This window comes from Mycobacterium sp. FW102-FHT13B02, assembly GCF_058790275.1.
On sequence record NZ_JBYTCM010000003.1, the window covers coordinates 113572 to 223255 of the forward strand.

Consider the following 109684-nt stretch of genomic DNA (forward strand, 5'->3'; position numbering starts at 1 on the left):
CTTCCTGCTGCACGAACGTCAGATCACCTTTGAGGTCGTAGCGCCAACCGTGATACTTGCAGGTGAACTGGCGGCAACCGCCTTTGGTCTCTTCGTGGGGAAAGTCGTTCCACACCAGTTTGTTTCCGCGGTGCCGGCAGATGTTGTAGAAGGCGCGGATCTGTTCGTCGCGACCCTTCACCACGATCACCGACGTCCTGGCGGCGTCGATCTCCTTGGTGAAGTAGCTGCCGACCCGCGGCACCTCCTCGATCCGCCCGACGTTGAGCCACGCCCGTTTGAAGACCGCCTCACGTTCGAGTTCGTAGAACTCCGGTGAGATCGAGTCGCGGAAGGAAATCGGCCCCGTGCCGAGTTCGGGGTAATGCTCGGTCCAGCTGCCTTCAGCCGGCTTGGGCCACTTGGCCATGATCTCCTCCTCGAAGTTGTTCCGTCACATCGCTTGCCGTCACGTCGCCGGCCGTCACATCACGGACCCACCGTTGACACCGAGGGTCTGCCCGGTGATGAAGCCGGCTTCCGGCGAGCACAGGAAGCCGACGGCCGCGGCGATGTCGTCCCCGGTGCCGAGGTGGCCAACAGGGATGCTGGCCGCCATTTGCTCGTTGGGCGGCAGGTTTCCCGCCGCCTGCGATTGGTGCTGCATCGGCGTCTCGATACCCGACGGAGGCACGTTGTTCACGGTGATTCCAGCCGGACCATATTCGCGGGCAAGCGATTTCGTCAGCGACAGCAGAGCGCCCTTGGACGCGGCGTAGTGCGCCATGCCCGGCGAGCCTCGCTGTGCGCTGGACGAGGAGATCATCACGATGCGTCCCCAGCCCGCCGCCAGCATGTCCGGTACCGCGATCTGGCAACAGTGGAACGTGCCGGTGAGATTCACGTCGATCAGCCGCTGCCAGGAATCCACGGTGATGTCGGTGAACGCCGCGAAGTCCACCACGCCGGCACTGGTGACCAGGATGTGTACGGGCCCGAACTCGCTGCGCACCTTGGCGAATGCGTCTTCCACCGAGACTCTGTCGCTGACGTCGACCGCAATGCCCACCGCCTCTACGCCATCGGCGCGCAGGTCTTCGGCCACCCGCTGTGCCGCTTCGCTGTTCAGGTCGAGGACGGCCACTTTGTGTCCCCGCCGCCCCAGTTCGTGACAGGTCGCCTCACCCATGCCCGACGCACCACCGGTCACCACAGCCACGCGTGTCATGTGCACTCCTACTCGTAAACCACTCGAACGGTCTTACTGGTCGGCAGGGATTGACAGGTCAGCACCCAGCCGTCGGCGACCTCGTCGTCGTCGAGAGCGTCGTTGTTGAGCATGCGTGCGCTGCCTTCGACGATGCGGGCCATACACGTTCCGCAGGAGCCGGTTTCGCACGACGAGGGCGCGCGCAACCCGGCGATGCGGGCCGTCTGCAGCAGTGTGTTGCCTGCCCGGTACCCCACGGTCGTCTTGCGGCGGTCGAGTTCGATGGTGACTTCTTCGGTGTCCGACGCGGCCGCGTCGTCGGCGGTGACCGCGGCGATCTGGAAGCGCTCCAGGTGAATTCGGCTACGCGGCGTACCGGTCTGCATGACGGCGGATTCCACCGCGTCCATGAACGGCCCCGGCCCGCAGATGTAGAACTCGGCATCGCCGGCATCGCCGGCATCGGCGACGAAGGACGCGATGGCCTCGGGCTGCACGACGCCGTCGACGTCGTCCAGGTGGTGGCGCACGGTCAGGCGGTCAGGATGCGACTGCGCCAGTGCACCAAGGGAATCGGCAAAGATCACCGAGTCGCGGCTACGGTTGGCGTAGAACAATCGGATTCGGCGCGAGGTTCCCGCCAGCGCGGCGCCGATGAGTGAGTGGATCGGCGTGATCCCACTGCCACCGGCGAAGGCGACAATGTCGCGCTCCCCCTCCCCCAGGACGAACCGCCCTTCGGGCGGCGCGGCATCGATGTGATCACCGGCGGCGGCGGTGTCGTTCAGCCAGTTCGAGACGAGCCCACCCCCGTCACGCTTGACGGTGATCTGCAGATCGTCGCCACCCAGCGGCGACGACGACATCGAGTAACACCGCCGGTGCTGATCCCCGGCCACTTGCACCCGCAGGGTCAGGAATTGCCCTGCCTGGTAACGGAATCGGGGTGCACAGTCCTCGGGGATATCGAGGATCAGCGACACCGCGTCGCCGGTTTCGCGCACCACTCGCTTGATGCGCAATGACGCGAAGTCGTCCACAAGATCAGCCATCCCTTTGAGAGTATCAAGTACTTGTCATTAGTATCAAGCACTTGATACTCAGTCTTTCTTACCGGGGCTTCGGCGGGTCTTTGACTGCACGTATCTGCGGGACTTTTAACCCGACCGTGCGATCAAATCGTCTTCGCGCCGGCCCATCTCAGGCGGCGAGGCCCGAGCTGGTTGACGGTGCATCCGCGCAGCGTGGCACTCGATCCTTTCCTGCGCACGCGCACGCTCAACTCCCAGAAGACATTTGCTTGTCAAGTGCCCAGCGCGTGGTCACGTCCACGTCCTCGCGGGCCGCTCACTCCCCGACGTGATCGTCGATCAGTTTGTTCCCGGTGCCCTGCTCGACGACGCGCTTGAGCAACCGCTTCAAGGTCTCCTGCTCGTCGGCGGTGAGCACGCCGAATACCGCTTCGTGCGCCTGCACCGCGTCGCTGACGACGGCGGCAGCGGTCTTGCGTCCCTGCTCGGTCAGGAAGGCCTGCAGGATGCGGGCATGTTGCGGATCGGGCTTGCGCTCCACGAGCCCACGGCCTTCGAGCGCCTTCAGCGCCAACTGCACGCCCTGCGGCGTGATGAGCAAGCGGCGCGCCAGATCGGCGCCGGACAGCCCGGGCTCGTTGGCGAGTTGGCGCAGCACACCGATCTGGGCGGTGCTGACCCCGTGGCTACTGACGGCCTCGTTCACCGAGGTCAGGGAGAAGTAGAACGCCTGCTTGAGGTGCCACAGGAGGTTTTCGTCCAAGTCCACTACGCACCTCCGTCGACCTGCTTGTAGATCTGCCCCTCTTTCATCACGAAGCGCACGTCCAGCGTACTGGCGATATTGCGCGACACGTCGCCGGGGACGGCCACGATATCCGCGCGGTAGCCCGGGGCCAGCCGCCCGAGTTCGTCGTCGGCGTCGATGAGTTCCGCGCTCGTGACGGTGGCGGCGCGGATGGCCTGCATCGGCGTCATGCCGCGGTCGACGAGCGCGCACAGCTCCTTCGCGTTCTGCCCGTGCGGCACGGCCGGCGCATCGGTTCCGCAGGCGATGCGTACACCCGCGGCGATGGCTTTCGGCAGCATCGCCTGCGCCTGCGGAAACACCACCTCGGCCTTCTTGCGCAGTTCGGGCGCGATGCGGTCGACGGCCATGGCCTCGGTCAGGTATGTCGTCGACACCAGGAACGTGCCGGTGTCGGCCATCAATTGAATGGTGTCGTCGGTCGCCAGGAAGCCGTGCTCGATGCAGTCGATCCCGGCGCGGATGCAGGCCCGAATCGCAGTGTCCCCCACCGCATGTGCAGCCACGCGCACTCCCGCGCGGTGCGCTTCGTCGGCGATCGCGGCGAACTCGTCGTCGGAATACTGCTGCGCACCCGGCGCGGTGCTGTGTGACATCACGCCACCCGAGGCGGACACCTTGATCAGCTTGGCGCCGTGCCGAACCTGGTAGCGCACGCAGGCCCGGACCTCGTCGACGCCGTTGGCAATGCCCTCTGCGACCGACAACGGCATGATGCCCGGCGCCAGGCGCTGAAAGACCGTCGGGTCGAGGTGGCCACCGTACGGTGTCACCGCATGCCCGGCCGGGTAGATGCGAGGCCCGACGTGCCAGCCCTGCTCGATGGCCCGCATGAGGGCCACGTCCAGCAGGTAGCCACCGGTCTTGACCATCAACCCGAGGTTGCGCACGGTGGTGAAACCGGCGTCCAGCGTGGCGCGGGCGTTGACGGCGCCGCGCAGCGTCCGATAGGCCGGATCGTCCTGTACGCCGTGCATCGGGCTCGGCAGCCCTTCGGGGCCGCCGGGGCCACCGATGAGCAGGTTGAGCTCCATGTCCATCAATCCCGGCAGCAGCGTCACGTCGCCGAGGTCGATGACGACGGCCGAATCCGGCAATGGTTCAACAGGATTGACGGCTGTGATGCGGTTGCCCTCGACCACGATCACGGCCGATGACCGCACTTCGCCGCTGTCGACGTCGGCCCACCGGGCGGCCCGAAGCACAGTCAGCTCTGTCACGGGCGCCGTCATGGGATCGGTTCGTAGACGCAGTCGAGCTTGGTGGCCCCGGAGTCGGGAACGCGGGGCTGTTTCCAGCACTCGACGGGGAACGACACCTGGATCATGGAGTACAGCAGGTGCATGAGGTTCACGACGTCTTCGGGCATGTCGTCGAGGCTGAACTTGTCGCAGAACGCGATGGCGTCTTCTGCTCGCGGGGTGATCGCGTCGTAGAACGCCTGCATCTGCGCCATGGAGCTGCCCAGCCGCTTGGCGTAGCGCAGCGCCTCGGTCGGTAGGCACCACTCGGAAAATGGCTCCAGGTCGGCAAATTCGGCCGGCAGGTGCACAGTCATGGTCACACCCCCGCGGCCTTGCGCTGGTAGTCCTCGATCCAGGCAGCGGTTTCGTGGTGCAGGTGCCGGATCAGCACTTCCTGATCACACAACAGGAATTCGTTGACGGTGCGAGACTCGATCATGGACTGGGTGGCCTCCAAAGTATTGGCGTCCTGCAGGCCGTACTCCTTGAACGTCACCGCCGCGAGTTCCTGCCCGATGCGTTCGCGGGGACTGCGCGCCTGCGGGAAGTACAGCGTGCATTCGAAGATATGCGTGTTGTACGACGTCGGCCAGTAGTGATAGGTCAGGTACCAGCCCTGCCCCCAGAACAGCACGACGAAGTTCGGGAACAGCTGGAACGAATCCAGGCCCCACGGGTCACATTTCGCCGGATTGAGGCCGACGGGCATCTCCCCCAAGTCGGGCGAATCCCACGGCCCGAACAGCCCGCTCTGGCAGATGTCCTCCATGGGCTTGCGCATCTCGGCGCCCATCTCCCACACCCGGACGCCGGAGGTGCTGACCAGCCGGTGCGGCCCGTCGATGCGGTAGTGCGGCGCCTCGAAACCGGCCTGGGCCGCGGCCTTCGAGTAGTTGGTGGGCGACTGGTTCGCATGCAGTACCGGTGCGTGGTAGAACTCCTGGAACGCGTCCATGTAGAGCTTCCAATTCGCTTTGACCTCAGAGCGATACGTGAACTTCGAGGTGAGTTTCTCGAACGGATAGCCCTCCAGACTCTGAACCATCGGGCCGAGGAAATCGCGCAGGGACTGCTCCGGTTCGGCGGCGAAGTTGACGAAGATGAAGCCTTCCCAGACGTCGCAGTGCACGGGCACCAGGCCGTACCGGTCCTTGTCGAGATCGAAGAACTCGCCCTCCTGCTGCACGAACGTCAGATTGCCGTCGAGGTCGTACCGCCAGGCGTGGTACTTGCAGGTGAACTGCTTGCAAAAGCCCTTGGTCTCCTCCAGCGGCATGTCGTTCCACACCAGCTTGTTGCCCCGGTGCCGACAGATGTTGTGAAAGGCCTTCACCTCACCGGCGTTGTTGCGGACCAGGATGATCGAGGTGTTCACGACCTTGAGCTCTTTGGTGAAGTAGCTACCCTTGCGCGGAAGTTGTTCAACGCGACCGACATTCAGCCACGCCCGCTTGAACACCGCTTTGCGTTCGATCTCGAACTGCTCGGGGCTGATCGAGTCCTCGTACGAGACCGGGTCGGTTCCCAACCGCGGATAGTGTTCGGTCCAACTGCCCTCGGGCGGCTTGGGGAACCGGGCCATGGCGCACTCCTCCTCGACGTGACTTCACAGCCGACGGTATCCGCCCGATGCTCCAATGACAAGTAGTTGATACTCGATGCCGCAGAGGTGTCGTCAGGCGAACTTGATCGCCGAGACATACATGTCGACGACCGGCCGAAACAGGTCGACGCCGTCGAGTTCGTTACTCAACACGATGGCATCGCTGGTGGCGAGCAGAATTTGAGCGAACGTGGCCGCCGGTATCAGCAACGTCCCACCCAGGCGGTCGACACCCTCGACAATGAAGCCGGCCAATGCCTCGACCACCTCAGATCGCCTGGCCGCCACTCGATCTCGCACGTCTGGGTTGCGCAGCAGATAGAGGGTGAACTCGTAGCCCAATGCGGCATGCTCGGCGCCGCGACCACGACTGAGCTCCAGCCAGCGTTCGGCGATCTCGTCGCGCTCGTGCGCTCCGACGCGCTCGGACCTCGACATCACTTCGGCGAATTTGTCGAAGTATTGGCGCCAGTAGCGGTCGTTGACCGCGAGGAACAGATCTTCCTTGGTGGCGAAGTGTTTGTAGATCGCCCCCTTGGTGTAGCCGGCGACCGACGCGATCTCATCGAGAGTCGCTGGTGCGAAGCCCTTTTCAGCGAAGACATCCTCAGCCGCATCCAACAGCAGCGAACGCGTGTGTTCCAGTCGCCGCTCCCGCGTCCAACGCTCCACCATGAAGAAATTCTGCCACAGATTCCGAGATTCCTATTGGAAACTGAGATACCGGTAGGTATCTTCGAGACGACACGAACTCGAGGAGGCCTCGTGAGCGAAATGCTGAGCAAGAAATCCACTGTTACCGAGCCGCTGGGCGGATCCGCGAATCTCGTTGGCAGCCAAGCGCCGTCGGCGCCCGTCAAGATCTGGGCGTTCTTCGGCGGCGCACTGCTGCTCTTCCAGATTTATGTCTGGACCCGCTGGGTCACCGGGCCGTATTTCGTCCGGGTGCCCGGCGGCCCGACCGACCCGCCGACCTACATGAAGGTCATGCTGATGGTGAACTGCGCCTTCATGGTGGTGGGGTTCCCCGCTGCCGTCTGGTGGTTCCTCATCAGGCCATGGCTGCGCGAGCGGCGCATCACGCTCGACGGCATGCTGTTCGTCTCGTGCGCCCTGTTCTTCTTCCAGGATCCCCTGCTCAACTACACCAATACCTGGTGCACGTACAACATGTGGATCTGGAACATGGGCTCCTGGACATCGAACATCCCCAGCTGGGTCTCCCCCGAATCGCCGGGACACCAAGTGGGCGAGCTGCTTCCCATCAACATGCCCGGGTACGGCATGGTCCTGGTGACGTTGATGGTCGGCTGTTTTGCGATGCGCAAGATCAAGTCACGCTGGCCGAACATCAGCAACTTCCGGTTGATCGTTGCCACATACGTCTTCTGTTTCTTCTTCGACTTCGTCATGGAGGGACTGATCCTGCTGCCGATCGGGCTCTTCGTGTACCCCGGCGCGATTCGCTCGGTGTCGTTCAACGCCGGTACGTACTACCAGTGGCCGGTCTACGAAGGACTCATGTGGGGCGCCGTCATGACAGCACTGTGTTGTCTGCGCTTCTTCACCGACGACCGCGGCCGCACCGTCGTCGAGCGCGGGCTGGACCACGTTCGCGGCGGGGTGTTCCGGCAACAGCTGGTTCGGTTTCTGGCGATCTTCGCCGCCTGCAGTGCCGCGTTCTTCTTCCTGTACAACGTGCCCGCCCAGTGGTTCGGCCTGCACTCCGACCCATGGCCCGAGGACGTGCAGAAGCGCTCGTACTTCAGCCAGAGCGTCTGCGACGAGAACACGCCCTGCCCGAACCCGGTGCTGCCCATGCCGACCAAGCGCTCCGGCTACATCAACGTCGACGGCAAGCTCGTCCTCCCACCGGGTAAAGAGATGCCCAAAGACGCTCCGGTACAGATCGGGAAGTGACGCCGCATGAGTGAGTTGTCACAGAAGCGAGCAATCGTCACCGAACCGCTCAGCGGGGCAGCCCTCGGGTCGCCGCCCAAGATCACGCCCGTGCGCATCTGGGCCGCGGTCGGCGGCGCGATCCTGGCGTTCCAGCTCTACGTGTGGACTCGGTGGGTGACGGGGCCGAACTTCGAGCGCGTCCCGGCGGGGCCGAGCGACCCACCGATGTACATGAAGGCGATCCTCTTCACCTGGACAGGCGTGATCATCGTCGGGCTACCGGTTGCGGTGTGGTGGTTCCTCATCCGGCCCTGGCGGCGGGAGCGGCGCATCACGCTCGACGGCATGCTGTTGATCGCGTGTGGCCTGCTGTTCTTCCAGGATCCGTTGCTGAACTACGTGAACACGTGGAGTACCTACAACACCTGGATGTGGAACCGGGGTTCGTGGGTGCAGGACGTCCCCGGCTGGATGTCGTTCGGCCAACCCGGTCGCATGATGGCCGAGCCATTCCTCATGAACGCACCCGGTTACTGCTTCGTCCTGTTGTGCACGATGCTCGGCTGCTGGGTGATGCGCAAGGCAAAGTCCAAGTGGCCCAACATCAATACGCTCGGTTTGATCGGCGTGGTGATCGTGTGGACCTTCTTCTTCGATTTCGTGATCGAGGGCCTGTTCCTCATGCCGATGGGCCTGTTCACCTATCCGGGTGCCGTCCGGGCCCTGTCGGTCAATCCCGGGACCTACTACCAGTGGCCGATCTACGAGGGGCTCATGTGGGGTGGCGTGCAGGCGGGCCTGTGCTGTCTGCGCTACTTCACCGACGACCGTGGCCGCACCTTCGTCGAGCGCGGTCTGGACACCGTGCGCGGTGGCTTTGTGAAACAACAGATCACGCGCTTCCTGGCAATCTTCGCCGCCTGTAGCGCCTTCTTCTTCGTGCTCTACAACCTGCCCGCGCAGTGGTTCGCCATGCACCAGGATCCCTGGCCGGAAGACCTTTTGAAACGCTCGTACTTCCTGATGGGCGTCTGCGGCGATGGCACCGATCGAGCTTGCCCCGACCCGTCGATCCCGATCCCCCTGCAGAATTCGAGCTACGTCGACATCCACGGCCAACTCGTGACGCCCCCTGGCGTCACGATTCCGAAACTCGTTCCCGTCGAGAAGGGCAAATGACTTGTTAAACAACACTTCCGCAGTTGTCAGACCGGTGCCGACCACCCCGTTCTACCGCGCTATCGGCGACGAGGTGGAGGTCTTCCGCGCCGCAGCCCGCCGGGGTCTGCCGGTGCTGCTGAAAGGCCCGACGGGATGCGGGAAGACCCGGTTCGTGGAGGCGATGGCGCACGAACTCGGGCGGGATTTGATCACCGTCGCGGGCCATGAGGACATGACGTCGGCGGACCTGGTCGGCCGGTTCCTGCTGAAGGGCGGTGAAACCGTCTGGGTGGACGGGCCTTTGACGCGGGCGGTGCGCGAAGGCGCCATCTGCTACCTCGATGAGATCGTGGAGGCGCGTCAGGACACCACCGTCGTCATCCATCCGCTGGCCGACCACCGTCGTGAACTGCCGGTCGACCGGCTCGGCGTCACGTTGCCTGCGGCCCCCGGCTTTCAGCTCGTCATCTCCTACAATCCCGGCTATCAGAGCGTCCTGAAGAACATCAAGGAATCGACCCGGCAACGGTTCGTCGCCATCGAGCTCGACTTTCCGCCGGCCGCCGCCGAGACGGAAATCGTGATGCACGAGGCCGGCATCGATGCCGAAACCGCGCGCAGCCTGGTCAAATTCGGCAATGCCATCCGCAATCTGGAGGGCTCACCGCTTCGCGAAGTGGCGTCCACCCGCATGTTGATTCTGGCAGGCGAATTGGTCGCCGAAGGGCTGAGCATGCGCAGTGCCGTGCAGTCGGCGGTCGTCAAGGTGCTCTCCGACGACCACGACATCGTGCGCGCCCTCGGCGAGCTCGCGGACGCCGTCCTCCCCCGGCCGTGACCGATTCCGCCGGCCCCGAGCAGTTTCGGCTCCTCGCCACGCATGTCGCGGGCCGACCGGTCGATATCGCCGAGGCACGGGAGGGCGGCGCGGCATATACCGATGGCCAGGTCGTCTACGTCTCCGCGGCGCCGCCCGCACAGCAGCGCCGCGAGGTGCTGGTGCAGAGCGCGCTACTCGGCGCGGGCAGCCTCGATGCGCCGCTACTGAAGGCGCTCCGCGGCCGCCCCGCCATCGCGCGCCGTTACTTGGCATTGGAAGGTCGTCGCGTCCTGGCCGAACTGTCCCGCGACCTCCCGCTCGCCGCCGGACTCGGAGCCGGGCAGCCCGACACGGCAACCGCCGACGAATCGCTGCGAATCGCGAAGGGCCGCAACGCCGTCGACGACGCACCGGACTGGTTCGGGGTCATCAGGCCGTCTCGGCTGCTGGCCTCCCCTGTGGGTCCAGGCTCGAAGCCCACAGATAAGGACCTCCAGCTGAAGTTCGAGGTGCCGGACGTTCAGGAGGAACTGGACGACGAGGACGACGAGACGGGCGAATCCGAGGACAGCAAGATCCTCAAGCTCTTCGAGGCGCCGATGGCGTCCCGAACGATGTCTGATTTCCTCTCCAAGCTGTTCGGCAGTTCACGATCGAAGGGCGAGGACAACGCCGGCGCCGAGATGCAGATCGGCAGTGTTCGGCGCGTCGGCAAGGTCGGCCCCGATGCGCGGCCCTTACCCACGCAGATCCGCTTCACCAACGAACGCCGGCCCAGTGCCACGCTAGGAGTCGGCGGCGCCCTCCATCCGGAGTGGGACGTCTTCGCGGGCCGGTACAAAGAGAACTGGTGCCGGGTCATCGACTTTCCGCTGACCGCCGCCGCCGATGTGTCGACGGCCGGGGTGCCGCACGACGATGTGCTGCGGCGACGTTTGTCGCGAATCGGCCTTGGCCCGAAGGTCCTTCGCGGCCGAGCCGACGGCGACGAGCTGGACATCGAGGCGCTGATCGACCTGTTCGTCGACCTGCGCTCCGGGTTCTCACCGCCCGAGCACGTGTATCTCGAGCAGCGCAAGCTCTCGCGCAATCTCGGCGTGCTCATCTTGGTCGATGCCTCGGGTTCGGCAACCGAGACCGACTCCGGCGGCCTGGCTGTCCATGAACACCAGCGCCGGGCGGCTGCCACCATGGCCGCTGTGCTCGAAGAGCTCGGCGACCGGGTGGCCGTCTACGGTTTCCGGTCGCAGGGCCGCCACGCGGTCCACCTGCCTGCGATCAAGCCGTTCGGGCAGCGGTTCGGCGCCGTGGGACGTGCGCGGCTGAATCAGCTTGAGCCGTCCGGCTACACGCGGCTGGGTGCCGCCATCCGTGGTGGGGGCGAGATCCTCAAGGAACAGGCGGGCACACCGAACCGGCTGCTCCTCGTGCTGTCCGACGGATTCCCCTACGACGACGGCTACGAGGGCCGCTATGCAGAAGCCGACGCGCACAAGGCACTCGAAGAGTTGCGCATGGACGGCGTTGCCTGTCTGTGTCTTTCGATCGGCGGCGCCAGTGAGACTGAAGCTCTCGAGCGCGTCTTCGGCTCCGCCAGTCATGCCAGTGCCGGCACCCTGGCCGAGCTGAGCCCGCGCATGGATGAGCTGTTCCTGTCGTCACTGCGGGAGTTGGCCGCACCGAAACCAGCGGGCGGTTAGACCGCTGATATCAAGTACTTAACAATTTCCCGGCAGTGCGATATGACTGAGAAGACGACTTTCTCGTCATGAGGTCGAATGAGTGGGGAACTTGTGATCGATGTTGCGCACCTTGCTGATTGGATGGACCGGTCGGGACTACCCGGAGCAGGCGAACCCCTCGAAGCCGCATACCTGTCCGGCGGCACGCAGAACGTCATCTACCGGATCACCCGTGGCGAGCACACCTGCGTTCTGCGCATGCCGCCGCTGGAGGCTCCGGCCGACCGAGACCAGGGCATCTTGCGCGAGTGGCGCATCATCGAAGCCCTCGACGGCACCGATGTGCCGCACACCGCAGCGGTGGGAGTGTGCGAGGACGCGACGGTACTCGGCCGGCCGTTCTATTTGATGGGCCACGTCGACGGTTGGTCTCCCATGGACCAGCACGGCGTATGGCCCGACCCGTTCCGCAGCGACGTCGACGCGCGTGCGGGTCTGTCGTATCAACTCGCAGAGGGCATCGCCCTGCTGTCCAAAGTCGACTGGAAAGCCAAGGGACTGCATGATCTTGGCCGCCCCGATGGCTTTCACGAACGCCAGGTCGATCGCTGGACCGCCTTCTTCGAGCGCATCAAGGGCCGGGAGATCGACGGCCTGGCCGTCACCACCGAGTGGCTGCGCAGTCACCGGCCCCTCGACTTCATCCCCGGGCTCATGCATGGCGACTACCAGTTCGCCAACGTGATGTACCGGCACGGCGCACCGGCAACCATGGCTGCGATCGTCGATTGGGAGATGGGCACGGTGGGCGACCCCAAGCTCGATCTGGGCTGGATGGTGCAGAGCTGGCCGGAGAATACCGATGCACCATCGGCCATGAACTACGTGGACATGCGCGGAATGCCCTCGCGCACAGCGGTCGTCGACCACTATGCCAAGGTGTCCGGACGCCAGGTCGACGATCTGGACTACTACCTCGTGCTGGCCAAATGGAAGCTGGCGATCGTGCTGGAGCAGGGCTTCCAGCGAGCCGGTGACAACGAGAAACTCCTCGCCTACGGACCTGTCGTCACCTCGCTGATGCGTGAGGCGGCAGAACTCGCCGAGTCCAGCGACTACCGGTGAGAGCCGTCGTCTGCTCCGGTTACGGCCCACCGGAGGTGGTCCGGGTCGACGATGTCCCGGCACCCACCCTGTCCGCCGGGCAGGTCCGGGTCCGTGTCCATATCGCCGCGGTGAACTTTCCCGACGTGCTGTTCATCGCGAATCAGTACCAGGTCAGCGTGCCGACGCCGTTCGTGCCGGGTAGCGAATTCGCCGGCATGGTCACCGAAGTCGCCGAAGCCACAGGCGATTTCGCGGTCGGTGACCGGGTGTCCGGTGCCGCTCTGCACGGCGCTTTCGCCGAGGAGGTGGTGGCGCCCACCGCCGGACTGACCCGCATCCCCGACGGCATCGACGACCGGACGGCCGCCGCATACGGCGTCGCCCACGGCACCGCCTATCACGCGCTGCGGTCCGCGGCGCAGGTTGGCTCCGGGCAGGACCTGGTGGTGCTGGGCGCCGGGGGCGGTGTCGGGTTGGCTGCCGTGCAACTGGGCGTCTTGCTCGGCGCGACCGTCACGGCGGTGGCGTCATCGGGCGAGAAGCTCTCCGTGGCAGCGTCATACGGCGCCGCCCACCTGGTGAAGCACGGCACCTCGGACCTGCGCGACGCCTTGCGTCAAGCCGTCCCGGACGGCGTACACGCGGTCATCGATCCGGTAGGAGGCGATGTCTCAGAACCGGCACTGCGATCACTGCGGCCCGGTGGCCGCTTCGTCACCGTCGGCTTCGCGTCGGGTGTCATTCCCCGCATTCCCATGAATCTGATCCTCATCAAGGGCGCACACGTCATCGGCTTCCAGCTCAGGGACATCCCGCCCGACGAATTTCAGCGCAACCGAACCGAACTCGCCGAACTACTGGCCGCTCGACGGGTGGTGCCCCACGTCGGCGCCGTCTTCCAGCTCGACGACGCCGCGCGGGCCCTGCGCCTGGTTGCCGACGGCAAGGCCGTTGGCAAGGTCCTCATCGACGTCGCTGAATCGAGGTAACCGGCTAGCTTGCCGGGACGAGGTCCGCGGCGACCGAGGCCATCATGCCGATGCGGAACGTCTCGGTGCAGTTGACCGCTCGCTGAATACCGCAGGCGGCCAGCGCCTGAGACTTGAACGCCCTTGCCGCCGCGCTCAATTCGTGATGGACGGTGTCGATACCGTGCAGCTCGGCGGGACACGTGTCGCCCCACAACGTCACCTCGGTCTGGCCGGCCGCCAACGCAGCCAGGACTCCGCTGCGCACCCGGGGTTCGGTGTCGAACAGGTGGGCCGCGACGGCCACGGTCTGCGGGTGCGGCCGCGTCATCACGTCGATGAACGCAGACTCGAGGTCCGCGGCGTGGACGCCCAAAATCTGCAGCGGGCGGTCGTCTTCATCGCAGTCAGCGATCAAAACCGTGACGTCCCAGCCCGCCGTCACCCGGTCGAACAACCAGCCGCCGGCGTTTTCCACGGCCTCCGCGACGGTGGCGGCCACGACGTCGAATCGGTACTTCATCTTTGGCCCGTCGGGGCCAGCTCCCGGCGTAACGACTCCACGTAGTCCTTGAACACGTCGGTCACCGGCATCGAAGGATCGAGTAACCATAATGTCTCCATTCCGTTGACAAAGGCCAAAATCTGCACCGCCTTGACGGCGGGGTCCATGTCACTGCGATAGCGGCCAGCCTCTTGGGCTTCGCGGATGCCGTTGCTGAGGATTCCGAGCGCAGCTTCGTAGCGCCGGACCATGCGGTCGTGCAACGGCGCGTCGGGCAGGATGTTCTCGATCAACAGCACAGCGAACGTGCCGACGAGTTCCGGCGACCGTTCGAACCGCTCCGGCACGCGCATCAGTTCTTCGATCAGGTCACCACTGCGGTCCGCGTGGGCGTCATCGTCGGCGTCGCGCGCGTCGAGCACTGCGTGCAGCAGTTGCTCCTTGGATTCGAAATGGTGCAGCAGGCCAGCAGGCGTCACCCCCGCCTCGCGGGCGATCTGAGCCAATGACGTACTGCGCCAACCATTTCGGGCAAGCAGACGTTGCGCAACCTCGAGGATCCGCGCCTTACGGTCGTCACCCTTGGCAAAGAGTGAGGCGTAGGGACGAGGCTCCGTCACGCCTGCTCCCTTCGGCCGAACTAACCTAGTGAACACACAGTAGGTTGGTTTGACCGGTGTGACAAGGGTCTCAGCGAAATTGTTTCCGCTGAGCGGTCACAGGCCCAGCGACTTCGCGATGATCAGCTTCATCACCTCACTCGTCCCCGCGTATATGCGGGCCACGCGGGCGTTCATGTAGAGCCGGGTGATCGGGTATTCGAGCATGTAGCCGTAGCCGCCGAACAACTGAACACAGCGGTCGACCACACGGGCCTGAACCTCGGTGCAGAACAACTTCACCCGGGCCGCGTCGGCTCCGGAGAGCTCCCCCGCATTCAGCTCGGAGACGGCCTTGTCGACCATGGTCTGGGCAGCCTCGATCTCGGCCGACATCGCCGCAAGTTCGAACTTGGTGTTCTGAAACGACGCCACCGGCGTGCCGAATGCCTTGCGTTCCTTGACGTAATCGATGGTCGTGGCTACCGCGGCGCGCGCCTGGCAGACGGAACCGACAGCGACCGTCATCCGCTCCTGCGGCAGGTTGTGGCCGAGGTAGCCGAACGCCTCGCCCTCCTCCCCCAGCAGATTCGCCGCGGGTACGCGCACATCGGTGAAGGCGAGTTCGACGGTGTCCTGCTCCTTGCACCCCATCTTGTCCAGCACCCGGCCCTTTTCGAACCCCGGCATGCCGTCCTCGACGACGATGAGCGACAGCCCTCGCCGCCGGTTTTCCGGATCGGTGGACGTACGGGCCACCACGATCACCAAGTCGGCCAGTAGCCCACCGGTGATGAAGGTCTTGGCGCCATTGAGGACGTAGCTGTCACCGTCACGCACCGCGGTGGTGCGTACCCCGGCGAGGTCAGAGCCCGTGCCGGGTTCGGTCATCGCGACAGCCGTCAGCAGGGTGCCGGCCGCCAGGCCGGGAAACCAGCGAGCGCGCTGTTCCGCATTCGCGTAGTGCAGGAAGTACGGCAGGATCACGTCGAGTTGCGTGCGAACCGTCGAGAGCGTGACGAGGGCGCGTGCCGCCTCTTCCTGGAGCACGACGTTGTAGCGGTAGTCGGGTAATCCCGACCCGCCGTACTGCTCGGGAATGGCCATCCCCAGCATCCCCAGCGAGCCCATCTGCTCGAAGATCGAGCGGGGCATCTGGCCGTACTTCTCCCAGTCGGCGAAGTACGGCTGCACCTCCTTGGCGACGAAGTCGCGGACCAGCTTGCGGAAGGCCTCGTGGTCCTCGGTGAACAGATCGCGGCGCATCAAGACTCCAATCTGGGCACGGCCCATCGGCCGGTGAATATCGGTTCGCGTTTTGCGGCGAAGGCCGCATATGCCTCCGCGGCATCCGCGGTGGCGAAATTGACTGCCTGGGCCCGGGATTCGTTTGCCAGGGCGTCCCGGAGGGTGGCGTCGGCACCCTGGTTCAACAGGGCCTTGGCCTGCCCGAGCGCGACCGTCGGACCTGCCGCCAGCCGCGCGGCGAGATCGTCGACGAAGCCGTCGATCTCGGCCCCCGACACCACCCAGGTCACCAGACTGAGCGCCTGGGCCTCATCGGCGTCGATCATCTCGGCCAGCAGCGCAAGTCTTTTGGCCTGTTGCAGGCCGACGATCTTGGGCAACAGCCACGAGCCGCCGAGGTCCAGAGACAGCCCGCGCCTCGAGAAGATCTGGGAAAACCGCGAATCCGGGGTGGCGACCACGAAATCGCATCCGAGCGCCAGGTTCCAGCCGGCCCCGACGGCGACGCCGGTCACCTTGGCGATGGTGGGCAACGACAGCTCGTGCAGCGCCACCGCGACATCGGTGAGCTTCTGCAGTTTACGCAGCGGGTGGATGTCCTCGGGCTCGGAGATATCCGCCCCCGAGCAGAACGCTCCCCCGGCACCGGTGAGTACCACCGCCCGCAGCCCGGGATCACGGTCCGCCGCGTGCAGTTCCTCGGCCAGCCGCACCCACAGTTCGGGGTTGATGGCGTTCTTGCGTTCCGGACGGTTCAGCGTCAACGTGCGCACGCCGTCACGGTCCTCGCGGAGCAGCACACTCATCCGATGGCACCGCGCCCGCGCAGTCCGGCGATCTCCTCGGGGGTGTAGCCGAGTTCGGCCAGGATGGCGTCGGTGTGCTGGCCGAGACCGGGCACCGCACCCATGGGGAACTCGAAGCCTTCGATGATGGGCGGCGGCAGGATGGCGTCGATCAGACCGGCAGGCGTGTCGACCCGGCGCCACCGGTCGCGCTCGGACAGTTGCGGGTGCACCAGCACCTCGCTGGGCAGGTTGTAGCGGGAGTTGCCGATGCCGGCCTCGTCGGCGGCCTTCTGGATGTCTGCCAGATCATTGGCGGCGCACCATGATCCGATCGCCTCGTTCAGCACATCGCGGTGTTCGCACCGGCCCGGGTTGGTGGCGAACCTCGTATCGTCGGCGAGGTCGGGACGCTCGATGATCTCGCGTGCCAGGCGTTGCCATTCGCGGTCGTTGGTGGTGCCCAGCACCACGGTCTGGCCGTCGGCGGTAGCGAACGCCCCGTACGGCGACACCGCGGGCGAGCTCATGCCGAGGGGCTGCTGGTCGATGCCGGAATGTTGGGTGTAGGTCAGCGGGTAGCCCATCAGTTCGGCCATGGTGTCGAACAGGCTGACGTTAACCGCCGCGCCGCGGCGCGACCGCGCGTCACGCGAAAACAGCAGCGCCAGTATCGAAAGCGCCGAATACAGGCCCGACGAGATATCCGCGACAGGCGGGCCGGGCTTGGCCGGCGCGCCGGGTGCCCCGGTGATCGCGCACGTTCCCGACTCGGCCTGCACCAGCAGGTCGTAGGCCCGCTTGTGGGACAGCGGTCCGCCGGCGCCATAGCCGTCGATCTCCACAGCAATCACATGAGGATGTGAGCCGGCCAGATCGGCGGGCGAGATGCCCAGCCGCGCGGTGGCGCCCGGCGCCAGGTTCGACACCAGGACGGCGGCGCGGTCCAGGAGTCGATGCAGCACGGCCAGGCCGTCGTCCGTCTTCAGGTCGAGCGTCACCGACTCCTTGCCGCGGTTCGCCCAGACGAAGTGGGCGGCTTGACCTTTCACCACGTCGTCGTAGTCTCGTGCGAAGTCCCCGCCGTTCGGGTTCTCCACCTTGATCACCCGGGCACCGAAGTCGGCGAGCGTACGGGTACACATCGGCGCGGACACGGCCTGTTCGAGTGCGATCACCGTCACGCCCGAAAGTGGTGCGGTGTCTTCCCCCCGATCGCTGCGCTCTCCCCCGCGAGCGGGCGGTGCCCCGGGCCCCCGAGGTGTCACATGACCATCCCGCCGTCCACCGGCAACACCTGGCCGGTGATGTACGACGCGGCATCCGAAGCCATGAAGACGAATGCACCGGCGACCTCGTCGGGGTCGGCCCAGCGCTTCATCGGGATGCGGTTCATCATGTTCGCCGCGAACTTCTCGTTGGTGCGGATGGTCTCGGTCATCGGCGTCGCCGCCAGCGGCGCCAGCGCGTTGACCGTGATGCTCTTCGTCGCGAGCTCGCGCGCAAGCGATTTGGTGAAACCGATGATGCCCGCCTTGGCCGCCGAATAGTTCACCTGGCCGAGCGTCCCGGTCAGCCCGGCCGCCGACGTCACGTTGACGATGCGCCCCGTGCCGTCCGTCGGAAGGTAGGACAGCGCGGCCTGCGTGACGTTGAACGCCCCCATCACGTGGATGTCGAACAGCAATCGGAACGCGTCCTGCGTCGTCTTCTCGAACATCGCCGGCTTGGTGACGCCGGCGTTGTTGATCAGGATGTGCAGCGCCCCGTCACCCAATGCCGCCGCCTGCGCGACGGCAGCATCCGCGGAGTCACGATCTGACACATCGAGCGCCGCGGACTCGGCGCGACCGCCCGCCTGCGAAATACGTTCCGCCACAGAGGCGGCAGCGTCCTTGTCGAGATCGGTGACCAGTACAGCGGCCCCCGCGGCCGCCAAGGCGCCGGCCACCGCCGAGCCGATGCCCCCGGCGGCACCGGTGACCAGCGCCGCGCGTCCGGTCAGGTCGAAATACGTCCTCATCAGTAGCACTCCATCTCAATAACTGCGGGGAAGGCCGAGCACATGTTCGCCAAGGAAATTCAGGATCATCTCCTGGCTCACCGGTGCGATCTTCATCAGGCGGGATTCCCGGAAGTACCGCGACACGTGGTACTCCTCGGAATATCCCATGCCGCCGTGCAATTGCAGGGCCCGGTCGGCCGCGGCGAATCCCGCGTCAGCGCATAGGTATTTTGCGGTATTCGCCTCGCGCCCACAGGGTTTCCCGTTGTCATAGAGCCACGTCGCCTTGCGCAGGATCAGCTCGGCGGCATCCAGGCGGGCCAGCGAGTCGGCCAGCGGGAACTGCAGGCCCTGATTCATGCCGATGGGGCGGTTGAACACGTAGCGCTCGTTGCCGTACTTGACCGCCTTCTCCAGCGCGACCCGTCCGATACCGAGGGCTTCTGCGGCGATCAGCATCCGCTCCGGGTTGAGCCCGTCGAGTATGTACTTGAAGCCCTGACCTTCCTCACCGACCCGGTGCGCCTCCGGCACCATGAGGTCGTCGATGAAAACCTCGTTGGAGCTGACGGCGTTGCGGCCCATCTTGCGGATCGGCCGGATGTCCACGTGGTTGGGGTCGAGGTCGGTCAGGAACAGCGTCATGCCGTCGGTCTTCTTGGTGACCTGGTCGTATGGCGTGGTGCGGGTCAGCAGCAGGATCTTCTCCGACTCGATGGCCTTGGAGATCCACACTTTTCGGCCGTTGATCCGGTACTTGTCGCCCTCGCGCTTCGCGAACGTCGTGATGCGCGACGTGTCCAGCCCCGCACCCGGTTCGGTGACACCGAAGCAGACATGCAGGTCGCCGTTGACGATGCGTGGCAGCGTCTCCTTCTTCATCTCCTCCGATCCGTGCTTGACGACCGGCTGCATGCCGAAGATCGACAGGTGAATGGCGCTGGCTCCGTTCATCGCCGCCCCGGACCGCGCCACCTCCTCGAGCAACAGGGTGGCCTCGGTGATGCCCAGGCCGTGGCCGCCGTACTCCTCCGGGATGGTCATGCCGAGCCAACCACCCTTGGCGATGGCGTCGTAAAACTCCCGAGGAAACTCGTGTGCCTGGTCCTTCTCCATCCAATAGTGGTCGTCGAACTTGGCTGCCAACTGCGCTACCGATGACCTGATGAGCTCCTGATCTTCGGACAGCGCGAAGTTCATACCGGACGAGATCAACTGTTGGCCTCCGCAGCGGCGTGCAGCGCCTCGCCCCGAGTGCCCTGGGCATGGTGGCTGAGCGCTTGAATCGACACGTCGTGCCCCTCGGCCGCCTTGCGCAGCGCGCCGACCGTGGCCTGCTCGCGCGCAATGTGCCGGAGCGGATCGAAGTTGTACCAGCGCATCGCGTTCTCGTGCGTGATCTTGTTGATATCGCCATCCGGAACACTGTTGGCGGACAACACATCCCACAGTTCTTCCGGAGCGCCCGGCCACATCGAATCGCTGTGCGGATAGTCGGCTTCCCAGCAGATGTTGTCGATACCGATGTTGTTGCGCAGCGCGACCCCCACCGGGTCGCTGATGAAGCAGGTCAGGAAGTGCTCACGGAACACGTCGCTGGGCATCTTGCCTTTGAAGTCCTGCTTGGTCCACGTCGAGTGCATCTCGTAGGTGCGGTCCGCGCGCTCGAGGAAGTACGGAATCCACCCGGTGCCGCCCTCGGACAGCGCGATCTTGAGGTCCGGGTACTCCTTGATGGGCCGCGACCACAGCAGGTCGGCGGCAGCCTGCACGATGTTCATGGGCTGCAGGGTGATCATGACGTCCATCGGCGCATCCGGCGCGGTGACGACCAGCTTGCCCGACGAACCGATGTGGATATTCATCACCATTCCGGTGTCGCACAGCGCTTCCCACAACGGATTCCAGTACGGGTCGTGAAAGCTGGGGTACCCCATGGCCGCCGGATTCTCGGTGAACGTCAGCGCGTGCACGCCCTTCTCGGCGACGCGCCGCACCTCCTGCGCACATTTCTCGGCATTCCAGATCACCGGGATGGCCATCGGGATGAAACGGGCCGGGTAGGCACCGCACCACTCATCGATGTGCCAATCGTTGTAGGCCTGAACCAGCGCCAGCGAGAAGTCCTCGTCCTCGGTGGCGAACAGCCGGCCGGCAAAACCGGGAAACGACGGGAAGCAGATGGAGCCCAGAATGCCGCCGGCATTCATGTCCTTGACACGCTCGTCGACGTTGTAGCAGCCCGGGCGGATCTCATCGAGCCCCTGAGGTTCCAGCCCATACTCCTCTTTGGGACGGCCGGCGACCGCGTTGAGCGCGACGTTCGGGATGACGACGTCGCGGAACTTCCACATGTCGCTGCCGTCGGCGTTGTGCACGAGGCGGGGTGCGTCATCGAGGTACTTCGCAGGCAGGTGGTTCTTGAACATGTCCGGCGGTTCGACCAGGTGGTCGTCCACGCTGATCAGGATCATGTCTTCCTTGTTCATCCCAAGCCTTCCTCGTTCATCCCAAGCCTTCCTCCCACTCAGTTCTCTACCAATGAAAACTAGCTTCTCTCCCAGAGAGAATCAACGTCCACATAGACACATGCCGGCCGACCAGGCAACGCGCCAGCCGGAATGGCGCCCGGCGTTGACCGCGGCGACGAAACGTGCAAATGTATTAGTCAGAAATGAGAATCACATTCTCATCGACGAGAGGACCTGGCCGGATGCGCCTCCCCCCGCTGCCCGCTGACCGTTGGGACGACGAGGTCGACAAAGCGTTGGCCGGTCTCGTGTCGGACGAGCAGCGCGATCCCGAGAAGGTGAGCAATCTGATCGGCACGCTCGCCCGTCACCCGAAGCTGGCCAGGCCTTACCTTCGGTACAGCTTCTATCTGCTGTACTCCTCGACACTGCCGGAGTGGGTTCGCGAGCTCGCCATTCTGCGCGTCGCGCACCGGACCGGCAGCGAGTACGAGTGGTTCCAGCACGTCAAGATCGGCCGGCAGGCGGGACTGACCGACGATGAAATCGACGCGGTCACCCGAGGAGAGGCCGGCGACGACTTCGAGCGAGCAGTGCTGATCGCGGCCGACGAACTGCTGGACAAGTACACCCTTTCCGACGCCACTTGGTCAGCGCTGAGCGAGCGGCTCGAAGAGCGCCAGCTCATGGACCTGATGTTCACCATCGGTTCGTATGCCGCGCTGGCAATGGCTTTCAACACTTTTGGCACAGAGCTGGAACAGGAGACGTAAACATATGGCCCACTTCCCCAAACCTGCCGCAGGCAGCTGGACCGAGAACTGGCCCGAACTGGGTACAGCGCCGGTCGACTACACCGACTCCATCGACCCGGAGCAGTGGAAGCTGGAGCAGCAGGCCATCTTCCGCAAGACCTGGCTGCATGTGGGCCGCGTCGAGCGGCTGCCCAAGGTCGGAAGTTACTTCACCCGCGAGATGCCGTCGGTCGGCGCCGGCACATCCATCATCATCGTCAAAGACAAAGATGACACGGTGCGCGCGTTCTACAACCTGTGCCGGCACCGCGGAAACAAGCTGGTGTGGAACGACTATCCAGGCGAGGAAGTGTCAGGCTCCTGCCGCCAGTTCACCTGCAAGTACCACGCCTGGCGGTACGCGCTCAACGGCGACCTGACGTTCATCCAGCAGGAGCAGGAGTTCTTCGACGTCGACAAAGCCGACTACCCGCTCAAGCCCGTGCGCTGCGAGGTGTGGGAGGGGTTCATCTTCGTCAACTTCGACGACGACGCAGCACCGCTGCACGAATACCTCGGCGATTTCGCAAAAGGCTTGGAAGGCTATCCCTTCCATGAGATGACCGAGGTCTACAGCTACCGCTCCGACATCAAGGCGAACTGGAAGCTGTTCATCGACGCCTTCGTCGAGTTCTACCACGCACCGATCCTGCACATGAAGCAGGCGACCAAGGAAGAGGCCGACAAGCTCGCCAAGGTCGGCTTCGAGGCCCTGCACTACGACATCAAAGGCGACCACTCGATGATCTCGTCCTGGGGCGGCATGAGCCCGCCCAAGGATTTGAACATGGTCAAGCCGATCGAACGAATTCTGCACAGCGGCCTGTTCGGTCCATGGGACCGCCCCGACATCAAAGGCATTCTGCCGGAAGAACTCCCGCCGGCCGTCAACCCTGCACGGCAGAAGACCTGGGGCCAGGACTCCTTCGAGTTCTTCCCCAACTTCACCCTGCTGCTGTGGGTTCCTGGTTGGTACCTCACCTATAACTACTGGCCGACGGGCGTCGACAGCCACATCTTCGAGGCGAACCTCTACTTCGTCCCGCCGAAGAACACGCGGCAGCGGCTATCACAGGAGCTGGCGGCGGTGACGTTCAAGGAGTACGCGTTGCAGGACGCCAACACCCTGGAGGCCACGCAGACCCAGATCGGTACGCGGGCTGTCACCGAATTCCCATTGTGCGATCAGGAGATTCTGCTGCGCCACCTGCACCACACCGCGCACAAGTACGTCGACGAGTACAAGTCGGAACAGTCCGTGAAGACCAATGGGAGAGTTGCACATGTCTGAGACCGCCTTGCTTCCAGCAGAATTCGCCGATCTCGAGCGGTTCTCCGACTGGATTCTGGCAACAGAGCCGGAGCGCTACGCCAAGCGTCTGGCCTCCAGCATGGACGAGATGCAGGACCTTTACGACGTCGGAATGGCGCGGCTCGAAGAGGTCATGGTCTATCTGGACGCCCGATTCCCGTTGCACGACATGCCAGATGACGCCAAGCGGCTGATGCATCTAATGCAATCGGTCGTGATGGTGTCCTTCCCTGTCGAGGTGTGGAAACAACCGCGCGTGCTCGACAGCGGGGCCGCGTGGGTCGAACTGGTGCGGGAGCCGGTGGTCTAGATCGTGCTCACTCTCAAAGCCGCTGGGCTACTCGACGTCGATGCCGGGGAGGTCGTTCGCCCCGGCATCGTCCGGGTCGATGGCGACCGGATTGTGGGAGTGGGCGGTCCGGTCGAAGGTGAGGTGATCGATCTCGGCGATGCGATCCTGCTGCCCGGACTGATGGACATGGAGGTCAATCTCCTGATGGGCGGGCGAGGCGAAAACCCCGGCCTGTCCCAGGTTCAGGACGACCCGCCGACTCGGGTCCTGCGCGCTGTCGGCAATGCCCGCCGCACCCTGCGCGCGGGGTTCACCACCGTGCGCAACCTCGGCCTGTTTGTCAAAACCGGCGGCTATCTGCTCGACGTCGCACTAGGCAAAGCGATCGATGCCGGCTGGATCGACGGACCGCGCATCGTGCCGGCCGGCCACGCCATCACCCCGACCGGTGGACACCTGGACCCGACGATGTTCGCCGCGTTCGCCCCGAACACACTCGAGCTCACCATCGAGGAGGGCATCGCCAACGGTGTCGATGAAATCCGTAAGGCGGTCCGCTACCAGATCAAGCACGGCGCCCAGCTGATCAAGGTGTGCTGCTCCGGCGGCGTCATGTCGATGACCGGTCCGCCTGGTGCACAACATTATTCGGACGAAGAGCTGCGCGCCATCGTCGACGAGGCGCATCGGCGCGGGCTACGCGTCGCCGCACATACGCACGGCGCCGAAGCGGTCATGCATGCCGTCGATGCCGGCATCGACTGCATCGAGCACGGCTTCCTGATCGATGACGAGGCCATCGCATCGATGGTCGAGCACGGCACGTTCCTGGTCAGCACCCGGCGCCTCGCCGATGCCATGGACGTCTCACACGCCCCGCCCGAGTTACAAGCCAAGGCAGCCGAGATGTTTCCCATCGCCCGCAAGTCGATCCTGGCCGCCTATGAGGCCGGCGTGAAGGTCGCCGTCGGCACCGACGCACCGGCCATCCCGCACGGCAAGAACGCCGACGAACTCGTCACCCTGGTCGAGTTAGGCCTGCCGCCACTGGCGGTGCTGCGGGCCGCCACCTCCACCGCGGCCGACCTCCTCAACGTCACCGACCGTGGCCGGATCGCCGAGGGCCTGCTGGCCGACATCATCGCCGTGCCGTCAGATCCGCTGTCCGACATCAGCGTTACGCAACACGTCAGCTTCGTGATGAAAGGGGGAAAGGTCTATGTCAGCAACTGACGAGATCGTCGCGATCCAGCAGCTCCTCGCCAAGTACGCGGTCACCATCACCCAGGGTGACATCGACGGCCTCGTCTCGGTGTTCACCCCCGACGGCACATACAGCGCGTTCGGCGACACCTACCCGCTGGATCGGTTTCCCGAACTGGTGGATGCGGCACCCAAAGGCCTGTTCATGACCGGGACAGCGCTCGTCGACCTCGACGGCGATACCGCCACCGGAACCCAGCCCCTGTGCTTCGTCGAGCACTCCACCCACGACATGCGGATCGGCTACTACCGCGACACCTACGTCCGCACGGACGACGGCTGGCGATTGCGCACCAGGGCAATGACTTTCATCCGTCGCAGCGGTGAACACGACTCCGGCCGGCCACACGCGGTAGGTCGCCCCCGCCCGTGATCGACGCAGCCACGCTCCCCGATGCCGCCGAATTCCGTGCACGCCTGACGGCATGGCTCGACGAGCACGACCTCACCCCGGGGCCCGACCACTCCTTGTATGGCCACCTTCGCCAGTTCGCCCGGGTGCAGAAGGCCCTCTACGACGCCGGCTGGAGCCGCTACGGCTGGCCTGAGCGCGCCGGCGGCCTCGGTGGCCCCGCGATGCTGCGGGCCATCGTCGGCGAGGAAGTTGTCGGCCGCCGGCTCGCCGAGCCCGGACCGTACTCGATGCTCGAGGTGCTGGCACCGACGATGATCGACTACGCGTCGCCCGAATTGGCTGCCGAGATGGTGCCCAAGCTACTCAGCGGTGAAGAGCAATGGTGCCAAGGATTTTCCGAACCGGGCTCGGGCAGTGACCTGGCGTCGTTGACCACCCGGGCCGTGCGGCGCGGTGACAAATGGGTCATCAACGGCCAGAAGGTCTGGACGAGCTTCGCGCAACATTCCCATCGGTGCATCCTGCTGACCCGCACCGGGGATGCGGAAACTCCGAACCACCAAGCCATCACCGCATTCTTCGTCGACATGGACTCCCCCGGCATCACTGTGCGTCCGCTGCGCACCATGCACGACGTGGACGAGTTCTGCGAGGTCTACTTCGACGACGTCGAGGTCGACGCGAGCCGGATGCTCGGAAAACCCGGCGACGGTTGGCAACTCGCGATGGACCTGCTCCCCTACGAACGCTCGACCTGCTTCTGGCAGCGCATCGCCTACCTATATTCGCGATTCGACGCCTTGATCCAGGAGGTCAAAGATCAGGGCCAGCCCGCGGATTCCGATCTGGGCGAGGTGTTTCTGGCCCTGCACACCCTGCGCTGCCGGTCCCGGGCCACCCAGCTGAGACTGGCGGAAGGGCACAAACTGGGCCCGGACACCTCGATCGACAAGGTGCTCCTGGCCGGTGCCGAACAACGGCTCTACGACGCCGCGCGCGATCTGCTGCCCGGCATCATCGAACTCGACGAAACCCCATGGCGCACCGAGTATCTGTACTCGCGGGCGGCCACCATCTACGGCGGCACCGCCGAAGTGCAACGCAACATCATCGCCCGCCGGCTGCTCGACCTCGGGAAGGAGTGACATGCCCGCGCACCTCGACGCCGAATCACTCGCGCTACTGGAAGACACCCTGCGCAAGACGATGTTGACATGCTCCGGTCCCGAGTTGGACGCGGCACTCACCGAGATCGGCTGGGCCGAGATGCTCACCGATATGGCCGATGTCGCGGTGCCGCTGGTGTTCCGCCTGCTCGGCGAGACCGGTTCACACGCTTCGATTCTCATGGACGTGGTGCTGTATGCCACCGGCAACACCATCGGCGACACTGTGGAACTGCCGCTGCCGTATGCCGGCAACACCTGGGTGGTGTGGGACCGAGGCGCTGCGAGGGTGGACCCCACCCTTGGCGGGTTGCCCCTGCGACGCGAAGACGAGGGCTATCCCATCCGCGTGGCCGAGGCGCGCATCGCCGTGGGCTGGTGGCTGGTCGGCTCAGCCCGGGCCATGCTGTCGCTGGCGCGTCAGCACGCGCTGGACCGGGTGCAGTTCGGCCGGCCCATCGCAGGGTTTCAGGCCATCCGGCACCGGCTCGCCGAGACACTCGTCGCCATCGAAGGCGCCGAAGCGACTCTGGGCCTACCGATCTCGGACAGCCCCGACCTGGTCGCGCTACTCGCCAAGGCCGCGGCCGGCAAGGCGGCCTTGACGGCCGCGAAGAACTGCCAGCAGGTGCTCGCGGGTATCGGGTTCACCGCAGAGCACGATCTGCACCGCCATGTGAAGCGCGTGCTGGTACTCGACGGATTGCTGGGCAGTTCAAGGGAACTCACCAAGAAGGCCGGAGGTGGGCTACGAGCCCGGGGCTCGGCACCGCGGTTAGCGCAGTTGTAGTCGCGGCGTTCCGGGCCGCGTCCTCACATGCGGCCACGCCGACGCTCTTCCCCGAATCTCAGCCCGAAGAACTTTGGCCACTTTGTTTACGCTGGTCACGGTAGGTTACTGGCGCGACTTGCGTGCTCATGTCCCGGAAGTCCAACCTTGTCGTTCGAACGCTTGTTCTATAGAATTAGGCATGGGAATCACGCCAGATCTCACCGCCGGCCTCGACACCCTCCGGGGCGTGCACTTACCCGACGACCTGGCTGGGGATGACGCGTTGGCGGCGATGCGCGTGCTTCTTTTGCTGCGCAACGTGGTTGATCATCTGACGGCGACGGTGGCCGGGGTGCTGGATTGGTTGGGTGTGGCCGCGGGGCAGGGGCGGACGCTGCGGGAGTTGTTGATGGTGTTGGGGTGTGCACCGAGCGTGGCGGAGCGGCTGGTGCGTATCGGTGGGGCGCTGCCGTCGTTGCCGACGCTGGCCGCCCACACCGGTGACGGGGCGATCTCGGGTGAGCACGTGGATGCGATCGTCAAGGGCATCAACCATATTCGGGCCCGCTCACCCGGCCCTGTGGACGAAGAAGCCCGATTCGGGCAGGTGACCGACCTGTTGGGGCAGTGCTTCTCCGGTGCCACCCCCGCCCAGATCGGGGACCGGGCCCGCCGGCTGGGCAACCGGGTCGCCGCCTCTGAGGGTGGCCTGCCCGCCGCGGAGGACCGGTCGATCAACACGGTCGATCACCGGGTGACCAGCGATGGGCGGTTGCAGGTGCGGGCGGATCTGGATGCCGAAGTGGGTGCCAAATGGGTGGCTGCGATGGAGCAGTGGTCGGCGCCGCGGCCCGAACCCGACGGCACCGCTGATGCCCGTTCGGCGGGACGGCGCCGGGCCGACGCGCTTGAAGCGGTGTTGGATATCGCCGCCCGGGGTGGGGACGTCGCCAGCGCGCCGCGCACCCAACTGCTGCTGACAGTGCCCGCTGACACCCCGGACCTGGCCCAGCTGGAGTTCATGGGATCAATCAGCGCGGCGACGCTGGACCGGCTGACCTGCGACACCACCGTCACCACGGTGATCGTGGACGGCGAGCAGGTACCACTGGACATGGGGCGGGACAAACGGCTGTTCCCGGCACCGCTGCGCAAAGCGCTGTATCTGCGCGATCAATGCTGCATCAAATGCGGCGGACCGCCCGGACGTACCCATGCCCACCACATCGTGCACTGGACCCAGCACGGCGAAACATCACTGAGCAACGGATGCCTGTTGTGCCCGGGCTGTCATGCCAATGTCCATCACGACGGCTGGGACGTCGTCATGGGCCTGGACAAACACCCCTGGCTCATCCCACCGGTGACCGTGGACCCACACCGGAAGCCCATCCCGGCCTACAACCGCCGCACCATGCGACTGGACGTGGCCGCATAGCCGCCTCACGCTCTATCCGAAACCTGCTGTGCACCTTGACAACTCAACAGTGATACGGGGATCGCGGGCCTGCTGCTTAGCTGGCGGAGCGGCAGCAGCAGACCCGCGCACCGGCCGAGCACGATGCTCGGCTCAGCTGCAGACGAACGGCGCGGCCGGCGGGCCTGCTTCATCGACCAGTAGGCGCCGCGACGCTGGAGCGACGGGGCGCCGCAAAGACCTCCGCACCAACGGGTTTGGCCATCCGTCACCGAGGCAACCCGAGCACCCGCTGGGCGATGATGTTGCGCTGGATTTCCGAAGTGCCGCCGGCGATGGTGCCGGCAAAGCTGCGGACGTAGCGGTCGAACCAGCTCCCGGCGTGTGGGTCGAGATTCAGCGGCACATGCGGCGAAGTCATGGCCGGGTGGATCAGAGCATCGGGGCCGGCCACATCCATCGCCAGCTCGGATGCGGTCTGTACCGCTTCGGAGCCAAGGAATTTCAGCACCGACATCCGCGCCACGTCCTCCTCGCCCCGGGCCGCTCGGGCCAGCGCCGCCGACCCGAGGCAACGCAGCGCTACGTTATCCATAACCAAGGTGGCGAACCGGGACCGATCCCGGTCAGTGGCCGGGTGTATGTCCTCGACGAAGTCCTGCAGCCGGTCGGCGAATCCCATCCACAACATCGTGCGCTCGTGGCCCAGTGACCCATTGGCGACCCGCCAGCCCTCGTTCAGCGGCCCGAGAAGGTTCTCGACGGGTACGCGTGCATCAGTGAAGAACACTTCGTTGAAGTCGAGATCGTCAACGTCGCACGCGGAAGCGAACGGCCTCCGCACCACGCCCTCGGTGTCGGTGGGCACCAGCAGCACGCTGATGCCCTTGTGCTTGGGCGCGTCCGGGTCGGTACGGACGAAGGCCAGGATGACGTCCGCGTCGTGCGCGCCGGAGGTCCACACCTTCTGCCCGTTGAGCACGAAATGGTCGCCGTCGCGGACGGCACGCGTGGACAGCGATGCGAGGTCCGATCCCGCACCCGGCTCACTCATGCCCAGCGCAGCCGTCATCTCGGCGCGCAGAATCGGTACAGCCCAACGCTGCTTCTGTTCAGGCGTGCCGAACGTCAGCAGCGATGCCGCGATGATGCCGACGCCCTGTGGGTTGAAGCTGTGGTGAATCCGGCGCCTGGACATCTCCTCTTGGTGCACGTACTGCTGCAACAACGTGGCGTTGCGTCCGCCGAACTCCGGAGGATTGCCCGGCAGCAGCCAGCCGTTGTCGAAGAGCAGGCATTGCCAGCGCCGCGCCCAGTCCGGGATGTGCGCGGTCGACCGAGGCCGTTCGACGGACTCGGCCTCCGCCGGCAGATGCGCGTCGAGAAAGTCGATGAACTCGGATCGGAAGGCCTCGACATCCGCATCGAACGTCAACTGCATCTCGACAAACCCCTTCCAGCAGACAGTACATGAGAATACCATTCTCACCATGAGACAGTTACAATCTCTGACACGGAGTATGAGAAGGCCCGTGACGAACAGTCACCAGGCCGTTCTCGGGTACAGTTCATGCATGTTCTCCGCTGATGACATGGGTGTACGGTGACCAGCCCGACTGAAGATCCCGCCTGGAAACAGCGCGCTGTCGAACGCTCCATCAAGACGGCGAAACTCCGGGCGGCACAACGCGTCCAACGATTCCTGGATGCGGCCCAGTCGATCATCATCGAAAAGGGCAGCACAGACTTCACCGTCCAGGAGGTCGTCGACCGTTCGCGCCAGTCCCTGCGGAGCTTCTACCTGCAGTTCGACGGCAAGCATGAACTGCTCCTGGCGCTGTTCGAAGATGCGCTGAGCCGTTCAGCGGACCAGATTCGAGCCGCCACGGAGAGTGAGACCGACCCGCTGCAGCGGCTCAAGGTCGCCGTCGAACTGCTCTACGAACTGTGCCGGCCCGACCCGGCGGCCAAGCGTCCGTTGTTCACCGACTTCGCACCCCGACTGCTGGTCACCCATCCGGCCGAGGTGAAGATCGCCCACGCGCCGCTGCTGACACTGCTCACCGAATTGATGGAAAGTGCCAGCGCCGCAGGCGAACTGCGTTCGACGGTCAACCCACGGCGGATGGCGGCGATGGTGATGCAGACGGTGATGTTCATCGCGCAGTCCAGCGGCGGCACCGACGATGCAACCGCACATCCCATCACCCCCGACGAGGTCTGGGACTTCCTGGCGAACGGTTTCGCCGCATCGAAGTGAGAATCCAGCGAAAGCGAGAATAGGGTTCTCACTTTCAAGAATTTGACTTACACTGCGTAGGTGCCCGACCTGTGGACCGATCTTCTCGATTGCCTCAATCTGGCTCCGCAGTCGTCTGACGACGCCGGCCTTTTCGTGGGGCGTAACCAGACACTGGAGTATCACCGGGTTTTCGGCGGCCAACTGCTCGGACAGTTCGTCCGCGCGGCCTGCCTGTCCACGCCCGACAAGGCGATCAAATCCATCCATACGGTGTTTCCCCGCGAAGGCCGTGCCGACGAGCCGGTCACCTACCAGGTGACGCGCCACCACGAGGGGCGCTCGTTCGCAACGCTGTCAATCATCGCCGCACAGAGCAAGGGCGCGGTCGCGACGGCCTCGATCTCGATGCACGTCCCCGAAGACGGACACGATCAACAGTTCGTCGACCACGTCCCAACCGTTCTCGGCCCTGAGCACGAGGCGAAGATAGATCTGATCCCGTGGGAGACCCGCTCCGCCGACAGCCTCGACACGACCGCGGCGGGGCCGGCCGAGTACTCGCTCTGGATGCGCACCCCCGCCGTCGACGCTGGGCTCGCCCCGGCGCTGGCCGCGTACGCCACGGACCTGACGCTGATCGGCACCGCCATCCGCCCGCTCGACGGCCTGAGCCAACGTGGCAACGGCACCGCCTTCACGTCCGCGGTGACGTCACACACGCTGTGGTTCCATCGCACGTTCCGCACCGATGACTGGCTGCTGCTGCGTCAGCACAGCCCGCTGGCGGCACACGGCCGCTGCTTCGGCCGCGGCGACATCCTGACTACCGAGGGCGCATTGGCCGCCTCCTACGCGCAGGAAGCTCTTCTCCGGCTGTAGCGCCGGCCGCCCGACAGTAAATATCCACTGCTAGTACGGAATTGAGGCACCACATGACAGGAAGAGTTGAGGGCAAGGTCGCGTTCATCACCGGAGCGGCCCGCGGCCAGGGTCGGGCACACGCAGTCCGGCTCGCCGAGGAGGGCGCCGACATCATCGCGGTCGACATCTGCAAGTCGATCGTCGAGAACACCCCCATCCCGCCGTCCACCCGGGAGGACCTTGCGGAGACTGCCGCCCTGGTCAAGGACAAGGGCCGCCGCATCTTCACCGCTGAGGTCGACGTGCGGGACTTTGACGCACTCAAGTCTGCGGTCGACGCCGGTGTCGAAGAGCTGGGCCGTCTGGACATCATCATCGCCAACGCCGGCATCGGCAATGGCGGCGACACCCTCGACAAGACCAGCGAGACCGACTGGACCGACATGATCGACGTCAACCTCAGCGGCGTTTGGAAGACGGTCAAAGCTGCTGTGCCGCACGTGCTCTCCGGCGGCCGTGGCGGCTCGATCATCCTGACCAGTTCTGTCGGCGGCCTGAAGGCCTACCCCCACACCGGACACTACATCGCCGCCAAGCACGGCGTCGTCGGGCTGATGCGAACGTTCGCCGTCGAACTGGGCCAGCACAATATCCGGGTCAACTCGGTGCACCCGACCAACGTGAACACCCCGCTGTTCATGAACGAGGGCACCATGAAGCTGTTCCGCCCCGATCTGGAGAACCCGGGTCCAGACGACATGAAGATCGTCGCGCAGCTGATGCACACGTTGCCCATCGGCTGGGTCGAGCCCGAGGATATTGCCAACGCGGTGCTGTTCCTGGCTTCCGACGAGTCCCGCTTCATCACCGGCGTCACCTTGCCGGTCGACGGCGGTAGCTGCCTGAAGTAGCGGGCGTCTCCCATGGGTGCCATCCGGGCACGATGGGGCGAACCGCTGGTCGACGGTTAGCGTCCCCGGAGCCACCGGCCGGCGGCATCGCGGATGCGGGGTGAGATCCGCACCGAGAAGACACCATTGAAGACGTCTTCCCGCAGCCGTGTCAGCGTGGACGTCTTGATTCGCCACTGGCCGTCGGCCTTCTCATATGTTTCGTGGTAGTGGCCGTAGCCCTGCAGGTTCACCCCTGGTGCCAGCCGCACCACGTCGTTCAGCGCCCAGATACCCGTCGCGGTCGACGGTGAGGTCAGCTCGATCTCCGGTGCGTGGACCTGATGCACGGTCGGTTGCGACGGCTTGCCCAGTGTGCGCTGGAGGAAGGCCACGAATTCGTCTGCACCGCTGATGATCTTGCCGCCCGATTGCCTGGTATCGCTGACGAAGTCGTCGGTGAAGAGGTTTCGCCACTCCGCCCAGTCCTTGGTGTCCAGCAGCCGGCAGTACCGGGCCTTCAGCTGCTTGATGGCCTCGATATCGGCCCATGCCGCCGGGTCAGTCGCGCGATCACCAGACATAGATCACCACGATCGCACCGAACAGCGCCACGAGCCAGCCATCGGTGGCCAGTTTCAGCCACAAAGGTGCGGTCCGCACCTCCATGAACTCCCGAATGATCAGGCGGGTCTTGATGACCGCCAACACCAGGACCCCGATGGTTATCGGCGTGCTCGCGGCAACCGGGTCGGCATGATGGGCGGGCGCGAGGAACCAGGACACCACCGTGATCACCGACAGTCCGGCCCAGACGGCGGTGGTGCGTGCGGCATTGACCTGGGGGCTGATCATCTCACCTCATCACATAGAGCAGCGCGAAGATGACGACCCAGAGCAGGTCGACCATGTGCCAGTAGGTCGCGCCGGTCTCGACCGGTGCGACCCGTTTGCGATTGCGCAGCTCGAAGTACGACACACCGAGGAACACCAGGCCGATGGCAACGTGAAACAGGTGGACGCCGGTGAGCATGTAGTAGTACATGAAGAAGTCGTTGCTCGGAAAGGTATGCCCCTGAGCAATTTTCGCTGACCATTCGCAGGCCTTGACGAGCATGAACGCCACCCCGCACAGCCCACCGCCGACGGTGAGTTTCCGGGCCCGCTCAAAGTCGCCACTGCGCGCCACCTGCACGGCGCGCGCCACGAACCACGAACTGGCCAGCAGCACCAGCGTGTTGAGCACGCCGATGTTCAGGCTCAGGTGCCGCTGCGACTCGATGAACAGGTCCCGCTGCTGGTGGCGGGAAATCATGAAGATGACGAAGTAGCTGCCGAAGATGACGAAGTCGCCCAGGACGAAGACCCAGAGATCCTTGCAGGCGGGCAGGTGCGTCGCGGAGGTCTGCGCCATGGTTCAGTCCTGAACCTGTTCGCTCGGCGACTGATTCTTGATGGCTGCGTAGAGCAGCCGGATCATGCAGAACTCCCACACCACGAAGACCGCCGTGCCGAGGTAAAAGCTGATGGACCCGTTCCAGGCCAACGGTCCGGATCGGAAGACGAACACCGGGCTGGCGAGCAGTTCGGTCACGATCATCCAGATCGACATGTAGGCAAGCCATTTCGGCAGCACGTCGTTGCGGTCGAGGAAGATCGCCAGTGCCAGCACCATGTTCTGAGTGCAGAAGCATCCCAGTGATCCGACGAACGACAAGAGGCACCAGTCATAGAGCATCACCATGAGCTGCGGATCGCGGTCGGGCCGCAGCGCTGCCGCCACGAACGCGAATGCCGGAATCAGGCAACCCGGCAGGCCGCCGACCACCAGTGAGCCGATGTACGCGTACGCGAAGACGGGACTGACCGACATCCGTTTGATCTGTTGGGCGATCAGCCCGTTGGCGACACTGGCGAAACCGATGAAGAACATCAGCAACGCGAAGCCGATCCGAATGGTCAGCGAGTGGTCGACGAAGAACTGCACGATCTGGGCTGAGGTGATGTCGGGCCGCGGCGGCGGCATGACCCGTGTCAGCACCACGAAGATGAGCCCGAAGATGTTGTAGAAGACCGGGATGGTCCACCACGCGATCCACTGGTCGATCTTCGGCTTCTGGGTCCACGCGGGGGCAGCCCACGCCGGTGCTACCGTCATGTCTCCCTCGCCTGAGCACTGATCGCCGACCACACCACGGCGAACATGACAATGAGATACAGGCCGAATGCGCCCAGTCGCAGCCAGAACGACACTGCACCGTTCCAGGCCAGCGGTCCGTCGGTGAAGATCACGGCGCAGACCGCAGGCGTCATGGCAGCGGCGATCAGCGCGTTGAACCCGGCGACCCAGCGGGGGAAGATCGGTACCGGTCGCTGGTCGAGGTAAATCGCCAGCGCCAGAGCGAGATTCATCACGACGACGGCTCCCACCGGCGCGGTGAACACCAGCCAGGCCATGTCGTTGAGCAGCAGGATCAGCTGTGGGTCCCGCCCGGGGCGATAGGCGGCGATCAGCCAGAAGATATCGGCGATGGCGAACAGCGTCGCGCCGGTCGAGGCCGCCCCGATGTAGCTGTACGCCAAGACATGGCTGGGCAACGACATTCGCTTCATCTGTACGGCGATGGTCATGAAGAACGGGATCAGCATGATCGCGCACAGGTTGAACGTGACCATCGAAAACCGGATGGCTGCCGTGTGCTGGACGTAGAAGTCGGCGACCTGTACTGCCGTCATGCTGGGCGGCATCGGCGGCAGGAAACCCGGGAAGGCGACGAATGCCACCGCCATGACGGCGCCGAAAAGCGGTACCAGCCAGAGGCTTATCCATTGGGGCCGTAAGTCCACCGGGGACTCCCTCCATCCACCGATCGGTTGCCGATCGGCTACTTCGGACGGTAGCCGATCGGCAACCTGACGGTCAATACTCCGCTACGCTTTGACGTGTGGGGAGATTCAGCGACATCACGCGCAGCGCGGCCCAGACCCGCGTGCTCGACGCCGCGCTCACCCTGATCGCCGAGCACGGCGTCAGCGGCACCTCGCTGCAGATGATCGCCGACACCATGGGCGTGACGAAAGCCGCTGTCTACAAACAGTTCAAGACCAAGGAAGAAATCGTCGTCGCCATCACCGAGCGCGAACTCGGCAAATTGGAGGACGCGCTTGACGCCGCCGAGGCGACCGGCCACGCCACCGAAGCCCGTGACGTGTTGCTCGACAGGGTGATCGACCTGGCCATCGACCGCCGCGGCGCGGTCAACGTACTGCAGTTCGACCCCGTCATCATCCGCCTACAGGCCGAACACGAACCGTTTCAGCGGTTCGTCGAGCGGTTGTACGGCGCGCTGCTCGGCACCGACGACGGCGTCGCCGCCAGGCTGCACGCGGCGATGTTGTCGAGCGCGATCAGCGTGGCGGTAATGCACCCGTTGGTGGCCGACATCGACGACGACACCCTGCGGGCACAACTCCTGGAGATGACGCGGCGAATGCTGGGCCTCTAGGGCTCGCCGCCGATCAGTTGTTCCGCTGCCGAGTACGGGTCGTCGCCGCCGCTCGCCACCGCTTCGGCGAGCCGATCGAGATCGGGGTGGCCCCGCAGGCGGGTCAGCGCCAGCGACAGAATCTGCGCACGGGCGCGGGCGGACCTCCGGGCCGGGCTGTCGGCGCGGTGATGCGCATCGATCGCGTCGACCAGCTCGGACACTCCCTCACCCTGTGCGGCAACGAGTTTGAGGATCGGTACCGCGGTTTCGGCATGTAGGTCACGCACCGTCTGGTCGGCGCCGTCCCGGTCGGCCTTGTTCACGACGACAATGTCCGCGACCTCGAGCAGACCGGCCTTGGCAGCCTGAACCGCGTCGCCGGCACCGGGGTTAACGATCACTATCGTCGGGTCCGCGATGGCGGCGACCTCGACCTCCGATTGCCCCACGCCGACGGTTTCGAGCACGATCAGGTCATAGGCCAGCGCGGCGAGCACCCGGATCGCGGCGGGCACCGCCGCGGCCAGGCCGCCGAGGTGACCACGCGTGGCGACCGATCGGATCAACACGTCGGGATCGTTGATGTGGGCGGCCATCCGGATGCGGTCGCCCAGCAGCGCACCACCGCTGTACGGCGACGACGGGTCGACGGCCAGCACCGCCACCCGCATGCCCTGCCCGCGATACGCGCCGACGAGCGCCCCGACGGTCGTCGACTTCCCCGCACCGGGCGGCCCGGTGACACCCAGCACCCGGGGCGGGGTTGCGGTGCCGAGGGCATCGAGAACCTCAGTCCGGCGCGGACTCTCGACCATGCTCAGCAGCCGTCCAGCCGCGCGGAGGGAACCGCCGCGAGCCGCCGCGATGAGCTCATCGATCGTCATCGTCCGAACTCTATCCGACCGACCCTCTTGATTGAGAATGTTATTCTCCACTGAAGAGAGTATTCCTTGCACGAAGGGTAGGCGGTATGGAGATCAGCGGAAGTTCGGCCATCGTCGTCGGAGGCACCGGCGGGCTCGGCGAAGCGACAGTGCGGCGCCTCGTCACCGCAGGCGCGAAGGTCGTGGTCGCCGACGTCGCCGACGACATGGGCAAGGCGCTACAGGACGAGCTGGGCATCCGCTACGTCCACACCGACGCCACCTCCGAGGAATCGGTGCAAGCTGCCATTGCGGAAGCTGAATCGCTTGGCCCGCTGCGCATTTCGGTCGACACACACGGCGGTCCCGCAGCCGGCGGACGGCTGGTCGGCAAGGACGGCTCGCCGCTCGGACTGGACGGCTTCGAGACGACCATCAAGTTCTATCTGACCGCGGTGTTCAACGTGATGCGCCTGGCAGCCGCCGCCATCGCCAAGACCGACCCGCTCGAGGAAGGCGCCCGCGGCGTCATCATCAACACCGCGTCCATCGCCGGTATGGAGGGCCAGATCGGCCAGCTGCCCTACTCCGCCGCCAAGGGCGGCGTGCTCGGCATGACGCTCGTCGCCGCGCGTGACCTGTCGCCGCTCGGGATCCGGGTCGTCAGTATCGCGCCGGGCACCATCAACACCCCCGCCTACGGCCAGTCGGCCGACCAACTCGAGAAGTACTGGGCCCCGCAGATCCCGTTCCCCAAGCGGATGGGCCGCTCGACGGAGTACGCACAGCTGGCCCAGAGCATCATCGAAAACGACTACCTCAACGGCGAAGTCATCCGCCTCGACGGCGCACTGCGCTTCCCGCCGCGGTAACCGACTGCTCAACGGAATGTGGGGTTCACGCCGGTCGCGTGAACCCCACATTCGTACCGCGACTAACCCTTGGCGATCAGTCCGTCGACGATCTTGTTGAAGTCGGCGGTGCCGAAGGACACATACTCGGCGAGGTTCGCATAGTCGAGTGACGCCATCACCGAACGCTCCAACTGGATGTTCATCAGGCGCTTGGTGGCCTCGACGGCCTGCTTGGGCAGCTCGGCGAGCTGCTTGGCGCAGGCGATGGCCTCGGCCAACGGGTCGGCCACGACGTGATTGGCCAGGCCGAGCTCGAGGGCGCGGGCCGCCTTGATCCGCACACCTGTCAGCGCAAACTCCTTGGCCTGCAACAAGCTTATCTGCGAGCCCCAGACCAGCGGGCCACCGTCGGCCGCGACAAGGCCGATCTGCACGTGCGGGTCGGCGAAGAACGCGTTCTCGGCCAGGTAAACGATGTCCGACAGCGCCGCCAGGCTGCACCCGAGGCCGACCGCCGGACCGTTCACCGCGGCGACGACCGGGATGCGGCAGCGGACCATGCCGATGACAAGGTCGCGGCCGTGCTTGATGGTCTTCTGCCGCAGGGCTTCATCGTTGCGCAGCTCATTGAGATAGTTGAAGTCGCCACCCGCAGAGAAGGCTCGGCCGGCGCCGGTGATCACTGCGGCACGGACGTCGGCATCCTCGTTGAGGGCCTCCCAGATGCTCGCCAGACCAACATGCAGCGCGTCGTTGACCGCGTTGAGTTCCTCCGGGCGGTTCAGCGTGATGATCCGGAGTGGACCGTCAGCGCGGACGTCGATTTCGGTTGGCATGCCGTACAAGTCAGTTTCTTCCGTTCTTCGCGCAAGCGCTCATCACAATCCCAGGCCCAAAATGCGTTGCGCGATGATGTTCTTCTGAATCTGCGATGTGCCGCCCATGACGCTCTGTGCGCGGCTGTACATATAGGCGCCGAACAACTCGGGGTCACTGGTGCCCACGGTGGCGAGCGCCGCGTGACCGACGGATTGTTCGGTCCACGTCATCAGCAGCTTGTCGAGCGATCCGTTCGGCCCATGGGTAATGCCGTCGAGTTGCTCGGACAACCGCCTGCGCACGTGCAGACGCAGCATCTCGGTCTGCACCCACGCCCAGGACAGCGCTTCCGGCGGTGTGCCCTCGACCCGGGAGGCCAACTGCCGCACCAGCTTTCCGTACCGCGCCGAGAACCCCAGGGTCGAGGGCTCGCGTTCGTGGCTGACCACCGTCATCGCCAGCTTCCAGCCCTCCCCCGGCGCGCCGACCATGTTCTCCGCCGGCACCCGTGCGCCGTCGAACAGCACCTGGCCGAATTCCTTGGTGACACCGCTGATCATCTTCAACGGCCGCTGCTCGATGCCGGGCTGGTGCATCGACACGATGAACGCGGAAATGCCCTTGTGTTTGGGCACGTCCTTGTCGGTGCGCGCCAGCACAAGGCACCAGTCGGCCACGTCGGAATAGCTCGTCCAGACCTTGTGCCCGTGGATGACATACTCGTCACCCTCACGGGTAGCCGTGGTAGTCAGCGACGCGAGATCAGACCCCGCACCGGGCTCGGAGAATCCCTGGCACCAGCGCTCGGTGCCGTTGATCATCCCGGGCAGAAACCGTTGCTGCAGTTCCTTGCTGCCGTGATGCCCCAGCCCCACCACGAGGTAGCCGAGGCTCGGCCGCGCCGGCGCACCCGCCTTCGCGATCTCCTCGTCGACGATCACGTCGTACACCGGAGGCAGCTCCTGACCTCCGAATTCCTTCGGCCACGACGTGCCGAAGAAGCCGGCGCCGTAGAGTGCGCGGTGCCAATCACCTTGCGCTGCCCAGTATTCGTCTCCCGAGGTCGGAAACTTGCCCTTCTGCTCGGTCAGCCACGCGCGCAGCCGGCCCCGAAAGGCGGCTTCCTCCGGCGAATCACGAAAGTCCAATGGTCAGCTCCTCCAACTTGGCGGGCCACAGTTCAGTGGCTGTCAGAACACGGCGCAGATACACGTGCGCAAGACATTCCCAGGTGTTGCCGATGCCGCCGTGCACCTGGATCGACGTCTCGCATACCGTCAATGCCGCACGCGCACAGTAGATCTTGGCGATGCGCGCCGCCTCGACCGCTTCGACCGCGGGCAATGCGTCGACAGCCCAGGCGGCGTGCCGCAGCACGCTGACCGATCCTTCGATGAGCGCAAGGCTCTCGGCGAGGAGATGCGCGACGGCCTGGTAGGAACCGATGGCCGCGCCGTACTGCCCTCGCACCTTGGCGTAGTCGACGGCAAGCGCGTGCGCCCCGCGCGCGGCGCCGACGAGATCGGCGCAGGTGACGGTGAGGGCCAGCGCATGCCACCGGCCGGCATCCGCAGCCGACACCTCGCTCAGCTCTGGTGGCGCCTCGACCACGCCGGCCATTCCGCCCAAGAGGTCGACCGAATCCAGCTCTGCGCCGGCCTCTGCGGGATCGCGGCCGAGCACCCGCCGCAGATCGTCGGCCAGCACCGGACCCAGGAATGGCACGTCGACGAGTCCACGGGCGAACTCCTCAGCGACGATGGCCACCTCGACGCCGGAGGCCCCGTCGGATCGCAGGGTCCGGAAACCGGTGCTGTCGACGGCCTTCTCCAGTTGCGCACGACGATTCGCGTCGTCGAGATCGGCAACCGAGTGCAGGCCGAAATCGGCAGCCAACTCGGCTGCCGATTCGGCGAGTTGCCGTTGTTCGGCGGTCAGACGGACGTCCACAGGCGCTCCTTGAGCACTCGGCGCAACACCTTCCCTGAAGGCAGCCGCGGGATTTCGGGTACGAACACAATGCGGCTCGGCCGCTTGTAGGAGGCCAGCCTGGCGCTGACCAAGTCCATCAATTCGCCATCGGAGACCGCGGCGTTCGTGGCCACCGCGGCCACCACCGTCTCGCCGTCGTGCGCGTCGGGCAGCCCGAACACCGCGCAGTCGGCCACGGCCGGGTGCGAATGCAGGACCGCCTCGATCTCTGCGGGCGCCACCTGGAAGCCCCGCACCTTGATCATTTCCTTACAGCGGTCGGTGATCCGCAGCCGCCCGGACTCATCGAGATGTCCGATGTCGCCGGTGTGGAACCAGCCATCGACCATGACGCTCGCCGTTTCCTCCGCAGGCAGGTAGCCGGCCATCACGGCCTCCGAGCGCACTTCAATCTCGCCCGTCTCCCCGATGCGGACATCGACGCCGGGCACCGGCCGGCCCACGGTGTCCAGCGCTCCACCACTGAGGTCATCGCACGCGATGACCACCAATTCCGTTGCCCCGTATGCGGTCACCCAGCCCACGCCGGTGTGCCGCGTAACGTCCTCGGCCACCGTCGCGGTCACCGGCGTCGCACACCACATGAGATACCGCAGCGACGAGAGATCGTAGGTTTCCAGCCGCGGGTGGGCCGCGAGGGCCAATGCGATTGGCGCCACGGTCATTTCGATGGTGATCCGATCGGACTCGATGTGCCGCAGCATGGTCTCGACATCGAACCGCGGGTGCAACCGGACCCACGCACCCGCGTCCAGCACTGTCATGATGTTCAGCAGACCCAGGATGTGCGACGGCGGTGTCATCACCTGCAGCCGGTCCGCGCCGGACAACCCGAGTGCAGCGCGCCACTGCCGCACCGCCGCGGCCAGTCCGCGGTGCGTGTGGCGGACCGCCTTGGGCATCCCGGTGGTGCCGGAGCTGAAGGCCAGCACGGCATCGGAATCCGGCGAGGGCGCGGCGGCTGCGGGGTCCCCGGCGATGATGGGCTCGTCGAGATGGAGCATCGGCATCAGTCCCGCCAGCACGGGGTTGTCACCAACCGCGTACGACGGCTCCGTCAGCGCCAGCGCGTGCTGCACCTCGGCCTGCCGCCACGACGGACTGAGCAGCACCGCGGCGGCACCCAGGCGCCAGATCGCGTGCAGCGCGACCACGAACTCCGGGCGGGTCGAGGACATCAGCGCCACACGGTCGCCGGTACCGACGCCACGGCCGGCCAACACCGTGGCCAGCCCGCCGGCCAGAGCATCGAGCTCGGTCCGGCTGTACTCCCGCTGGTCGAAGGCGAGCACCGCACCGTCAGCCACGTCGCGCTCGCCCCTTTCTCGGTAGTGAGAACATTTCCGGTTGATACCGAGAATCATATTCTCCTATAGTTAGAACGACAATACGCGACGATAGGACAACGATGGGGCCAGCCACGACAACGGCTCAGACCGGCATGGACGCGGGCACGGGCACGATCACCATCCACCTGGACCGGCAGAAGGTGTCGGTCGACCGCGTCGGCGACGAGACACTGCTCGACAGCGCGCGGCGGGCCGGCCTGGCTCCCCCGTTCTCCTGCGAGGCCGGCAATTGCGGCACCTGTATCGCCAAACTGACCGAGGGCAGCGCGACCATGCGCAACAACGAGGCGCTCGATGATGACGAGGTCGCCGAAGGTTACGTCCTGACGTGCCAGGCAGTGCCGGACACGGCGGCGGTGACCGTCTGCTACGACGACTGAGGCAACTAAGACGACTGTGGCGACTCAGCCGACGGCGGCGCCGGCGGCGTCCGGTACTGCGGCTGGTAACCCGCCACCTTGATCGGGCTGCCGATCAAGCGGAAATCACCTGCGGTGACGATCACTTCCGGCGTTGCCTCCAACGCCTCGGGCAACGTGCGGACCGCGGCCGTGGGAATCCCCAGTGCCCGCAGCCGCTTCTCCCAACCGGCGGCCGTATCGGTGGCCAGCACCTTCTCGACCACCGCCAGCACCTCATCCCGACGCGCGGCCCGTTCGGCCATGGTCGCGAACGGAATCTGATCGCCGTCGCCGAAACCCGCCTCGGCGACAAACGATTTCCAGAACCCGTCATGGGTGATGAACAGCGCCAGATACCCGTCCGCGGTCTCGAAGAGCTGCGCCGGTACGTAATACGAGTGGGCGCCGTTCGGGTAGCGACGCGGATGCTTGCCGTCGTTGAGATACGCGGCGCCATGATAATTCAACTGGGACAACATCACATCGCGCAGGCAGACCTCGACCTGGCCACCGCGACCGGAGACGATCTGGGCAAGCAGGCCCAACGCCGCAGCCATGCCCGTGGAGTTGTCGGCCGACGAATAGCCCGGGAGCGTCGGCGGTCCGTCCGGGTCACCGGTCATCGCCGCGACGCCCGTCGCCGCCTGGATGACATAGTCGAATGCGGGGTCGTCACCGCCGTCGAGCCCGAAGCCCGTCATCGCCACGCAGACGATCTTCTCGTTGAAGCGCGACAGCGCCTCATATGTCAGGCCAAGCCGGCGGATCACCGACGGCTTCATATTCACCAGCAGCGCATGCGATGCGGCGACCAGCTCACCCAGCCGGGCCTGCCCGGCCGCCGTCGCCAGGTCCAGACAGATGCTGGTCTTGTTGCGATTCAGACTGGCGAAATAGCTGTCGCTGACCTGTCGTGAAATCTCGCCGCCGGGCGGCTCGATCTTGATCACCTCGGCGCCCAGGTCTGCCAGGAGCATCGTGGCGTACGGGCCGGCCAGCATGACGCCGACCTCGAGAATCCGGATACCGGCGAGAGGACCATTCATTTCGGCGCCGAGACTACGGTTTGTGGCGTGATTTCGCCGAAAAGTCGCGAAACGGCGTGATCTCGGCGCATCAGAGCGCCTTGGCCAGCTCGGCGATCACTTCCCGCGTGCGGTTCTTGGAGGCGATCAGTTCGTCGCGGTTGTCGCCGATGGGCAGCAGCCGCACCGACAGATCCGTCACGCCCGCGTCGGCGAACTGCTTGAACCGCTTGAGGATCGACTCTTCGTCACCGGCCGCGCACAGGTCGCCGACGCTGCGGGCGTCGCCGCGGTCCAGCAGCTTCTGGTAGTTGGGCGACGTCTCGGCCTCGGCGAGGATCCGGTTGGCCCGGTCCTTGGCGGCCTCGATCTCCGAGTTCGCGCACAGGGTCACCGGGATTCCCGCGACGATGCGCGGTGCGGGCTTACCCGCTTCCGCGGCGGCTTTGTTGATCTTGGGCGCGATGTGGTCACCGATCGCTTTCTCGTCGGCCATCCACAGCGACGTACCGTCGGCCTGCTCGCCGGCGATCTGCAGCATGACCGGGCCCAGCGCGGACACCAGCACCGGCATGGGGGTGTCGGCGGCGAGCACCGTCGGGTTGTGCACGGTGAACGAATCATTCTCCACGTCAACGGGTCCCGGACCCGCAATCGCGGTGTTCAGGACCTGTAGATAGTCGCGGGTGTACGCGGCTGGCTTGTCGTAGGGCAGGCCCAGCATGTCGCGCACGATCCAATGGTGCGACGGCCCGACGCCAAGGGCCAGCCGCCCTCCCGACATGGCGTGCACCGAAAGCGCCTGGCGGGCAAGGGCAATCGGATGCTGTGCCTGCAGCGGCACCACCGCCGTGCCGAGTTCGATGCGCGACGTGTTGGCCGCCATCACGGCGACCATCGTCAGGCAGTCGAAGTCGTTCGGCACCTGCGGCATCCACGCGCTGTCCAGACCCGCGCCCTCGGCCCACTGGATGTCGGAGACCAGCTTGGAGACCTTGCGCGCCATGTCGCCGCGCTCGGCCCCGATCATCACACCAAGGCGCATCTCAGCCCACCGCGCTTTCCGACGTCAGCTTCCGCACTTCTGCCACCAGGGCGTCCAGGCCGGTTCCGGTCGGAAACACCGCTGCCGCACCGACTTCCAGCAGTTTTGGCACGTCTCCCAGCGGGATCGTGCCGCCCACCACGACGGCGATGTCGCCGGCGTCGGCGGCGCGCAGCGCCTCGACGGTGCGGGCCGTCAACGCCAGGTGCGCTCCCGACAGGATCGAGAGCCCGACGAGGGCGACGTCCTCCTGCAGCGCGATCGACACGATGTCCTCGATCCGCTGCCGGATGCCCGTGTAGATCACCTCGAAACCCGCATCACGCAATGTTCGGGCGACGATCTTGGCGCCCCGGTCATGACCGTCCAGGCCCGGCTTGGCCACCAGCACACGCACTGACATCAGATTGCTCCTCGCGTGCGCGCCATCAGATTGCTCCTCGCGTGCGCGCCATCAGAACACCACCGGCTGCTGGAACTCGCCCCACACCGATTTCAGTGTCGACACCATCTCTCCCACCGTGCAGTATGCATTCGCGCAGTCGATGAGGCGATGCATCAAGTTATCGTTCCCGTCGGCCGAACGGGCCAGCGCCGCAAGGGTTTCCTTCACGGCGACGTCGTCGCGCTCGGCCTTCACCTTGGCCAGCCGCTTGAGCTGCTTGTCGCGGCCCTCGGCGTCGAGTTCATAGGTGGCCAGATCCGGTGCCGGCTCTTCGACGACGAACTTGTTCACCCCGACCACCGACCGCTCCCCTGATTCGGTCTGCTGGTGAATCTTGAACGCCTCGTCTGCGATCAGTCCCTGCAGGTAGCCGTCCTCGATGCAGCGCACCATGCCGCCGTGGGATTCGAGATCCCGCATGATCTCGATGATCTTCTCTTCGGTGGCGTCGGTGAGCGCTTCGACGAAATAGGAGCCACCCAACGGGTCGGCCACCTTGGCGACGCCCGTCTCATAGGCCAGAATCTGCTGGGTTCGCAGTGCGAGCGTCGCGGACTCCTCACTGGGCAGCGCGAACGGCTCATCCCAGGCCGCGGTGAACATGGATTGCACGCCCCCGAGTACCGATGCCAGTGCCTCATAGGCGACGCGCACCAGGTTGTTCTGTGCCTGTGGGGCATAGAGGGACGCACCGCCGGAGACGCAGCCGAACCGGAACATCGACGCCTTCTCTGTGGTGGCACCGTACCGTTCGCGCACGATGGTGGCCCAACGACGCCGACCCGCACGGTATTTGGCGATTTCCTCGAAGAAGTCGCCGTGCGTGTAGAAGAAGAACGAGATCTGGGGCGCGAACTTGTCGATGGTCATGCGTCCGCGCTCGACGACGGTGTCACAGTAGGTGACACCGTCGGCCAGCGTGAACGCCATCTCCTGGACCGCATTGGCACCTGCGTCGCGGAAGTGCGCACCGGCCACCGAGATCGCGTTGAATCGCGGCACCTCGGCAGCGCAGAACTCGATGGTGTCGGCGATGAGACGCAGCGAGGGCTCGGGTGGCCAGATCCAGGTGCCGCGCGAGGCGTACTCCTTGAGGATGTCGTTCTGGATTGTGCCGGTGAGCTTTTCGCGAGGCACGCCCTTCTTCTCGGCGGCCGCGACGTAGAGGGCCAGCAGGATGGCGGCGGTGCCGTTGATCGTGAAGCTCGTGCTGATCTTGTCCAGCGGGATGCCGTCGAACAGGACCTCGGCATCGGCCAGCGTGTCGACGGCGACACCGACGCGTCCGACCTCCTCGCCGTACTCCTCGTCGTCGGAGTCATAACCGCACTGCGTCGGCAGGTCGAGGGCAACCGACAGTCCCGTCCCGCCTTGACCCAGCAGGTAGCGGTAGCGCTGATTCGACTCCTCAGCGGTGCCGAAGCCCGAGTACTGGCGGAACGTCCACAGCTTCCCGCGGTACCCGGACGCGAAATTGCCCCGGGTGAAGGGGAACTCACCCGGCTGGGGCGGGTCGACTTGTCGATCCTCGGGTCCGTACACCGGTTTCAGCGGTATTCCAGACGGAGTCTGGCCATCGTTATCCATCAGTGAATAACGTACTTGCAAAAAAAGAGAATGCCAATACCATTCCCGGTAACAGCTGCATAGGAGGACGATGACGGACCGCGCACTCACCGACAGGACGATGGTGATCTCCGGGGCAAGTAGGGGTATCGGACTCGCGATAGCCGTCGCCGCCGCCCAGCAGGGTGCCAACGTCGTGCTCGTCGCGAAGACCGCCGAACCCCACCCCCGACTTCCCGGCACGGTCTACACCGCCGCCGAAGACATCGAGGCCGCCGGCGGCAAAGCCGCCGCCGTGGTGGGTGACATCCGTTCCGAGGACGATGTCAACCGGGCCGTCGAGGTGGCCGTCGAGCGCTTCGGCGGCGTCGACATCTGCGTCAACAACGCGAGTGCGATCGGCGTCGAACCGACGGAGGTGTTGTCCGCGAAGAAGTTCGACCTGATGCACCAGGTGAACATCCGGGGCACCTTTCTGCTGACGAAGGCCGCTCTGCCACACCTGCGCAAGTCGGACAACGCCCATGTGCTGACCATTGCACCACCGCTGAATCTGACTCCCCGCTGGCTGGGCGCACATCCGTCCTACACGCTGTCGAAGTACGGGATGACGCTGCTGTCACTGGGCTGGGCAGCCGAATACGCCGACGCCGGCGTCGCGTTCAACTGTCTGTGGCCCCAGACCTATATCGCCACCTCAGCGGTGGCGAACATGGCCGACGGCGCCGCACTCCTGGACTCATCGCGTAGCCCGGCGATCATGGGTGACGCGGCGGTCGAGATTCTGACCCGTCAGGCAGGAGATTGCACGGCGGGCTGCTTCATCGACGCCGACGTGCTGACCGCCGCCGGCCGGGACCTATCGCCCTACGGCGGCGGAGAGAACCCGATTCCGGATCTGTTCCTGGGCTAGACGTTCGAGTTGGGTTTGGAGGCCGACCTTGTGAGTACCGTCGACGATGCGTCACCCAGTTTGACGACACTGAAGCAGCTGTTCGACCACCTCGGCCTGGCCGAGGCAGATTCTCCCGAAGGCACTCTGGCCATGGAACTGCCGGTGACGCGGGCGGTGGTCAACACCAACGGCGGTCTGCAGGGCGGGTTGATAGCCACCATCGCCGACGTGGCCGGCGGCCTTCTGGTCTCGCGCACCATGTCGTTCGGAAACGCCATCACCACGACGGATCTGCACATCCGCTATCTGCGCCGCATCGACACCGGGCCGGCCCGCGCGGTAGCGCACATCGTGCACCGTGGGCGTCGATCGGCCGTCGTTCAGGTCGAAATCCTGCGCGGTAACGGCGATCTCGCCGCCACCGCGACCGTCAACTTCACGGTGCTGGACGGCCGGGCCTGATCACTGCCCGCCGCGCACCTGGTCCTTGACTGCCGGCACGACGGGCGGTGCGGTGCGCCAGTTCGGCAGACCGTCCTCCTCCAGGCCGACCGGGAAGCCGTTCTCGTGCACCTGCGCCCAGTGACTGTGGTTGAGCTCGTGCAGGGTGAAGCAGGCATTCAGGGAGTTGTAGAAACCCATGTTGTCCTGGGTCTGGTTCACCGATTCCTTGATCAGCAGCGCGGCCATCGTCGGCACGGCAGCGATGCGGCGGGCGAATTCCAGTGTGCGGTCGGCAAGTTCGTCGGCCGGAAACACCTTGCTGACCATGCCCATCCGGTGGGCCTCGTCCACCGAGAGACTGTCGCCGGTCAGCATCAGCTCCTTCGTCTTGCGGGGACCGAATTCCCATGGGTGCGCGAAGTATTCGACGCCGCACATGCCCAGCCGGGTACCCACCACATCCGCGAAGGTGGTGTTGTCGGCCGCGACGATCAGGTCGCACGCCCACATCAGCATGAGCGAGGCGGCGTACACGTCACCGTGCACCTGGGCGACGGTGATCTTGCGCAGATTGCGCCACCGGCGGGTGTTCTCGAAGTAGTAGTGCCATTCCTGCAGCATCAGCATCTCCGCGCCCGAACGGGTGGCGCCGTTGATCCGGAAGCTCGGGTGCTGATCCGGCCCAGGCATGCGTTCAGCCCGGGACTGCGACGAGCCGAGGTCGTGGCCGGAGGAGAACATCGGCCCCAGGCCGCCGAGGATGACGACCCGCACCGTGTCGTCGGCCTCGGCCTGCAGGAACGCCTCATGCAGTTCGGTGAGCATGCCACGGCTCTGCGCGTTACGAGTGTCCGGACGATTCAACATGATTCGGGCGATGGTGCCCTCATCGAGGGTTTCGTAGGTGACATACTTGAAATCGGTCATATCGCGCATCCCCTAGAGGCTCAGAATGGTCGCCGAGGCGGTCCCCGGCGCACCGTACACCTGAGCGAGGCCGACGCGCGGGCTACCCGGCACCTGCCGCTCCCCAGCCTCACCGCGCAGCTGGCGCACCAGCTCGTGCATCTGGCGCAGGCCCGACGCACCGATCGGCTCGCCGTTGGCGATGAGGCCGCCGTCGGTGTTGATCGGCAGCGACCCGTGAATCTCGGTGGCGCCGTCGGCCAGCAGCTTCTCCTGCTCGCCGTCGGCGCACAGGCCGGTCTCGGCCATGTGGATGACCTCGGCGCCGGCGTCGGTGTCTTGCAGCTGTGCGATGTCGACATCCTCCGGCCCGATGCCGGCAGCCTCGTAGGCGGCCTTGGCCGCGTAGACCGTGGGCGATACGTCCTCGTCGAGCGGCGCGGAAGTGGCGTGCACCTCGTAAGCGCCGTACGTGCGGGTGCGGATCTCACTGGCACGTACGTACACCGGCTTGTCGGTGTACCGATGGGCGATGTCGGCCCGGCACATGATGACCGCGGCCGCACCTTCATCGGGTGCACAGAACATGTACTGGCGCAACGGGTAGTTGAGCACCGGCGAGGCCATGATCTCGCCGACGGTGATCTCCTTGCGCCGGAACGCATTCGGATTGAGGACTCCGTTGCGGAAGTTCTTGTTGGCCACCCGCGCCAACGTCTCCTCGGAGATGCCGTGCTTGTTGATGTAGTGGTTGGCCTTCATCCCGAAGAACTTCGTGGTGACGAACTGACCGTTGTTCGCATACCACTGCGGCAGTGCGAGCTTGGCCGGGTCGTCGGTGAAGGCGCCGCGCGGGTGCTTGTCCAGGCCGATGGCGATCCCGATGTCGTACTTGCCCAGCCGGATCGTGTCGGCTGTCTGCTGGATGGCGCTGGCCGCGGTGGCGCACGCGTTGAACACGTTGGTGAACGTGATGCCAGTCAGCCCCACCAGGCGCGTGACCGCATCGGGATTGGACACCTCGTAGCTGCCGCCGAACCCGAACTGGATGTCCCGCCACTCCAGCTTGGCATCGGTCAGCGCACCCTGGATCGCTTCGGCACCCATCTCCATCGCGGTCTTGTCGAACCGGCCGAACGGATGGATACCGACACCGATGATCGCTACATCATTACTCATATCGAAAACCCCTGTGTTGGATGGTTCTTCGCGCAAGCGCTCATCACGCCACCGGCTTGAACCAGAACGTGACCAGCTCATTGCCGTCGGCATCGGTAGCGTAAGGCGCCATCGTGAGCTCGACCTCCATGCCGAATTCCAGCTTGGCAGGGTCGTTTTCGGTGAGCCGGCCCTCGACGCGGATCACGTCGCCGAGCTGTACCAGTCCGACGCCGAACGGCACGAAGTCTTCGCCGGTGGGACCCGCGTACGGCGCGCCGGGCGGGAATCCCTGTGTGGTCCAGGCGATCACGGTACCGCGGCGGGGCAGCAGCACCTCGGACATCTCGGCCTTGCTGCACTTCGGGCAGCGATCCTGACGCGGGAACGTCGTCGCCGAGCACGCACCGCACCGACTACCGATCAGCTTTGGCTCCGCATCGGGCCACGTGGAGATTTCAGGGGCAAGCGCCTTCAGCATCGTCAGTCCTAATCGCTCGCGGGGAGGGGTTTGGCTTCCTTGAGTGCAAGCGGTGTCGACCCGACGCTCAACGTGCCCGCACCGGCCTTGGTGACCAGCACCTCTGCCGCGGAATCGTCGACATACCGCTTACCCATCACGGCGCCGCCGGACAGCTCCGGGTCCAGCACCGCAGTGCCGTCCACCTCGGCATCGAGCGCCACCATCGGGGCGCCTCCGCACCGTAGGTCGTCCAGGCTGTCACCAGTCCGGACGACGATCACCTGGGTGTCGCACACCTGACTCCGCAGGCGACTACCTGTCTTGACCATGAGAAGCACATTATCAGACATGAGAACGTCACTTTCCAGAAGTGACCGAGTAGCGGATCGGCAGGTGCTTGAGGCCACCGACGAAGATGGTCGCCACCTGCTGTGGAGTGCCCGCCAGCTCGAGCGATCGGAGCCGCGGGATCAACTCCGAGAAGAAACTGGTGACCTCCATCCGCGCCAGCGCCGCACCCAGGCAGAAGTGGACGCCATAGCCGAACGCCACGTGCTTGTTGGGGTCACGACCCACATCGAAACGGAATGGGACGTCGAAGACCTCTTCGTCGCGGTTGGCCGACACGTACGACAGCAGTACCGACTCCCCTGCCGCGATCGGCACACCCCGGACGGTCGTGTCCTCGCGCGCGGTGCGCATGAACTCCTTCACCGGAGTCACCCAGCGGATCATCTCCTCGGTGGCGAGTGGCATCAGTTCGCGGTTCTTGCGAAGCCGCTCGAGCTGATCCGGATTCTCGATGAGCGCCCGCAGACCGCCGGAGACCACCGCACTCGTGGTGTCGTGACCGGCGGTCGCGATGATCACGTAGTACGAGACGGTGTCGATGTCACCCAACGGCTCCCCCTGGAGCCGGGCGTTCGCAATGGCCGACGCCAGGTCGCCGGTGGGGTTCTCGCGGCGCGCGGCGGTCAACGCGGTGAAATAGCTGAACATCTCGAACAGCGCGGCGCCCGCCTGCGCGGAGATCAGCGGCGTTCGCCCGCTCCCGATCTGGCCTGGCCGTGCGCCAAAGCGCCTGGCCCATAATTCTTTTCGATCAGCGCCCACGGATCGGCATAGGGACCGCGCCGCTCGACCTTCCGCTGGACGGCGAGTACGATCCGCAGCACCGGACGAATCACGGGGCCGAGCACCTGTAGGACACCACGGACCCGCCCTAGGGATTCCGCGACCCACGCCACCGTCTCTGACCACGAATGCTCTTGGAACTCAAGCAACGCCTGCGCTTCGCTGGTATCGAAGAAGCCAGTGAAGCCCCAGCCCCGCTCGTCTTCCGGATCACCGGGAAGGCTCGCCGAGGGGCCGAGCCGCCCGACGCCGACCGCCTCCATGATGTCGTCCTCGAGGTCACGGAAGGTGTGCAGATGCGTGTCGTCGCCGCCGATCAACAGCGTCTTGCCGTTCACCCGATCACGGCGGTCGACGGCGTTGGCGAAGGCGAGCGCGACGTCGCGGGCGTCGACCGTGTGCAGCCGATTGTCCCGCGGCGTGGCACGCATCAGTACCAAGTGATCGGTGTTGAAGTTGGAGGAGACGTCGGTGGAGATCACTCCGCCGAGGCGCAGCACTGTATAGGGCAGCCCGCTGGCACGTACCACTTCTTCGGCAAGCACCTTGTCCTCGCCATACTGGTCGATCGGGTTCACCGCGGTGTCCGCGGTGATGCGCTCCGGATGGGTGAACCGGTTCCGTGATCCATAGACCGACGCGCTCGACGCATCGATGAACAGCGGAGGATCGGCCAGGGCACGCGCGGCTGCCACCAGATGGTGGGTGCCATCGACGTTGATCTTGCGTCCCAGCACGGGGTTTCGGTACGAAGCCGGGGCCAGCAGAGCGGCCAGGTGCACTATCGCGGTTGGCTTGTGCCGGCTCACGCACTCGGCGATGGCGTCCGCGTCGAGCAGATCGGCGTACGCGACGACGAGTGTTCCGCCGCTTGATCGGCTCGCCAGCTCGTCAGCGACGGCTGTGGTCTTGTCGTTCCGCAGGTCCATGGCGATGACGGTTCGCCCTCGCCCGAGCAGGATCTCGGCGCACCGCTTCCCGACTTGCCCGAAGGCGCCGGTGATCAGTACTACGTCAGCAATCTGGTCGCTCACTTCATCCTTTCTGTTACGTTCCCGTCCAGCTGGGGGCACGCTTCTCGGCGAAGGCAATGGAACCCTCTTTCGCGTCATTGGACGTAAAGACCGGAATGACGAGTTCGAGCTGTTTCGACCACATTTCGCGGTCGTTCCAATTGCCTCCCTGCACCAGAATCTGCTTGGTTACCGCGACCGCCATAGGACCGTTGGCGGTGATCCGTTCAGCGAGCGCGATCGCTGCTGCTAGTGCCTCGCCCGGTTCCGCCAGCACATTCACAAAACCCCATGCCTCCGCTTGTTCGGCTGTGAAACTGTCCCCCGTGAGAGCCAGTTCGAGCGCCTTCTGGAACGGGATGCGCCGCGGCAGTCGCAACAACCCGCCGCCGGCAGCAACCAGGCCACGCTTTACTTCCGGGATGCCGAACTTTGCGGTGCGCGAAGCAACGACGAGATCCGTGGCCAGCGCGACTTCGGTGCCACCAGCCAAGGCGTAACCCTCGACGGCCGAGATGATGGGCTTGCGCGGTGGACGCTCGGTGAAGCCGAGCCCCCGCCCCGGGATGTCGACGCGCTCGCCAGCCGCGAAGGCTTTCAAATCCATTCCGGCGCAGAAGTTTCCGCCAGCACCAGTGATCACGGCAACCGACAGGTTTGCATCGGAGTCGAGTTCATCGACCGCGTTGGCAAGTCCCTGACTCACCGCGTGGTTCACCGCGTTACGTGAATCCGGACGATTGATCGTGGCGACAAGAATGCGGCCCTGCCGCTCGACGAGAACTTCATCTGCCACCGCTCGCCCTCCATGTTCACAGAAGTACTTACCATAAGTCTTACAGTAGATAAGCGTGCCAGTCGAGTGGCAGCACACGGTAGATTCAACGATTGCGCAGCATCGATCGTGATGGAGGTGCCCACAGTGGCAAAGGTGGCAACCGCTGAGAAGCGCCAACGGCGCGAGCGGGGTTCGATCAACCCCGACGACATCATCAACGGCGCATTCGAACTGGCAGAACAGGTTTCGATCGACAACCTCAGCATGCCACTACTGGGCAAACACCTCGGTGTGGGCGTCACGAGCATCTATTGGTACTTCCGCAAGAAGGACGACCTACTCAACGCGATGACGGACCGCGCCCTGCGCGAGTACGTGTTCGCCACGCCGTATGTCGAGGCCAAGGACTGGCGGTCGACGCTGCGCAACCACGCCCGCACGATGCGTGAGACGTTTGTGGGCAACCCGATTCTGTGCGACCTGATCCTTATTCGCTCTGCGCTCAGTCCGCGTGCCGCCCGCGTAGGCGTGCAAGCCGTGGAAAAGGCGATTGCAAGCTTGGTGGAAGCCGGATTACCGCCGCAGAGCGCTTTCGACATCTACTCGGCGGTGTCGGTTCACGTCCGCGGATCAGCTGTGCTTCAACGCCTTCGCGACAAGAACCAGGCCGACGGGAAGGTGCTGGGCGACATCCAGGACGCCATGACGATCGATGCCGAGAGCACCCCGTTGCTCGCCCGCGCAGTTCGCGAGGGCCACCACTTGGGCACGGTCGACGAGAGTAATTTCGATTTCGGACTCGACTGCATCCTCGATCAGGCCGAACGCCTGATCGAGGCCAACAAGAAGTCGGTGCCCCGCAGTCGCAAGGTGCCGCGCTCCTAGTCCGGGTCAGACTTCGATGACGACGGCGCCGCCCTGGCCCCCGCCGGCGCACATCGCGGCGACGCCGATGCCGCCACCGCGGCGCTGCAGTTCATAGACCAGCGTCGTCACCATACGCGCGCCCGACGCTGCGATGGGATGTCCCAGGCTGCAACCGCTTCCGGAGAAGTTGACCTTGTCCTCGTCGAGGCCGAATTCCTTGCATGCAGCGATCGGCACCGAGGCAAACGCCTCGTTGATCTCCCACAGCGCGACATCAGCCGGTTGCAATCCCGCTCGCTGCAACACTTTTCCGATGACCCGCACCGCACCCAGGCCGGTATCCCGCGGTGCGACACCCGCGGCCGCCCACGCGCGCACGGTGGCCATCTTCGTCAGATTCTCCGCCTCGGCATACCCGGCATCGACGATCGCGACCGCGGCGGCGGCATCGTTGGTACCACTGCTGTTGCCCGCGGTGATCGAGAAGCCCTCGATCTCGGGATGCAGCGGCTTCAACTGGGCGAGCTTCTCAGCAGTCGTATCGCGACGGGGGAACTCGTCGACACTGAAATCAATGACGGAGCCGTCGGGCAGTTGCACCTTGAGAGGCACGATCTCATCGAGGAACTTGCCGGCATCCATCGCGGCGATGGCCCGCTGGTGCGACCGCGCGGCCCAGGCGTCCATCTCTTCGCGAGTGATACCCATGGCCTGCGCGGTGTTCCAGCCGACCGTGATCGACATGTCCTTGGCCGGCGCGTCCGCAGTCTCGACGTGCGTCGGCGGCATCCACCGCTCCTGGAATTTCAGCTCCGGCCCCGGGATGCGCCAGTTCACCAGCGGAGTCATCGAAAGCGATTGCACGCCACCGGCGATGAGAACGCGCTCCATGCCCGAGCCGATCTGAGCCGAGGCGTTACCGATCGCGGTGAGACTTCCCGCGCAGTGCCGATTCACGGACTGACCGGGAACCTGTTGCATGCCGGTCGCGTCGGCCGCGTAGCGGGCGAGATCGCCGCCACCGTAATGAGATTCAGCGAAAATGAGGTCGTCGATCGCACTCGGGTCGACGCCGGCGCGACGGACCACCTCAGGCAGGACGGTGGTGATCAGCGTCTCCGGCGGAGTGTTGACCAAGGCCCCCTTGAAGGACCGGCCGATGGCTGTCCGGACGGCACCGACGATAACTGGTGTGGGCATTACGCGACCTCAACTTCTTGAATTGTAATGGTTACTGTTGTTATCACAGTATATGAGACGTGACCGAAGTCGTCGGTGCGATCGAAGCGGGTCGCCGGGTGCCATAGCGGCTACAGCCGCGCTGTCGCGGCGACCGCGGCGTCAGAGGTGCGCAGCGGACGGATCATGCCCTCCTGCGTGAACGACGCGATCAGCCGGCCGTCCTCGGTGTGGACTTGTCCACGCACATAAGACATTCCGGCGCCGACCTGGGTGCTCTCGTGCGAATACAGCAGCCAGCCGTCCCATTCGACGGGCTCGTGAAAGCTCACCGTGACGGTCATCGGCGCCGTGGACACCGTGAGGTGCGCCTGACTGGTGCCGATGCCGGCGTGCGCGCGCATGGTCGTCGAGATCGACAGGTGGCCGGTGAAGTGCGCGACGAGCGCTTTGGCCAGGTCGTTGCGACGCGGGGTCGGGTCATAGTGCAGCCACGCATGCAATTCAGGTGGACCGACCTCGTCAGGGCTGTTGACGTCCACAACGTCGGCGAGGCGGAGTTCGCGGCCGATCATCGGCATGTGGCTCGGAATCGCCTCCGCCGGCAGCGCGACGTCGGGGCGCTGCGCGTGGTGCCGGATCACGTCGGGTGTGGGGGTATCAGCCAGCACCGTCACCGTCGCGCAGCGTCGGCCGTCCTGTTCCACCGCCACCACCGCGGCCGCGAAGCTCCGGCCGTCGTTGACCACCTCGACGACGAAGTCGACGGGTAGTTGGACCTGAACGGCCCGGCCGAAGATCGCGTGTGCAGACCGAACGGATTTGGTGGGCAACCGTTTTGCCACCGCCACAATGGACTGCGCCAGCAGTTGGGTGCCGTCGACGATGGCTCGTTCACCGCCGTCGCTGAAGCCACGGAAACGACCGGGCCCCGCCGGCTGGACATCGAACACCTCGAGCATCCCGGTGACGGAGGACGGTGTGGTCATGCCCAGCCGTACCCGAGAACCGCGGGGTGGGCCTGGCCGACACGGACGCTCACCCGGTCCTGGTAGAACGCGACATGGTCGCGCAGCCGCGCCACTTGTTCAGTCGGATCCTCGTAGCTCCAACACACCGGTTCGTCTCCATCTCCATCGAAGCGCCAATAGGTGGCTTGTCCCTTGAACGGGCAGCGGCTGGTGGCATCCGGATCCCTGCGCAAATCGATGCGGACGTCCGAGCGCGGGAAGTAGAACACCAGGCCGTGATCCTGCTCGTCGACGAGCAGAGCGGCGGTCGTCGCGGCGATCAGCCGGTCGTCGTGCTCGGCTGTAATCACGTTGCGGCGCCGATGGACGTCGACGCGGTAGTCGGGGCGGTCCTCGAAACTCATGTCCCTTTCACCACCGTCTCGGCGAACTCTCTCAGGGTGTCGAGCTGGGCGAAGTCGGCGAACCATACGTAAAACCGTTCGGCGCCAAGCTCCCTCATCCGGCTGAAGTGGTCGACCAGCTCGCCGGACGTTCCGCACCTCAGCCCGTCGCCGAGGTGACCGAACCGGCGGGTGCTCGTCTCGGTGACCGTCGCACGGTCCGCACCGGACCCGATGAACCCGACCATCTGCTGCACCGACACCCGGGCGTTGCCCGCGTGTGGGCGCAACCGCTCAAGCCGATCGAGGTGATTGCACGGCAAGTTCCACCAATCGGCATGTCTGCGAACCAATTCCATGGTCTTCTTGCCGACACCGCCGAGCACCAACGGAATCGGATGTTCACGGCGCGGGAGTTGGGCATTGTCGCCGATATCGCCGTCGTCGCCCCAGTACTGCCGGATCAGCGCGAGGTCGCGCTCCAGTCGGCGGAATCGGGCCGGCGCGTCATCGGCATTGGCGAAACCGAAACGTTCGAATTCGGCCGGCATCGATCCCGCACCCAGGCCGAGTTCGAATCGCCCGCCCGACGCGGCGGACATCGTGACGGCGTGTTTGGCGACCACTGCCGGATGCCGGAAACCGTCGCACAGCACCAGGTGTCCGACCCGCAGCCGTTGTGTGTGCGCCGCGACCCAGGCGGCGATCGCCGTGGCGTCCCAGATGCCGCGGTCCGGCGCGCCCGGAGCCTCGAGATGGTCGATGAAAGCGATCCCGTCGAAGCCGGCGTCTTCGGCCACCCGCGCACGCTCGACGATCTCATCGATACCCAGCCGCACCTGCGGCAGAAAGAGGAACCATTCGGCCATGACTCCATCACTCTAAGCGATCTGGAATCGTTATTCTACTTATTGGATAATGCAATTCTCGTGCGCGCGTCGGCAGCTGCACCCGGGCGGGTACTCCGCCTGAAGCCGACCCGCCTAGGCTCGGCTCGTCTTGATGTCGAAGCCCACCTTCTCGCCGTCGACGCTGGTGATCTTCATGTGCGCCTTGTACGGACCTTCCGGGCCGGTGAAGGTGCAGTCGAATTCACCTCCGACCTTGGCATCGACGCCTGACGGGCATTTGACGTCGGTCGGGTGGAACCCCGTTTGGCTGCTCACCATGTCGGTCACCGACTGGGCGGCCCCGTCGGGCTTGATGGTTGAGGTGCAAGCGCTGAGCTGCAGCGCGAGAACTCCGAAGATGAGCATCGTGCCGATGAAGCCGGTGGATCGGGTCATGGCCGGAACGTAGCCAGCTGTAGTTGGAAATGCATTGGAGGCCGGCTCCCAGCACGTGCGTCAAAAGTGTTTCGCAAAAAGTGTCCCGTTCCAGTTCGGTGGCCGCTCCTACCCATAGGCGCCTCACCGTGAGGTCCCGGACCTAGGAATCGGAGATGACGTGAACCGCACCCACACCACCAAGACCAACCAGCTCATCGCAGCGGTGGGCGTAGTCGCGGCACCCGCCCTGATGTTCATCGCTTCGAGTTGGACGGCTGCGCCGGCTTTCGCCGTCTGTAACGAGGGCACGCCGAACTGCCAGCAGGTCGACTCGGGACACCAGCGTGCTTCCGACCAGATCAACGGAGCGTTGCTGAGCGGTCAGTGCGCAGGACCGGACGGCTTCTGTGACGACAGCATCCCAGGCAGCGACGTCACGCCCCAGCAAAGCACTCCGAAGCCCCCGACCAAGACGGGCCTCCACACTCCGGTCACGACGGTGCGGAAGTAGCCCGGTCACGCCTGGGCGCGTACCCGATGGGCATCGGCAGAATTGGGTATCCACCGGGCATGAATGCCGAGATTGTCCAAGATCGTCGCGCATCCCTGCCACTCGTCGCCGGCCTCACCGGATTCGTGGGCATGGTGGCCTATTCCGACTTCCCAGTGGAGTGGTTGGTCAACTCGCACCTGAGCCCGCTGCGGTCCTATGTGAGCGAGCTGGCGGTCGCCGGCCAACCCGCGCGTTCGTTCTTCCGGGCCAGCGACATCGTGGCCGGGGTCGGTTTGGTAGCCGTCGCCAATCTGCTGACGCGGTGGCAGCCGACGAACCGGGCAGCGGTCGCCCATCTCGCCACCATGGTCGCCGGGGCCGCCTCGATCGTTGACGGGCTGTGGCCCATGCCGTGCGCGCCGTCGATCGACTTGGGCTGCCGCGCAACGGAAGAAGCGATCCACACCACTCAGTTCGTGCAACCCCACACCGCGTCCAGCCTCATCGGGTTCACCGCACTCGTCTGTGCCATCGGCCTCTACGGGGCAACACTGACCTGTCACCCGCGCTACGGCCGGCTCGGTACGTCCGGACTGGCCGCCGCGGCGGTGGCCGCTCTCCTCGGCGGCCTCGACATCGTCATGTGCCTGACGGCGTCGACCTCCTTGGTGGGACTGGTCGAGCGGATACAAGTCTCGGTGATCGCGGCGTGGCTGGCCGTGCTCACGCTCTGCGCGGCAGGTGATTGCAGCCGGCGCTGACGGAGCCGCTTAAGTGGGGTCGGCCTGCGATCGGCGGATGCGATCGCCGAGAGCCGCCACCCGACGCCGTACCCGCGTGCCTGGCGGTACGTACTCGGCCGCACGTCGGGCGTCGTCCAGAATTGTGGTCATGGGCTGTAACGGCGCAGAGATGCGCGCCGGTGTGCGATCGACCTGTGGCGGCCGATTCCCTTCCCACCACACCGGCTCGGTCAACCGCTGCACGAACGGCACCGAACTCTCGACCGAGGCGTTACCCCACCCGATGGCACGATCGATGGCTTCCGGCGCGGCCGCCAGGGTGACCGGAGACAGCGTGGGACTGAACCGGATGACGCGGTCGGCGAACGGCGCGTTGCGCACCATCTGCAGCTGTAGCGCCTGGGTGATCGGTTGCAGCCAAAGGTGTCTCGGGTTCCATTGCGGGTGGAAGCAGTCCCAGCCGATATAGCACGCATTCCGGGTGCCAAGCCGCCCGTCCTGAATTCGCTTCCACGCCAATTCAACTGGCACGTTGCTGGCGGCACCCCCGTCGACCAACGCGGCGACGTCCTTCTCGATGAGTAGCTGATCGAGGAGACCCCACATCCGCGGATCGCTGGACTCATGATGCAGAATCCCGGGGATCGCCGACGAAAAGCTGGCTGCGTCAACGACATTGAATTCGGCGGTCAAGTCGTCGCCGCCCAGCACGATCGGCTTGACGACGCGCGAGTCGATGAATGCGCCGATCTGCCACAGTCGGTTGACGGCGCCTGGTGCGTAGCCCAGCTTCAGGTGCTCGAGCGCCCGCACCCCCATCAACGTGAAGTGCGATGGATGGAACCGCCCGGGCAGCCGATCGAAGGACTGTTTCCTGATACCGGCGACGACGGTTTCGTACGGGATCGCGAGGTCGGTCAGCCGCATCGGTTCACCGTCTTCCCGGGTGAACATCTCCCTGGCGAACTGGTCGAACTGCAATGTGAACAGGCCGTTGAGGCCGTGGCGTCGCCGGGTCATGGCCGGGCCGAGGACCCCGCGATAGGTGACGGTCTTGGCCCAGGCGACATAGTCCTCGATGGGCACCGGCAGCACGCGGGCCATCACGCTGCCCACGATGGCGCCGAAAGAGTTGGTCAACATGTAGGCCGGGGGCAGGCCTGCCGCGAGCATGCGCTGCATGCCACCCAGGTAGACGTAACCAGCGCCGCCCCCGCCGCCGAGGACCGCCACGTAGGTCTTGTAGCCGAGCTCGGCGTCGAGTTCGGCCGCCGAGAAGTCGTTGGCGTGGTGCTCCAGCAGCACCGAACGCTCGTACTCCACGTCCTCGGAGAAGTTCGCCAGAACCTGCTTGGCCGCGGCCAGACGCTCAGGCGCGGTGGTGCGCCCGCGTAGCGGGTTGTACAGCGCGTCGATCACCCGCTGCCGGAAACCGAGGACTTCGTCACCGACGGTGACGTCGCCGCGGCCACGGGTACCACCCGGGCCGGCTGCGCCCGGTTCGAACACGGTGAGGCGCGCAAAGCTCAGCAGATAGCGCAGCCGGCGAAACTGCTCGGGGCTGAGCGCGTCGGGGCATTCGAGGTCGGCGCGAACCAGCGCAGCCTCCATGTGCTGCAGCGCCAGGATGGGGTTGCTGCCCGGAAGGCCAGGAGGTTCGGCTACTTCTATTTCCGCCAACTCGTTGGACGGCTCACCGAACGGTACGAGCTCGGAATTCACCATCCGACCATTCTTGGCTACCCGGCACCCGGCCGAGGCGGCAACCCGACATTCCTTCCGACGCGGGCCGGGCACGCGCGGCTACATGACCTCGCCGAAGGCCTCTACGTCGGCATCCGTGACTATCGAAGTACGGGATTGGCTCCGCCCAGGCCATTCACAGTCGGCCGCCAGTTTCACCCGACGATCCGTCAGTACCGTGGCGACCGACCAGCCAGGATGCACGAAAAGTGCACACAGAGGTAAGGAATCCGCGCCGTGGACGTCGAGACCGTCGATCAGCAGTACGCGACTCTTCAGCAGCAGTCTCAGCAGACTGCCTCGCTGATTCAGGCGCTGGCCGGGAAGCTGTCGGCTGCGGCAGCCGCCGGCGACACCAACGCGCGGGAATGGCAGCTGGACCTCAAAGAGATCGCGTTGGCCATTCGGGATGAGGAAAGCGCGACCGGGTCGGTGTTCCAGTCGATTCATGCCCTCGTCGCCAACCACGTGCAGAGCCCTGAGCCGCAATATCAGCCGGCTCCGCAATACCAGCCGCAATATCAGCAGTCGGCCCCGCAATACCAACCGCAGTACCAGCAGCCGGCGTACGTCGAGCCGCAGTATCAACCCCAGCCGAGCGGCGGCACGCTGCAGCGATTCCTGGGCGGCAACTTCGGTCAGTCGATCGTGCGCGGAGCCGGTTTCGGCATCGGCGACGACATCGTCAACAGCATTTTCGATCGGCTCTGACGAGCCACAACGAGAAAGCCCGCTCCGACCGAAGCCGGAGCGGGTTTTGCTATCCCGGAGCTAGGAGGACAGCGGCTCCGCCAGCACCTCCGAGAGCCACTTCACCACGAGTTCAGGCTGCTCGTCGACGATGAAGTGACCACAGTCGGGCACCTCGGTGATGTTCAGGTCGTCGGCATGGCCCGTGAAACCCTCGAGCAGCGACGGGTGCACCGCCACATCGTCGAGGCCGAACAGGACACGCACGGGCATGTCGAGCTTCTGGTCGTCGTAGGGACCGCGCGCCAGCTTGGCGACCTCCTTGCCAACCATGGACCGGTAAATCTTGGAACCCGCCACCCGACGGTCCCGGTCGCGGAAGCAGCTACGGAAGAAGTCCACTGACTCCTTGGGCATCCCGCTGCGCCGGATGAACCACCACAGCGTCGGCGACAAGTGCGAAAGCGGTCCCGCGACAGGCGCTCCCACGACGAGCTGGTACGCCAGCTTGTGCGCATGGCGGGCCACGCGACCAGGCTCCTGCCACACGGGCGGGATGTTGAGGATCACCAACCGCCGAACACGCGTCGGCGCCTTCAGCGCCACCAACTGCGCGGTCCAGCCGCCCCAGTCATGTCCCACCAAGTCAAAGGAGTCCAACCCCAGCGCGGTCGCCGCGGCCAGCACATCGGAGGCGAACTGTTCCTTCTCGTACCCCTTGGGTGTCACCTCGCTCCAGCCGGCGCCGCGCAGGTCCATGGCGTGCACCCGGTACCCGGCAGCTGCCAGTGCCGGAATCACCTTGTGCCACATCCACCAGTTTTCCGGCCAGCCGTGCAGCAGCACGACGGGGCGCCCGTCCTCCGGTCCGGCCACGGCAACGTGAATCTTCACGTCACCGGCCTGCACATATTCATGGGTCACGCCATCGAGAGTGGGCATGCTGCGCTGCGTCATGCGACGCATCTTACCGCGCGGTAAGTTCGCGAGCCGGGCGCCGGGCGGTCACACAGGTAAACGAAAAACCCGCCCTGACGAAAGTCAGAGCGGGTCTTGAACGTGGAGCTAAGGGGACTCGAACCCCTGACCCCCACACTGCCAGTGTGGTGCGCTACCAGCTGCGCCATAGCCCCTTAAGTGGTGCCTGATGAAGCTACACCACCAGCCCCACGGTGAACAAAACGGCTGGTCACAGGGACCCCTCCACCGGCTCGTGGCCCAGCGGACAGATCGGGGTCTCCTCCTCGTCACCGGAACGACGCGTTTCCGGCGCCAGCCACCAACTGACCGCGGCCGCCAGCAGGATCACCCCGCCCACGCCGAACGCCGCCGTGAACGACACGTGCTGGGCGATCTGCCCCGCGGCCAGCGAGCCGACGATGGTGCCGAGGTCCGACATCATCTGGAAGGTCGCCACCGCGGTGCCACCCCGGGCCTGGCTGCCGATGATGTCGGCGATGGCCGCCTGCTGCGGCGAGATGAACATGCCGCTCGCCACGCCGGTCACGAACGCGATCGCGAGAAATACCGGTAGTGACGTGGTCCAGCCCAGTAGCACCGTCGAGACCGACGACACTGTCAGCCCGACGATCAGCAGCTTGCGCCGGCCGACCCGGTCCGACAGGTGCCCGCTGGGGATGACGGCACACACGTTGCCGATAGCGAACGTCGCCAGCACCAGGCCCGCCGTGCCCGCGCTGCGGTGCAGCACGTCGACCACGAACAGCGGGACCAGCGCCACCCGCAGGCCCAGCGCGGCCCATCCGGACGCCAGATTGGACAGCAGTGCGGCCTGATAAGCGCGATTGCGCAGGACGGTCCGCACCGACACCGTCGGCCCGGTGATCTCCTCGGGCGCCGCCAGCGTCGAGTTCCGCAGGCTGACGAACACCACGGCCGCGGCGACGGCCAGCGCCGCTCCGTAGATAACGAACGGCACGGACAGGCCCAGCCCGGCGGTCAGGCTGCCCAGCACGGGACCGGCCACGCCACCGATCATGAAGGCGCTGGAGAACAGGCCGGCCACCCGGCCGCGCGCGTCGAACGGCGACAACCGGATCATCAGCGCCAGGGACGACACCGTGAACATGGTCGACCCGGCCCCGCCGAGGGATCGGAACAGCAGCAGCTGCCAGTAACTCTGGGCGAAGGCGCAGGCCAGCGTCGACATCGCGACGATCAGCAGGCCGGTGAGATAGACGCGCCGCTCGCCGAGTTTCTGTACCAACAGGCCGCTCGGCGGCGCGAAGATCAGCCGCATCGCGGCGAAGGCGGTGATGACGAACGTCGCCGCACCGATGCTGACGCCGAAGTTGCGCGCGTACGCCGGCAGCACCGGGGAGACCACGCCGTAGCCGAGTGCGATGACGACGTTGGCGCCGCCCAGGACCCAGATCTCGGTGGGGAGTCGGGTCGGGGCCGGACCGTCGCCCTCGGTGACAGCGTTCACCCGATAACTGTATTCACCACTTCCCGGGCCGCTTTTTGCACCTCGGCCAGGTGGTCGGGACCTCTGAAGGACTCGGCATAAATCTTGTACACGTCCTCGGTGCCCGACGGCCTCGCGGCGAACCACGCGTTCTCGGTGGTCACCTTCAGGCCGCCGAGCGGGGCGCCGTTGCCGGGTGCCGCCGTGAGCTTGGCGACGATCGGCTCACCCGCCAGCTCGGTCGCGGTGACTTGCTCGGCCGACAGCTTCGACAACCGCGCTTTCTGGTCGCGATCGGCCGGCGCATCGATGCGGGCGTAGGACGGGGCGCCGTACTTCTCGGTCAGCTCGGCGTACCGCTGCGACGGCGACTTACCGGTGACCGCGAGAATCTCCGAGGCCAGCAGCGCCAGGATGATGCCGTCCTTGTCGGTGGTCCAGACGGACCCATCCGTCCGCAGGAACGACGCCCCGGCGCTCTCCTCGCCACCGAATCCGATTGTGCCGCTGATCAACCCGTCGACGAACCATTTGAACCCGACCGGCACCTCGACGAGCTGGCGCCCCAGCCCGGCCACCACTCGATCGATGATCGACGAGCTGACGGCGGTCTTACCGACCGCGGTGGAACCCGGCCAACCCATTCGATGGTTGTACAGATAATCGATGGCCACAGCGAGATAGTGATTCGGATTGAGCAGCCCACCGTCGGGCGTGACAATGCCGTGCCGGTCCGAGTCCGCGTCGTTGCCGGTGGCGATCTGATACAGGTCCCGGTTCGCGATGAGTGACGCCATGGCATTCGGCGAGCTGCAGTCCATCCGGATCTTGCCGTCGGTGTCGAGGGTCATGAACCGCCACGTCGCGTCCACGAGCGGATTGACGACGGTCAGGTCCAGTTGGTACCGCTCGGCGATGGCGCCCCAGTAATCGACACTCGCCCCACCGAGCGGGTCTGCGCCGATGCGCACCCCCTCGGCGCGAATAGCATGCAGGTCAACAACATTCGACAGATCTTCGACGTAGGCGTTCAGATAGTCGTGCCGCTCCGTCGACCCCAGCGCGCGCGCCAGGGGCATCCGCTTCACGTCACGCAATCCGTCGCGCAGAATCTCGTTGGCGCGCTTGGCAATCACGCTCGTCGCATCGGTGTCGGCCGGGCCGCCGTTGGGCGGGTTGTACTTGAAGCCCCCGTCCCGCGGCGGGTTGTGCGACGGGGTGACGACGATGCCGTCGGCGAGATCGCCTTCGCGGCCGCGGTTGAAGGTCAGGATCGCGTGGCTGACCGCCGGGGTGGGCGTGTAGCGGTCGGCGGTGTCGATCATCGCCACCACCTCGTTGCCGGCCAGCACCTCCAGCGCCGTCACCCAGGCCGGCTCGGACAAGGCGTGGGTGTCGCGACCGATGAACAACGGCCCCGTGGTGCCCTGCGCGGCGCGGTACTCGACGATCGCCTGCGTGGTGGCCAGGATGTGTGGCTCGTTGAACGCCGCGTCCAGGCTCGAACCGCGGTGCCCCGACGTGCCGAACACCACCTGTTGGTCGACGTTCTCGGGGTCCGGCGCCACCGTGTAGTAGGCGGTGACAACGTGGGCCACGTCGATCAGGTCGTCTGGCTGGGCCGGTTGGCCGGCGCGCGGGTTGGCCGTCATGAGCTCGATTCTGCTACCGGTTCTCCCCCGGTGTGCACCTGTCGGCGTTCGGCCACCATACTTTTGCCCTATGTTCGGCCACGACAACCGAGAATTGGCCGCCGTGTTCGTCGGGGGCGCCATCGGCACCGTCGCGCGCGCCGCCTTGGCCGTCTTCGCCGTGCCTCATCCCGAGCACTGGCCCTGGCCCACGTTCGTCGTCAACATCGTCGGCGCGTTCCTGCTCGGGTACTTCACCACCCGGCTACTGGAGCGGCTACCTGTGTCGAGCTACCAGCGCCCACTACTCGGCACCGGCGTGTGCGGCGGCCTGACCACGTTCAGCACCATGCAGGTCGAAACAGTCCGGATGCTCGGGCACGGCGCCTACGGGCTGGCTGCGGGCTACACGGTGGCCAGCATCGTCGCAGGCCTGGCTGCGGTGTACCTGGCCACGGTGCTGGTGCGGCGAGTCCGGGTGCGGGCATGACGGCGGTCATCTGGCTCGGTGTCGCCCTCATCGGCGGCGTAGGCGCGGTGACGCGTTTCCTGGTCGACCGCGCCGTATCCAAACGCAAGAGCAGCAGCTTCCCGTATGGCACCTTCGTGGTGAACCTCAGCGGCGCCTGGCTGCTCGGCTTCTTCGGCGGACTGGCGTTGAGTCCCAACGTCGCCCTGCTGGCAGGGACTGCATTCGTCGGTGCATATACGACGTTCTCGACGTGGATGCTGGAAACCCAGCGCCTCGGGGAGGAGCGGCAGGTCTGGTTCGCCCTGGCCAATATCGTGGCGAGCGTGGTGCTGGGCCTGGCCGCCGCGGCGCTGGGATTGTGGATGGGCGGTTTACAGTGAGCGAATCGGCGGACTACCTGAAACTGACGACGTACTTCGGTGAGCGCCAACGTGTCTCCCGTCGCTTCGCTCGCCCCGGCTACCATCAGGATCGGTTCCTCGCCGAGGAACTTCTCGACCTGTACGGCGCCGAGAATGTTGCCACCAGTGTCGTGCTGCGTGGCATCGCCGGATTCGGGCCGCGGCACCAGCTGCGCACCGACCAGACCCTGAGCCAGTCCGAGGACCTGCCGGTGGCCATCGCCGCGGTGGATACCGCCGACAAGATCGCGGGGCTGGCCGAGCGGACCGTGGAGCTGACGACCCGCGGACTCATCACGCTCGAACGCGCCCGCCTCATCACCACGACGAGCGTCGGCGCATCCCCCATCCCGTCGCTGCGCTCGCCCCAGAACACCAAACTCAGCGTCTACGTCGGGCGCCAGCACCGGATCAACGGCCGTCCCGCCCATATGGCGGTGTGCGACCTGCTACACCGCAGCGGATTCGCCTGTGCGTCGGTGTTTCTCGGTGTCGACGGCACCGTCCGCGGACACCGCGAGCGGGCCCGGTTCCTGAACCGGAACACCGACGTTCCGGTGATGATCATCGCGGTCGGCGACGGCGCCCGCGCCGCCGCGGTGTTACCCGAACTGGAGCGCCTACTGCCCGATCCGTTGGTGACCGTGGAGCGGGCCGAGCTGTGCAAACAGGCAGGGACGCTGGTGGCCCGCCCCGGTGCGCTCCCGGCCCGCGACGCCAAGGGAACCCCGTTGTGGCAGAAGCTGATGATCCATACCGCCGAAGACACCCTGCACGACGGCGAACCGGTGCACCGGGAGATCGTCCGGCGGCTGCGCGCCAACGCAAACAGCCGCGGCGTCACCGTCCTACGCGGCATCTGGGGTTTCCATGACGGGCGGACACCGCACGGCGACAAGCTCTTTCAGCTCGGGCGCCAGGTTCCGGTCACGACCATCGTGGTGGACACCCCCGAGAACATCGCTGCCGCATTCGATCTCATCGATGAGGTGACCACCGCGCATGGAGTGGTCACCTGCGAACGCGTGCCCGCACTGGTGTCCGTGGACGACGGGCACCGGGACGGCGGTACCAATCTGGGGCACTTCCAACCCTGAAGGTCCCCGTCCGCGCTCAGCGCTTGACCAGGTTCACCAGGAATTCGATGGTGACGATCGGATCGACAGCGAGCAGACCGGCCGGCGGCGGCGGCGGTGCGATCCCGTAATCGGCGAAGGTGACGGGGATTTGGCCCACGGCGACCACGCCGCTACCCGACCGCTGCACGTCCAGCCGCACCGCCACCTGCCGGCTGACGCCCTTGAGGGTTAGTTGCGCCGACACCTCCAGGGTGGTGGGCGTGCCATCGCCAGAGACGGCGGACAGGTTGACCGGATCGAGCACAGCGAGCTTGGCTGTCGGGAACTGCGCGGCATCCATCACTTCGCTGCTGCGGAACTTGTCGTCCCGGCCCCGGTGCGCCGACTGCATGGTCCCGACGTCGACGACGAAGCTCGCCGCCTGCAAGTTGCCGCCCGTAACCGTGGCGTCACCCCGGACCGAATTGGTCCGCCCGGTGACGATGACGGTTTCCCACAGGAGTTTTTGCCGGGCGCGGTAACCGGCCTGCGTGCGTTTGGCCTCGTCTTCGGGGCCTGCACTCACCACCCATTTGCCATCGAGGTTGGTGCTGGCCGGGCGATGTGTCGTCGGCAGGCTCAGCATGGGAGCCGGTGTGCCCTCCATCTGGGTTCGGTAGAACCACGGTCCGGCGCAAACTCCCACGACGGCGAGCACTGCCAGCAACAGCAGAAGCCTTTTTGCCACTCCCCTTATATACAGGGCCGGTGCGACGTCAGCTGGATGGGCGCGCCAGCGCGTACAGCGCCATCCTGCGGTTGGGCATGTCGTGTTCACCGAGGAACTCGGCGCCGCCGTGCTCGACCAGCCGGCGCGCACCGACATTGCGGTGGTCGGGATCGAACATCACCCGGCGGCAGGACGGGACCAGTTCGAACAGGCTCGCCACCAACTGGGGCATCAGGATCGGTCCGAGTCCGCGGTGCACGAAGCGCTCATCGGCGATCGCGGCGTGCAGTCCCAAGTCATAGGGATCGGCATCGTATCGAGGAGCGATGGAATCCTTCGCTGCCCAGTACAGCTCGAGGTAGCCGATGGCGTTGTCCTGATAGCTCACCAACAGCGGCCGGGAGTACTCACCGTCGAGCTGCGCCTGAAGATGCCGCCGCCACCATTGCGGCGGCCGGTCATATTCCCAGGCCTCGGCCAGATGCGGTCGATTCATCCATTCGGACAGCATCTCGGCGTCGGCTTCGGCGTCGACAAGACGCACGGCCCACGGGCCGGCGAGCTGCGGCACCGGTGGTGCACCTACCGCCCGCACCTCTGCGGACACTGACGTCAACTCGCGCGGCAGGACCGGCCCCTGATCAATCTCGGTCATTTCAGCGGCGAGCCTACCCGATCGATTTAGGTTAGCTTTGCCTACATCCCATCGCATAGGACTTCGCTGCGCGCCTGAATACCGAAGGCGGCGGCCCCGCCACCGGGCCCCCAAAACGCACACCGAAAGAGCAAGACGGACCCTGTAACGCTCAGCCACCCAAGGTCGATAGACCTGCTAACGTAGTCATCAATCACTTTGGTCGCATCGCTTAGCTGGTGCGGGAGGGGAATACACAATGTCTTTCACCACTCGGATGATGGTCGGCGCGGGCTCTGCACTGGTTGCGGTCATGGCCAGCGGCGCTGTTGCCTACGCTCAGCCGGACCCCACCCCGATCATGTACTCGACCTGCACCTACCCGCAGGTGATCGCCGCTCTGAACGCCCTCGACCCGGGTGCCGCCGCCGAGCTGCAGGCCAACCCGATCGGCGTCGGCTACCTGCACCAGCTGATCGCCTCCGGTCCGCAGCAGCGTAAGGCGCTGATCACGCGGGCGTACAACACCCCGGGTGCCGCTCAGTACACCGACCTGGTGCTGAACGTCGCCAGCACCTGCAACAACTTCTGATCCCAGAAGTCGGCAACAACGCAGCTCGATCCTTCGGGATCGAGCTGCGTTGTGCTTTCTAGCGGTACGCCGACAGTCAGAATCCGCGGTGTGAGCCCCGGACCGCGGCCACGGCCTCGTCAGGTCCGGCAAAGGTCACCTGCGCGGGTCCACGGCCCGCAGCGAACAGCAGTAGCTCACCGGGCGCGCCGGTGACCGTCACCTCGGCGCCGCGGCCGACAGCGGCGAGGCGGCGGCCCTCGGGAGTCACGAGGATGATTCGCGCCGGCGAATTCCTCATCCCCATCCGCGCCATGGTCGCCACCTGTCCCGCCAGCGCCGACACCAGGCGCTCGTCGAGCTCACGCGGCTCCCAGGTCGGCTGGGCCCGGCGGACGTCCTCGTTGTGAATGAACATCTCGGCGACGTTGACGAATGGGTCGAGCAGTTTGAATGGCGAGTACAGCGGCGGACCCCCGGCGATCATGTCGACCAACTTCTCCCAGTCGGTCGATGCGGCCACGTGCGCCTGCACCCGATCGGTGTAGCCGGCCAACTGCGGCACCACAATGCCGGGCGCGGCATCGAGCCGGCGTTCCCGCACCACCAGATGCGCGGCGAGATCCCGGGCGTTCCAGCCCGCACACAACGTCGGCGCATCGGGCCCGTGCTCGCGCAGGGATTCGACGAGTGCGGCGCGTTCCCGCTGGGCGGCTGTCATGGGGTGAGTCTAGGTCGGGCGGCGCCGCGCGAGCATTGCGACGCAGGTCACCACCGCTGGGCAAACGCCAGGTGAACGGTCGCGACGTGGTTACAGATGAGTACCCATCCGCGCAGCAGGGGTCCCAACAACCCCATTGATAACTATGGTCACAAAAGCCCCTCGCTGGCGTCCGAGCGCCGCCCGCCTTCCGAAAGGTGTGACCGTGTCGCCGCGTCCTCGACTTGCATCGGTGGCTTTGACGGCCGCCGTCGTTCTCGGTGGAGCGGTGGGCATCACACCGCCCCGCGCAGCAGCGGATCCGTGCACCGGCCCCAACGCCGGCATGCTGCCGCCAAACGGGGTGCCGTCGAGTGGAGTCATGCGGCCACCGAACGGCGGCCACCGACCGAGCAACGCGAACGACAAGGCACCGCTGCCGACACTGGGCAAACTGTCCCGATCACTGCTCAGCGTCTTCACGCCCCAGGGCACCGTGCAACAGCAGGCCGGGGTTGTTCCGCCCAACCCGCGCGTACCGCAGCCGCCGGTTCAACCGCGCGTGGCGCAGCCGGCCCCCGCCCAGACCGCTCCCCAGCCGGCAGCCCAGCCGGCGCCGCCCATCGACGCGGGCACCACGTCACTGGTCGGCTGGGTGACCGGCGACCAGAGCGCCGGCGGCGACACCCTGCAACGGTTCGGCATCTCCGGCACCGACCTCGGGATCATGTGGGACAACGGCGATCCGGCGAACAACCAGGTCCTGATGATGTTCGGTGACACGTACGGCTACTGCGCCACCCCCAACCAGCAGTGGCGCTACAACACCATGTTCCGCACCAGCGATCGCACACTGTCAGGCGGGATCCACATCCCGCCTGGCTCGGTGACCAACCCCTATTCCGGCTCCCCCGAGTGGCAACCGAATCTGGCCAAGCAGACCATCCCCACCATCCGCTGGGCGCCCGTCGAGAAGGGCATCATTCCGACTTCCGGTGTCTCCGTGGGCAGGACGCAATACGCCAGCTTCATGTCGATCAAGAACTGGGACAGCGCCGGTCAGTGGACGACGAACTATTCGGCAATCGCCGTCTCCAACGACAACGGCCAGAACTGGGGTGTGTACCCGAGCAGCGTCCGGCCGATGGCGCCGGACAGCGTGTCCCGCGTCGCCTACCTGCCGGGCAACGAGAATTTCCAGCAGGGCGCGTTTCTGAAGGGCAGTGACGGCTACATCTATTCGTACGGAACCCCTGCCGGCCGAGCCGGAAGCGCCTACGTGTCCCGCGTGCCGCAGAACTTGTTGCCGGACATGAGCAAGTACGAGTACTGGAACAACGAGAGCCAGTCATGGGTACCCAACAACCCGGCCGCCGCGTCCCCGGTCATCCCCGGCCCGGTCGGCGAGATGTCGGTGCAGTACAACACCTACCTCAAGCAGTACCTGGTGATGTACTGCAACAACCTGTCCGACGTGGTGATCCGCACCGCGCCGACACCGCAAGGGCCTTGGGGCCCAGAACAATTGGTGGTGTCGTCGCAGCAGTTCCCCGGCGGCGTCTACGCGCCGTACCTGCACCCGTGGTCCAACGGTCGCGATCTGTACTTCACGCTGTCGCTGTGGTCGGCGTACAACGTGATGCTGCTGCACACCGTACTGCCCTGAGCCAGTTCGGCTTTGACGGTTCAATCGAGGGTGGCCCAGAACTCGGTGAGGGCGGCGGCGCCCCGCACCGGGTCCTGCAGCATCCACCAGTGCCCCAAGCCGTCGAGCGTCGCGGTGCGCGCGCCCGCCCGCTCCGCTGCGCGATAACGGATTTCGTCCGAGCCGATGTACGGGTCCGCGGTAGCCAGGAGCGCCAACCCCGGCCTGGCACGCAAGTTTTCGATGTCACGCCCGGCTTCCGCCATCGCGGGTTGACGCGCCGACCGGTACAGCGCCAGAATCGCCCGCCCCATCTCTGGCCCCTGGGCGGTGGCGAGGGCCGTGGCAACATCCAGCGGCATCCCGAGAGCGACCATCTGGCCGGCGCGGTCCTCCACCGACCCGCCGAGCATCGTGTCGACGAGTTGCTCGCCTTCCCCCGGCGTCTGCCACACCTGAGCCATGTCGTGCCAGACGAAGTCCGGGTCGAGCGTCCCGATGACGTCAGTCACCCAGCTGCGGACGAGTTCGGGCCGGCGCATGACGGCGGTCAGCACGTGGCCGCCGCCCCAGTCGTGGCCCACCACGTCAACCGGCTCGCCGATGGCCTCCAATTCGGTCACGAGCCAGTCCCGATAGGCAAGGTAGGTGGCTGGAAAACCGTCAGGCAGCGGCGCGCCGAATCCTGGTGGCGACAACCGCACCACGTCGTCGCGACCGAGCACGTCGACCAGTGGATCCCAGATCGCATCGGTCTCAGGATTGCCATGCACGAGAACAACAGTCATGGCGCCATCCTGGCACCGTGGTGACGGCAGCGTGGCCGGTTGCGACCGGTCACATCGCTATCGCGGCACCGCCGGGCGCCGGCCTAGCCTATCGGCGGCGGGGTGGCCGCCGCGTCATGGCAATAGCGGACGTTCCGTTCAGTCCGCGGTCTTGGTCTTTGCCAGTTCGCGGAGAAGCGATAACGACAGGAAGGTCATCGGTCCGACATCCGCGAACTTGCCACCGACGTTGCCGGCGATGCCGCCCTCAATGGCGAGTTCGCTGATGAGGTCGAGTTTGAGCTGCGGACTGCCGTCGCTGAAGTCGAGGTCGGCCAGATCCACCCACACAATGTTGGGCCGCGTGGTGGATTCATAGACATACCGCTTGTTGGTCAGGTCCAGCACGACCTGCCAGATGGTCTGCGAGGCGTCGGGCTTGCCGGGGTCCGGGATCCGGAAGGGCTGGGCGGCGTTGCGGATCACCGAGAACATGCTCGCGATCGCTTCGACCTGGCTCGATGGCGTGGGCAGCCGGCCGGCGTAGTACGTGGCACGCGCGAACCTGTCGGACGCCAGCGTCGAACCCGGCAAGGGCTCGGTGCCCCCGAGGCCCTCGAAGTTCTTCACCAGCTCGAGCTGCTGATCGTAGGTGGGTGAGTTCGTCATCACCCGAAAGTCCTTGCTGTGGTAGACCTTCGGCTCGCCGTCGACGTACTCGATGATCGCCGAGTCGCCGGTGGCGTCATCGAGTGCCAGATGAATGGTGGGCGGGTCGCCACCTGTGGGGTCAGCCATCTGGACCACCTGCACATCGGTCTCGGCGATCCACGCGACGGCCTCGGCCACTGTTGCGAAGTTGTCGAGGAAATACTGCAGCCAGATCGCCTGACTCAGCTGGGTCCGGGTGTCATCCGATGTGCTGTAAGTAGATTCGGCCAGCCACAGCACGTGCCCCGCCAGGCCGGCCTCGTTGATGCCGTCCACCGAGATGATGTCGAAGGCGGTCGCGATCACGCTGCCGAACTTGGAGGTCCAGGTCAGCTTGCCCGCGACCCCGTCGTCGCGGGTCACGCCGCGCGGCTGCTTCCACAAGTTGGTCATGAGGTCTCGGTGGAAGTCCATGTTGCGGCCGACCAGAACCGCGTCGCCCGCGTCGGGCCAGATGACTCGTGTACACACCCGAGGAAGCCTAACTTTCCATGCGGTCGCTCCCGCCCGGCCATACTGTCGAGGTGAGCAAGTCGTTTGTAGCCGTCGTCGTCACTGTCGCCTTGTCCACGCCAGCACTGGTGCCAGTTCCCGTGGCCCACGCAGACGCCTACTGCGAACTCGGCAATCTGCTCATCCCACAGGAAGTGCACCATGTGGGCACCTATCGCGCCGCCACGTGCGCGATGGTTGCCGATCTGGTGCTGACCAGTACCGGCGGCTGCCTCAAAGCCGTGTCGGACTACGTGGTGAGTCGTGGCTACGACCCCTATGTAGGCAAAGACATCGCCCTTCATAACTGTTGAGTACTCGATGATCAGCAGTGTCCGAGCTGGCCTAGACGCTTCCGGATCAGGTGTTGATCAAACGCCAATGGCTGCGGCCACTGACGGTGTCGCGAAAGCGCCGAAGCGCACAAGCACTAAGCCCAGCGGTTCGCAAGCAACTTGAAACTCGGCATGTCCTCCAGAGACACCAGCGCCTCATAGATCCGCTGATACCCGGTGCTGGCGATACGCCAAGCACCGTCCTCGTCCTTGCGATAGGTGTCCGCGTAGTAGCCCGAGCCACGGATCATCGCGTGACCCGGGACGATCACGGTGTCCTCGAAGACCCACGAACCGTGTGCGGTCGTTTCGGAGTCAATCTCAATCTCGGGGTGGCTGGCGATGTGCGTTGTGATGATTCCGTTGTCGAGGTTGGTCCGCATGAAGTCGACGACGGCGTCCCGTCCCTCGTAGTGCACCGGTTCTCCCATGGCGTGGGTGCCGTAGCGGGTCACGACGTCTGAAGCGAGGCAATCCCCGAAGGTGTCCCACTCCTTGAGGTCCAAGGACCGGAAGTACCGGTACTTGAGCCGTTGAATGTCAGCGATCGCCTCCAGGTTACCCATGACGCGAGACTAGAACGTGTTTCATTTTCTGTCACGGGAATGCGTAATGTCGCTCACCACATGGCGGTATCGAAACTACGAAGCATGTTGCTTGCACCGGGGTTGATCTCAACCTAGGTTGAAGTTCTAGCGTGGAGCGCATGTCCTTCAAAACACACGAAATCGAGTTCATGAAGGCGGCGGACCACGGGCGACTGGCTACGATCCAGCGCGACGGTACCCCGCAGGTCAACCCCGTCGGCTTCACCTACAACGAGGAACTGGGCACTATCGACATCTCGGGCTACAACATGGCCAAGAGCCAGAAGTTCCGCAACCTCGCCCACCACGACAAGGTGGCCTTCGTGGTCGACGACATCGCCTCTCGCGACCCATGGCGCGTACGGTGCCTGGAGATACGCGGCACCGCCCAGCAGGCCATGACAGCGTCGGGACAACATGGCCCCGCGGGAGATCTTCTCGATTCCGCGATCATCCGTATCACTCCCCGGCGCATCATCAGCTTCGGCATCGACGACACCGATACCGAACCGCACCTGCTCAAAGCGGACAGCCGCAACGTCTGAGCCCAGGGCTGGAGGGACGGATTCGGCGACCAGGTACAAGAAACGGGCCAGGGCGCATCTGCGCCCTGACCCGTCATTTACTGCTTATTGAGTTGTGGAGCTGCCGGGAATTGAACCCGGGTCCTACGGCATTCCCTCAAGACTTCTCCGTGCGCAGTTCGCTATGCCTCTACTTGGATCTCCCGGTCACGCGAACAAGCCGAGATGACGATCCCAGTCGCTGTTTGATGTCCCCACGGGCCCCGCGACCGGCCCCGTGGGTGGGTCCCTCTAGTCGATGCCAGGGTCCGGGCCGAGGGCGCTCCCGGTCTGACAGACACGCGGTCGCTACTTAGGCAGCGAGGGCGTAGTCGCGCTGATGAGAATCGGCGCTTATTTGTTTTACAACGACGCTTACGGTGGTCAGTTGCCTGCACCGGCACGCTTCTCTTGATTCGATGCGCGAAGTCGAAACCGTTCAGCCCCTCGCACCCCCGCCGACTTTCGGCAGGACACTTCATCATACGAGATCGCTCACACCAACTCCACCGTGTTGTCGGTCACGCCCGCCACCAGGTCAGATGACGTGACCCAGGTTCTCGACGATGCGTCGCCCCACTTCGGCGTCACCCTCGAACTCGATACCCACCGGCCGCACCGCGCCCAGCGGGCGCCCGCCGCACAGCCGCGTGAACTGCCAGCCGTCCATCCGGATCACCGTCGTCGGCTCGGCGCCGCCGAAGTCGGGCACGACCGCGGCGCGGCCGTCGACCGCGACCCGGATGGTGCGCGCCATGGGCCCGGTCAGCTCGATCGCGACCCGCGATCCATCCGGCGCTCCCCCGCGCTTGGCGACGACGAATCCCATCATGGTCTCGATCTCGTCGAGCGAGAGCCCTGCTTCCGGCTTCTGCAATGCCGCGTCGGATGCCGGGCGGGCGACGGACTCACGGATGTCCTGTTCGTGCATCCACGAGTCGAACGTCCGGATCCGCATGAATCGGCCAAGACTGTCCTGGCCGGCCGGGGTCATCGTCGGGGTGTTCCACTCCTCGTCCGACATCGCGGTCAGCGTGGCCTTCCGGTCACCCGTCACGGCGCGGAACTTCTCCAACAGCTCGGCACTCGACAGCGCACCCATCGAGCGGGTCCAGCATTCGTTCATCACGCCGATGGGGTTGTGCACGTGGTCCAGCTCGGAGAAATCGATGTCGGCCTCGGGCACCGGCTCGCCCTTGAGCATCAACTCGGTGCCGATGAGGTGCGCGACGACATCCCGGACATGCCAGCCGGGCAGCTCGGTCTGTGTCGTCAGCAGTTCCGCCTCGGAGATGGTGGACAACAGTTTGTCCAGGTCGTCCCACACCCCGAAGAGAGCGGGCAGTACGTCGGACTTCTCCAGAACGGTGACGGGTCGCGTTGAGCTGCTCACCGGCTGACGGTACGACGACCGCACCTCCGCGGACAGCGAATTGCCCGACCTGTCCCAACCAATGGTCATGCGACGATGGCCACATGGGGGACGACCGGGCCGAGGCGCAACGCCTGCGAGACATCACGGTGATCCGCAAGGTGCGGGACCGGATCGACCGGGAGTACGCCAAGCCGCTGAATGTCGAAGACCTGGCCCGTGGCGCGCATATGTCCGCCGGCCACCTCAGCCGGGAATTCCGTCGCATCTACGGTGAGTCGCCCTACTCGTACCTGATGACGCGACGCATCGAACGGGCCATGACGCTGCTGCGGCGCGGTGACCTCAGCGTGACGGATGTGTGCTTCGCCGTTGGCTTTTCATCACTGGGCACGTTCAGCACGCGATTCACCGAGCTGGTTGGGGTGGCGCCCAGCGTGTATCGCCGAGACCATTCGCAGGCGGCCAACGGCATTCCCGCTTGCCTGGCGCGGCAGGTCACCAGACCGATCAGGAATCAAGAAGCACCGCCGCACTGACCGGCACTACCGTGACGGACATGGACATCTCCATTCACTACGCATTCCTGCCCCACACCGACGCCGAGGCCGCGCTGAAGTTCTACCGCGACGACCTCGGCTTCGAGGTTCGCAAAGACGTTGGCTACCAAGACATGCGGTGGATCACCGTCGGCCCGCCCGGGCAGCCCGGCACATCGATCGTGCTGCACCCGCCCGCTGTGGACCCCGGTATCACCGACGACGAACGCCGCACCATCCTGGAACTGATCGCCAAAGGTTCGTACGGCGCCGCCCTCACGCTGGCCACCGATGATCTCGACGCGCTGTTCGGCCGCTTGGAGGCCGCCGGCGCCGACGTCCTGCAAGAACCCACCGACCAGGATTACGGCGTGCGCGACTGCGCTTTTCGCGATCCGACCGGCAACCTGATCCGGATCAACCAGCTGTAGTCGGGCCGGCTACCCGGCGGCGATCATCGCGACCGAGCCCAACGCCAAAGCCATGCCGACGGCCTGCCAGGCCCGCACGCGTTCTTTGAGCACCACCATCGCCAGCGCGACGGTCGCCGCCGGATAGAGGGAGATCAACACGCTCGCCAACGACAGCATCGAGGCCTGCAGCGCCAGTAGCATTCCCACGTTCGCGATGACGTCGAGCGCCGCTGCGGTCAGGGCGAGCTTCAGCGGAAATCCGCGCGGGAGAGCGAAATTGCGGGTCGCCAATGCGGCGACCATCACCACTGCGGTGGCCGCGAACCGGGCGAACACCAGCGGCCAGAGCTTCGCATCGTGCGGCACCTGATGGATCACGGCGAAGCTGAGCCCGAACGTCAATCCCGAGCCGACGGTCAGCCAGGCGACCTTGGCGGTGAACCGGTGCGGCGTCTCGTCCTCATCGGTGGCCTGCGCACTCACCAGCGCTACCGCGACCAACGCCAACGCGATTCCGGCGATCGCCACCCCGCTGGGCCGCTCTCCCATCGCGACCCCGACGACGATCGGTCCCCCAGACACCAGGATCGCGGTCAGCGGTGAGACGACCGATATCGGTCCGGAGCCCAGCGCCGCATAAAACCACCAGATGCCGAACGCCTGCAGGACGCCGCACAACACGCCCCAGGTCACCGCACTCGACGAAACCTGGCCGCCGACAACGCACGCGATCACCGTCAGCAGCACGCCGGCGACGGGATATGACACCAGCACAACCCGCAGCGCCGCCACTCGCCGTGCCGCGATACCGCCGACGAAATCGCTGATGCCATAGCCCAGCGCCGACAACAGCGCGAGCAGTACCCCGGTCAGTTCCTGCCCTTGAGGCGTCGACCCATCTCGCGGGTGATCTCGCGCTGTGCGTCGCGCTTGGCGATGTCCTGCCGCTTGTCATGCGCCTCTTTACCGCGGGCCAGGGCCAACTCGACCTTGACGCGGCCCTCGGAGAAATAGAGCTTCAACGGCACCAGGGTGTAGTTACCGTCCCGCAGCTTGCCGACCAACATGTCGATCTGACGCCGGTGCAGCAACAACTTTCGGTTGCGGCGCGGTGCGTGGTTGGTCCAGGTGCCGTGGTGGTACTCGGCGATGTGGAGGTTACGCAGCCACACCTCGCCGTCGTCGACGGTGGCGAACGCGTCGGCCAGCGACGCCAGGCCCTCCCGCAGACTCTTCACCTCGGTACCGACCAGAGCGATACCCGCCTCATAGGTGTCGATGATCGAATAGTTGTGTCGCGCTTTGCGGTTGGTGGCGACGACGGCGTTGTTGCCCGACTTGTCCTTGTCGGCGTTGTTCTTCTTTGCCATCTCTACCGCCTGATGTATGCGCGCAGCGTGGCGTACGCGGTGATGCCGGACATACCAAGCCCCAACAACAGCATCCACGGCGCGCAGAAGACGAGGACGTCGGCGTAGTCGACCTTGGCGATCAACCCGGCTTGATAGAACTGGTTGAGCACATCCTCGAGGAACATCGCGCGCACTATGATCAACCCGATCACGGCGAGCACCACACCGATCAGTGCGGCGAGCAACGCTTCGACGAAGAATGGCAACTGCGTGTACCAGCGCGAGGCGCCGACCAGCCTCATGATGCTGATTTCGGTGCTGCGGGTACGCGCAGCGATCAGCACGGTGTTGGCGATCAACAGGGTCGCGGCGATGGCTTGGACCAGCGCCACAGCGAAGGCCGTTGCGCTGATGCCGTCGAGAATGCCGAACAGGCGGTCCACCAACTCCTTCTGGTCGGTCACCTGGCGCACACCGGGGCGGCCGCGCAGCGCGTCTTCAAATCCCTTGTGCTGCTCCGGATTGTCGAGCTTGACGACGAACGATGCCGGGAACGCCTTCTTGCTGGCGTAATCCTTGAACGCCGGAATGCGGCGGACCGCGTCGTCGTACGCCTGGTCCCGGTTCATGTACCGGACCGACTTGACGTCCTTGCGGTCGTCGATCAGCTTGCGCAGCGACTTGCACGGGTCGGCTTCGCAGTTGGGGTCGTTGGAGGAGACGTCGTCGGTCAGAAAGACCTGGCTCTCCACGCGGTCCAGATAGATCTGCTTGGACTGGTCGGCCAGGCGCACGATCAACAGGCCACCACCGAACAGACCGATGGAGATGGCGGTCGTCAGGATCATGGCGACCGTCATGGTGACGTTGCGACGAAATCCGGTCAGGACTTCATTGACAAGAAAGCCGAAGCGCACTTAGCGATCCATTCCGTAGACGCCGCTCTGCTCATCACGGATGAGGCGGCCGAGTTCGAGTTCGATGACGCGCTGACGCATCGAGTCGACGATGTGATGGTCGTGAGTGGCCATCACGACCGTCGTACCGGTGCGGTTGATCCGCTCCAGCAGGTCCATGATGTCGTTGCTCGTCTCGGGATCCAAGTTGCCGGTGGGTTCGTCGGCCAGCAGCACCAGCGGCCGGTTGACGAAGGCGCGCGCGATCGCGACGCGCTGCTGCTCGCCACCGGACAGCTCACCGGGCAGCCGGTTGGCCTTGCCCGACAGGCCCACCATCTCCAGCACGTCGGGCACGATGCGGTTGATGGTGTCGGGGCGCTTGCCGATCACCTCGAGCGCGAACGCCACGTTCTCGAACACCGTCTTCTGCTGCAGCAGCCGGAAATCCTGGAACACGCAGCCGAGCACCTGGCGCAGGCTCGGGATGTGCCGGCTGGGCAACTTGTTGACGTGGAACTTCGAGACACGGATGTCACCTGAGGTCGGCACCTCCGCTCCGAGCAGCAGGCGCATGAACGTCGACTTGCCGGAACCGGACGGACCGATGAGGAAGACGAACTCACCCTTGTCAATCTTGAGCGACACGTTGTCCAGGGCTGGGCGTGCCGAAGACTTGTAGTTCTTGCTCACGTGGTCGAGGGTGATCATCACGGCACGCCAGTGTAGTCGGAGGCTGAGGTGTGACGGGTGAGGCTGATGGTGCTAGCTCGCCGCCGGTGCCGCACCGGGCGAAATGATGGTGGTCGTGACCGGGCCGTCGGGCGGCGCTGCAGCCGGGAGCGGGCCGGGCGGCGGGGCCGGCGGTGGCGGCGGGGCCAGGCCGGGCAGCACCGGCAGCGTGACCGGCGGCAGGATGCCCGGCGCGGGCGTGATGACGGTCGTCGTAGGCGGCGCCGACGTGCTCGACGTGGTCGTGCTCGGCGTGGTCGTCGTCGTGGTCGTCTCGGTTGTGTCGGTGGTGGTCTCCGTCGGCGTCGGCCGGTATGTCGTCCTCGGGCGCGGGTTCACATCGGTACGCGGCACCCAGGTGTACTCGGGGTTGGGCACGAAGCCGGGCGGCACCACCGCGGGCGGCGGTGTCGGCGGTGGTGGCGGCGGCGCATAGGTCTGATGCAGCCAGTACGCCACGAAGAAGGCCGCGACCAGGCCGGCCGTCGACGTCCGGACCCGCCCCAGGATGTACGCGGGCCAGGCGCGGTCGGCACGTTTGACCGCGATGCGGGACAACGCATTCATCGCGGCCCGTCCCCCGGCCCCTGAGTCTTGTCTTCCGCGCCGCCGACCGTGGCGGGATGCACCATGACTTCCACCTCAGGCTTGTGTTCGGCAGGACTCTCGATGCCGAGTCGGCCCAGCCCGGCGACGACCATGACGCGCAGCCGACGGCCGACCTCGAACTGCTTGCCGGGCAGCGTCCGCGCCACCATCCGCAGGTTCACGGTGTCCAGTTCGATGCTCTCCACACCCATTAGCTGGGGCTTGTCCAGGAGCAACGCCCGCAGCTTCAGGTCCTCCATCGCGCGCTCGCACACCCGGTTCAGCACGTCGTTGACCTTGCCCAGATCGGCAGTCGTGGGCACCGGAATGTCTACCACCGCGCGGGCCCAGTCCTTGGACAGGTTGACGGTCTTGGCGATCTGCCCGTTCGGGATCGTGTAGACCTCGCCGTCGCTGGAGCGCAGCTTGGTGACGCGCAACGTGACGTCTTCGACGGTGCCTTCCGCCGGCACGGTGATACCGCTGACGGTCAGTGCGACGAGGTCACCGAAGCCGTACTGCTTCTCGGTGATGATGAAGAACCCGGCCAGCAGATCCTGCACGATGCGCTGCGCACCGAAGCCCAGCGCGGCACCCAACACCGCTGCCGGGGCGACCAGCGAGCCGATGGGTATCCCGAGGATTTCGGTGATGTCGACCAACACGACCACCGACACCAGCGCGATGGTCACCCACGAGATCACCGACGCGACGGCCTGTCGGTGCTTGGTGGTCTCCGACCGCACCAGCGCGTCACTCTCCTGGAAACGCGCGTCGATGCGGGAGGTGATCCGGTGCGTCAGCCAGCCGACGAACCGCGAGATCAGCATCGCCGCGATGACGAGCATGACGATCCGCAGCCCGCGAGTGATGATCCACTCGCCGATGGAGCCTCGCCAGAAGTCGTGCCACTGCCCGGCCCACCAACCGAATGACTCCGGTTGGCCGGCGGCAATCAGAGAGAAATTAGTCATCGTCTTTCCGGTTGCGCCAGCGGATGCCGGCCTCCAGGAAGCCGTCGATATCGCCGTCGAGCACCGCGGCCGGGTTGCCGACCTCGAACTCGGTGCGCAGGTCCTTCACCATCTGGTAGGGATGCAGCACGTACGAGCGCATCTGGTTGCCCCAGGAGCTGCCGCCGTCGCCCTTGAGGGCGTCCATCTCGGCCCGCTCTTCCTGACGTTTGCGTTCCAGCAGCTTGGCGCTGAGCACTCGCATCGCGGAAACCTTGTTCTGCAGCTGCGATTTTTCGTTCTGACAGGTCACGACGATGCCCGTCGGGATGTGCGTCAGCCGGACCGCCGAGTCGGTGGTGTTGACGGACTGACCACCTGGACCGCTGGACCTGTAGACATCCACGCGCACATCGCCTTCAGGGATGTCGATGGAGTCGGCGGTCTCGACGACCGGCAGGACCTCGACGTCGGCGAACGACGTCTGACGGCGGCTCTGGTTGTCGAACGGGCTGATGCGCACGAGTCGGTGGGTGCCCTGCTCGACCGACAGCGTTCCGTACGCGAACGGCGTGTGCACCGCGAAGGTCGCGCTCTTGATGCCCGCCTCCTCTGCGTACGACGTGTCGAAGACCTCGACCGGATACCCGTGCTTCTCGGCCCAGCGGATGTACATTCGCATCAACATCTCGGCCCAGTCGGCTGCGTCCACACCACCGGCGCCGGAGCGGATGGTGACGACAGCTTCCCGCTCGTCGTATTCCCCCGAGAGCAGCGTTCGAACCTCGAGCGCCTCGATGTCCTCGCGCAGCTTGGCCAATTCGGCGTCGGCGTCGGTGATGGCGTCGGTCTTGGCCGCGCCCTCTTCTTCCTCGGCCAACTCATAGAGCACCGGCAGGTCCTCGATGCGTCCGCGCAGCTCCTCGACCCGCCGCAGCTCGCCCTGCGCGTGCGACAGACTGCTGGTCACCTTCTGGGCGTTGGCCTGGTCGTCCCACAGCTTGGGGTCGGATGCCTCATCTTCGAGCTTGGCGATTCGCGCGCGCAGACCCTCGACGTCGAGCACCCGCTCCACAGTGGTCAGAGTGCTGTCGAGGGCGGCAATGTCGGCTTGACGGTCGAGGTCCACAAATGATGAGGGTACCGACCAGTGAGACGGACTTTCACATTGCAAGCCCTGATCGCACAGACCGGTTTAGCATCGCCGTGTAAGCCGCTCGGCCGCGTCGCGACAGCCCCTTGCGCGCACTGAGCAGAACAAGAAGGCAAACCATACGTATGCGCCCTTACCATGTGGCGGTTGTCGGATCCGGCCCGTCAGGGTTTTTCGCTGCCGCGTCACTGTTGAAATTCGCCGATGCCAAGGCCGCCTCCGAGGCCGATTCAGAAGAACCGATCGACGTGCGCATCGACATGCTCGAAATGCTGCCCACCCCGTGGGGACTGGTGCGCTCGGGCGTGGCTCCGGACCATCCGAAGATCAAGACGGTGACGGCGCAGTTCGACAAGGTCGCCGACGACCCGCGTTTCCGCTTCTTCGGCAACGTCACCGTGGGTGAGCACGTGCAGGCCGCAGAGCTAGCCGAGCGGTACGACGCCGTCATCTACGCCATCGGCGCCCAGTCGGACCGACCGCTCGGCATCCCCGGCGAGGAGCTGGAAGGCAGTGTGGCGGCCGTCGACTTCGTCGGTTGGTACAACGCGCATCCGCATTTTGCGGGCATGAATCCCGATGTCACGCAGGACCGGGCCGTGGTGGTCGGCAACGGCAACGTGGCCCTGGACGTGGCCCGCATCCTGGTCAGCGATCCGGGCGAACTCGCGAACACCGACATCGCCGACCACGCGTTGACGGCCTTGGGCGCCCGCGGCGTCCGCGAGGTCGTGATCGTCGGACGGCGCGGCCCGCTACAGGCTCCGTTCACGACCCTGGAGCTGCGTGAGCTCGGCGACCTGGCGGCCATGGCCGATGTCGACGTGATCGTCGATCCTGCTGATGTCGACGGCATCACCGACGCGGAACTGGAAGCCGCGAGCAAGACCGTGCGGCAGAACATCAAGATCTTGCGTGGCTACGCCGAACGCGGCGCGCTGGGGCGCCGGCGCCGGATTGTCTTCAAGTTCCAGACTTCCCCGATCGAGATCAAGGGCACCAAGCGCGTCGAGTCAATCGTGTTGGGCCACAACGAGTTGGTCGATGACGGCGGCCGGATCGTCGCCAAGGACAGCGGCCACCGCGAGGAACTGCCGGCCCAGCTGGTAGTGCGGGCGGTGGGCTACCGCGGCGTCCCGACCGAAGGCCTGCCGTTCGACGAGCGCGCCGCGACCATCCCGCACACCGAGGGCCGGGTCGAGGGCAGCCGCAACGAGTACGTCGTCGGCTGGATCAAGCGCGGGCCGTCGGGCGTCATCGGCAGCAACAAGAAGGACTCGCAGGACACCGTCAACACCCTGATCGAGGACATCTGCGGCGCCGAGTTGGCCGATTTCGGGACGACCCACAGCGAGGACCTGGAGGCCTGGTTCCTGTCCCGGCAGCCGGCACTTGTCACCAATGACCACTGGCGCCTCATCGACGCGCACGAGCAGTCCGCCGGCGAGGGCAACCGGCCGCGCGTGAAGCTGACCGATGTCGCCGCGATGTTGCGGGTGGCGCACGGCTGAGGCCGTTGCACCGGCACCTCAACCGAAAGCTGGCCGTCAATATCTACAGGAACCTTTCAGATATCTCCGCCTAGCATTGTTTCAGGGGAGGTGCGCAGGCAGTTTCGGGTTCACGAACAAGCTGCAGCTGCGGTTGATGACGGTTATCAAAGTTGACGCAGCACAAATGCGTGCGGCAGCCAAAGGCCTGGCCGGTAACGCCAACGCGGCATCTGACTCCTACAGCAAAGTCAGTGCCGCAATGGGATCTATCGGGGGTATGGCTGGATCAGATCCAGCCGCCCAAGACTGGGGCCACAGCTTTGACTCGGCACTCGCCCGGGCACTTCAAGCTCACTATTCGTCAGTGGCCGCGGTAGCGAACTGCGCTGAACTTACCGATGCCACCGCTGTCAATCATCTGAACGCAGATGGCCAATCCGTGGTGGGTCCAAAGCCGCTCCCCGAAGCGTTGGGGATCTCCAAGACCAACCTTGTTTCAATGTGCCTTGCACCTCCGCCATCGTCCGCGGGCGGCGACGACGGCAGCAAGCCGTGGTGGTGGGCCAAAATCCAGCATCTCGTCGGTGACATCTGGCCGAATGGGCACCAGGATCGCCTACATGCCGCGGCGACATCACTTCGCGCAGCGGCGACTGAACTGCGCTCCGTCGCCAGCCAGATGCAGGGCAACATCGCCATCATCGAGAATCAGATCTCCCCCGAGATCGACTCGGCAACCGTAACTTTGATCAAACTGCAAACCGGCCTCAATTCAGTCGCCAGCACTTACGACCAACTGGCACAAAATTGCGACGATCACGCTCACCACATCGACGACGCGCATTCCCAAATGGAGGAAGCAGCGGCAGAACTCATTGGACTTGCGCTGCTCGACGTCCTCACCGACGGCGCTTTGTCCGCAGCCGTCGCGCGGGTGGCAGCACGAGTGATGGAGATATACGAGGATTTCCGGGGTCTATTGCAGACCGCACGCCTAGCTATCAAAGGCACTGAGGAGGCAGCCGAGGCCACTGAAGGCGTGATGGGCGGAGTCGAACAGGCTGTCAGCAAGGTCGAGTCGTTCTCGGAGGCTGATTCAGCCGCTATGAATCCAGCAAAAGACCTGACCGAACCTACGGGTGACCCAGCCACCGCGCATTTGCCACCCCTTCGCCAGCACTACATCCAGGATGTCCAACAAAAGGTTGGGTCACTCGTGCAAGAACTCCGGCAAGCGGGTGCGTCAGACGAGCAGATCGCCCGAGCAGCCAACGCGGAACGGCGAGCAATCGGGCAAGAATACAAAGACGCGACCCCAGAGCCGATGAAGAGCCAGATATATGGTCGGAACGAAGAAAAATACGGTGACCCACTCGGACCAACCTACGACTATCTCAAAGCGCAAGGAAAGACCGACCAACAAATTATCGATGCATCGCAACGCACCGGCGGCGGCGATTTAGGATTGGGCCAAAAATGACTGATACCAAAACACTGACGTTACTCTCGCACGATAAGTGGCTCGATGTTGCGGACTATCGTCTTTCTACTCACACAATCGAAAACATCCGACACGTCGATACCCCGGAAGACCTCAAATTTTTGGAAATATCCGGCCGATACGGCACTGTGGGATCGGAAAAAATTGTCGTAAACTTCGATAATTCCTTCCGTACACTCGTCCTCGGATTCGAGCATGATGCTCAATTCGCACTCTCCAAATGCGATGTGCAGTGGACTCAACTCGACGAGACTCTCGCCCAATTGACGATAACGCACGAGTCATACACCAGATCCCTCACATATCCCCACCACCGCGACTGGGTCGAGGATGATTTCAACTTCGACATGAGCTCATATGAAGATTTTGATTTTGGCTTGTGGATATACGGCTTGAAGGCTGACCCAGACCTCAGGCAACGGTTGACGCAAGAATGGGCAGGGGCGGCAGGGGCGCGGCATGGTGGTTCGATTGTCTAATCCACTACAGGTCAACACTCAGAACACCTTCGAGGCCGCACAGGCTGTGGCCAACCAAGCACTTGAACTTCGGGAGCACCTCGCGCAAATAACCCTGGAGTGGGAACAACTGTCAGACAACTGGGAAGGAAAGGCTGCATCCGCTTATTTGCACGCATGGACTGAGTGGCACGACAGCGCGACAATCCTGGTGCAGTGCCTCGTCGAATCGTCCGAGAAATTGATGCGTGCAGCGATCGCATATGACGAACAGGACCATGCCGGCGGCTATGATATCAACTCCGCAGGAAGCAGTATCTGATCGTGAGCCATTATCGCGTCACACTCGAAAACCTGTCTTCATTCATCGATAGGCTCGCAGCGTTCGACAACAGCGCGGAGGCCGTCACTTCAACCGTGGACCAACTCGTCTCACGATTACACGAGACATGGGCAGGATCGGCCGCAGACGCTCATCAAAGTCGCCACGACGAATGGATGCAAGCGGCGTCAAACATGCGTGAGGCGGTCGGGAAACTACGACAGGCGGCGCATGATGCGCACCACAATTACGACCGTGCCGTGTCCGCGAATACGACGATGTGGCAATAACCAGGCACCAGCTCCTAATGGCAAGTGAGGATGGTGCGCCGGTCGCGCATGAGCTGACTAACATGCATCCGACGAAGTCGGCAGGAAAGGTGGCGGATCATGAGCGGATCGCATCGGTTCATGTCCGAGACGTGCCGGCCGATGAGCAAACGGTTGAACGCCGTAGACAACAGCCGCATACCAGTGCGCTCCATCCAACTCACGCTGTACGGCGCACAGTGACAGTGGACAACGCCGACGGCCAGATCGGCGAACTGCACCGATCCTGGAACGAACTCCTCACACCTCACGCCGGCGCGGCGGTTGACATTGCCGAGATGGGGCGAGCAGTGATCGCGTCGTGGGCTGAACCGTCCCGGCGCTACCACGACCTCGACCACCTGTGCGATGTTCTGCGCAGTGTTGACCAGTTGGCCGCACACGCGACCGACCCGACTGCGGTTCGGCTGGCGGCGTGGTATCACGATGTGGTCTATCGCGGGCGCTCGGACGACGAGCTGGCAAGCGCCGCCCGCGCCGAACGTGAACTATTCAACCTGGACGTCGAGCACAGCCTGGTGACCGAAGTGGCGCGGCTCGTACGCCTGACCGCCACTCATGATCCTGGCCCCGGGGACCGCAACGGGGAAACCCTTTGCGACGCCGACCTGCGCATCCTGGCGTCTCCCGCCGATCGCTACGCCCGCTACGTGGCGGCAGTGCGCGCCGAGTACGCCCATGTGCCCGACGCCCAATTCCGTGAGGGCCGCGCAGCCCTGCTCTCATCGTTGTTGGCTGGGCCAGCACTGTTTCGCACGCCCCACGGACACGCAGAATGGGAAGCTCCGGCGCGGGCCAACCTCACCGCCGAATTGCGCACTCTGCGCGCCTGAGAGCTTATCCACCCGAGTTCTCACAACCTGTACGCGCGCACCCGGCTAGTGGCCGGGCCGCAGTATGCCCTGGACCGCGAACGTCGTGAGGTTGCCGCCCGAGTTGAGCAGCGATGAGGTGGCCGTCGTTCCCGAAAGAACGCCAGAGCTCAAGGAACCGACGCCGGCCTGAAGTCCGTTTGCGTTGATCGCGGCAATGCCTTCGAGTCCACCGATGTTGTGGGTGGCGAAGTGCTGCGCGAAGCCAGCCTCACCGTTCAACGCGCCGCCCAGCCCGTCGAGCGGGTTGGTGCCAGCTGACGCGATGCCGGCCGGTGCCGCAAGCATGAGGCCGCACCCCGTCAGCACCGTCACGAATATCTTCACGGTCCTGCGGTACGACGAGAGCTGAGACTTGGCCATGCGCGTTCGGGTCCCCTTCTTATGGAAAAACTCTGGCTGACGATCAATGGCGAGCGATGCCAACCGAGGGATCAGCAAGCTCTATGCGATAGCTAGCTATTCGCATAGTGAATCTATTAGCACAGGGAAACCGGAGAATTAGCCCATTCGCTGGAAATTACAGAGAGTGCTGAGCAAACTTCCAGACGGCTTGGGAGAGAACAGCCGAGGGACTACGGCTGCGAGGCGTGCGGCGCGAAGTTCCAGTTGTCGGGGTTCTTGGGCGAGTAGATGACGGGCACCAGCTGGCCCACGGCGGGCCAATTGGCCACGTCGATCGCGATGCGGCCGTACACCTCGTGCTCATTCACACTGGGGCCGTTGATGACTCCGGCGACGGTGACGTACTGCTCCCCCGCGGCATCGGGCCGTGGACTGACGCCGGTGATCAGCAGCGTGCCACTTTCCCCGCTACGTGTACGCCGCAGCCACGGAACGGCCAGCAGCACGAGCGCTCCGAGCAAGACAATGAGCACGACGAATTCCCACACGTACTCATGGTAGGACTGCACCCATGAGTACCCAGCAAGTAGCGAAGGCGGATTGCGCATGAGCAATGTCGCAGACGACCTCACTCTCGCCCTGAGATTGGCCGACCAGGCCGATGCCGTGACGCTGGACCGCTTCGGCGCACTGGATCTGCGCATCGAGACCAAGCCTGATCTGACGCCGGTGACCGATGCCGACCAGTCCGTGGAACGGGTGCTGCGGGAGACCCTGTCCACAGCGCGGCCGGACGACGCGCTGCTGGGTGAAGAATACGGTGGCACAGCGGTTTTCGCCGGGCGGCAATGGGTGATCGACCCCATCGACGGCACCAAGAACTTCGTTCGCGGGGTCCCGGTGTGGGCGACGCTGATCGCCCTGCTGGACGACGGCGTGCCGGTCGTCGGCGTCGTCAGCGCTCCGGCCCTCGGCCGCCGTTGGTGGGCCGGCACGGGCCAGGGTGCGTTCAGCTCGTTCGGCGGACAGACCCGGCGCATCTCGGTATCGGGTGTCGACGCACTGGACGCGGCAAGTCTGTCCTATTCAGATCTGACCACCGGCTGGGAGGACCGCCGCGAGGCGTTCGTCGCGCTGACCGACGCGGTGTGGCGGGTGCGGGCCTACGGCGACTTCTGGTCGTACTGCCTCCTGGCCGAAGGCGCGGTCGACATCGCCGTCGAACCGGAGGTCAAGCTGTGGGATCTGGCAGCGCTGGACGTCGTCGTGCGGGAGGCCGGCGGGTCGTTCACCAACTTGGCCGGCGCCCACGGGCCACACGGCGGCAGCGCCGTCGCGACGAACGGCTTGCTCCACGAAAAAGTGCTCGCCGCCCTGTCCTGATCCTGGCATCCACCCCCCGAAAACCCGCGCTCAGCGCGGGTTTTCGGGCATCTGCCCCGCGGCCCGCAAATGTGAAGTTGATAACACGAGCGTCGTACCTTACTCCGGAGTAAGATACGGTCATAACGCACTGCCCCAACGACGCGAGGCTGTCGAAATGACCAACACCCTTCCCCAGAACGGCACAGCTGCCGGTTCCTCCCAGCGCCCCGTGCGCAAGGGCCCGGAGAGCGCCATCGGCCTGCAACGGCACAAGCGGACAGCGACCGACATCGGTCTGGCGCTGATCACTCCTTTTGTCGGCCAGGAATTCCTCGACAAGTACAACCTGCGCGACCCGATGAACCGCGGCCTGAAGTACGGCGTCAAGACGGCGTTCTCCACCGCCGGTGCCGCGGGCCGGACGTTCAAGCGCATTCCCGGAATCAATGGCGCCCCGACGCGCCTGAAGCCGGGCGGTTCGGATTACTTCGACCTGACTCCGGACGAAGACCAGCAAATGATCGTCGAGACCGTTCGCGAGTTCTCCGAGGAGATCCTGCGGCCGGCCGCACACGACGCCGACGCGGCCGCGGCCTACCCGGCGGACCTGATCGCCAAGTCCGCCGAGCTCGGCATCACCGCGATCAACGTGCCCGAGGAGTTCGACGGCATCGCCGCCTCCCAGAACACCGTCACCACGGCACTGGTCGCCGAGGCGCTGGCCTACGGCGACATGGGACTGGCCCTGCCGATCCTGGCGCCCGGCGGCGTGGCGTCGGCGCTGACCCGCTGGGGCAGCGCCGGCCAGCAGGCCACCTACCTGCCGTCGTTCGCCGGCGAGAACGTGCCGCAGGCATGTGTGGCCATCGCCGAGCCGCACGCACTGTTCGACCCGACCGCGCTGCGGACCACCGCGATCCGGACCCCCGGCGGTTACCGCCTCAACGGCGTCAAGTCGCTGGTTCCGGCCGCCGCAGACGCCGAGCTGTTCATCATCGGCGCGCAGCTCGACGGCAAGCCGGCGCTGTTCATCGTCGAGTCCAGCTCCGAGGGCCTGTCGATCACGGCCGACCCGAGCATGGGCATCCGCGCCGCAGCGCTGGGCAAGATCGAGCTGAACAACGTCGCGGTTCCGCTGGCCAACCGTCTCGGCGAGGACGAGGCCACCGACAACGACTACTCCGAGGCCATCGCGCTGTCCCGATTGGGTTGGGCCGCACTGGCAGTCGGCACGTCGCACGCGGTGCTCGACTACGTGGTGCCTTACGTCAAGGAGCGCGAGGCGTTCGGCGAGCCCATCGCCCACCGCCAGTCGGTGGCGTTCATGTGCGCCAACATCGCCATCGAACTCGACGGCCTGCGGCTGATCGTCTGGCGCGGCGCGTCCCGTGCCGAGCAGGGCATGACGTTCCTGCGTGAGGGCGCCCTGGCCAAGCGGTTCGCCACCGACAAGGGCATGCAGATCGGCCTCGACGGCGTGCAACTGCTCGGTGGTCACGGCTACACCAAGGAACACCCGGTCGAGCGCTGGTACCGCGATCTGCGGGCCGTCGGCGTCGCCGAGGGTGTCGTCATCCTGTAGACCGGCCCCTGATCCTCAATCTTCCAACTCTCCCGAAAGACCAATCATGGCAATCAATTTGGAACTGCCCCGCAAGCTGAAGGCGGTCGCGGAAACGGGTCACCTGGGCGCCGCCGAGATGCTCCGCCCGATCTCCCGGAAGTACGACCTGGCCGAGCACGCCTACCCGTCGGAGCTCGACACACTGGCCAGCCTGTTCGAGGGTGTGCAGGAATCGAACACCGTCTCGGTGGCCGGTGCCGGCTTCTCGGCGAACGAGTCCAAGAGCAAGCACGCAAATATAAACGGCGCCAACATGTCTGCGCTGCTGAACGCACTCGAGGTCAGCTGGGGCGACGTCGCCCTGCTGCTGACCGTGCCCTACCAGGGCCTCGGTAACGCCGCCATCTCCGCGGTCGCCACCAAGGAGCAGCTGTCCAAGTGGGGCAAGGTGTGGGCCGCCATGGCCATCACCGAACCCAGCTTCGGTTCCGACTCCGCGGCGGTCACGACCACCGCCGTGCTCGACGGCGACGAGTACGTCCTCAATGGTGAGAAGATCTTCGTCACCGCCGGCTCGCGCGCCACCCACATCGTGGTGTGGGCGACGGTCGACAAGTCGCTGGGCCGGGCCGCCATCAAGTCGTTCGTCGTGCCGCGTGAGCACCCGGGCGTCATCGTCGAGCGCCTCGAGCACAAGCTCGGCATCAAGGCCTCCGACACCGCGGTCATCCGATTCGACAACTGCCGAATCCCGAAGGACTACCTCCTCGGTGATCCGGAGGTCAAGGTGGACAAGGGCTTTGGCGGGGTCATGGAGACCTTCGACAACACCCGCCCGATGGTGGCCGCCATGGCCATCGGCGTGGGCCGCGCCGCTCTGGAGGAGCTGCGGGCGATCCTGACCGACGCGGGCATCGAGATCTCCTACGACAAGCCGGCGCACGCGCAGAGCGCCCCGGCCGCCGAGTTCCTGCGGATGGAGTCCGACTGGGAGGCCGCGTACCTGCTGTCGCTGCGCGCTGCCTGGCAGGCCGACAACAAGGTCCCGAACTCCAAGGAAGCGTCCATGAGCAAGGCCAAGGCCGGGCGCATGGGCACTGACGTCACCCTCAAGGCAGTCGAATTGGCCGGCACCACCGGCTATTCCGAGACCACCCTGCTGGAGAAGTGGGCGCGTGACTCGAAGATTCTCGACATCTTCGAAGGCACCCAGCAGATTCAGCAGCTCGTGGTGGCACGCCGCCTGCTGGGCCTGTCGTCGGCACAGCTCAAGTGACCGCAGCGCCGTCGCGAGCGCGGTAGCTGCTCACCGGCACAAACGAACAGGCCCCGGGATTGCTCCCGGGGCCTGTTCGTTGTTGAGGTGACGGTTACGACGACGCGTTGGCGCCGAGCACGCGCTGCAGGTCGGGCTTCATGGCCTGCAGCTGCTGGCCCCAGTAGCCCCAGTCGTGGGTACCGCTGTCGGGGAAGTTGAACACCGCGTTGTTGCCGCCCGCGGCCAGGTAGTTGTCCTGGAAGGTGCGGTTGGTGCGGATGGTCAGGCCCTCGAGGAACTTGGCCGGCACGTTGTCGCCACCGAGTTCGCTGGGGTTGCCATTGCCGCAGTAGACCCACAGGCGGGTGTTGTTGGCGACCAGCTTGCCGATGTTGACCATCGGGTCGTTGCGCTGCCAGGCGTTGTTCGGGTCGCCCGTCGAGCCCCACATGTCGTCGGCCTTGTAACCACCGGCGTCACCCATCGAGACGTTGATCAGGAAAGGCCACCAGCCCTCGGACGGGTTGAGGAAGCCCGACATCGAGCCGGCGTAGATGAACTGCTCGGGGTGCCAGATGGCGAGGGTCATCGCCGACGAACCCGCCATCGACAGACCAACTGCCGCCATACCGGTCGACTTGACCTCGCGGTTGGCCTGCAGCCACTGCGGCAGCTCCTGGGTCAGGAAGGTCTCCCACTTGTACGTCGAGCAACCGGCCTTACCGCAAGCCGGCTTGTACCAGTCGCTGTAGAAGCTGGACTGGCCACCGACGGGCATGACGATCGACAGACCGGAGTTGAGGTACCACTCGAAGGCGGCGGTGTTGATGTCCCAGCCGTTGTAGTCGTCCTGGGCGCGCAGACCGTCGAGCAGGTACACCGCCGGCGACCCGTTACCACCGCTCTGGAACTGCACCTTGATGTCGCGTCCCATCGCCGGCGACGGGACCTGGAGGTATTCGACCGGCAGGCCGGGACGCGAGAACGCGCCTGCGGTGGCTGTCTGGCCGGCAAGTCCGATGAGACCCGGGAGCAGGACGGCGGCCGAGACGGCGCCGGCGATCCTGCGTGCCAGGCGGCCGCGAATCTTGTCAACGAACATTCACAATCCCATTTCAGTATCAGGTACCGGGTATCGTGCCCACTCGGCGCGATCAGACGGCGCTGGTGGCACGGCCGCGATTTCTCGCAGCCGTGTGCGGCGGGCTCAGCCTGGTACGGGAACTGAACGCACCGATGGATTCAGTTGTCTGTGGGCAGTAAAACACGCATGCGACATGCCGAGGAACCCCCGAATCGCGCTTGAGACCAGGTTGTTGCGGACTTCGTACCGTTCAGCTATCACCTTGCCTTCGCGGTACGCGGTGTTCATCCGGCCGTAGGCTGCCGTTTGTGACGAGCGATCGGAACGACGTCGACGAGCTGCCGGACACCAGATCGGGCAACCGGCTGGGCATTGATGACTGGCTCGCGGCCGGGTACGCGATCCTCGCCGAGGAAGGGTTGAAAGCCCTGAAGATCGACCGCTTGTGCGCTCGGTTGGGGGTCACCAAGGGCAGCTTCTACTGGCATTTCGACAACATCGCCGCCTACCGGACGGCTCTCGTTCAGGGCTGGAGCGAGCTCCGCGATGCGGACCGCAGCCAGATCGAGGAGATCGATGCGCTGCCACCACGGGACCGACTGATCCGGATGATGAATTCGCTGGTCAGCCCGAGGCACTGGACGCTGGAACGCGCGATGCGGGAATGGGCTCGCTCCGACCAGGCCGTCGCCGAGAGTGTGCGCGCCGCGGACCGCCGCATCCTCGCGGCAGTCCGACGCGCCTTCGAGGACTACGGCTTCGACGCCGACGAGGCCGAGCTGCGGGCCGACGCCACGTTCGCCGCCGGCATCGGATTCCTGCACCTCGCAGGCGACGCACCGCATCCGCGTCTGGCGGCCCGCAGTGCGCGGTTTCTCGATCTGATGCTCGCGACCTGACTTCCATACCAAAAGGTATGGTACGGTTCGGCTCATGTTGAGTACGCAGGCCGGCATCACTGATGGATTCGTAACGGCACTCGGCGAACGCGCCGCCGAGGCGGAAAGACTCCGCCGCCTTCCCGACGACACCGTGCGCGACCTCATCGCTTCCGGATTCACCGAACTTTTGGTACCCGCCCGCTACGGCGGGCAGCAGGCACCGTTCTCCGCCATCCTCGATCCGGTCCGCCGCCTCGCGCACGGCTGCACCTCGAGTGCCTGGACCATCGGATTCCTGACCCTGCACAACTGGATGCTGGCACTGTTCGGCGAGCAGGCCCAGCAGGAGGCCTTCGCCAGCCGGTCCTTCCTCGCGCCGGCACCGCTGGCCCCGACGGGTCGAGGGCTGCCCGTCGACGGCGGTATCCGCCTTTCCGGACGTTGGTCCTGGGCAACCGGAGTCATGCACGGCAACTGGATCATCGTCGCGGCACTCTGCGGCCCCGATGACGGCATCTACCCGGCCCTCGCCCTGCTGCCGATCGGCGACGTCACCGTCGACGACGTCTGGCACACCGACGGCATGCGGGCCACGGGGTCCAACGACGCCATCGCGACCGATGTCTTCGTGCCCGAGCACCGTCTGGTCAAGGTGACCGACATCTATGCCGGCACCGCTCCCGGCGCAGGACTCCACGACAGTGCCACCTACCGCTGGCCGATGGTGCCCGCCCTGGCACTACTGGCGGCGATGCCCGCCCTCGGCAGCGCCGAGCGGGTCACCGAGATCTATGCGCAACGACTTGCCGAGCGGGTGCTCCCCTACGAGGGTGTCATGCAGAAGGACAAGCCAATTGCCCAGGCGCACTTGGCCGGAGCGCACGTGCGCTTGCGATCACTGCGCGGCCTGCTCGCCGACACCGTCGGTGAGGTCGAGGAGATCGTCGTCGCCGGCGATTCCGTCGAGAAGGCTGTCCGTGCGCAGGCCCGCTTGACAGCCGCCCACATCGTCGCCGAATCGCGCGCGGTGATCGGCAATCTCCTCGGTGCCGGCGGCGCCAGCATCCACTTCCTGTCCAGCCCGATGCAACGGTTCAAGCGTGACGTCGACGTACTGGCCGGTCACGTGGTGTTCGACTACGACACCAGCCGGGAACTGGCCGGCGCACTCGCACTCGGGATGAAGATTCCGCGGACGTCGATGGTCTGACGTTTGCCCGAATTGGTCCTTGCCTACCAACTGAACCAAAAGTAATGTCACTTTTAGTTTTGCTGCGTGAGCTACGAGGAGCCCAGCATGGAATCATTCGTCCACCTGCGAAAAGGCCGGACCCCGAAGCGGGTACACGCCGACCTGGACGGCCTCAAGGACGATGAGCTCGGGCGCGGCGGATTCGTCGGTCGCACCGCCAACATGTACCGGCGCAACGACCCCACGGCGTATCGCACCGTCGGCCCACTGCGCCCCACCGACGTGCTGTCGTCCGAGCTGAAGCCGTCGGACGCGACGGACCCTCAGGGCACTCCCCTGCTGATGTTCTCGAACGCCGACTGCCAGGTGCTGCTGAGCCGGCGGAGCGCTGAGATGCCGTTCTTCGTCCGGTACGTCGACGGCGATCTACTCCTTTTCGTGCACAAGGGTTCTGGGCTGCTGGAGACCGAGTTCGGGCCGCTGCGCTACCGCGAGGGTGACTGGGTTTACCTCCCCAAGGCATGCACGTTCCGGCAGGTGCCGGACAGTGAGAGCACGTGGCTGATGATTCAGGCCACCGACGACTTCCGGGTACCGCCGGCGGGCACGTTGGGACGGCACTTCCCATTCGACCCGGCTCAGGTCACCATCCCTGAACCGGAGCCGATCGACGACGACGGCCGGGACGAATACGAGGTCCGGCTGATGCATGAAGGCGGTCCGACTTCGCTCTTCTACCAACACAATCCGCTCGATGTGGAGGGCTGGCGAGGTGACAACTTCCCGTTCACCTTCAACATCGAGGACTACACCGTCATCACGTCCGAGAGCGTGCACCTCCCGCCGACGGTGCACCTGTTCATGCAGGCGACCGGCGTCTACGTGATGAACTTCCTGCCCAAGCCCGCCGAGAGCGTGCCGGGTACCGAGCGCACGCCGTGGTATCACCGCAACGTCGACTACGACGAGATCGCGTTCTTCCACGCGGGCTCGCTGTACGGCATTCCGATGCCGCCGGGCCTGGTTTCCCATGCGCCGCAAGGCGTTCACCACGGCGCACCGGAAGCCGCGCGCGAGCGTGCCCGGCGCAAGTTCGACCAATACGACCGCGTCGACTGGTCGGTGATCGCCATCGACACCCGCCGGCGCCTCACCCCATCCGCCGAAATCCTCGCCAACGACCTGGGACAGCACTAGTGATGAGCGCTGGCGCGAAGAACAAAGGACAGCGATGACAACGATCGATTCACCCGTGAAGCACGACTATGACCGCATCCCGTATCTGGTTGCGTACCAGAACAACTCGTCGGTGCGCGATGTGTACGGCGGCGTCGCCGAACTCGTGGTGCTGGAGAGCTATCTACTGAAGCCCAAGAACAAGGCATCGGACACCGTCCTGGTGTTCATGCATCCGATCGGCGGCGGCGCGTACCTGCCGATGATCAACGCGCTGGCGCGCGCCGGCCACCACGTCATCTACTGCAACAGCCGGTTCCGTGGCACCGACTCGGCGCTCCTGATGGAGAAGGTGGTCGAGGACCTCGGCGAGTGCATCAAGGACGCCAAGAACCGGTTGGGTTACGACAAGGTCGTACTGGCCGGGTGGAGTGGCGGCGGCTCGCTGTCGGTGTTCTACCAGCAGCAGGCGCAGCACCCGACGGTGACGGCCAGCCCGTCCGGCGACGGGCCCGACCTGACGAAGCTGGGTCTCATCCCGGCGGACGGTCTCATGCTGCTGGCCGCCCACATCAGCCGGCACGGCACCATGACCGAGTGGATGGACGCGTCGATCCTCGACGAGAACGACCCGTCCAAGCGCGATCCGGAACTCGACCTCTACAACCCGGACAACCCGAACCAGCCGCCCTACACCCATGAGTTCCTGCAGCGGTACCACGACGCGCAGATCGCCCGGAATCGACGAATCACCAAGTGGGTCAAGGAAAAGCTCGCCGAACTCAAGGCCGCGGGCCGCCCCGATGACGAGTTCGCGTTCGTCGTCCACGGCACCATGGCCGACCCACGCTGGCTCGATCCCACGGTCGATCCCAACGACCGCACCCCGGGGCAGTGCTATCTGGGGGACCCTCAAGTGGTGAACATGAGCCCGGTCGGCCTTGCCCGGTTCTGTACGTTGCGCAGCTGGCTGTCACAGTGGAGCTATGACGATGCCAACGGTGACGCCGTGAAGGCCGGCCCGGATATCGCGGTGCCGACGCTGGTGATCGGTAACCTCGCCGACGACGCCTGCACCCCGAGCCACACGCGGCGGCTGTACGAGGCCATCGGACATCCCGATAAGGAGATGCACGAGATCCCGGGCGCCAACCACTACTACTCCGGCCCGGACCAGCGCGGCACGCTGCGCCAGGCCGTCGGGATCTGCACGGATTGGCTACACCGGCAAGGGTTCTCCAGATGACCACTACCGGCGCACTCGACGGCGTCAGGGTCATCGAACTCGGCACCCTGATCTCGGGCCCCTTCGCGGGCCGGCTGCTCGGCGACATGGGCGCAGAGGTGCTCAAGATCGAGTTGCCTGCTTCCCCCGATCCGTTGCGGACCTGGGGTCAGGCCGAACTCGACGGAAACCGTTTCTTCTGGACGGTCCACGCGCGCAACAAGAAGGCGGTGACCCTGGACCTGCGCACCGAACGCGGCCGGGCACTGTTCCTCGAGCTGGTCAAGCAGTCCGATGTCATCGTCGAGAACTTCCGGCCGGGCACCCTGGAGAAGTGGAACCTGGGCTACGACGTGCTGCGCGAACATAATCGCGGCATCATCCTGGTGCGGGTATCGGGTTACGGGCAGACCGGTCCCGACGCCGGCAAGGCCGGCTACGCGTCGGTCGCCGAGGCGGCCAGCGGGCTGCGGCACATGAACGGCTTTCCCGGCGGACCTCCCCCGCGGCTGGCGCTGTCGCTGGGCGACAGCCTCGCCGGCATGTTTGCCGCGCAGGGAGCGCTTGCCGCGCTGTATCGGCGCAGCGTCACCGGTGAGGGGCAGGTGGTCGACACCGCGCTGACCGAATCCTGTTTGGCCATCCAGGAATCCACCATCCCCGACTACGACATCGGTGGCGTGGTGCGCGGGCCGTCCGGCACCCGCCTCGAAGGCATCGCACCGTCGAACATCTACCAGAGCGCGAACGGCAGCTGGGTGGTGATCGCGGCCAATCAGGACACCGTGTTCCGGCGGCTGTGCCAGGCGATGGGGCGGCCAGAATTGGCGACCGATGAGCGGTTCGTCGACCATCTGGCGCGCGGCCGCAACCAGGACGAACTCGACAAGCTCATCGGCGGCTGGGCTGCCGAGCGTGAGCCACAGGACATCATCGCCACGTTATCGGAGGCCGGGGTGATCAGCGGGCCGATCAACACCGTCGCCGAGGTGGTGCAAGACCCACAGCTGCAGGCGCGCAACATGATTGCCGACCACTGGGACGAGCGTGTGCAGCGCAACGTGAAGGGACCTGGCGTCGTACCGGTGCTGTCGGACACACCCGGAACCATCCGCAACGCCGGATCGGCGCGCCCTGGTCAGGACAACGACGAGGTGTACGGCCGGTTGCTCGGTCTCGACGCCGAACAGTTGGCGGCGCTACGTGCGGAGGGCGTGCTGTGACCGATCTGCCGTCCTACGTCACCATCCGTGAAGTCTGCCTGCGCGACGGGCTTCAGCTCGAGGACCCGATTCCGTTGTCCGCCAAGCTTGAACTACTCCAGGCCATCGTCGCCACGGGCGTGCAAGAGATCGAGGCCACCGCTTTCGTGTCGCCGTCCAAGGTGCCCGCGCTGGCCGATGCCCCCGAGGTGGCAGCGGCGCTGGCAGCGTTTCCCGGCGTCGAGTTCTCCGCGCTGGTGGCCGGCCCCGGCGGTGCGGGCCGCGCGCTCGCCGCGGGCATCCGTTCCCTGGAGTACGTGGTGTCTGCCGCAGACAGTCACAGCCAGGCAAACGTCGGCCGGTCGAGCGCCGACTCCACGACACTGATCGCCGACATCGTGGGCTTGGCCCACGACAGCGGTGCGAGTGCCGAGGTCATCATCGCGACGGCCTGGGACTGCCCCTTCGACGGCCCGACCGATCCGATCCGGGTCGTCGAGATCGCCACAGCGGCATTGGAATTCGGTGCAGACCGGGTGGCCATCGCGGACACGATCGGTACCACCACCCCGCGACGGGTCACCGACCTGATCACCCGGGTCCGCCCCGTCATCGGAGCCCTGCCCCTCGGCGCGCATTTCCACAACACCCGCGGGGCGGGTCTGGCCAGTGCCTACGCCGCCGTGCAAGCCGGCGTGACCCGGCTCGATGCGTCGGTGGGCGGATTGGGTGGCTGCCCGTTCGCCCCGGGCGCGACAGGCAACATCGCGACGGAGGATCTGGTCTACCTGTTGCGGGACAGCGACATCGACACCGGCATCAACCTGGACCTGGCCATCGATGCGGCCATGGTGGCGCAGCGCGTCGTCGGCCACGAGCTGCCCAGCGCGCTGCTGCGCGCGGGCGACCGGCTGCTGGGCTGAGCATGCCGGCCGACACTCTGACCGCCAAGGGTCGCCAGACCCGCGAGGCCATCGAACTCGCGGCGCGGAAGCTGTTCGCCGAACGGGGCTTTCACGGCACCACACTGGCCGACATCACCTCGGCCGCGGGCAAGTCATCGGCAGTGTTCTACCGCTACTTCGACGACAAGGAAGACCTGCTGGCCGAGCTGGCCGAATCATTCCTGCATGACATCGTCACCCCCTCGGGAATGAGCGTGCCGCTGCCGGAATCCCCCGAGAACACCGACTACTTCGCCACGGTGGTGACCGGGTACTGGAATCTGTTCAAGCAGAACATCGGCATCATGATCGCGGTCGCCCAGCTGGGCGCGACCCAGCCCCGATTCGCCAAGGTGCAGCACGAGTTCCGCCGCTTCGGCATGGACATGGTCGCCGACTCGGTGCGCCACGCCGCCGAACAGGGCTACGCGCAGGGCCTCAATCCCGAACACATCGCGGCTGCCATCGCGCTGCTGTTCGAGAACTTCACCGTGGTGGTGGTCGGCAATCCGGGATCGGAACTGCAGATCAGCGACGAGGACGCCATCACCACGCTGTCGACCATCTGGAAGAAAACCCTGTACGGCTTCTGACCGAAAGAGGAATCACCGTGGATTTCGCTCTACCGGAACACCTTCCGGGCCTGCTGGCCGAGATGGACGCATTCATCGAGGCCGAGATCAAGCCGCTGGAACGCGAGAACATGCAGTACTTCGACCGGCGCCGCGAGTTCGCCCGCACCGACCTCGAGAACGGCGGCGTACCAACCCGGGAATGGGAGGACCTGCTCGACGAGATGCGTCGCCGAGCCGACGCCGCCGGCTGGCTGAGATACGGCCTGCCCAGCCAATTCGGCGGCCGCGACGGCACCAACCTGGACATGGCGGTCATCCGGGAACACCTGGCGCACAAGGGTCTCGGCCTGCACAACGACCTGCAGGACGAGTCGTCGATCGTCGGGAACTTCCCTCAGGTCATCATGATGAGCCGGTTCGGCACCGAAGCCCAGAAGGCCGAATGGGTCGAGGCCATGATCACCGGTGCGCGGTCCATGGCGTTCGGCCTCACCGAACCCGACCACGGCAGCGACGCCACCTGGCTGGAGACCACCGCGGTCCGCGACGGTGACGGCTGGATCATCAACGGCCGCAAGCGCTGGAACACCGGCGTACACCGGGCCACCCACGACCTCATCTTCGCCCGCACGTCAGGTGAACCCGGTCAGGCGGTCGGCATCACCGCCTTCCTGGTCCCCACCGACACGCCCGGCTTCACCGTGCCGTACTACTGGTGGACGTTCAACATGCCCAGCGACCACGGCGAGGTCGAACTGAAAGACGTTCGCGTGCCCGATGATGCGGTGCTCGGCAAGGTGGATCATGGCCTGGAGGTCGGCCAGACGTTCCTCCATGAGAACCGGATTCGGCAGGCCGCGAGCAGCCTGGGAGCCGCCCAGTACTGCATCGACCGCGCCGCGCAGTATGCCGGCGAGCGCGTCGTGTTCGGCAAGCCGCTTTCGGTCAACCAGGCCGTGCAGTGGCCACTGGCCGAGCTGCAGACCGAGGCCCAGATGGTCCGACTTCTGGTGTATTACGCCGCCTGGCACCTGGACCGGGATCACCACATGCAGGTCTCCCACAAGGTGTCGATGGCCAACTACCGCGCCAACCGACTGGTGTGCGAGGCCGCCGACCGGGCCATGCAGATCCACGGCGGCATCGGCTACAGCCGGCACGAGCCGTTCGAGCACATCTACCGGCATCACCGTCGCTACCGGATCACCGAGGGCGCCGAAGAGATTCAGATTCGCCGGGTGGCGCAACGGATGCTGAAGTTCGGACGCAAGTGATCGATTCCGCGGCACTGACCCGGGTGCTGGCCCCCGCGCTCGGCGATGTCCAGGTCGAGAACCTGCGCGAGCTGACCGGCGGCGCCAGCCGTGCGACGTGGGCGTTCTCCGCGGCCAGTGCCGACGATGTCCGCCAATTGATCCTGCGCGTCGGCCCGCCCGACGAAATCCACGCCGGCATGGAACTGGAAGCCGCGGCGCTGTCCCGGGCCGCAGCCACAGGTGCACCGGTGCCGCAGGTGCTGGCAGCGAGCAATTCGTCTGAGGCCCTGGGCAATCCATTTCTGGTATGCGACTTCGTGCCCGGTGAGACCATCGTACGCAAAATCCAGCGGTCCCTCGATGACGAAGGCCGGGCTACCCTTCTCGAACAGTGCGCCGAAGCCCTGGCATCCATCCACCGCGCCGACCCCACCGGCATCGGGCTGTCGAGTGCGGACCAACTGGGTTCGTGGCGGCACGAGCTCGATGAGATCGGTGACACGACAGCCACTTTCGAATGGGCTTTCCGATGGTTGGAGCGCAATCAGCCCGCGGACATCGGCGACCCGGTGCTGGTTCACGGCGACTTCCGGATGGGCAACCTGATCATCGATGGCAGCCGGCTTTCGGCCGTGCTCGACTGGGAGCTCACCCATCTGGGCTCGCGCGCCGAGGACCTGGCCTGGTTCTGCATCCGAGCCTGGCGATTCGGAGCACCGCGCGCGCTGGACGCCGGCGGCCTGGGCAGCATCGGCGACTTTCTCACCGCCTACGAGCGGTCCAGCTCGATCACTCTGGATCGCAAGACCTTTCACTGGTGGCTGGTGTCGGCCACCCTGCGCTGGGGCATCATCTGCCGGTACCAGGCGCAGCGCCACCTCTCGGGCCAGACCAGATCGGTGGAGTTGGCGGCCATCGGCCGCCGGGTGTGCGAGACCGAATGGGACCTGCTGGGCCTCCTGGAGGCCCGATGAGCCACTACCGGCCGACCGCCGCCGAACTGGTCGCCGCGGTGGCCGAGTTCCTGGAGACCGAGGTGCGAGAGGCCACCGGACCCGATAGTCGGCTCGCCGACGCGGGCGCGGTGAACTTCCATGCCCGCGTCGCGGCGAACGCGCTGCGGATCGTCGAACGCGAGCTCGGCCAGGTCGGTCCGGAACCCGGACTGCTCGGCTACCACGACGAGCAAGCGCTGGCGCACGCCATTCGCGCCGGTGACTTCGATGACCGCCACGATGAACTCTTCCCCACGCTGCGAGCACTGGTACGTCATCGCCTCGACGTGGACCACCCGGGCTACGAGGACGAGTAGGCCAAACGCGGCCTTCCTGTCGACCGGACTGTCGTAGCCTGGGCAGGTGGCCGACCCTGCCCTCAAGATCCTGGTGTACAGCGACAATCCGAACACCCGCGATCAGGTGCGCACCGCCCTGGGGCGGCGCATTCATCCGGACCTGCCCGACCTGACGTATCTCGAGGTGGCGACGGCGCCGGTGGTGGTGAGTTCTGTCGACGCCGGCGGCATCGATCTGGCCATCCTCGACGGGGAGGCCACGCCCGCCGGCGGGATGGGGCTGGCCAAGCAGCTCAAGGACGAGGTCGTGAACTGCCCGCCGATCGTGGTGCTCACCGGCCGTCCGGACGACGCCTGGCTGGCCTCCTGGTCTCGCGCAGAGGCTGCGGTGCCCCACCCGATCGACCCGATCCGGCTCGGCGAGGCAGTGGTGTCGGTGTTGTCGCCGCACCAGTGAAATGTTGCGGTAACCAGCACGAAATAGCCTGTGGCCGTTCACTCTTCGCGTCAGCAGCGGCGGAGCGCGGGAACATCAGGAACTGATCATGATCCTAGCCAAAATGCGGCGGCCGTTCCGTTAACCGAGCTAAGCTGTGGGCCAGCTCACATCGACAGCTCGACGAGGGAGCCGCACAGGGCATGACGAACGTATGAACGTCTACATCCCCATCCTGGTACTCGGCGCGATCGCGGCTGCGTTCGCAGTCGGTTCGGTCGGAATCGCGCTGGTCATCGGCCCCCGCCGGTACAACCGGGCCAAACTCGAGGCCTACGAGTGCGGCATCGAACCGATGGCGCCGGGCTCACCGGGACATGAGACCACCGGCCAGCGATTCCCGGTCAAGTACTACCTGACCGCCATGCTGTTCATCGTCTTCGACATCGAGATCGTCTTCCTGTATCCCTGGGCCGTTTCCTTCGAATCGCTGGGGGTGTTCGCAGTGGTGGAGATGCTGCTGTTCATGCTGACGGTGTTCGTCGCCTATGCGTACATCTGGCGGCGCGGCGGACTGAGCTGGGACTGACGACCGATGGGACTCGAAGAACGTCTGCCCGGCGGCATCCTGCTGTCCACTGTCGAGAAGGTCGCGGGGTACGTGCGCAAAGGGTCGCTCTGGCCCGCCACCTTCGGGCTGGCCTGCTGCGCCATCGAGATGATGGCCACCGCCGGCCCGCGGTTCGACATCGCCCGCTTCGGCATGGAACGGTTCTCCGCGACGCCGCGTCAGGCCGATTTGATGATCGTCGCGGGCCGCGTCAGCCAGAAGATGGCGCCGGTGCTGCGCCAGGTCTACGACCAGATGGCCGAGCCCAAATGGGTGCTGGCCATGGGTGTGTGTGCATCCTCCGGCGGCATGTTCAACAACTACGCCGTCGTGCAGGGCGTCGACCACATCGTGCCGGTCGACATCTATCTGCCGGGCTGCCCGCCGCGGCCCGAAATGCTGCTCAACGCAATCCTGAAGCTGCACGCCAAGATTCAGGAGATGCCCTTGGGCGTCAATCGAGCCGAAGCCATCGCCGCGGCCGAGGAAGCTGCCCTGCAGGCACGACCCACCATCGAGCTGAAGGGACTACTGCGGCCATGACCGACACACCCAACGGCGCAGAGGCGACGGGTTCGGAGATCATCGGGACCCGGCGCGGCATGTTCGGCGTGCGCGGCAGCGGTGACACGTCGGGTTACGGCCGGTTGGTCCGGGAAGTGGCGCTGCCCGGCAGCTCGCCGCGGCCGTACGGCGGCTACTTCGACGACGTCGTCGACACGTTGGCCGCCGCACTCGGCCAGGACCAGTTCGCCGCCGCCATCGAATGTGTCGTGGTGTTCCGCGACGAGCTGACCATCGAGGTGCGCCGCGCGCATCTGGTGGCGGTGGCCCAGGCGCTGCGCGACGAGCAGCGATTCGAGTTGTGTCTGGGAGTTTCCGGGGTGCACTACCCCGACGACACCGACCGCGAGCTGCACGCCGTCTATCCGCTGATGTCCATCACGCATAACCGCCGCATTCGCGTCGAGGTGTGCGCTCCGGATGCCGATCCGCATGTCCCGTCGCTGTACTCGGTGTACCCGACCACCGACTGGCACGAGCGCGAGACCTACGACTTCTTCGGCATCATCTTCGACGGCCACCCGGCGCTGACCCGGATCGAGATGCCCGACGACTGGGTAGGACATCCGCAGCGTAAGGACTACCCACTCGGCGGCATACCCGTCGAGTACCACGGCGCGAAGATTCCGCCGCCGGACGAACGGCGGGCCTACAACTGATGACTCTGGGCAACGAACCCGATGGCCGCGAACGCGTGGTCACCGTCGGCGGTCAAGACTGGGCCGACGTCGTCGCCGCGGCGCGCGAGAGCGCCGTCGCCGGCGAACGCATCGTGGTCAACATGGGACCGCAACATCCGTCCACCCATGGCGTGCTGCGGCTGATCCTGGAGATCGACGGCGAGACCATCACCGAGGCCAGGTGCGGAATCGGCTACCTGCACACCGGAATCGAGAAGAACCTCGAATACCGCACCTGGACGCAGGGCGTCACGTTCGTGACGCGGATGGATTATCTGTCGCCCTTCTTCAACGAAACCGCGTACTGCCTGGGCGTCGAGAAGCTGCTCGGCGTGACCGACGATATTCCCGAGCGCGCCAACGTCATTCGGGTCATGCTCATGGAGCTCAACCGAATCTCGTCGCACCTGGTCGCACTCGCCACCGGCGGCATGGAACTGGGCTCCATGTCAGCCATGTTCTTCGGGTTCCGGGAACGCGAACTGGTGTTGTCCATCTTCGAGACCATCACCGGACTCCGGATGAACCACGCGTACATTCGCCCGGGCGGGCTGGCCGCCGACCTGCCCGACGAGGCGCTGCCACAGCTGCGGGAACTGCTGCAGCTGTTGCCGAAACGGTTGCGCGACATGGAAAACCTGCTCAACGAGAACTACATCTGGAAGGCCCGCACCCAAGGGGTCGGGTACCTGGACCTGACCGGCTGCATGGCCCTGGGCATCACCGGCCCGATACTGCGGTCGACGGGGCTGCCGCACGATCTGCGCAAGTCGCAGCCGTATTGCGGCTACGAAACGTACGACTTCGACGTCATCACCGACGACCAGTGCGATGCCTACGGTCGCTACATCATTCGGGTCCGCGAGATGCACGAGTCCATCAAGATCGTCGAGCAGTGCGTAGAGCGATTGAGCAAGACTGTCCCCGGACCCGTGATGATCACCGACAAGAAGCTGGCCTGGCCGGCGGATCTGAAGGTCGGCCCCGACGGCCTGGGTAACTCGAAGGAGCACATCGCGAAGATCATGGGCTCATCCATGGAGGCCCTGATCCACCACTTCAAGTTGGTCACCGAAGGTATCCGGGTACCGGCCGGGCAGGTGTACGTCGCGGTCGAATCGCCTCGCGGCGAGCTGGGCGTACACATGGTCTCCGACGGCGGCACCCGGCCGTACCGAGTGCACTACCGCGACCCGTCATTCACGAATTTGCAGGCGGTGTCGGTGATGTGCGAGGGATCCATGGTCGCCGACGCCATCGCCGCGGTGGCGTCGATCGACCCGGTCATGGGAGGCGTGGACAGATGACCGCTATCGAACTCCGTCTCGGGCCACGTCCGGACGAGCCCGGCCCGCCCATCGGCCAAGGGCCGCGGTCCTATTCGACAGAGGCGAGCACGAGGCTGGCCGCCGATGCGGCCGCAATCATCGCCCGCTACCCCAGCGCGCGCTCGGCATTGTTGCCGCTGCTACACCTCGTCCAGTCGCAGGACGGCCATCTGACACCGGCCGGAATCTCTTTCTGCGCTTCGCAATTGGACCTCAGCGCGGCTGAAGTCACCGCTGTCGCCACCTTCTACTCGATGTACCGGCGGACCCCCACCGGTGAATATCTCGTCGGGGTCTGCACCAACACGTTGTGCGCCATCATGGGCGGTGACGCCATCCTGGAGACACTCGAAGAACACCTCGGCCTCGGCGCCGGCGAGACCACCGCCGACGGCCGGGTCACGCTGGAACACATCGAATGCAACGCCGCCTGCGACTACGCGCCGGTCATCATGGTCAACTGGGAGTTCTTCGACAACCAAACCCCCGGTTCCGCCCGCGAACTCGTGGACGCACTGCGGGCCGGCGATCCGGTGACCCCCACCCGCGGCGCAACCCTCTGCACGTTCAAGGAGACCGCGCGCATCCTCGCCGGTTTCCCCGACGAGCGGCCCGGCAGCAACGACTCCGAACCGGGCGCGGCCACCCTGGCCGGGTTGCGGATCGCGCAGGAGCGCGGGATGGAGGCGCCCCAATGACCTCGACGGGACTGACGCCGGTACTGAGTCGGCATTGGGATCAGCCCCAGTCATGGACGCTGCAGAGTTACGTTCGGCAGGGCGGCTACCAGGCCCTGCGCTCCGTGCTCCGGAAGCAGCCCGCCGAAGTCATTGCGCTCGTTAAGGATTCGGGCCTCCGGGGCCGCGGCGGCGCGGGCTTCCCGACAGGGACGAAGTGGTCGTTCATCTCCCCCGACGACGGCCGCCCGCATTATCTGGTGGTCAACGCCGACGAATCAGAACCCGGGACGTGCAAGGACATCCCGCTGATGCTGGCCTCGCCACACGCGCTGGTGGAAGGCGCCATCATCGCGTCGTACGCCATCGGCGCCCGGCACGCCTTCATCTACCTGCGCGGTGAGGTGGTTCCCGTCCTGCGCCGGCTGCAGGGCGCCGTGGCCGAGGCCTACGCCAACGGCTATCTCGGCACCAATATCGCCGGCACCGGCTTCGACCTGGACCTGGTGGTCCACGCCGGCGCGGGCGCCTACATCTGCGGCGAGGAGACCGCACTGCTCGACTCACTGGAGGGCCGGCGCGGCCAACCCCGGTTGCGCCCACCGTTTCCCGCGGTCGCCGGGCTGTACGCCTGCCCGACCGTGGTCAACAACGTCGAGTCGATCGCCAGCGTCCCATCGGTGATTCGCCACGGCGTCGACTGGTTCCGGTCGATGGGGTCGGAGAAGTCGCCCGGCTTCACGCTGTACTCGTTGTCCGGCCATGTCGCGCGGCCGGGACAATACGAAGCGCCCCTGGGAATTTCGCTGCGTGAGCTCCTGGAGTACGCGGGCGGGGTGCGGACCGGCCATCAGTTGAAGTTCTGGACCCCGGGCGGATCGTCGACACCGATGCTCACACCCGAACATCTGGATGTGCCGCTGGATTACGAGGGCATGGCCGGGGTCGGTTCGATGCTGGGCACCAAGGCGTTGCAGATTTTTGACGAGACCACCTGCGTGGTGCGTGCGGTTCGGCGGTGGACCCAGTTCTACGCGCACGAATCCTGCGGCAAGTGCACCCCCTGCCGGGAGGGCACCTACTGGCTGGCCCAGATCTACGCCCGGCTGGAGGGCGGGCAGGCCGTGGCTGCCGATCTGGACAAGCTGCTCGACATCTCCGATGCCATCCTCGGCAAGTCGTTCTGTGCGCTCGGCGACGGAGCCGCCAGCCCGATCATGTCCTCGCTCAAGTACTTCCGCGACGAGTACGTCGCCCACCTGAACGGCGGCTGTCCCTTCGATCCGCACGCCGCCACGGTCTTCGCCACGGAAGGAGCGGGCGCGTGACGGTCACTGAGCCGGCGAAGGACGCGACAGCCGTCGAGATGGTGTCGTTGACCATCGACGACCAGCAGATCCGTGTGCCCAAGGGCACGTTAGTGATTCGTGCGGCCGAGCTCATCGGGATCCAGATTCCCCGGTTCTGCGACCACCCCCTCCTGGACCCCGTGGGCGCCTGCCGGCAATGCCTCGTCGAGGTCGAAGGCCAGCGGAAACCACTGGCGTCATGCACCACCACCGTTACCCCGGACATGGTCGTGCGCACCCAGCTGACGTCGGAAGCCGCCGACAAGGCACAGCACGGCGTGATGGAACTGCTGCTGATCAACCATCCGCTGGACTGTCCAGTCTGCGACAAGGGCGGTGAATGCCCCCTGCAGAACCAGGCGATGTCCAACGGCCGCGCCGATTCTCGCTTCGAGGACGTCAAACGCACCTTTCCCAAACCCATCAACCTGTCGGCGCAGGTCTTGCTCGACCGGGAGCGCTGCGTGCTGTGCGCGCGCTGCACCCGGTTCTCGAACCAGATTGCCGGCGATCC

125 protein-coding genes, 1 tRNA gene, 1 other RNA gene and 2 pseudogenes (2 of these 129 running past the window's edge) are annotated in these 109684 nt (G+C 65.4%); 63 read left to right on the forward strand and 66 right to left on the reverse strand.

Features of this window, described 5'->3' with window-relative positions; all coding sequences use genetic code 11:
• The 8 genes from AC3WTE_RS06105 to AC3WTE_RS06140 all read right to left on the reverse strand — a co-directional run.
• Nucleotides 1–409 carry the 5' end (the start) of an aromatic ring-hydroxylating oxygenase subunit alpha gene (locus AC3WTE_RS06105; protein ID WP_492436462.1) on the reverse strand. 851 nt of this gene lie to the left of the window's left edge, so 409 of the gene's 1260 nt are visible here — the first part of the coding sequence; it begins with the start codon at nucleotides 407–409; its stop codon lies off the left edge, out of view.
• Between the two features lie 54 nt (nucleotides 410–463).
• Nucleotides 464–1207, reverse strand: coding sequence for an SDR family NAD(P)-dependent oxidoreductase (locus tag AC3WTE_RS06110; RefSeq protein ID WP_492436463.1), 744 nt, complete (start codon nucleotides 1205–1207; stop codon nucleotides 464–466).
• An 8-nt stretch (nucleotides 1208–1215) separates the two neighbouring features.
• On the reverse strand, nucleotides 1216–2241 hold the full coding sequence (locus tag AC3WTE_RS06115; RefSeq protein WP_492436464.1) for a 2Fe-2S iron-sulfur cluster-binding protein: 1026 nt from the start codon (nucleotides 2239–2241) through the stop codon (nucleotides 1216–1218).
• A 295-nt stretch (nucleotides 2242–2536) separates the two neighbouring features.
• Nucleotides 2537–2989: a MarR family winged helix-turn-helix transcriptional regulator gene (locus AC3WTE_RS06120; protein ID WP_492436465.1), complete on the reverse strand. Its 453-nt coding sequence runs from the start codon at nucleotides 2987–2989 to the stop codon at nucleotides 2537–2539.
• On the reverse strand, nucleotides 2989–4260 hold the full coding sequence (locus AC3WTE_RS06125; RefSeq protein WP_492436466.1) for a metal-dependent hydrolase family protein: 1272 nt from the start codon (nucleotides 4258–4260) through the stop codon (nucleotides 2989–2991). Before AC3WTE_RS06125 ends, AC3WTE_RS06120 begins: the two co-directional genes overlap by 1 nt.
• Nucleotides 4257–4586 (reverse strand): hypothetical protein, encoded by a 330-nt coding sequence (locus AC3WTE_RS06130; RefSeq protein ID WP_492436467.1) that lies wholly within the window; start codon nucleotides 4584–4586, stop codon nucleotides 4257–4259. Before AC3WTE_RS06130 ends, AC3WTE_RS06125 begins: the two co-directional genes overlap by 4 nt.
• Nucleotides 4587–4588: 2 nt before the next feature.
• A complete protein-coding gene (locus tag AC3WTE_RS06135) occupies nucleotides 4589–5854 on the reverse strand; it encodes an aromatic ring-hydroxylating oxygenase subunit alpha (RefSeq protein ID WP_492436468.1) in 1266 nt (421 codons plus the stop codon).
• 93 nt (nucleotides 5855–5947) lie between these two features.
• On the reverse strand, nucleotides 5948–6550 hold the full coding sequence (locus tag AC3WTE_RS06140) for a TetR/AcrR family transcriptional regulator (RefSeq protein WP_492436469.1): 603 nt from the start codon (nucleotides 6548–6550) through the stop codon (nucleotides 5948–5950).
• Nucleotides 6551–6640: 90 nt separating this feature from the next.
• On the opposite strand from AC3WTE_RS06140, the gene AC3WTE_RS06145 reads away from it, so the two are divergent.
• The 6 genes from AC3WTE_RS06145 (at nucleotide 6641) to AC3WTE_RS06170 (ending at nucleotide 13536) form a co-directional block, all read left to right on the forward strand.
• A complete protein-coding gene (locus AC3WTE_RS06145; protein ID WP_492436470.1) occupies nucleotides 6641–7795 on the forward strand; it encodes a spirocyclase AveC family protein in 1155 nt (384 codons plus the stop codon).
• Nucleotides 7796–7801: 6 nt separating this feature from the next.
• Complete coding sequence (locus AC3WTE_RS06150; RefSeq protein WP_492436471.1) at nucleotides 7802–8956, forward strand: spirocyclase AveC family protein; 1155 nt, start codon at nucleotides 7802–7804, stop codon at nucleotides 8954–8956.
• Between the two features lies 1 nt (nucleotide 8957).
• Nucleotides 8958–9776 (forward strand): CbbQ/NirQ/NorQ/GpvN family protein, encoded by an 819-nt coding sequence (locus AC3WTE_RS06155; RefSeq protein ID WP_492436472.1) that lies wholly within the window; start codon nucleotides 8958–8960, stop codon nucleotides 9774–9776.
• Nucleotides 9773–11458: a nitric oxide reductase activation protein NorD gene (locus AC3WTE_RS06160; protein ID WP_492436473.1), complete on the forward strand. Its 1686-nt coding sequence runs from the start codon at nucleotides 9773–9775 to the stop codon at nucleotides 11456–11458. Before AC3WTE_RS06155 ends, AC3WTE_RS06160 begins: the two co-directional genes overlap by 4 nt.
• Nucleotides 11459–11536: 78 nt before the next feature.
• Nucleotides 11537–12565, forward strand: a complete 1029-nt coding sequence (locus AC3WTE_RS06165; protein ID WP_492436474.1) for a phosphotransferase family protein — start codon at nucleotides 11537–11539, stop codon at nucleotides 12563–12565.
• Nucleotides 12562–13536 (forward strand): NADPH:quinone oxidoreductase family protein, encoded by a 975-nt coding sequence (locus AC3WTE_RS06170; protein WP_492436475.1) that lies wholly within the window; start codon nucleotides 12562–12564, stop codon nucleotides 13534–13536. The genes AC3WTE_RS06165 and AC3WTE_RS06170 overlap by 4 nt, the downstream gene beginning before the upstream one ends.
• A 4-nt stretch (nucleotides 13537–13540) precedes the next feature.
• Here AC3WTE_RS06170 and AC3WTE_RS06175 read toward each other — a convergent pair whose 3' ends face one another.
• From AC3WTE_RS06175 to AC3WTE_RS06210, 8 genes are all read right to left on the reverse strand, one after another.
• Nucleotides 13541–14038, reverse strand: a complete 498-nt coding sequence (locus AC3WTE_RS06175) for a hypothetical protein (protein WP_492436476.1) — start codon at nucleotides 14036–14038, stop codon at nucleotides 13541–13543.
• Entirely contained in the window at nucleotides 14035–14640 is a 606-nt protein-coding gene (locus AC3WTE_RS06180) for a TetR/AcrR family transcriptional regulator (RefSeq protein ID WP_492436477.1), read from the reverse strand. The genes AC3WTE_RS06175 and AC3WTE_RS06180 overlap by 4 nt, the downstream gene beginning before the upstream one ends.
• Nucleotides 14641–14736: 96 nt before the next feature.
• Nucleotides 14737–15885 carry an acyl-CoA dehydrogenase family protein gene (locus AC3WTE_RS06185; RefSeq protein WP_492436478.1) on the reverse strand — a complete coding sequence of 383 codons (1149 nt, stop codon included), beginning with the start codon at nucleotides 15883–15885 and terminating at the stop codon, nucleotides 14737–14739.
• Complete coding sequence (locus AC3WTE_RS06190; protein ID WP_492436479.1) at nucleotides 15885–16673, reverse strand: enoyl-CoA hydratase/isomerase family protein; 789 nt, start codon at nucleotides 16671–16673, stop codon at nucleotides 15885–15887. Before AC3WTE_RS06190 ends, AC3WTE_RS06185 begins: the two co-directional genes overlap by 1 nt.
• A complete protein-coding gene (locus AC3WTE_RS06195) occupies nucleotides 16670–17836 on the reverse strand; it encodes a CaiB/BaiF CoA transferase family protein (protein WP_492436480.1) in 1167 nt (388 codons plus the stop codon). The genes AC3WTE_RS06190 and AC3WTE_RS06195 overlap by 4 nt, the downstream gene beginning before the upstream one ends.
• Before the next feature lie 80 nt (nucleotides 17837–17916).
• Nucleotides 17917–18675, reverse strand: a complete 759-nt coding sequence (locus tag AC3WTE_RS06200; protein ID WP_492436481.1) for an SDR family NAD(P)-dependent oxidoreductase — start codon at nucleotides 18673–18675, stop codon at nucleotides 17917–17919.
• A gap of 15 nt (nucleotides 18676–18690) precedes the next feature.
• Nucleotides 18691–19857: an acyl-CoA dehydrogenase family protein gene (locus AC3WTE_RS06205; RefSeq protein WP_492436823.1), complete on the reverse strand. Its 1167-nt coding sequence runs from the start codon at nucleotides 19855–19857 to the stop codon at nucleotides 18691–18693.
• Between the two features lie 11 nt (nucleotides 19858–19868).
• On the reverse strand, nucleotides 19869–21146 hold the full coding sequence (locus tag AC3WTE_RS06210) for an amidohydrolase family protein (protein ID WP_492436482.1): 1278 nt from the start codon (nucleotides 21144–21146) through the stop codon (nucleotides 19869–19871).
• 224 nt (nucleotides 21147–21370) lie between these two features.
• On the opposite strand from AC3WTE_RS06210, the gene AC3WTE_RS06215 reads away from it, so the two are divergent.
• From AC3WTE_RS06215 to AC3WTE_RS06250, 8 genes are all read left to right on the forward strand, one after another.
• On the forward strand, nucleotides 21371–21901 hold the full coding sequence (locus AC3WTE_RS06215) for a carboxymuconolactone decarboxylase family protein (protein ID WP_492436483.1): 531 nt from the start codon (nucleotides 21371–21373) through the stop codon (nucleotides 21899–21901).
• A gap of 4 nt (nucleotides 21902–21905) precedes the next feature.
• Entirely contained in the window at nucleotides 21906–23213 is a 1308-nt protein-coding gene (locus AC3WTE_RS06220; protein ID WP_492436484.1) for an SRPBCC family protein, read from the forward strand.
• Complete coding sequence (locus tag AC3WTE_RS06225) at nucleotides 23206–23544, forward strand: hypothetical protein (RefSeq protein WP_492436485.1); 339 nt, start codon at nucleotides 23206–23208, stop codon at nucleotides 23542–23544. Before AC3WTE_RS06220 ends, AC3WTE_RS06225 begins: the two co-directional genes overlap by 8 nt.
• Before the next feature lie 3 nt (nucleotides 23545–23547).
• Complete coding sequence (locus tag AC3WTE_RS06230; protein ID WP_492436486.1) at nucleotides 23548–24759, forward strand: metal-dependent hydrolase family protein; 1212 nt, start codon at nucleotides 23548–23550, stop codon at nucleotides 24757–24759.
• Complete coding sequence (locus AC3WTE_RS06235) at nucleotides 24746–25162, forward strand: nuclear transport factor 2 family protein (RefSeq protein WP_492436487.1); 417 nt, start codon at nucleotides 24746–24748, stop codon at nucleotides 25160–25162. Before AC3WTE_RS06230 ends, AC3WTE_RS06235 begins: the two co-directional genes overlap by 14 nt.
• The gene (locus AC3WTE_RS06240; RefSeq protein WP_492436488.1) at nucleotides 25159–26289 is read left to right on the forward strand and encodes an acyl-CoA dehydrogenase family protein; all 1131 of its coding nucleotides are present in this window, start codon (nucleotides 25159–25161) and stop codon (nucleotides 26287–26289) included. Before AC3WTE_RS06235 ends, AC3WTE_RS06240 begins: the two co-directional genes overlap by 4 nt.
• A 1-nt stretch (nucleotide 26290) precedes the next feature.
• A complete protein-coding gene (locus AC3WTE_RS06245; RefSeq protein WP_492436489.1) occupies nucleotides 26291–27100 on the forward strand; it encodes an acyl-CoA dehydrogenase family protein in 810 nt (269 codons plus the stop codon).
• 181 nt (nucleotides 27101–27281) lie between these two features.
• The gene (locus AC3WTE_RS06250) at nucleotides 27282–28520 is read left to right on the forward strand and encodes an HNH endonuclease (RefSeq protein WP_492436490.1); all 1239 of its coding nucleotides are present in this window, start codon (nucleotides 27282–27284) and stop codon (nucleotides 28518–28520) included.
• A gap of 247 nt (nucleotides 28521–28767) precedes the next feature.
• Here AC3WTE_RS06250 and AC3WTE_RS06255 read toward each other — a convergent pair whose 3' ends face one another.
• Complete coding sequence (locus AC3WTE_RS06255) at nucleotides 28768–29940, reverse strand: acyl-CoA dehydrogenase family protein (protein WP_492436491.1); 1173 nt, start codon at nucleotides 29938–29940, stop codon at nucleotides 28768–28770.
• 162 nt (nucleotides 29941–30102) lie between these two features.
• On the opposite strand from AC3WTE_RS06255, the gene AC3WTE_RS06260 reads away from it, so the two are divergent.
• Genes AC3WTE_RS06260 through AC3WTE_RS06270 form a run of 3 tightly spaced genes read left to right on the forward strand, consistent with a single transcriptional unit; the run spans nucleotide 30103 to nucleotide 32513 of the window.
• On the forward strand, nucleotides 30103–30759 hold the full coding sequence (locus AC3WTE_RS06260) for a TetR/AcrR family transcriptional regulator (protein ID WP_492436492.1): 657 nt from the start codon (nucleotides 30103–30105) through the stop codon (nucleotides 30757–30759).
• A 60-nt stretch (nucleotides 30760–30819) separates the two neighbouring features.
• Nucleotides 30820–31620 carry an acyl-CoA thioesterase gene (locus AC3WTE_RS06265; RefSeq protein WP_492436493.1) on the forward strand — a complete coding sequence of 267 codons (801 nt, stop codon included), beginning with the start codon at nucleotides 30820–30822 and terminating at the stop codon, nucleotides 31618–31620.
• 53 nt (nucleotides 31621–31673) lie between these two features.
• A complete protein-coding gene (locus AC3WTE_RS06270; protein ID WP_492436494.1) occupies nucleotides 31674–32513 on the forward strand; it encodes a mycofactocin-coupled SDR family oxidoreductase in 840 nt (279 codons plus the stop codon).
• A 56-nt stretch (nucleotides 32514–32569) separates the two neighbouring features.
• On the opposite strand, the gene AC3WTE_RS06275 is transcribed toward AC3WTE_RS06270, so the two are convergent.
• Genes AC3WTE_RS06275 through AC3WTE_RS06295 form a run of 5 tightly spaced genes read right to left on the reverse strand, consistent with a single transcriptional unit; the run spans nucleotide 32570 to nucleotide 35282 of the window.
• On the reverse strand, nucleotides 32570–33076 hold the full coding sequence (locus AC3WTE_RS06275) for a nuclear transport factor 2 family protein (protein WP_492436495.1): 507 nt from the start codon (nucleotides 33074–33076) through the stop codon (nucleotides 32570–32572).
• Entirely contained in the window at nucleotides 33066–33347 is a 282-nt protein-coding gene (locus AC3WTE_RS06280) for a cytochrome C oxidase subunit IV family protein (RefSeq protein ID WP_492436496.1), read from the reverse strand. The genes AC3WTE_RS06275 and AC3WTE_RS06280 overlap by 11 nt, the downstream gene beginning before the upstream one ends.
• A 1-nt stretch (nucleotide 33348) precedes the next feature.
• Complete coding sequence (locus tag AC3WTE_RS06285; protein ID WP_492436497.1) at nucleotides 33349–33906, reverse strand: cytochrome c oxidase subunit 3; 558 nt, start codon at nucleotides 33904–33906, stop codon at nucleotides 33349–33351.
• Nucleotides 33907–33909: 3 nt separating this feature from the next.
• On the reverse strand, nucleotides 33910–34650 hold the full coding sequence (locus tag AC3WTE_RS06290; RefSeq protein WP_492436498.1) for a hypothetical protein: 741 nt from the start codon (nucleotides 34648–34650) through the stop codon (nucleotides 33910–33912).
• Nucleotides 34647–35282 (reverse strand): hypothetical protein, encoded by a 636-nt coding sequence (locus AC3WTE_RS06295; protein ID WP_492436824.1) that lies wholly within the window; start codon nucleotides 35280–35282, stop codon nucleotides 34647–34649. Before AC3WTE_RS06295 ends, AC3WTE_RS06290 begins: the two co-directional genes overlap by 4 nt.
• A gap of 155 nt (nucleotides 35283–35437) precedes the next feature.
• On the opposite strand from AC3WTE_RS06295, the gene AC3WTE_RS06300 reads away from it, so the two are divergent.
• On the forward strand, nucleotides 35438–35998 hold the full coding sequence (locus tag AC3WTE_RS06300) for a TetR/AcrR family transcriptional regulator (RefSeq protein WP_492436499.1): 561 nt from the start codon (nucleotides 35438–35440) through the stop codon (nucleotides 35996–35998).
• On the opposite strand, the gene meaB is transcribed toward AC3WTE_RS06300, so the two are convergent.
• The gene (meaB, locus tag AC3WTE_RS06305) at nucleotides 35995–36864 is read right to left on the reverse strand and encodes a methylmalonyl Co-A mutase-associated GTPase MeaB (RefSeq protein WP_492436500.1); all 870 of its coding nucleotides are present in this window, start codon (nucleotides 36862–36864) and stop codon (nucleotides 35995–35997) included. The genes AC3WTE_RS06300 and meaB overlap by 4 nt on opposite strands.
• Nucleotides 36865–36950: 86 nt before the next feature.
• Here meaB and AC3WTE_RS06310 point away from each other — a divergent pair, with 86 nt between their 5' ends.
• Nucleotides 36951–37715, forward strand: coding sequence for an SDR family NAD(P)-dependent oxidoreductase (locus AC3WTE_RS06310; RefSeq protein WP_492436501.1), 765 nt, complete (start codon nucleotides 36951–36953; stop codon nucleotides 37713–37715).
• Nucleotides 37716–37777: 62 nt separating this feature from the next.
• Here the strand turns inward: AC3WTE_RS06310 and AC3WTE_RS06315 are convergent, their stop codons facing one another.
• From AC3WTE_RS06315 to AC3WTE_RS06330, 4 genes are read right to left on the reverse strand one after another with little or no spacing between them, the layout of a single operon-like run.
• Nucleotides 37778–38542: an enoyl-CoA hydratase/isomerase family protein gene (locus tag AC3WTE_RS06315; protein ID WP_492436502.1), complete on the reverse strand. Its 765-nt coding sequence runs from the start codon at nucleotides 38540–38542 to the stop codon at nucleotides 37778–37780.
• 33 nt (nucleotides 38543–38575) lie between these two features.
• Nucleotides 38576–39664 carry an acyl-CoA dehydrogenase family protein gene (locus AC3WTE_RS06320; RefSeq protein WP_492436503.1) on the reverse strand — a complete coding sequence of 363 codons (1089 nt, stop codon included), beginning with the start codon at nucleotides 39662–39664 and terminating at the stop codon, nucleotides 38576–38578.
• A complete protein-coding gene (locus tag AC3WTE_RS06325; protein ID WP_492436504.1) occupies nucleotides 39651–40466 on the reverse strand; it encodes an acyl-CoA dehydrogenase family protein in 816 nt (271 codons plus the stop codon). Before AC3WTE_RS06325 ends, AC3WTE_RS06320 begins: the two co-directional genes overlap by 14 nt.
• Nucleotides 40451–41815 (reverse strand): class I adenylate-forming enzyme family protein, encoded by a 1365-nt coding sequence (locus AC3WTE_RS06330; protein ID WP_492436505.1) that lies wholly within the window; start codon nucleotides 41813–41815, stop codon nucleotides 40451–40453. The genes AC3WTE_RS06325 and AC3WTE_RS06330 overlap by 16 nt, the downstream gene beginning before the upstream one ends.
• Nucleotides 41816–41916: 101 nt before the next feature.
• Here AC3WTE_RS06330 and AC3WTE_RS06335 point away from each other — a divergent pair, with 101 nt between their 5' ends.
• Complete coding sequence (locus AC3WTE_RS06335) at nucleotides 41917–42237, forward strand: 2Fe-2S iron-sulfur cluster-binding protein (RefSeq protein WP_492436506.1); 321 nt, start codon at nucleotides 41917–41919, stop codon at nucleotides 42235–42237.
• 5 nt (nucleotides 42238–42242) lie between these two features.
• Here AC3WTE_RS06335 and AC3WTE_RS06340 read toward each other — a convergent pair whose 3' ends face one another.
• The 4 genes from AC3WTE_RS06340 to AC3WTE_RS06355 all read right to left on the reverse strand — a co-directional run bounded on the left by AC3WTE_RS06340 (nucleotide 42243) and on the right by AC3WTE_RS06355 (nucleotide 46360).
• Nucleotides 42243–43304: a CaiB/BaiF CoA transferase family protein gene (locus AC3WTE_RS06340; RefSeq protein WP_492436507.1), complete on the reverse strand. Its 1062-nt coding sequence runs from the start codon at nucleotides 43302–43304 to the stop codon at nucleotides 42243–42245.
• A gap of 70 nt (nucleotides 43305–43374) precedes the next feature.
• Nucleotides 43375–44328 (reverse strand): LLM class F420-dependent oxidoreductase, encoded by a 954-nt coding sequence (locus AC3WTE_RS06345; protein WP_492436508.1) that lies wholly within the window; start codon nucleotides 44326–44328, stop codon nucleotides 43375–43377.
• A 1-nt stretch (nucleotide 44329) separates the two neighbouring features.
• A complete protein-coding gene (locus AC3WTE_RS06350; protein WP_492436509.1) occupies nucleotides 44330–44731 on the reverse strand; it encodes a cobalamin B12-binding domain-containing protein in 402 nt (133 codons plus the stop codon).
• 51 nt (nucleotides 44732–44782) lie between these two features.
• Nucleotides 44783–46360: a methylmalonyl-CoA mutase family protein gene (locus tag AC3WTE_RS06355; protein ID WP_492436510.1), complete on the reverse strand. Its 1578-nt coding sequence runs from the start codon at nucleotides 46358–46360 to the stop codon at nucleotides 44783–44785.
• A gap of 70 nt (nucleotides 46361–46430) precedes the next feature.
• Between AC3WTE_RS06355 and AC3WTE_RS06360 the strand changes: the two genes are divergently transcribed.
• A complete protein-coding gene (locus tag AC3WTE_RS06360) occupies nucleotides 46431–47252 on the forward strand; it encodes an SDR family oxidoreductase (protein ID WP_492436511.1) in 822 nt (273 codons plus the stop codon).
• Between the two features lie 30 nt (nucleotides 47253–47282).
• A complete protein-coding gene (locus tag AC3WTE_RS06365) occupies nucleotides 47283–47696 on the forward strand; it encodes a PaaI family thioesterase (protein WP_492436512.1) in 414 nt (137 codons plus the stop codon).
• Here the strand turns inward: AC3WTE_RS06365 and AC3WTE_RS06370 are convergent, their stop codons facing one another.
• From AC3WTE_RS06370 to AC3WTE_RS06400, 7 genes and pseudogenes are all read right to left on the reverse strand, one after another.
• The gene (locus AC3WTE_RS06370; protein ID WP_492436513.1) at nucleotides 47697–48605 is read right to left on the reverse strand and encodes an enoyl-CoA hydratase; all 909 of its coding nucleotides are present in this window, start codon (nucleotides 48603–48605) and stop codon (nucleotides 47697–47699) included.
• 12 nt (nucleotides 48606–48617) lie between these two features.
• Nucleotides 48618–49763 (reverse strand): thiolase family protein, encoded by a 1146-nt coding sequence (locus AC3WTE_RS06375; protein WP_492436514.1) that lies wholly within the window; start codon nucleotides 49761–49763, stop codon nucleotides 48618–48620.
• Nucleotides 49764–49806: 43 nt separating this feature from the next.
• On the reverse strand, nucleotides 49807–50223 hold the full coding sequence (locus AC3WTE_RS06380; RefSeq protein ID WP_492436515.1) for a Zn-ribbon domain-containing OB-fold protein: 417 nt from the start codon (nucleotides 50221–50223) through the stop codon (nucleotides 49807–49809).
• A gap of 8 nt (nucleotides 50224–50231) precedes the next feature.
• The gene (locus AC3WTE_RS06385; protein WP_492436516.1) at nucleotides 50232–50534 is read right to left on the reverse strand and encodes a hypothetical protein; all 303 of its coding nucleotides are present in this window, start codon (nucleotides 50532–50534) and stop codon (nucleotides 50232–50234) included.
• A gap of 28 nt (nucleotides 50535–50562) precedes the next feature.
• Nucleotides 50563–51216 (reverse strand): annotated as a pseudogene (locus AC3WTE_RS06390) (cytochrome P450); the annotation flags it as partial.
• A 20-nt stretch (nucleotides 51217–51236) separates the two neighbouring features.
• Nucleotides 51237–52373 carry an NAD-dependent epimerase/dehydratase family protein gene (locus tag AC3WTE_RS06395; protein WP_492436517.1) on the reverse strand — a complete coding sequence of 379 codons (1137 nt, stop codon included), beginning with the start codon at nucleotides 52371–52373 and terminating at the stop codon, nucleotides 51237–51239.
• 13 nt (nucleotides 52374–52386) lie between these two features.
• Nucleotides 52387–53148, reverse strand: coding sequence for a crotonase/enoyl-CoA hydratase family protein (locus AC3WTE_RS06400; RefSeq protein WP_492436518.1), 762 nt, complete (start codon nucleotides 53146–53148; stop codon nucleotides 52387–52389).
• Nucleotides 53149–53274: 126 nt separating this feature from the next.
• Here AC3WTE_RS06400 and AC3WTE_RS06405 point away from each other — a divergent pair, with 126 nt between their 5' ends.
• Nucleotides 53275–54015 carry a TetR/AcrR family transcriptional regulator gene (locus AC3WTE_RS06405; protein WP_492436519.1) on the forward strand — a complete coding sequence of 247 codons (741 nt, stop codon included), beginning with the start codon at nucleotides 53275–53277 and terminating at the stop codon, nucleotides 54013–54015.
• A gap of 6 nt (nucleotides 54016–54021) precedes the next feature.
• Here the strand turns inward: AC3WTE_RS06405 and AC3WTE_RS06410 are convergent, their stop codons facing one another.
• From AC3WTE_RS06410 to AC3WTE_RS06430, 5 genes are all read right to left on the reverse strand, one after another.
• Nucleotides 54022–55197 (reverse strand): thiolase family protein, encoded by a 1176-nt coding sequence (locus tag AC3WTE_RS06410; protein ID WP_492436520.1) that lies wholly within the window; start codon nucleotides 55195–55197, stop codon nucleotides 54022–54024.
• A 110-nt stretch (nucleotides 55198–55307) separates the two neighbouring features.
• Nucleotides 55308–56165 carry an acyl-CoA thioesterase gene (locus tag AC3WTE_RS06415; RefSeq protein WP_492436521.1) on the reverse strand — a complete coding sequence of 286 codons (858 nt, stop codon included), beginning with the start codon at nucleotides 56163–56165 and terminating at the stop codon, nucleotides 55308–55310.
• Nucleotides 56162–56551, reverse strand: a complete 390-nt coding sequence (locus AC3WTE_RS06420; protein ID WP_492436522.1) for a DUF427 domain-containing protein — start codon at nucleotides 56549–56551, stop codon at nucleotides 56162–56164. Before AC3WTE_RS06420 ends, AC3WTE_RS06415 begins: the two co-directional genes overlap by 4 nt.
• A complete protein-coding gene (locus tag AC3WTE_RS06425) occupies nucleotides 56548–57399 on the reverse strand; it encodes an LLM class flavin-dependent oxidoreductase (RefSeq protein WP_492436523.1) in 852 nt (283 codons plus the stop codon). The genes AC3WTE_RS06420 and AC3WTE_RS06425 overlap by 4 nt, the downstream gene beginning before the upstream one ends.
• Nucleotides 57400–57513: 114 nt before the next feature.
• Nucleotides 57514–57816: a DUF4333 domain-containing protein gene (locus tag AC3WTE_RS06430; RefSeq protein ID WP_492436524.1), complete on the reverse strand. Its 303-nt coding sequence runs from the start codon at nucleotides 57814–57816 to the stop codon at nucleotides 57514–57516.
• Between the two features lie 160 nt (nucleotides 57817–57976).
• On the opposite strand from AC3WTE_RS06430, the gene AC3WTE_RS06435 reads away from it, so the two are divergent.
• Nucleotides 57977–58309: a hypothetical protein gene (locus AC3WTE_RS06435; RefSeq protein ID WP_492436525.1), complete on the forward strand. Its 333-nt coding sequence runs from the start codon at nucleotides 57977–57979 to the stop codon at nucleotides 58307–58309.
• Between the two features lie 59 nt (nucleotides 58310–58368).
• Nucleotides 58369–59052: a DUF998 domain-containing protein gene (locus AC3WTE_RS06440; RefSeq protein WP_492436526.1), complete on the forward strand. Its 684-nt coding sequence runs from the start codon at nucleotides 58369–58371 to the stop codon at nucleotides 59050–59052.
• Between the two features lie 9 nt (nucleotides 59053–59061).
• On the opposite strand, the gene AC3WTE_RS06445 is transcribed toward AC3WTE_RS06440, so the two are convergent.
• Nucleotides 59062–60759: a patatin-like phospholipase family protein gene (locus tag AC3WTE_RS06445; RefSeq protein WP_492436527.1), complete on the reverse strand. Its 1698-nt coding sequence runs from the start codon at nucleotides 60757–60759 to the stop codon at nucleotides 59062–59064.
• A gap of 255 nt (nucleotides 60760–61014) precedes the next feature.
• Between AC3WTE_RS06445 and AC3WTE_RS06450 the strand changes: the two genes are divergently transcribed.
• Entirely contained in the window at nucleotides 61015–61488 is a 474-nt protein-coding gene (locus tag AC3WTE_RS06450; RefSeq protein ID WP_492436528.1) for a hypothetical protein, read from the forward strand.
• Nucleotides 61489–61548: 60 nt separating this feature from the next.
• Here the strand turns inward: AC3WTE_RS06450 and AC3WTE_RS06455 are convergent, their stop codons facing one another.
• From AC3WTE_RS06455 to pgm, 4 genes and pseudogenes are all read right to left on the reverse strand, one after another.
• Nucleotides 61549–62424 (reverse strand): alpha/beta fold hydrolase, encoded by an 876-nt coding sequence (locus AC3WTE_RS06455; RefSeq protein ID WP_492436529.1) that lies wholly within the window; start codon nucleotides 62422–62424, stop codon nucleotides 61549–61551.
• A 103-nt stretch (nucleotides 62425–62527) separates the two neighbouring features.
• Nucleotides 62528–62600 (reverse strand) — tRNA-Ala (locus AC3WTE_RS06460).
• A 60-nt stretch (nucleotides 62601–62660) separates the two neighbouring features.
• Nucleotides 62661–63916 (reverse strand): annotated as a pseudogene (locus AC3WTE_RS06465) (MFS transporter); the annotation flags it as partial.
• Complete coding sequence (gene pgm / locus AC3WTE_RS06470) at nucleotides 63913–65547, reverse strand: phosphoglucomutase (alpha-D-glucose-1,6-bisphosphate-dependent) (RefSeq protein ID WP_492436530.1); 1635 nt, start codon at nucleotides 65545–65547, stop codon at nucleotides 63913–63915. The pseudogene AC3WTE_RS06465 and the gene pgm, both read right to left, overlap by 4 nt.
• Before the next feature lie 70 nt (nucleotides 65548–65617).
• Here pgm and crcB (AC3WTE_RS06475) point away from each other — a divergent pair, with 70 nt between their 5' ends.
• The 3 genes from crcB (AC3WTE_RS06475) to AC3WTE_RS06485 are packed head-to-tail and all read left to right on the forward strand — an operon-like array spanning nucleotide 65618 to nucleotide 67496.
• Nucleotides 65618–66016, forward strand: coding sequence for a fluoride efflux transporter CrcB (gene crcB, locus AC3WTE_RS06475; RefSeq protein ID WP_459366022.1), 399 nt, complete (start codon nucleotides 65618–65620; stop codon nucleotides 66014–66016).
• Nucleotides 66013–66378 carry a fluoride efflux transporter CrcB gene (gene crcB, locus AC3WTE_RS06480; protein ID WP_492436531.1) on the forward strand — a complete coding sequence of 122 codons (366 nt, stop codon included), beginning with the start codon at nucleotides 66013–66015 and terminating at the stop codon, nucleotides 66376–66378. The genes crcB (AC3WTE_RS06475) and crcB (AC3WTE_RS06480) overlap by 4 nt, the downstream gene beginning before the upstream one ends.
• Nucleotides 66375–67496, forward strand: coding sequence for a DUF190 domain-containing protein (locus AC3WTE_RS06485; RefSeq protein ID WP_492436532.1), 1122 nt, complete (start codon nucleotides 66375–66377; stop codon nucleotides 67494–67496). The genes crcB (AC3WTE_RS06480) and AC3WTE_RS06485 overlap by 4 nt, the downstream gene beginning before the upstream one ends.
• A 16-nt stretch (nucleotides 67497–67512) precedes the next feature.
• Here AC3WTE_RS06485 and AC3WTE_RS06490 read toward each other — a convergent pair whose 3' ends face one another.
• Together AC3WTE_RS06490 and AC3WTE_RS06495 are read right to left on the reverse strand one after the other, a co-directional pair.
• A complete protein-coding gene (locus AC3WTE_RS06490; protein WP_492436533.1) occupies nucleotides 67513–68205 on the reverse strand; it encodes a YceI family protein in 693 nt (230 codons plus the stop codon).
• Nucleotides 68206–68233: 28 nt separating this feature from the next.
• Nucleotides 68234–68842 (reverse strand): GNAT family N-acetyltransferase, encoded by a 609-nt coding sequence (locus AC3WTE_RS06495; protein WP_492436534.1) that lies wholly within the window; start codon nucleotides 68840–68842, stop codon nucleotides 68234–68236.
• Between the two features lie 238 nt (nucleotides 68843–69080).
• On the opposite strand from AC3WTE_RS06495, the gene AC3WTE_RS06500 reads away from it, so the two are divergent.
• On the forward strand, nucleotides 69081–69413 hold the full coding sequence (locus AC3WTE_RS06500; RefSeq protein ID WP_492436535.1) for a hemophore-related protein: 333 nt from the start codon (nucleotides 69081–69083) through the stop codon (nucleotides 69411–69413).
• A gap of 76 nt (nucleotides 69414–69489) precedes the next feature.
• Here the strand turns inward: AC3WTE_RS06500 and AC3WTE_RS06505 are convergent, their stop codons facing one another.
• Complete coding sequence (locus AC3WTE_RS06505) at nucleotides 69490–70113, reverse strand: TIGR03085 family metal-binding protein (protein WP_492436536.1); 624 nt, start codon at nucleotides 70111–70113, stop codon at nucleotides 69490–69492.
• A 205-nt stretch (nucleotides 70114–70318) separates the two neighbouring features.
• On the opposite strand from AC3WTE_RS06505, the gene AC3WTE_RS06510 reads away from it, so the two are divergent.
• A complete protein-coding gene (locus AC3WTE_RS06510) occupies nucleotides 70319–71758 on the forward strand; it encodes a glycoside hydrolase family 183 protein (RefSeq protein WP_492436537.1) in 1440 nt (479 codons plus the stop codon).
• A 20-nt stretch (nucleotides 71759–71778) separates the two neighbouring features.
• Here AC3WTE_RS06510 and AC3WTE_RS06515 read toward each other — a convergent pair whose 3' ends face one another.
• Together AC3WTE_RS06515 and AC3WTE_RS06520 are read right to left on the reverse strand one after the other, a co-directional pair.
• On the reverse strand, nucleotides 71779–72525 hold the full coding sequence (locus AC3WTE_RS06515) for an alpha/beta fold hydrolase (RefSeq protein ID WP_492436538.1): 747 nt from the start codon (nucleotides 72523–72525) through the stop codon (nucleotides 71779–71781).
• A 138-nt stretch (nucleotides 72526–72663) separates the two neighbouring features.
• A complete protein-coding gene (locus AC3WTE_RS06520; protein WP_492436539.1) occupies nucleotides 72664–73686 on the reverse strand; it encodes a linear amide C-N hydrolase in 1023 nt (340 codons plus the stop codon).
• Between the two features lie 53 nt (nucleotides 73687–73739).
• Here AC3WTE_RS06520 and AC3WTE_RS06525 point away from each other — a divergent pair, with 53 nt between their 5' ends.
• Nucleotides 73740–74021, forward strand: a complete 282-nt coding sequence (locus AC3WTE_RS06525; protein WP_492436540.1) for a hypothetical protein — start codon at nucleotides 73740–73742, stop codon at nucleotides 74019–74021.
• A gap of 116 nt (nucleotides 74022–74137) precedes the next feature.
• Here AC3WTE_RS06525 and AC3WTE_RS06530 read toward each other — a convergent pair whose 3' ends face one another.
• Nucleotides 74138–74608, reverse strand: coding sequence for a nuclear transport factor 2 family protein (locus tag AC3WTE_RS06530; RefSeq protein WP_492436541.1), 471 nt, complete (start codon nucleotides 74606–74608; stop codon nucleotides 74138–74140).
• A 140-nt stretch (nucleotides 74609–74748) separates the two neighbouring features.
• Between AC3WTE_RS06530 and AC3WTE_RS06535 the strand changes: the two genes are divergently transcribed.
• Nucleotides 74749–75174 carry a PPOX class F420-dependent oxidoreductase gene (locus AC3WTE_RS06535; protein ID WP_492436542.1) on the forward strand — a complete coding sequence of 142 codons (426 nt, stop codon included), beginning with the start codon at nucleotides 74749–74751 and terminating at the stop codon, nucleotides 75172–75174.
• Nucleotides 75175–75266: 92 nt separating this feature from the next.
• Here AC3WTE_RS06535 and ssrA read toward each other — a convergent pair.
• Both ssrA and AC3WTE_RS06545 read right to left on the reverse strand, forming a co-directional pair.
• Nucleotides 75267–75639, reverse strand: a transfer-messenger RNA (tmRNA) gene (gene ssrA / locus AC3WTE_RS06540).
• 91 nt (nucleotides 75640–75730) lie between these two features.
• Nucleotides 75731–76585: a maleylpyruvate isomerase family mycothiol-dependent enzyme gene (locus AC3WTE_RS06545; RefSeq protein ID WP_492436543.1), complete on the reverse strand. Its 855-nt coding sequence runs from the start codon at nucleotides 76583–76585 to the stop codon at nucleotides 75731–75733.
• Between the two features lie 83 nt (nucleotides 76586–76668).
• Between AC3WTE_RS06545 and AC3WTE_RS06550 the strand changes: the two genes are divergently transcribed.
• A complete protein-coding gene (locus AC3WTE_RS06550) occupies nucleotides 76669–77103 on the forward strand; it encodes a helix-turn-helix transcriptional regulator (protein WP_492436544.1) in 435 nt (144 codons plus the stop codon).
• Between the two features lie 20 nt (nucleotides 77104–77123).
• On the forward strand, nucleotides 77124–77534 hold the full coding sequence (locus AC3WTE_RS06555) for a VOC family protein (RefSeq protein ID WP_492436545.1): 411 nt from the start codon (nucleotides 77124–77126) through the stop codon (nucleotides 77532–77534).
• Nucleotides 77535–77543: 9 nt separating this feature from the next.
• Here the strand turns inward: AC3WTE_RS06555 and AC3WTE_RS06560 are convergent, their stop codons facing one another.
• The 7 genes from AC3WTE_RS06560 to prfB are packed head-to-tail and all read right to left on the reverse strand — an operon-like array spanning nucleotide 77544 to nucleotide 83166.
• Nucleotides 77544–78389 (reverse strand): EamA family transporter, encoded by an 846-nt coding sequence (locus tag AC3WTE_RS06560; protein WP_492436825.1) that lies wholly within the window; start codon nucleotides 78387–78389, stop codon nucleotides 77544–77546.
• A complete protein-coding gene (gene smpB, locus AC3WTE_RS06565) occupies nucleotides 78386–78886 on the reverse strand; it encodes an SsrA-binding protein SmpB (RefSeq protein WP_492436546.1) in 501 nt (166 codons plus the stop codon). Before smpB ends, AC3WTE_RS06560 begins: the two co-directional genes overlap by 4 nt.
• A 2-nt stretch (nucleotides 78887–78888) precedes the next feature.
• Nucleotides 78889–79785 (reverse strand): permease-like cell division protein FtsX, encoded by an 897-nt coding sequence (gene ftsX, locus AC3WTE_RS06570; protein ID WP_138231512.1) that lies wholly within the window; start codon nucleotides 79783–79785, stop codon nucleotides 78889–78891.
• Nucleotides 79786–80475, reverse strand: a complete 690-nt coding sequence (ftsE, locus tag AC3WTE_RS06575) for a cell division ATP-binding protein FtsE (protein ID WP_020102687.1) — start codon at nucleotides 80473–80475, stop codon at nucleotides 79786–79788.
• Between the two features lie 54 nt (nucleotides 80476–80529).
• Nucleotides 80530–81063 carry an Rv3103c family proline-rich protein gene (locus AC3WTE_RS06580; RefSeq protein ID WP_492436547.1) on the reverse strand — a complete coding sequence of 178 codons (534 nt, stop codon included), beginning with the start codon at nucleotides 81061–81063 and terminating at the stop codon, nucleotides 80530–80532.
• Nucleotides 81060–82058: a mechanosensitive ion channel family protein gene (locus tag AC3WTE_RS06585; protein WP_492436548.1), complete on the reverse strand. Its 999-nt coding sequence runs from the start codon at nucleotides 82056–82058 to the stop codon at nucleotides 81060–81062. The genes AC3WTE_RS06580 and AC3WTE_RS06585 overlap by 4 nt, the downstream gene beginning before the upstream one ends.
• A complete protein-coding gene (gene prfB, locus AC3WTE_RS06590; RefSeq protein ID WP_492436549.1) occupies nucleotides 82051–83166 on the reverse strand; it encodes a peptide chain release factor 2 in 1116 nt (371 codons plus the stop codon). The genes AC3WTE_RS06585 and prfB overlap by 8 nt, the downstream gene beginning before the upstream one ends.
• A gap of 149 nt (nucleotides 83167–83315) precedes the next feature.
• Here prfB and AC3WTE_RS06595 point away from each other — a divergent pair, with 149 nt between their 5' ends.
• The 7 genes from AC3WTE_RS06595 to AC3WTE_RS06625 all read left to right on the forward strand — a co-directional run bounded on the left by AC3WTE_RS06595 (nucleotide 83316) and on the right by AC3WTE_RS06625 (nucleotide 88126).
• Nucleotides 83316–84701: an FAD-dependent oxidoreductase gene (locus AC3WTE_RS06595; protein ID WP_492436550.1), complete on the forward strand. Its 1386-nt coding sequence runs from the start codon at nucleotides 83316–83318 to the stop codon at nucleotides 84699–84701.
• A 136-nt stretch (nucleotides 84702–84837) separates the two neighbouring features.
• The gene (locus AC3WTE_RS06600) at nucleotides 84838–86163 is read left to right on the forward strand and encodes a WXG100-like domain-containing protein (RefSeq protein ID WP_492436826.1); all 1326 of its coding nucleotides are present in this window, start codon (nucleotides 84838–84840) and stop codon (nucleotides 86161–86163) included.
• On the forward strand, nucleotides 86160–86663 hold the full coding sequence (locus AC3WTE_RS06605; protein WP_492436551.1) for a hypothetical protein: 504 nt from the start codon (nucleotides 86160–86162) through the stop codon (nucleotides 86661–86663). The genes AC3WTE_RS06600 and AC3WTE_RS06605 overlap by 4 nt, the downstream gene beginning before the upstream one ends.
• Entirely contained in the window at nucleotides 86644–86964 is a 321-nt protein-coding gene (locus AC3WTE_RS06610; protein ID WP_492436552.1) for a WXG100 family type VII secretion target, read from the forward strand. The genes AC3WTE_RS06605 and AC3WTE_RS06610 overlap by 20 nt, the downstream gene beginning before the upstream one ends.
• A 2-nt stretch (nucleotides 86965–86966) precedes the next feature.
• Nucleotides 86967–87254 carry a WXG100 family type VII secretion target gene (locus AC3WTE_RS06615; RefSeq protein WP_492436553.1) on the forward strand — a complete coding sequence of 96 codons (288 nt, stop codon included), beginning with the start codon at nucleotides 86967–86969 and terminating at the stop codon, nucleotides 87252–87254.
• 99 nt (nucleotides 87255–87353) lie between these two features.
• On the forward strand, nucleotides 87354–87476 hold the full coding sequence (locus AC3WTE_RS06620) for a hypothetical protein (protein WP_492436554.1): 123 nt from the start codon (nucleotides 87354–87356) through the stop codon (nucleotides 87474–87476).
• Complete coding sequence (locus tag AC3WTE_RS06625) at nucleotides 87473–88126, forward strand: HD domain-containing protein (protein WP_492436555.1); 654 nt, start codon at nucleotides 87473–87475, stop codon at nucleotides 88124–88126. The genes AC3WTE_RS06620 and AC3WTE_RS06625 overlap by 4 nt, the downstream gene beginning before the upstream one ends.
• 45 nt (nucleotides 88127–88171) lie before the next feature.
• On the opposite strand, the gene AC3WTE_RS06630 is transcribed toward AC3WTE_RS06625, so the two are convergent.
• Nucleotides 88172–88528 (reverse strand): hypothetical protein, encoded by a 357-nt coding sequence (locus AC3WTE_RS06630; RefSeq protein WP_492436556.1) that lies wholly within the window; start codon nucleotides 88526–88528, stop codon nucleotides 88172–88174.
• A gap of 212 nt (nucleotides 88529–88740) precedes the next feature.
• Nucleotides 88741–89058: a hypothetical protein gene (locus tag AC3WTE_RS06635; protein WP_492436557.1), complete on the reverse strand. Its 318-nt coding sequence runs from the start codon at nucleotides 89056–89058 to the stop codon at nucleotides 88741–88743.
• Between the two features lie 58 nt (nucleotides 89059–89116).
• On the opposite strand from AC3WTE_RS06635, the gene hisN reads away from it, so the two are divergent.
• From hisN to AC3WTE_RS06650, 3 genes are all read left to right on the forward strand, one after another.
• On the forward strand, nucleotides 89117–89893 hold the full coding sequence (gene hisN / locus AC3WTE_RS06640; RefSeq protein ID WP_492436558.1) for a histidinol-phosphatase: 777 nt from the start codon (nucleotides 89117–89119) through the stop codon (nucleotides 89891–89893).
• Nucleotides 89894–90050: 157 nt separating this feature from the next.
• Nucleotides 90051–91457 carry an acyl-CoA dehydrogenase family protein gene (locus AC3WTE_RS06645; protein WP_492436559.1) on the forward strand — a complete coding sequence of 469 codons (1407 nt, stop codon included), beginning with the start codon at nucleotides 90051–90053 and terminating at the stop codon, nucleotides 91455–91457.
• Between the two features lie 46 nt (nucleotides 91458–91503).
• Complete coding sequence (locus AC3WTE_RS06650; RefSeq protein ID WP_492436560.1) at nucleotides 91504–92715, forward strand: acyl-CoA dehydrogenase family protein; 1212 nt, start codon at nucleotides 91504–91506, stop codon at nucleotides 92713–92715.
• A gap of 94 nt (nucleotides 92716–92809) precedes the next feature.
• Here the strand turns inward: AC3WTE_RS06650 and AC3WTE_RS06655 are convergent, their stop codons facing one another.
• Nucleotides 92810–93799, reverse strand: coding sequence for an esterase family protein (locus AC3WTE_RS06655; protein WP_492436561.1), 990 nt, complete (start codon nucleotides 93797–93799; stop codon nucleotides 92810–92812).
• A 290-nt stretch (nucleotides 93800–94089) separates the two neighbouring features.
• Here AC3WTE_RS06655 and AC3WTE_RS06660 point away from each other — a divergent pair, with 290 nt between their 5' ends.
• From AC3WTE_RS06660 to AC3WTE_RS06745, 18 genes are all read left to right on the forward strand, one after another.
• On the forward strand, nucleotides 94090–94680 hold the full coding sequence (locus AC3WTE_RS06660; protein WP_492436562.1) for a TetR/AcrR family transcriptional regulator: 591 nt from the start codon (nucleotides 94090–94092) through the stop codon (nucleotides 94678–94680).
• A 34-nt stretch (nucleotides 94681–94714) separates the two neighbouring features.
• Entirely contained in the window at nucleotides 94715–95872 is a 1158-nt protein-coding gene (locus AC3WTE_RS06665; protein ID WP_492436563.1) for an acyl-CoA dehydrogenase family protein, read from the forward strand.
• A gap of 87 nt (nucleotides 95873–95959) precedes the next feature.
• The gene (locus AC3WTE_RS06670) at nucleotides 95960–97051 is read left to right on the forward strand and encodes a homogentisate 1,2-dioxygenase (protein WP_492436564.1); all 1092 of its coding nucleotides are present in this window, start codon (nucleotides 95960–95962) and stop codon (nucleotides 97049–97051) included.
• Nucleotides 97052–97085: 34 nt separating this feature from the next.
• A complete protein-coding gene (locus tag AC3WTE_RS06675; RefSeq protein WP_492436565.1) occupies nucleotides 97086–98276 on the forward strand; it encodes an alpha/beta hydrolase family protein in 1191 nt (396 codons plus the stop codon).
• Nucleotides 98273–99478, forward strand: a complete 1206-nt coding sequence (locus AC3WTE_RS06680) for a CaiB/BaiF CoA transferase family protein (RefSeq protein ID WP_492436566.1) — start codon at nucleotides 98273–98275, stop codon at nucleotides 99476–99478. The genes AC3WTE_RS06675 and AC3WTE_RS06680 overlap by 4 nt, the downstream gene beginning before the upstream one ends.
• A complete protein-coding gene (locus tag AC3WTE_RS06685) occupies nucleotides 99475–100380 on the forward strand; it encodes a hydroxymethylglutaryl-CoA lyase (protein WP_492436567.1) in 906 nt (301 codons plus the stop codon). Before AC3WTE_RS06680 ends, AC3WTE_RS06685 begins: the two co-directional genes overlap by 4 nt.
• 2 nt (nucleotides 100381–100382) lie before the next feature.
• Nucleotides 100383–100994: a TetR/AcrR family transcriptional regulator gene (locus AC3WTE_RS06690; protein WP_492436568.1), complete on the forward strand. Its 612-nt coding sequence runs from the start codon at nucleotides 100383–100385 to the stop codon at nucleotides 100992–100994.
• Between the two features lie 17 nt (nucleotides 100995–101011).
• Nucleotides 101012–102250, forward strand: a complete 1239-nt coding sequence (locus AC3WTE_RS06695; protein ID WP_492436569.1) for an acyl-CoA dehydrogenase family protein — start codon at nucleotides 101012–101014, stop codon at nucleotides 102248–102250.
• Nucleotides 102247–103206 carry a phosphotransferase family protein gene (locus AC3WTE_RS06700; RefSeq protein WP_492436570.1) on the forward strand — a complete coding sequence of 320 codons (960 nt, stop codon included), beginning with the start codon at nucleotides 102247–102249 and terminating at the stop codon, nucleotides 103204–103206. The genes AC3WTE_RS06695 and AC3WTE_RS06700 overlap by 4 nt, the downstream gene beginning before the upstream one ends.
• Nucleotides 103203–103544 carry a DUF6285 domain-containing protein gene (locus AC3WTE_RS06705; RefSeq protein WP_492436571.1) on the forward strand — a complete coding sequence of 114 codons (342 nt, stop codon included), beginning with the start codon at nucleotides 103203–103205 and terminating at the stop codon, nucleotides 103542–103544. Before AC3WTE_RS06700 ends, AC3WTE_RS06705 begins: the two co-directional genes overlap by 4 nt.
• A 46-nt stretch (nucleotides 103545–103590) precedes the next feature.
• A complete protein-coding gene (locus tag AC3WTE_RS06710) occupies nucleotides 103591–103983 on the forward strand; it encodes an Rv3143 family two-component system response regulator (protein ID WP_492436572.1) in 393 nt (130 codons plus the stop codon).
• 193 nt (nucleotides 103984–104176) lie between these two features.
• Entirely contained in the window at nucleotides 104177–104551 is a 375-nt protein-coding gene (locus tag AC3WTE_RS06715) for an NADH-quinone oxidoreductase subunit A (protein WP_043400785.1), read from the forward strand.
• A gap of 6 nt (nucleotides 104552–104557) precedes the next feature.
• Nucleotides 104558–105115: a NuoB/complex I 20 kDa subunit family protein gene (locus AC3WTE_RS06720; RefSeq protein ID WP_459366069.1), complete on the forward strand. Its 558-nt coding sequence runs from the start codon at nucleotides 104558–104560 to the stop codon at nucleotides 105113–105115.
• A complete protein-coding gene (locus tag AC3WTE_RS06725) occupies nucleotides 105112–105795 on the forward strand; it encodes an NADH-quinone oxidoreductase subunit C (protein WP_492436573.1) in 684 nt (227 codons plus the stop codon). The genes AC3WTE_RS06720 and AC3WTE_RS06725 overlap by 4 nt, the downstream gene beginning before the upstream one ends.
• Nucleotides 105795–107123 (forward strand): NADH dehydrogenase (quinone) subunit D, encoded by a 1329-nt coding sequence (gene nuoD / locus AC3WTE_RS06730; protein WP_492436574.1) that lies wholly within the window; start codon nucleotides 105795–105797, stop codon nucleotides 107121–107123. Before AC3WTE_RS06725 ends, nuoD begins: the two co-directional genes overlap by 1 nt.
• Nucleotides 107120–107842, forward strand: a complete 723-nt coding sequence (gene nuoE, locus AC3WTE_RS06735; protein WP_492436575.1) for an NADH-quinone oxidoreductase subunit NuoE — start codon at nucleotides 107120–107122, stop codon at nucleotides 107840–107842. Before nuoD ends, nuoE begins: the two co-directional genes overlap by 4 nt.
• Entirely contained in the window at nucleotides 107839–109149 is a 1311-nt protein-coding gene (nuoF, locus tag AC3WTE_RS06740; protein ID WP_492436576.1) for an NADH-quinone oxidoreductase subunit NuoF, read from the forward strand. The genes nuoE and nuoF overlap by 4 nt, the downstream gene beginning before the upstream one ends.
• Nucleotides 109146–109684, forward strand: partial view of an NADH-quinone oxidoreductase subunit G gene (locus AC3WTE_RS06745; protein ID WP_492436577.1) — the start only. Its footprint extends 1843 nt past the window's final position; 539 of the gene's 2382 nt are visible here — the first part of the coding sequence; the start codon lies at nucleotides 109146–109148; its stop codon lies beyond the right edge, outside the window. The genes nuoF and AC3WTE_RS06745 overlap by 4 nt, the downstream gene beginning before the upstream one ends.

What these genes read in the sequence shown, in the direction of transcription:
- AC3WTE_RS06110 (WP_492436463.1), bottom strand. Translation starts at nt 1,207, where the DNA reads ATGACACGCGTGGCTGTGGTGACCGGTGGTGCGTCGGGCATGGGTGAG.
- AC3WTE_RS06115 (WP_492436464.1), bottom strand. Translation starts at nt 2,241, where the DNA reads ATGGCTGATCTTGTGGACGACTTCGCGTCATTGCGCATCAAGCGAGTG.
- AC3WTE_RS06125 (WP_492436466.1), bottom strand. Translation starts at nt 4,260, where the DNA reads ATGACGGCGCCCGTGACAGAGCTGACTGTGCTTCGGGCCGCCCGGTGG.
- AC3WTE_RS06130 (WP_492436467.1), bottom strand. Translation starts at nt 4,586, where the DNA reads ATGACTGTGCACCTGCCGGCCGAATTTGCCGACCTGGAGCCATTTTCC.
- AC3WTE_RS06135 (WP_492436468.1), bottom strand. Translation starts at nt 5,854, where the DNA reads ATGGCCCGGTTCCCCAAGCCGCCCGAGGGCAGTTGGACCGAACACTAT.
- AC3WTE_RS06140 (WP_492436469.1), bottom strand. Translation starts at nt 6,550, where the DNA reads ATGGTGGAGCGTTGGACGCGGGAGCGGCGACTGGAACACACGCGTTCG.
- AC3WTE_RS06150 (WP_492436471.1), top strand. Translation starts at nt 7,802, where the DNA reads ATGAGTGAGTTGTCACAGAAGCGAGCAATCGTCACCGAACCGCTCAGC.
- AC3WTE_RS06165 (WP_492436474.1), top strand. Translation starts at nt 11,537, where the DNA reads ATGAGTGGGGAACTTGTGATCGATGTTGCGCACCTTGCTGATTGGATG.
- AC3WTE_RS06175 (WP_492436476.1), bottom strand. Translation starts at nt 14,038, where the DNA reads ATGAAGTACCGATTCGACGTCGTGGCCGCCACCGTCGCGGAGGCCGTG.
- AC3WTE_RS06185 (WP_492436478.1), bottom strand. Translation starts at nt 15,885, where the DNA reads ATGCGCCGCGATCTGTTCACCGAGGACCACGAGGCCTTCCGCAAGCTG.
- AC3WTE_RS06190 (WP_492436479.1), bottom strand. Translation starts at nt 16,673, where the DNA reads ATGAGTGTGCTGCTCCGCGAGGACCGTGACGGCGTGCGCACGTTGACG.
- AC3WTE_RS06200 (WP_492436481.1), bottom strand. Translation starts at nt 18,675, where the DNA reads ATGAGGACGTATTTCGACCTGACCGGACGCGCGGCGCTGGTCACCGGT.
- AC3WTE_RS06205 (WP_492436823.1), bottom strand. Translation starts at nt 19,857, where the DNA reads ATGAACTTCGCGCTGTCCGAAGATCAGGAGCTCATCAGGTCATCGGTA.
- AC3WTE_RS06210 (WP_492436482.1), bottom strand. Translation starts at nt 21,146, where the DNA reads ATGAACAAGGAAGACATGATCCTGATCAGCGTGGACGACCACCTGGTC.
- AC3WTE_RS06215 (WP_492436483.1), top strand. Translation starts at nt 21,371, where the DNA reads ATGCGCCTCCCCCCGCTGCCCGCTGACCGTTGGGACGACGAGGTCGAC.
- AC3WTE_RS06220 (WP_492436484.1), top strand. Translation starts at nt 21,906, where the DNA reads ATGGCCCACTTCCCCAAACCTGCCGCAGGCAGCTGGACCGAGAACTGG.
- AC3WTE_RS06225 (WP_492436485.1), top strand. Translation starts at nt 23,206, where the DNA reads ATGTCTGAGACCGCCTTGCTTCCAGCAGAATTCGCCGATCTCGAGCGG.
- AC3WTE_RS06235 (WP_492436487.1), top strand. Translation starts at nt 24,746, where the DNA reads ATGTCAGCAACTGACGAGATCGTCGCGATCCAGCAGCTCCTCGCCAAG.
- AC3WTE_RS06245 (WP_492436489.1), top strand. Translation starts at nt 26,291, where the DNA reads ATGCCCGCGCACCTCGACGCCGAATCACTCGCGCTACTGGAAGACACC.
- AC3WTE_RS06250 (WP_492436490.1), top strand. Translation starts at nt 27,282, where the DNA reads ATGGGAATCACGCCAGATCTCACCGCCGGCCTCGACACCCTCCGGGGC.
- AC3WTE_RS06255 (WP_492436491.1), bottom strand. Translation starts at nt 29,940, where the DNA reads ATGCAGTTGACGTTCGATGCGGATGTCGAGGCCTTCCGATCCGAGTTC.
- AC3WTE_RS06270 (WP_492436494.1), top strand. Translation starts at nt 31,674, where the DNA reads ATGACAGGAAGAGTTGAGGGCAAGGTCGCGTTCATCACCGGAGCGGCC.
- AC3WTE_RS06275 (WP_492436495.1), bottom strand. Translation starts at nt 33,076, where the DNA reads ATGTCTGGTGATCGCGCGACTGACCCGGCGGCATGGGCCGATATCGAG.
- AC3WTE_RS06280 (WP_492436496.1), bottom strand. Translation starts at nt 33,347, where the DNA reads ATGATCAGCCCCCAGGTCAATGCCGCACGCACCACCGCCGTCTGGGCC.
- AC3WTE_RS06285 (WP_492436497.1), bottom strand. Translation starts at nt 33,906, where the DNA reads ATGGCGCAGACCTCCGCGACGCACCTGCCCGCCTGCAAGGATCTCTGG.
- AC3WTE_RS06290 (WP_492436498.1), bottom strand. Translation starts at nt 34,650, where the DNA reads ATGACGGTAGCACCGGCGTGGGCTGCCCCCGCGTGGACCCAGAAGCCG.
- AC3WTE_RS06295 (WP_492436824.1), bottom strand. Translation starts at nt 35,282, where the DNA reads ATGGCGGTGGCATTCGTCGCCTTCCCGGGTTTCCTGCCGCCGATGCCG.
- meaB (WP_492436500.1), bottom strand. Translation starts at nt 36,864, where the DNA reads ATGACGATCGATGAGCTCATCGCGGCGGCTCGCGGCGGTTCCCTCCGC.
- AC3WTE_RS06310 (WP_492436501.1), top strand. Translation starts at nt 36,951, where the DNA reads ATGGAGATCAGCGGAAGTTCGGCCATCGTCGTCGGAGGCACCGGCGGG.
- AC3WTE_RS06335 (WP_492436506.1), top strand. Translation starts at nt 41,917, where the DNA reads ATGGGGCCAGCCACGACAACGGCTCAGACCGGCATGGACGCGGGCACG.
- AC3WTE_RS06340 (WP_492436507.1), bottom strand. Translation starts at nt 43,304, where the DNA reads ATGAATGGTCCTCTCGCCGGTATCCGGATTCTCGAGGTCGGCGTCATG.
- AC3WTE_RS06345 (WP_492436508.1), bottom strand. Translation starts at nt 44,328, where the DNA reads ATGCGCCTTGGTGTGATGATCGGGGCCGAGCGCGGCGACATGGCGCGC.
- AC3WTE_RS06350 (WP_492436509.1), bottom strand. Translation starts at nt 44,731, where the DNA reads ATGTCAGTGCGTGTGCTGGTGGCCAAGCCGGGCCTGGACGGTCATGAC.
- AC3WTE_RS06355 (WP_492436510.1), bottom strand. Translation starts at nt 46,360, where the DNA reads ATGGATAACGATGGCCAGACTCCGTCTGGAATACCGCTGAAACCGGTG.
- AC3WTE_RS06360 (WP_492436511.1), top strand. Translation starts at nt 46,431, where the DNA reads ATGACGGACCGCGCACTCACCGACAGGACGATGGTGATCTCCGGGGCA.
- AC3WTE_RS06370 (WP_492436513.1), bottom strand. Translation starts at nt 48,605, where the DNA reads ATGACCGATTTCAAGTATGTCACCTACGAAACCCTCGATGAGGGCACC.
- AC3WTE_RS06375 (WP_492436514.1), bottom strand. Translation starts at nt 49,763, where the DNA reads ATGAGTAATGATGTAGCGATCATCGGTGTCGGTATCCATCCGTTCGGC.
- AC3WTE_RS06380 (WP_492436515.1), bottom strand. Translation starts at nt 50,223, where the DNA reads ATGCTGAAGGCGCTTGCCCCTGAAATCTCCACGTGGCCCGATGCGGAG.
- AC3WTE_RS06385 (WP_492436516.1), bottom strand. Translation starts at nt 50,534, where the DNA reads ATGGTCAAGACAGGTAGTCGCCTGCGGAGTCAGGTGTGCGACACCCAG.
- AC3WTE_RS06410 (WP_492436520.1), bottom strand. Translation starts at nt 55,197, where the DNA reads ATGCCCACACCAGTTATCGTCGGTGCCGTCCGGACAGCCATCGGCCGG.
- AC3WTE_RS06415 (WP_492436521.1), bottom strand. Translation starts at nt 56,165, where the DNA reads ATGACCACACCGTCCTCCGTCACCGGGATGCTCGAGGTGTTCGATGTC.
- AC3WTE_RS06420 (WP_492436522.1), bottom strand. Translation starts at nt 56,551, where the DNA reads ATGAGTTTCGAGGACCGCCCCGACTACCGCGTCGACGTCCATCGGCGC.
- AC3WTE_RS06425 (WP_492436523.1), bottom strand. Translation starts at nt 57,399, where the DNA reads ATGGCCGAATGGTTCCTCTTTCTGCCGCAGGTGCGGCTGGGTATCGAT.
- AC3WTE_RS06430 (WP_492436524.1), bottom strand. Translation starts at nt 57,816, where the DNA reads ATGACCCGATCCACCGGCTTCATCGGCACGATGCTCATCTTCGGAGTT.
- AC3WTE_RS06440 (WP_492436526.1), top strand. Translation starts at nt 58,369, where the DNA reads ATGAATGCCGAGATTGTCCAAGATCGTCGCGCATCCCTGCCACTCGTC.
- AC3WTE_RS06445 (WP_492436527.1), bottom strand. Translation starts at nt 60,759, where the DNA reads ATGGTGAATTCCGAGCTCGTACCGTTCGGTGAGCCGTCCAACGAGTTG.
- AC3WTE_RS06455 (WP_492436529.1), bottom strand. Translation starts at nt 62,424, where the DNA reads ATGACGCAGCGCAGCATGCCCACTCTCGATGGCGTGACCCATGAATAT.
- pgm (WP_492436530.1), bottom strand. Translation starts at nt 65,547, where the DNA reads ATGACGGCCAACCCGCGCGCCGGCCAACCGGCCCAGCCAGACGACCTG.
- crcB (WP_459366022.1), top strand. Translation starts at nt 65,618, where the DNA reads ATGTTCGGCCACGACAACCGAGAATTGGCCGCCGTGTTCGTCGGGGGC.
- crcB (WP_492436531.1), top strand. Translation starts at nt 66,013, where the DNA reads ATGACGGCGGTCATCTGGCTCGGTGTCGCCCTCATCGGCGGCGTAGGC.
- AC3WTE_RS06495 (WP_492436534.1), bottom strand. Translation starts at nt 68,842, where the DNA reads ATGACCGAGATTGATCAGGGGCCGGTCCTGCCGCGCGAGTTGACGTCA.
- AC3WTE_RS06500 (WP_492436535.1), top strand. Translation starts at nt 69,081, where the DNA reads ATGTCTTTCACCACTCGGATGATGGTCGGCGCGGGCTCTGCACTGGTT.
- AC3WTE_RS06505 (WP_492436536.1), bottom strand. Translation starts at nt 70,113, where the DNA reads ATGACAGCCGCCCAGCGGGAACGCGCCGCACTCGTCGAATCCCTGCGC.
- AC3WTE_RS06515 (WP_492436538.1), bottom strand. Translation starts at nt 72,525, where the DNA reads ATGACTGTTGTTCTCGTGCATGGCAATCCTGAGACCGATGCGATCTGG.
- AC3WTE_RS06530 (WP_492436541.1), bottom strand. Translation starts at nt 74,608, where the DNA reads ATGGGTAACCTGGAGGCGATCGCTGACATTCAACGGCTCAAGTACCGG.
- AC3WTE_RS06535 (WP_492436542.1), top strand. Translation starts at nt 74,749, where the DNA reads ATGTCCTTCAAAACACACGAAATCGAGTTCATGAAGGCGGCGGACCAC.
- AC3WTE_RS06550 (WP_492436544.1), top strand. Translation starts at nt 76,669, where the DNA reads ATGGGGGACGACCGGGCCGAGGCGCAACGCCTGCGAGACATCACGGTG.
- AC3WTE_RS06555 (WP_492436545.1), top strand. Translation starts at nt 77,124, where the DNA reads ATGGACATCTCCATTCACTACGCATTCCTGCCCCACACCGACGCCGAG.
- smpB (WP_492436546.1), bottom strand. Translation starts at nt 78,886, where the DNA reads ATGGCAAAGAAGAACAACGCCGACAAGGACAAGTCGGGCAACAACGCC.
- ftsE (WP_020102687.1), bottom strand. Translation starts at nt 80,475, where the DNA reads ATGATCACCCTCGACCACGTGAGCAAGAACTACAAGTCTTCGGCACGC.
- AC3WTE_RS06580 (WP_492436547.1), bottom strand. Translation starts at nt 81,063, where the DNA reads ATGAATGCGTTGTCCCGCATCGCGGTCAAACGTGCCGACCGCGCCTGG.
- AC3WTE_RS06585 (WP_492436548.1), bottom strand. Translation starts at nt 82,058, where the DNA reads ATGACTAATTTCTCTCTGATTGCCGCCGGCCAACCGGAGTCATTCGGT.
- AC3WTE_RS06595 (WP_492436550.1), top strand. Translation starts at nt 83,316, where the DNA reads ATGCGCCCTTACCATGTGGCGGTTGTCGGATCCGGCCCGTCAGGGTTT.
- AC3WTE_RS06600 (WP_492436826.1), top strand. Translation starts at nt 84,838, where the DNA reads ATGACGGTTATCAAAGTTGACGCAGCACAAATGCGTGCGGCAGCCAAA.
- AC3WTE_RS06605 (WP_492436551.1), top strand. Translation starts at nt 86,160, where the DNA reads ATGACTGATACCAAAACACTGACGTTACTCTCGCACGATAAGTGGCTC.
- AC3WTE_RS06610 (WP_492436552.1), top strand. Translation starts at nt 86,644, where the DNA reads ATGGTGGTTCGATTGTCTAATCCACTACAGGTCAACACTCAGAACACC.
- AC3WTE_RS06620 (WP_492436554.1), top strand. Translation starts at nt 87,354, where the DNA reads ATGAGCGGATCGCATCGGTTCATGTCCGAGACGTGCCGGCCGATGAGC.
- AC3WTE_RS06630 (WP_492436556.1), bottom strand. Translation starts at nt 88,528, where the DNA reads ATGGCCAAGTCTCAGCTCTCGTCGTACCGCAGGACCGTGAAGATATTC.
- hisN (WP_492436558.1), top strand. Translation starts at nt 89,117, where the DNA reads ATGAGCAATGTCGCAGACGACCTCACTCTCGCCCTGAGATTGGCCGAC.
- AC3WTE_RS06645 (WP_492436559.1), top strand. Translation starts at nt 90,051, where the DNA reads ATGACCAACACCCTTCCCCAGAACGGCACAGCTGCCGGTTCCTCCCAG.
- AC3WTE_RS06650 (WP_492436560.1), top strand. Translation starts at nt 91,504, where the DNA reads ATGGCAATCAATTTGGAACTGCCCCGCAAGCTGAAGGCGGTCGCGGAA.
- AC3WTE_RS06655 (WP_492436561.1), bottom strand. Translation starts at nt 93,799, where the DNA reads ATGTTCGTTGACAAGATTCGCGGCCGCCTGGCACGCAGGATCGCCGGC.
- AC3WTE_RS06665 (WP_492436563.1), top strand. Translation starts at nt 94,715, where the DNA reads ATGTTGAGTACGCAGGCCGGCATCACTGATGGATTCGTAACGGCACTC.
- AC3WTE_RS06670 (WP_492436564.1), top strand. Translation starts at nt 95,960, where the DNA reads ATGGAATCATTCGTCCACCTGCGAAAAGGCCGGACCCCGAAGCGGGTA.
- AC3WTE_RS06675 (WP_492436565.1), top strand. Translation starts at nt 97,086, where the DNA reads ATGACAACGATCGATTCACCCGTGAAGCACGACTATGACCGCATCCCG.
- AC3WTE_RS06680 (WP_492436566.1), top strand. Translation starts at nt 98,273, where the DNA reads ATGACCACTACCGGCGCACTCGACGGCGTCAGGGTCATCGAACTCGGC.
- AC3WTE_RS06690 (WP_492436568.1), top strand. Translation starts at nt 100,383, where the DNA reads ATGCCGGCCGACACTCTGACCGCCAAGGGTCGCCAGACCCGCGAGGCC.
- AC3WTE_RS06705 (WP_492436571.1), top strand. Translation starts at nt 103,203, where the DNA reads ATGAGCCACTACCGGCCGACCGCCGCCGAACTGGTCGCCGCGGTGGCC.
- AC3WTE_RS06715 (WP_043400785.1), top strand. Translation starts at nt 104,177, where the DNA reads ATGAACGTCTACATCCCCATCCTGGTACTCGGCGCGATCGCGGCTGCG.
- AC3WTE_RS06720 (WP_459366069.1), top strand. Translation starts at nt 104,558, where the DNA reads ATGGGACTCGAAGAACGTCTGCCCGGCGGCATCCTGCTGTCCACTGTC.
- AC3WTE_RS06725 (WP_492436573.1), top strand. Translation starts at nt 105,112, where the DNA reads ATGACCGACACACCCAACGGCGCAGAGGCGACGGGTTCGGAGATCATC.
- nuoD (WP_492436574.1), top strand. Translation starts at nt 105,795, where the DNA reads ATGACTCTGGGCAACGAACCCGATGGCCGCGAACGCGTGGTCACCGTC.
- nuoE (WP_492436575.1), top strand. Translation starts at nt 107,120, where the DNA reads ATGACCGCTATCGAACTCCGTCTCGGGCCACGTCCGGACGAGCCCGGC.
- nuoF (WP_492436576.1), top strand. Translation starts at nt 107,839, where the DNA reads ATGACCTCGACGGGACTGACGCCGGTACTGAGTCGGCATTGGGATCAG.